The sequence below is a fragment of the Sphingopyxis fribergensis genome, from assembly GCF_000803645.1.
In the GTDB taxonomy this organism is placed as follows: domain Bacteria; phylum Pseudomonadota; class Alphaproteobacteria; order Sphingomonadales; family Sphingomonadaceae; genus Sphingopyxis; species Sphingopyxis fribergensis.
The window spans coordinates 1-115,343 of sequence record NZ_CP009122.1; the positions used below are offsets into that span (position 1 = coordinate 1).

87 protein-coding genes and 1 tRNA gene (1 of these 88 running past the window's edge) are annotated in these 115,343 nt (G+C 65.3%); 39 read left to right on the forward strand and 49 right to left on the reverse strand.

The genetic code is table 11. The annotated features are described in order from the left end of the window. The gene (dnaA, locus tag SKP52_RS00005; protein ID WP_039570309.1) at nucleotides 1-1,362 is read left to right on the forward strand and encodes a chromosomal replication initiator protein DnaA; all 1,362 of its coding nucleotides are present in this window, start codon (nucleotides 1-3) and stop codon (nucleotides 1,360-1,362) included. Between the two features lie 109 nt (nucleotides 1,363-1,471). On the opposite strand, the gene SKP52_RS00010 is transcribed toward dnaA, so the two are convergent. The 4 genes from SKP52_RS00010 to secB all read right to left on the reverse strand — a co-directional run bounded on the left by SKP52_RS00010 (nucleotide 1,472) and on the right by secB (nucleotide 5,588). Next, a complete protein-coding gene (locus SKP52_RS00010) occupies nucleotides 1,472-2,164 on the reverse strand; it encodes a DUF4136 domain-containing protein (protein ID WP_039570311.1) in 693 nt (230 codons plus the stop codon). Nucleotides 2,165-2,329: 165 nt separating this feature from the next. Continuing rightward, nucleotides 2,330-3,328, reverse strand: a complete 999-nt coding sequence (trpS, locus tag SKP52_RS00015) for a tryptophan--tRNA ligase (protein WP_039570314.1) — start codon at nucleotides 3,326-3,328, stop codon at nucleotides 2,330-2,332. Nucleotides 3,329-3,347: 19 nt separating this feature from the next. Continuing rightward, entirely contained in the window at nucleotides 3,348-4,919 is a 1,572-nt protein-coding gene (murJ, locus tag SKP52_RS00020) for a murein biosynthesis integral membrane protein MurJ (protein WP_039570317.1), read from the reverse strand. Nucleotides 4,920-5,069: 150 nt separating this feature from the next. Then, nucleotides 5,070-5,588: a protein-export chaperone SecB gene (gene secB / locus SKP52_RS00025; protein ID WP_039570319.1), complete on the reverse strand. Its 519-nt coding sequence runs from the start codon at nucleotides 5,586-5,588 to the stop codon at nucleotides 5,070-5,072. Between the two features lie 252 nt (nucleotides 5,589-5,840). Here secB and SKP52_RS00030 point away from each other — a divergent pair, with 252 nt between their 5' ends. The 3 genes from SKP52_RS00030 to SKP52_RS00040 are packed head-to-tail and all read left to right on the forward strand — an operon-like array spanning nucleotide 5,841 to nucleotide 8,410. Further along, nucleotides 5,841-6,506, forward strand: coding sequence for a Tim44/TimA family putative adaptor protein (locus SKP52_RS00030; protein ID WP_081997122.1), 666 nt, complete (start codon nucleotides 5,841-5,843; stop codon nucleotides 6,504-6,506). Between the two features lie 4 nt (nucleotides 6,507-6,510). Then, on the forward strand, nucleotides 6,511-7,833 hold the full coding sequence (locus tag SKP52_RS00035; protein ID WP_052207660.1) for an MltA domain-containing protein: 1,323 nt from the start codon (nucleotides 6,511-6,513) through the stop codon (nucleotides 7,831-7,833). 1 nt (nucleotide 7,834) lies between these two features. Further along, a complete protein-coding gene (locus tag SKP52_RS00040) occupies nucleotides 7,835-8,410 on the forward strand; it encodes a Smr/MutS family protein (protein ID WP_039570321.1) in 576 nt (191 codons plus the stop codon). On the opposite strand, the gene dapE is transcribed toward SKP52_RS00040, so the two are convergent. Then, nucleotides 8,407-9,540: a succinyl-diaminopimelate desuccinylase gene (gene dapE, locus SKP52_RS00045; protein WP_039570324.1), complete on the reverse strand. Its 1,134-nt coding sequence runs from the start codon at nucleotides 9,538-9,540 to the stop codon at nucleotides 8,407-8,409. The two genes, SKP52_RS00040 and dapE, sit on opposite strands and share 4 nt — an antisense overlap. A gap of 96 nt (nucleotides 9,541-9,636) precedes the next feature. Here dapE and SKP52_RS00050 point away from each other — a divergent pair, with 96 nt between their 5' ends. Further along, a complete protein-coding gene (locus SKP52_RS00050) occupies nucleotides 9,637-10,104 on the forward strand; it encodes a cupin domain-containing protein (RefSeq protein WP_039570327.1) in 468 nt (155 codons plus the stop codon). Here the strand turns inward: SKP52_RS00050 and SKP52_RS00055 are convergent. From SKP52_RS00055 to SKP52_RS00150, 20 genes are all read right to left on the reverse strand, one after another. After that, the gene (locus SKP52_RS00055; RefSeq protein ID WP_039570330.1) at nucleotides 10,101-10,745 is read right to left on the reverse strand and encodes a hypothetical protein; all 645 of its coding nucleotides are present in this window, start codon (nucleotides 10,743-10,745) and stop codon (nucleotides 10,101-10,103) included. The two genes, SKP52_RS00050 and SKP52_RS00055, sit on opposite strands and share 4 nt — an antisense overlap. Before the next feature lie 70 nt (nucleotides 10,746-10,815). Continuing rightward, the gene (locus SKP52_RS00060) at nucleotides 10,816-11,487 is read right to left on the reverse strand and encodes a glutathione S-transferase family protein (protein ID WP_039570333.1); all 672 of its coding nucleotides are present in this window, start codon (nucleotides 11,485-11,487) and stop codon (nucleotides 10,816-10,818) included. A gap of 247 nt (nucleotides 11,488-11,734) precedes the next feature. Then, entirely contained in the window at nucleotides 11,735-12,400 is a 666-nt protein-coding gene (yihA, locus tag SKP52_RS00065) for a ribosome biogenesis GTP-binding protein YihA/YsxC (RefSeq protein WP_148308961.1), read from the reverse strand. Next, entirely contained in the window at nucleotides 12,397-14,142 is a 1,746-nt protein-coding gene (gene yidC / locus SKP52_RS26705; RefSeq protein ID WP_039570336.1) for a membrane protein insertase YidC, read from the reverse strand. The genes yihA and yidC overlap by 4 nt, the downstream gene beginning before the upstream one ends. A gap of 45 nt (nucleotides 14,143-14,187) precedes the next feature. Then, entirely contained in the window at nucleotides 14,188-14,400 is a 213-nt protein-coding gene (gene yidD / locus SKP52_RS00075; protein WP_039570339.1) for a membrane protein insertion efficiency factor YidD, read from the reverse strand. Between the two features lie 157 nt (nucleotides 14,401-14,557). Next, entirely contained in the window at nucleotides 14,558-14,896 is a 339-nt protein-coding gene (rnpA, locus tag SKP52_RS00080; protein ID WP_039579163.1) for a ribonuclease P protein component, read from the reverse strand. Between the two features lie 29 nt (nucleotides 14,897-14,925). Continuing rightward, the gene (gene rpmH, locus SKP52_RS00085; RefSeq protein ID WP_039570342.1) at nucleotides 14,926-15,060 is read right to left on the reverse strand and encodes a 50S ribosomal protein L34; all 135 of its coding nucleotides are present in this window, start codon (nucleotides 15,058-15,060) and stop codon (nucleotides 14,926-14,928) included. Between the two features lie 101 nt (nucleotides 15,061-15,161). Further along, nucleotides 15,162-15,512 (reverse strand): hypothetical protein, encoded by a 351-nt coding sequence (locus SKP52_RS00090; protein WP_052207661.1) that lies wholly within the window; start codon nucleotides 15,510-15,512, stop codon nucleotides 15,162-15,164. A 64-nt stretch (nucleotides 15,513-15,576) separates the two neighbouring features. Continuing rightward, nucleotides 15,577-16,368, reverse strand: a complete 792-nt coding sequence (locus tag SKP52_RS00095) for an alpha/beta hydrolase (protein WP_039570345.1) — start codon at nucleotides 16,366-16,368, stop codon at nucleotides 15,577-15,579. A gap of 85 nt (nucleotides 16,369-16,453) precedes the next feature. Further along, on the reverse strand, nucleotides 16,454-17,107 hold the full coding sequence (locus SKP52_RS00100) for a glutathione S-transferase family protein (RefSeq protein ID WP_228383758.1): 654 nt from the start codon (nucleotides 17,105-17,107) through the stop codon (nucleotides 16,454-16,456). Next, nucleotides 17,107-17,562: a hypothetical protein gene (locus SKP52_RS00105; protein ID WP_039570351.1), complete on the reverse strand. Its 456-nt coding sequence runs from the start codon at nucleotides 17,560-17,562 to the stop codon at nucleotides 17,107-17,109. The genes SKP52_RS00100 and SKP52_RS00105 overlap by 1 nt, the downstream gene beginning before the upstream one ends. Nucleotide 17,563: 1 nt before the next feature. Next, complete coding sequence (locus SKP52_RS00110) at nucleotides 17,564-18,052, reverse strand: VOC family protein (protein ID WP_039570354.1); 489 nt, start codon at nucleotides 18,050-18,052, stop codon at nucleotides 17,564-17,566. A 20-nt stretch (nucleotides 18,053-18,072) separates the two neighbouring features. Then, entirely contained in the window at nucleotides 18,073-18,861 is a 789-nt protein-coding gene (locus tag SKP52_RS00115; RefSeq protein ID WP_039570357.1) for a VOC family protein, read from the reverse strand. 22 nt (nucleotides 18,862-18,883) lie between these two features. Further along, complete coding sequence (locus tag SKP52_RS00120) at nucleotides 18,884-19,609, reverse strand: DUF899 family protein (protein ID WP_228383759.1); 726 nt, start codon at nucleotides 19,607-19,609, stop codon at nucleotides 18,884-18,886. Beyond that, nucleotides 19,606-20,157, reverse strand: a complete 552-nt coding sequence (locus SKP52_RS00125) for a GFA family protein (protein ID WP_039570361.1) — start codon at nucleotides 20,155-20,157, stop codon at nucleotides 19,606-19,608. Before SKP52_RS00125 ends, SKP52_RS00120 begins: the two co-directional genes overlap by 4 nt. A gap of 158 nt (nucleotides 20,158-20,315) precedes the next feature. Then, nucleotides 20,316-21,035, reverse strand: a complete 720-nt coding sequence (locus tag SKP52_RS27530; RefSeq protein WP_039570364.1) for a DUF1428 domain-containing protein — start codon at nucleotides 21,033-21,035, stop codon at nucleotides 20,316-20,318. A 31-nt stretch (nucleotides 21,036-21,066) separates the two neighbouring features. Beyond that, nucleotides 21,067-21,741: a glutathione S-transferase family protein gene (locus SKP52_RS00135; RefSeq protein ID WP_039570367.1), complete on the reverse strand. Its 675-nt coding sequence runs from the start codon at nucleotides 21,739-21,741 to the stop codon at nucleotides 21,067-21,069. A gap of 3 nt (nucleotides 21,742-21,744) precedes the next feature. Continuing rightward, the gene (locus tag SKP52_RS00140; RefSeq protein WP_039570369.1) at nucleotides 21,745-21,963 is read right to left on the reverse strand and encodes a DUF4287 domain-containing protein; all 219 of its coding nucleotides are present in this window, start codon (nucleotides 21,961-21,963) and stop codon (nucleotides 21,745-21,747) included. Nucleotides 21,964-22,034: 71 nt separating this feature from the next. Next, complete coding sequence (locus tag SKP52_RS00145) at nucleotides 22,035-22,469, reverse strand: VOC family protein (RefSeq protein WP_039570372.1); 435 nt, start codon at nucleotides 22,467-22,469, stop codon at nucleotides 22,035-22,037. Between the two features lie 72 nt (nucleotides 22,470-22,541). Beyond that, nucleotides 22,542-23,243 (reverse strand): TetR/AcrR family transcriptional regulator, encoded by a 702-nt coding sequence (locus SKP52_RS00150; RefSeq protein WP_081997124.1) that lies wholly within the window; start codon nucleotides 23,241-23,243, stop codon nucleotides 22,542-22,544. A 162-nt stretch (nucleotides 23,244-23,405) separates the two neighbouring features. On the opposite strand from SKP52_RS00150, the gene SKP52_RS00155 reads away from it, so the two are divergent. The 3 genes from SKP52_RS00155 (at nucleotide 23,406) to SKP52_RS00165 (ending at nucleotide 27,031) form a co-directional block, all read left to right on the forward strand. Continuing rightward, nucleotides 23,406-24,914, forward strand: a complete 1,509-nt coding sequence (locus tag SKP52_RS00155; protein WP_039570376.1) for a YifB family Mg chelatase-like AAA ATPase — start codon at nucleotides 23,406-23,408, stop codon at nucleotides 24,912-24,914. Nucleotides 24,915-25,065: 151 nt separating this feature from the next. Beyond that, complete coding sequence (locus SKP52_RS26785) at nucleotides 25,066-25,221, forward strand: DUF1905 domain-containing protein (protein ID WP_228383760.1); 156 nt, start codon at nucleotides 25,066-25,068, stop codon at nucleotides 25,219-25,221. A gap of 61 nt (nucleotides 25,222-25,282) precedes the next feature. Beyond that, nucleotides 25,283-27,031 carry a GGDEF domain-containing protein gene (locus tag SKP52_RS00165; RefSeq protein WP_039570380.1) on the forward strand — a complete coding sequence of 583 codons (1,749 nt, stop codon included), beginning with the start codon at nucleotides 25,283-25,285 and terminating at the stop codon, nucleotides 27,029-27,031. Between the two features lie 35 nt (nucleotides 27,032-27,066). Here the strand turns inward: SKP52_RS00165 and SKP52_RS00170 are convergent, their stop codons facing one another. Together SKP52_RS00170 and SKP52_RS00175 are read right to left on the reverse strand one after the other, a co-directional pair. Further along, the gene (locus tag SKP52_RS00170; protein WP_039570382.1) at nucleotides 27,067-27,444 is read right to left on the reverse strand and encodes a bactofilin family protein; all 378 of its coding nucleotides are present in this window, start codon (nucleotides 27,442-27,444) and stop codon (nucleotides 27,067-27,069) included. Nucleotide 27,445: 1 nt separating this feature from the next. Continuing rightward, on the reverse strand, nucleotides 27,446-28,600 hold the full coding sequence (locus SKP52_RS00175; protein ID WP_407695055.1) for a M23 family metallopeptidase: 1,155 nt from the start codon (nucleotides 28,598-28,600) through the stop codon (nucleotides 27,446-27,448). Between the two features lie 342 nt (nucleotides 28,601-28,942). Between SKP52_RS00175 and SKP52_RS00180 the strand changes: the two genes are divergently transcribed. Next, nucleotides 28,943-30,340 (forward strand): methyltransferase family protein, encoded by a 1,398-nt coding sequence (locus SKP52_RS00180; protein WP_081997125.1) that lies wholly within the window; start codon nucleotides 28,943-28,945, stop codon nucleotides 30,338-30,340. Nucleotides 30,341-30,352: 12 nt separating this feature from the next. Here the strand turns inward: SKP52_RS00180 and SKP52_RS00185 are convergent, their stop codons facing one another. The 8 genes from SKP52_RS00185 to SKP52_RS24980 all read right to left on the reverse strand — a co-directional run bounded on the left by SKP52_RS00185 (nucleotide 30,353) and on the right by SKP52_RS24980 (nucleotide 41,037). Continuing rightward, complete coding sequence (locus SKP52_RS00185) at nucleotides 30,353-30,667, reverse strand: hypothetical protein (RefSeq protein ID WP_148308962.1); 315 nt, start codon at nucleotides 30,665-30,667, stop codon at nucleotides 30,353-30,355. A gap of 102 nt (nucleotides 30,668-30,769) precedes the next feature. Beyond that, nucleotides 30,770-33,031: a TonB-dependent receptor gene (locus SKP52_RS00190; RefSeq protein ID WP_052207663.1), complete on the reverse strand. Its 2,262-nt coding sequence runs from the start codon at nucleotides 33,029-33,031 to the stop codon at nucleotides 30,770-30,772. Nucleotides 33,032-33,349: 318 nt separating this feature from the next. Continuing rightward, entirely contained in the window at nucleotides 33,350-34,723 is a 1,374-nt protein-coding gene (locus SKP52_RS00195; RefSeq protein ID WP_039570388.1) for a glutamate--cysteine ligase, read from the reverse strand. A 144-nt stretch (nucleotides 34,724-34,867) separates the two neighbouring features. Then, entirely contained in the window at nucleotides 34,868-36,868 is a 2,001-nt protein-coding gene (locus SKP52_RS00200) for a proprotein convertase P-domain-containing protein (protein ID WP_228383761.1), read from the reverse strand. 111 nt (nucleotides 36,869-36,979) lie between these two features. Continuing rightward, nucleotides 36,980-37,726 carry a 16S rRNA (uracil(1498)-N(3))-methyltransferase gene (locus SKP52_RS00205; RefSeq protein WP_039570392.1) on the reverse strand — a complete coding sequence of 249 codons (747 nt, stop codon included), beginning with the start codon at nucleotides 37,724-37,726 and terminating at the stop codon, nucleotides 36,980-36,982. Between the two features lie 103 nt (nucleotides 37,727-37,829). Further along, nucleotides 37,830-39,596, reverse strand: a complete 1,767-nt coding sequence (locus SKP52_RS24340; RefSeq protein ID WP_052207664.1) for a pilus assembly protein TadG-related protein — start codon at nucleotides 39,594-39,596, stop codon at nucleotides 37,830-37,832. A gap of 101 nt (nucleotides 39,597-39,697) precedes the next feature. After that, complete coding sequence (locus tag SKP52_RS24345) at nucleotides 39,698-40,393, reverse strand: TadE/TadG family type IV pilus assembly protein (RefSeq protein WP_081997127.1); 696 nt, start codon at nucleotides 40,391-40,393, stop codon at nucleotides 39,698-39,700. Beyond that, a complete protein-coding gene (locus SKP52_RS24980) occupies nucleotides 40,366-41,037 on the reverse strand; it encodes a TadE/TadG family type IV pilus assembly protein (protein WP_160292331.1) in 672 nt (223 codons plus the stop codon). The genes SKP52_RS24345 and SKP52_RS24980 overlap by 28 nt, the downstream gene beginning before the upstream one ends. Nucleotides 41,038-41,374: 337 nt before the next feature. On the opposite strand from SKP52_RS24980, the gene ubiA reads away from it, so the two are divergent. After that, nucleotides 41,375-42,283 carry a 4-hydroxybenzoate octaprenyltransferase gene (gene ubiA, locus SKP52_RS00225; protein WP_039579191.1) on the forward strand — a complete coding sequence of 303 codons (909 nt, stop codon included), beginning with the start codon at nucleotides 41,375-41,377 and terminating at the stop codon, nucleotides 42,281-42,283. Here the strand turns inward: ubiA and smc are convergent, their stop codons facing one another. From smc to SKP52_RS00245, 4 genes are all read right to left on the reverse strand, one after another. After that, nucleotides 42,284-45,727 (reverse strand): chromosome segregation protein SMC, encoded by a 3,444-nt coding sequence (gene smc / locus SKP52_RS00230; protein ID WP_039570395.1) that lies wholly within the window; start codon nucleotides 45,725-45,727, stop codon nucleotides 42,284-42,286. 159 nt (nucleotides 45,728-45,886) lie between these two features. Further along, complete coding sequence (locus SKP52_RS00235; protein ID WP_039570397.1) at nucleotides 45,887-46,627, reverse strand: thioredoxin domain-containing protein; 741 nt, start codon at nucleotides 46,625-46,627, stop codon at nucleotides 45,887-45,889. 37 nt (nucleotides 46,628-46,664) lie between these two features. After that, nucleotides 46,665-47,381, reverse strand: a complete 717-nt coding sequence (locus SKP52_RS00240) for a thioredoxin domain-containing protein (RefSeq protein ID WP_039570399.1) — start codon at nucleotides 47,379-47,381, stop codon at nucleotides 46,665-46,667. A gap of 17 nt (nucleotides 47,382-47,398) precedes the next feature. Further along, on the reverse strand, nucleotides 47,399-47,971 hold the full coding sequence (locus tag SKP52_RS00245; RefSeq protein ID WP_039579193.1) for a DUF721 domain-containing protein: 573 nt from the start codon (nucleotides 47,969-47,971) through the stop codon (nucleotides 47,399-47,401). Nucleotides 47,972-47,997: 26 nt separating this feature from the next. Between SKP52_RS00245 and SKP52_RS00250 the strand changes: the two genes are divergently transcribed. The 3 genes from SKP52_RS00250 to nudC are packed head-to-tail and all read left to right on the forward strand — an operon-like array spanning nucleotide 47,998 to nucleotide 51,190. Beyond that, nucleotides 47,998-49,035 carry an A/G-specific adenine glycosylase gene (locus tag SKP52_RS00250; RefSeq protein ID WP_228383762.1) on the forward strand — a complete coding sequence of 346 codons (1,038 nt, stop codon included), beginning with the start codon at nucleotides 47,998-48,000 and terminating at the stop codon, nucleotides 49,033-49,035. Beyond that, nucleotides 49,032-50,318, forward strand: coding sequence for a serine hydrolase domain-containing protein (locus SKP52_RS00255; protein ID WP_039570402.1), 1,287 nt, complete (start codon nucleotides 49,032-49,034; stop codon nucleotides 50,316-50,318). The genes SKP52_RS00250 and SKP52_RS00255 overlap by 4 nt, the downstream gene beginning before the upstream one ends. After that, a complete protein-coding gene (nudC, locus tag SKP52_RS00260; RefSeq protein WP_039570404.1) occupies nucleotides 50,318-51,190 on the forward strand; it encodes an NAD(+) diphosphatase in 873 nt (290 codons plus the stop codon). Before SKP52_RS00255 ends, nudC begins: the two co-directional genes overlap by 1 nt. 214 nt (nucleotides 51,191-51,404) lie before the next feature. Here nudC and SKP52_RS00265 read toward each other — a convergent pair whose 3' ends face one another. The 3 genes from SKP52_RS00265 to SKP52_RS00275 all read right to left on the reverse strand — a co-directional run bounded on the left by SKP52_RS00265 (nucleotide 51,405) and on the right by SKP52_RS00275 (nucleotide 54,101). Next, entirely contained in the window at nucleotides 51,405-51,803 is a 399-nt protein-coding gene (locus tag SKP52_RS00265) for a DUF2497 domain-containing protein (RefSeq protein ID WP_407695056.1), read from the reverse strand. A gap of 105 nt (nucleotides 51,804-51,908) precedes the next feature. After that, nucleotides 51,909-53,402 (reverse strand): TolC family outer membrane protein, encoded by a 1,494-nt coding sequence (locus tag SKP52_RS00270; RefSeq protein ID WP_039570408.1) that lies wholly within the window; start codon nucleotides 53,400-53,402, stop codon nucleotides 51,909-51,911. A 36-nt stretch (nucleotides 53,403-53,438) separates the two neighbouring features. Next, on the reverse strand, nucleotides 53,439-54,101 hold the full coding sequence (locus SKP52_RS00275) for a protein-L-isoaspartate O-methyltransferase family protein (RefSeq protein WP_039570410.1): 663 nt from the start codon (nucleotides 54,099-54,101) through the stop codon (nucleotides 53,439-53,441). A 266-nt stretch (nucleotides 54,102-54,367) separates the two neighbouring features. Between SKP52_RS00275 and SKP52_RS00280 the strand changes: the two genes are divergently transcribed. The 5 genes from SKP52_RS00280 (at nucleotide 54,368) to SKP52_RS00305 (ending at nucleotide 60,539) form a co-directional block, all read left to right on the forward strand. Next, nucleotides 54,368-54,441: transfer RNA gene (locus tag SKP52_RS00280), tRNA-Cys, on the forward strand. A gap of 163 nt (nucleotides 54,442-54,604) precedes the next feature. Continuing rightward, nucleotides 54,605-55,921: a tyrosine-type recombinase/integrase gene (locus SKP52_RS00285; protein ID WP_081997129.1), complete on the forward strand. Its 1,317-nt coding sequence runs from the start codon at nucleotides 54,605-54,607 to the stop codon at nucleotides 55,919-55,921. A 965-nt stretch (nucleotides 55,922-56,886) separates the two neighbouring features. Further along, nucleotides 56,887-57,054, forward strand: a complete 168-nt coding sequence (locus tag SKP52_RS00295) for a helix-turn-helix domain-containing protein (protein WP_039570416.1) — start codon at nucleotides 56,887-56,889, stop codon at nucleotides 57,052-57,054. A gap of 568 nt (nucleotides 57,055-57,622) precedes the next feature. Then, nucleotides 57,623-59,416, forward strand: coding sequence for a ParB/RepB/Spo0J family partition protein (locus tag SKP52_RS00300; protein ID WP_052207667.1), 1,794 nt, complete (start codon nucleotides 57,623-57,625; stop codon nucleotides 59,414-59,416). A 799-nt stretch (nucleotides 59,417-60,215) separates the two neighbouring features. Continuing rightward, the gene (locus SKP52_RS00305; RefSeq protein WP_039570419.1) at nucleotides 60,216-60,539 is read left to right on the forward strand and encodes a DUF736 domain-containing protein; all 324 of its coding nucleotides are present in this window, start codon (nucleotides 60,216-60,218) and stop codon (nucleotides 60,537-60,539) included. Between the two features lie 55 nt (nucleotides 60,540-60,594). Here the strand turns inward: SKP52_RS00305 and SKP52_RS00310 are convergent, their stop codons facing one another. Further along, nucleotides 60,595-60,834 carry a helix-turn-helix transcriptional regulator gene (locus SKP52_RS00310; protein ID WP_039570422.1) on the reverse strand — a complete coding sequence of 80 codons (240 nt, stop codon included), beginning with the start codon at nucleotides 60,832-60,834 and terminating at the stop codon, nucleotides 60,595-60,597. A 552-nt stretch (nucleotides 60,835-61,386) separates the two neighbouring features. Between SKP52_RS00310 and SKP52_RS00315 the strand changes: the two genes are divergently transcribed. The 3 genes from SKP52_RS00315 to SKP52_RS26790 all read left to right on the forward strand — a co-directional run bounded on the left by SKP52_RS00315 (nucleotide 61,387) and on the right by SKP52_RS26790 (nucleotide 62,854). Next, on the forward strand, nucleotides 61,387-61,635 hold the full coding sequence (locus tag SKP52_RS00315) for a sigma factor-like helix-turn-helix DNA-binding protein (protein ID WP_228383763.1): 249 nt from the start codon (nucleotides 61,387-61,389) through the stop codon (nucleotides 61,633-61,635). A 61-nt stretch (nucleotides 61,636-61,696) separates the two neighbouring features. Further along, nucleotides 61,697-62,626: a HEPN domain-containing protein gene (locus SKP52_RS00320; RefSeq protein ID WP_039570425.1), complete on the forward strand. Its 930-nt coding sequence runs from the start codon at nucleotides 61,697-61,699 to the stop codon at nucleotides 62,624-62,626. A 15-nt stretch (nucleotides 62,627-62,641) separates the two neighbouring features. Beyond that, on the forward strand, nucleotides 62,642-62,854 hold the full coding sequence (locus SKP52_RS26790; RefSeq protein ID WP_039570429.1) for a hypothetical protein: 213 nt from the start codon (nucleotides 62,642-62,644) through the stop codon (nucleotides 62,852-62,854). Here SKP52_RS26790 and SKP52_RS26710 read toward each other — a convergent pair. Together SKP52_RS26710 and SKP52_RS00335 are read right to left on the reverse strand one after the other, a co-directional pair. Next, nucleotides 62,826-63,056: a conjugal transfer protein TraD gene (locus SKP52_RS26710; RefSeq protein ID WP_039570432.1), complete on the reverse strand. Its 231-nt coding sequence runs from the start codon at nucleotides 63,054-63,056 to the stop codon at nucleotides 62,826-62,828. The two genes, SKP52_RS26790 and SKP52_RS26710, sit on opposite strands and share 29 nt — an antisense overlap. Before the next feature lie 16 nt (nucleotides 63,057-63,072). Continuing rightward, a complete protein-coding gene (locus tag SKP52_RS00335; RefSeq protein ID WP_039570435.1) occupies nucleotides 63,073-63,396 on the reverse strand; it encodes a conjugal transfer protein TraD in 324 nt (107 codons plus the stop codon). 172 nt (nucleotides 63,397-63,568) lie between these two features. On the opposite strand from SKP52_RS00335, the gene traA reads away from it, so the two are divergent. The 5 genes from traA to SKP52_RS00365 all read left to right on the forward strand — a co-directional run bounded on the left by traA (nucleotide 63,569) and on the right by SKP52_RS00365 (nucleotide 83,281). Then, entirely contained in the window at nucleotides 63,569-66,520 is a 2,952-nt protein-coding gene (traA, locus tag SKP52_RS00340) for a Ti-type conjugative transfer relaxase TraA (RefSeq protein ID WP_039570439.1), read from the forward strand. A 9-nt stretch (nucleotides 66,521-66,529) separates the two neighbouring features. Continuing rightward, nucleotides 66,530-66,991 (forward strand): DUF6118 family protein, encoded by a 462-nt coding sequence (locus SKP52_RS00345; protein WP_052207669.1) that lies wholly within the window; start codon nucleotides 66,530-66,532, stop codon nucleotides 66,989-66,991. A 620-nt stretch (nucleotides 66,992-67,611) separates the two neighbouring features. Then, nucleotides 67,612-81,747, forward strand: a complete 14,136-nt coding sequence (locus tag SKP52_RS25840) for an autotransporter-associated beta strand repeat-containing protein (RefSeq protein WP_052207670.1) — start codon at nucleotides 67,612-67,614, stop codon at nucleotides 81,745-81,747. A 35-nt stretch (nucleotides 81,748-81,782) separates the two neighbouring features. Beyond that, the gene (locus tag SKP52_RS00360) at nucleotides 81,783-82,577 is read left to right on the forward strand and encodes a SapC family protein (RefSeq protein WP_039570442.1); all 795 of its coding nucleotides are present in this window, start codon (nucleotides 81,783-81,785) and stop codon (nucleotides 82,575-82,577) included. 200 nt (nucleotides 82,578-82,777) lie between these two features. Further along, nucleotides 82,778-83,281, forward strand: coding sequence for a DUF1190 domain-containing protein (locus SKP52_RS00365; protein WP_039570445.1), 504 nt, complete (start codon nucleotides 82,778-82,780; stop codon nucleotides 83,279-83,281). A gap of 50 nt (nucleotides 83,282-83,331) precedes the next feature. On the opposite strand, the gene SKP52_RS25060 is transcribed toward SKP52_RS00365, so the two are convergent. Then, nucleotides 83,332-84,324, reverse strand: a complete 993-nt coding sequence (locus SKP52_RS25060) for a sensor domain-containing diguanylate cyclase (RefSeq protein ID WP_160292333.1) — start codon at nucleotides 84,322-84,324, stop codon at nucleotides 83,332-83,334. Nucleotides 84,325-84,508: 184 nt separating this feature from the next. Between SKP52_RS25060 and SKP52_RS00375 the strand changes: the two genes are divergently transcribed. The 3 genes from SKP52_RS00375 to SKP52_RS00385 are packed head-to-tail and all read left to right on the forward strand — an operon-like array spanning nucleotide 84,509 to nucleotide 88,803. Further along, nucleotides 84,509-85,192, forward strand: a complete 684-nt coding sequence (locus tag SKP52_RS00375) for a response regulator transcription factor (RefSeq protein WP_039579214.1) — start codon at nucleotides 84,509-84,511, stop codon at nucleotides 85,190-85,192. Then, nucleotides 85,176-86,528: a FecR family protein gene (locus SKP52_RS00380; protein WP_228383764.1), complete on the forward strand. Its 1,353-nt coding sequence runs from the start codon at nucleotides 85,176-85,178 to the stop codon at nucleotides 86,526-86,528. The genes SKP52_RS00375 and SKP52_RS00380 overlap by 17 nt, the downstream gene beginning before the upstream one ends. 10 nt (nucleotides 86,529-86,538) lie before the next feature. Then, a complete protein-coding gene (locus SKP52_RS00385) occupies nucleotides 86,539-88,803 on the forward strand; it encodes a CHASE2 domain-containing protein (protein ID WP_039570453.1) in 2,265 nt (754 codons plus the stop codon). On the opposite strand, the gene SKP52_RS00390 is transcribed toward SKP52_RS00385, so the two are convergent. Continuing rightward, the gene (locus tag SKP52_RS00390; RefSeq protein WP_039570456.1) at nucleotides 88,800-89,258 is read right to left on the reverse strand and encodes a DUF4136 domain-containing protein; all 459 of its coding nucleotides are present in this window, start codon (nucleotides 89,256-89,258) and stop codon (nucleotides 88,800-88,802) included. The genes SKP52_RS00385 and SKP52_RS00390 overlap by 4 nt on opposite strands. Nucleotides 89,259-89,518: 260 nt before the next feature. Here SKP52_RS00390 and SKP52_RS25845 point away from each other — a divergent pair, with 260 nt between their 5' ends. From SKP52_RS25845 to SKP52_RS00430, 8 genes are all read left to right on the forward strand, one after another. Next, nucleotides 89,519-90,055, forward strand: coding sequence for a hypothetical protein (locus SKP52_RS25845; RefSeq protein ID WP_148308965.1), 537 nt, complete (start codon nucleotides 89,519-89,521; stop codon nucleotides 90,053-90,055). A gap of 291 nt (nucleotides 90,056-90,346) precedes the next feature. After that, nucleotides 90,347-98,809, forward strand: coding sequence for an SdrD B-like domain-containing protein (locus tag SKP52_RS00400; RefSeq protein ID WP_148308966.1), 8,463 nt, complete (start codon nucleotides 90,347-90,349; stop codon nucleotides 98,807-98,809). Then, the gene (locus SKP52_RS00405; protein ID WP_148308967.1) at nucleotides 98,806-102,438 is read left to right on the forward strand and encodes an OmpA family protein; all 3,633 of its coding nucleotides are present in this window, start codon (nucleotides 98,806-98,808) and stop codon (nucleotides 102,436-102,438) included. Before SKP52_RS00400 ends, SKP52_RS00405 begins: the two co-directional genes overlap by 4 nt. Nucleotides 102,439-103,296: 858 nt before the next feature. After that, nucleotides 103,297-103,680 (forward strand): OsmC family protein, encoded by a 384-nt coding sequence (locus tag SKP52_RS00410; RefSeq protein ID WP_039570464.1) that lies wholly within the window; start codon nucleotides 103,297-103,299, stop codon nucleotides 103,678-103,680. Between the two features lie 49 nt (nucleotides 103,681-103,729). Next, nucleotides 103,730-104,350, forward strand: a complete 621-nt coding sequence (locus tag SKP52_RS00415; RefSeq protein ID WP_081997132.1) for a TetR/AcrR family transcriptional regulator — start codon at nucleotides 103,730-103,732, stop codon at nucleotides 104,348-104,350. Nucleotides 104,351-104,739: 389 nt separating this feature from the next. Next, on the forward strand, nucleotides 104,740-106,011 hold the full coding sequence (locus tag SKP52_RS00420) for an efflux RND transporter periplasmic adaptor subunit (RefSeq protein ID WP_039579221.1): 1,272 nt from the start codon (nucleotides 104,740-104,742) through the stop codon (nucleotides 106,009-106,011). Nucleotides 106,012-106,185: 174 nt separating this feature from the next. Next, nucleotides 106,186-109,380 (forward strand): efflux RND transporter permease subunit, encoded by a 3,195-nt coding sequence (locus SKP52_RS00425; protein WP_039570469.1) that lies wholly within the window; start codon nucleotides 106,186-106,188, stop codon nucleotides 109,378-109,380. Nucleotides 109,381-109,391: 11 nt separating this feature from the next. Next, a complete protein-coding gene (locus tag SKP52_RS00430; protein ID WP_039570471.1) occupies nucleotides 109,392-110,801 on the forward strand; it encodes an efflux transporter outer membrane subunit in 1,410 nt (469 codons plus the stop codon). Here the strand turns inward: SKP52_RS00430 and SKP52_RS00435 are convergent. Both SKP52_RS00435 and SKP52_RS00440 read right to left on the reverse strand, forming a co-directional pair. Next, complete coding sequence (locus SKP52_RS00435) at nucleotides 110,798-112,168, reverse strand: aminotransferase-like domain-containing protein (RefSeq protein WP_039579222.1); 1,371 nt, start codon at nucleotides 112,166-112,168, stop codon at nucleotides 110,798-110,800. The genes SKP52_RS00430 and SKP52_RS00435 overlap by 4 nt on opposite strands. Continuing rightward, entirely contained in the window at nucleotides 112,158-112,598 is a 441-nt protein-coding gene (locus tag SKP52_RS00440) for a DUF983 domain-containing protein (protein ID WP_039570473.1), read from the reverse strand. The genes SKP52_RS00435 and SKP52_RS00440 overlap by 11 nt, the downstream gene beginning before the upstream one ends. Before the next feature lie 327 nt (nucleotides 112,599-112,925). Between SKP52_RS00440 and SKP52_RS00445 the strand changes: the two genes are divergently transcribed. Together SKP52_RS00445 and SKP52_RS00450 are read left to right on the forward strand one after the other, a co-directional pair. Beyond that, nucleotides 112,926-114,263, forward strand: coding sequence for a PAS domain-containing protein (locus SKP52_RS00445; protein WP_039579223.1), 1,338 nt, complete (start codon nucleotides 112,926-112,928; stop codon nucleotides 114,261-114,263). Nucleotides 114,264-114,546: 283 nt separating this feature from the next. Next, a protein-coding gene (locus SKP52_RS00450; RefSeq protein ID WP_081997499.1) for an NAD-glutamate dehydrogenase crosses the window boundary here: on the forward strand, nucleotides 114,547-115,343 show its start. 3,904 nt of this gene lie beyond the right edge of the window; 797 of the gene's 4,701 nt are visible here — the first part of the coding sequence; its start codon is at nucleotides 114,547-114,549; the stop codon falls past the right edge of the window.

Genomic DNA, 115,343 nt, shown 5'->3' on the forward strand with positions numbered 1-115,343 from the left:
GTGAGCGGTGATGCCGCAACGCTCTGGCCGCGCGTGGCCGAAGGGCTGCGCCGCGACCTCGGCGTGCGTACCTTCGACCATTGGCTAAAGCCCGTGCGCTTTGCCGATTATTGCACGCTGTCGGGCGTGGTGACGTTAGAGACCGTCAGCCGCTTTTCCGCGAACTGGATCAACGAACGTTTCGGCGACCGCCTCGAACTCGCATGGCGGCAGCAGTTGCCTGACGTGCGCGGCGTCACGGTGCGCGGCGGCGCAGCCGCCGACGATCGTGCGTCGGTTCTGGCTGCTGCCCCGCTGCCGGCCTTCGACACGCCGCCGGCGCGTGCCGCCAATCCCGCGCTGCTCAATTTCGATCCGCGCCTGTCGTTCGACCGCTTCGTCGTCGCGCGCAGCAACATCCTCGCCGCCAATGCCGCGCGCCGCATGGCGATGGTCGAGGCGCCGCAGTTCAATCCGCTCTATCTCTGCTCGGGCACCGGACAGGGCAAGACGCACCTGCTCCAGGCGATGGCGCAGGCCTATGCCGCCGAGCACCCGACCGCGAACATCATCCTGATGTCGGCGGAAAAATTCATGCTCGAATTCGTCGGCGCGATGCGCGGCGGAGACATGATGGCGTTCAAGGCGCGGCTGCGCGCCGCCGACCTGCTGCTGCTAGACGATCTTCAGTTCGTGATCGGCAAGAATTCGACGCAGGAGGAATTGCTCCACACGATCGACGATCTGATGACCGCGGGCAAGCGCCTCGTCGTCACCGCCGACCGCCCACCCGCGATGCTCGACGGGGTCGAGGCGCGGCTGCTGTCGCGCCTGTCGGGAGGCCTCGTCGCCGATATCGAGGCGCCCGAAAATGATCTGCGCGAACGTATCATCCGCCAGCGCCTCACCGCGATGCCGATGGTCGACGTGCCCGACAATGTCGTCGCCTATCTGGTCAAACATTTCACGCGCAACATCCGCGAGCTCGAGGGCGCGCTCAACAAGCTGCTCGCTTACGCCGCGCTCACCGGCACGACGGTCGATATCGCGCTGGCCGAAGACCGGCTCGCCGAAAATGTCCGCACCGCGCGGCCGCGTATCACGATCGACGAGATCCAACGCGCGGTCTGCGCGCACTACCGGCTCGACAAGTCCGAAATGTCCTCGAAGCGCCGCGTGCGCGCGATCGCCCGCCCGCGCCAGGTCGCGATGTATCTCGCCAAGGAACTCACGCCGCGCTCGTATCCCGAGATCGGGCGGCGGTTCGGCGGGCGCGATCATTCGACGGTGATCCACGCGGTGCGCACGGTCGAGACGCTGCGCGTCAACGACAGCGAACTCGATGCCGAAATCGCAGCGATCCGGCGCAGCCTCAACGGCTGATCCACAGACGGTCCACAGGTTATGCCGGACTTATCCCCGGCACTATCCTCAACAAAAAGGCCCGCCCTTCGAATGAAAGGCGGGCCTTTTGCTTTGGCTTGGTGGTGGCTCAGCCCTTTTCGGGCGGCGCCACCGTAATCCGCACCCGCTCGCCCGAATTTCCGGGGAAGCCGGTGAACATCGCCTCGACCAGGTTCGGGACGATCGCCTGGAGGTTGTTGTCGCGCGACTGCGCCTCGGCATGGCCTTCGAACAGGCGCGAGCCATCGGCCGATCGGCTGATCTGGAGGTCGAGTCCGCTGGTGTAGACGGTGTAGCTGCTGACGTCGTTATAACCGCCGCCAAAGCCGCCCCAAAGGAACGGGTCACGATAACCATAGACATAGCGGCGTCCGCCGCGCCCCGACACGATAACCGGGCGATAAAAGCCGCGGCCATAATAGCCGCCATAGCCGCCGTACCACGGGTCGCCAAAGCCGGGGCTCGACACGACGCGTTCGCGGCCCTTGTCGACGCCATAGTCCATGCGCACGACGAGGTCGGCGCGCTCGCCGCTCGCTGCCTGGCGATAGCCGTAACGCGTCAGCTCGCCCGCGACGATATTCGCATATTGGCCGAACTCGATCCCGCCTTGCAGCGCGGGGTTGCTCGCCTCGACGACGAAGCTCTGGCCCTGCGGCGCGGGAAGCTGCGACTGAAAGCGCGCGACATCGGCCTTGAACGGCGTCGCGCAGCCCGCGAGCGCCAGCGCCGCGCCGGTCATGGCGGCCAGTCCCAGTCGCCGGAAATTGATCTTGCTCATCGTCTTGGCTCCGTGATTCGGGCAGCGCAAACCGCGCTTTCATACCATAGACTATACCGACGCGACTTAACCTTGGTTGAACCCGTTTCGTCGCACGGTCGTTCCATCCCCTCAATATGGGGAGGCGGACGCGCTTAACAAGATTTTTCGCACTAAGATGAAGGTTTAACGGCACAGCCCCAGCGCGGCATAGGCGGCGTCGAGCGTCGGCCGCGCCAGCGCCGCTGCGCGCGCCGCACCCGCCTCGAGCGCGGCGTCGATCGCCGCCGGATCGGCCTTGAGCTCGGTCAGGCGGGTCGCGATCGGGCGCAGCGTTTCGACGAGCAGCTCGCCGAGCGCGGGCTTGAACGCGCCAAAGCCTTGTCCGGCAAAGCGGGCAAGCACCTGGTCGACGCTTTCGTCGGCCATCGCGGCATAGATCGACACGAGATTCTTCGCCTCCGCGCGCCCGTCGAGCCCCGCCGCCTCCGACGGCAAGGGTTCGGCGTCGGTCTTCGCCTTGCGGATCTTTGCCATGATCGTGTCGGCATCGTCGACCAGGTTGATGCGGCTCGCATCGCTCGGGTCCGATTTCGACATCTTCGCCGACCCGTCGCGCAGGCTCATGATCCGCGCCGCGGCCGCCGGGATCGTCGGTTCGGGCAGGGTGAAGGTCTCCGTCGCGGTATCGAGGTTGAACTTGGCCGCGATATCGCGCGCAAGCTCCAGATGTTGTTTCTGGTCGTCGCCGACGGGGACGTGCGTAGTCTGGTAGAGCAGCACGTCGGCCGCCTGCAGCACGGGATAGGCAAAGAGGCCGACGCTCGCGCCCTCGCGGTTCTTGCCCGACTTTTCCTTGAACTGCGTCATGCGGTTCAGCCAGCCGATACGCGCGGTGCAGAACAGCAGCCACGCCAGCTCGGCGTGCGCGGGGACGCGCGCCTGGTTGAACAATATCGCCTTGTCGGTGTCGATCCCCGCCGCCATCAGCGCCGCCGCCATCTCGCGCGTGTTCGCGGTCAGCTCGGCGGGGTCGTTATAGACGGTGATCGCGTGGAGGTCGGCGAGGAAATAGAGCTTTTCGCCGTCCATCTCGTCCTGCATCCGCACCCAGTTGCGGATCGCGCCCAGATAATTGCCGAGATGCAAGTTTCCGGTGGGCTGAATGCCCGATAGCGTCCGCATGATCGATATCCTGTCAGAGTTAGCGCCGGCGCAGCTGGCCGATGGTGTCGCGATTGACCACGCCGAACAGAAAGGCGCAACCAAAGAATATGATCGCGCCCAGCGCGACGATCGCGCCCAGCGCGATGACGCGGTCGAGCGCCCCGCCGACAAAGGCGTCGCCCGCGAGCGGGATCGCGAAATGGAGCGCCGCCGCCATCGCCGCCGCCGCGAGGATGATGCGCGCGACCCGCCCCGCGACCTGCCCGGTCAGGCGGAACAGGCCGCTGCGGTGCAATATCGCATAGAGCATTGCGGCATTGCACCACGCCGCGATCGACCCCGCGAGCGCCAGCCCGACGATGCCGAGCGGGGGGATCAGCGCGAAGTTCAGGCCGATATTGATCAGCAGCGAAATCGCCGCGGTCCAGACCGGGGTGCGCGTGTCCTTGCGCGCAAAGAAATTGGGCACCAGCACCTTGACCAGCACATAGGCGGGCAGGCCGACGACAAGGCCGCCGACGACGGCGCCGGTCGCCAGCCCGTCAGCCGCGCTATAGTGGCCGCCGACATAGAAGGCGCTGGTGATCGCGGGTCCGGCGATGAACAGCGCCACCGCCGCCGGGACGGTCAGCAGCATCGCGAGTTCGACGGCATTGCTTTGTAGGCGAAAGGCGCCGTCCTTGTCGCCCTGCGCGACGAAGCGCGATAGCGCAGGCAGGATTGCAGTGCCGAGCGCGATCCCGATGATGCCCAGCGGCAACTGGTTGAGGCGGTCGGCCATCGCCAGATAGGTAATGCTCTTGTCGGGCAGCATCGCGATGAAGAACAGGTCGACGAAGCGGCTGATCTGATAGACCCCGGCGCCGAACACCGCGGGCAGGATCAGCACCCCCATTTCGCGCACATCCTGGGTCAGGCGCGGGCGGTGCAGCGTGGGCCGGAACCCCGAACGCCGCACCCAGAAAAACAGCCAGGCAAGCTGAAACAGCCCCGCGAGCGAGACCGAAATCGCAAGGTAGAGGCCGGTCGCCGCCTTCGCCGCGTCGCTGCCGTCGCCCGTGAACAGGCCCAGCAACAGCGCGCCAATCAGGCAGATATTGAGCAGGATCGGCGCAGCGGCGGCGGCGGCGAAGCGCGACAGGCTGTTCAAAATGGCCGCGAACAGCGTCGCGACGCTCATGAAGGCGAGGTAGGGAAAGGCGATCCGCGCCATCGCGACCGCCAGGTCGAATTTCGCGCCGTCGGCCTGCAGCGCGTCGCTTGCGAACAGGCCCATCACCCACGGCATGACGATCAGCAGCACACCCGAAAAGGCGATCAGGATCGGGATCAGCACCGCGAGCACGGCATCGGCGAAGGCGCGCGCCTCGCCATGGTCGCCTTCCTTCGTCATCCGCTGGTTGAACAGCGGAACGAAGGCGGCGGCGAAGGCCCCCTCGGCAAACAGGCGGCGGAAGATATTCGGAAGCTGGAAGGCGAGCTGCCACGCATCGGCCACGCCGCCCGCGCCGAGGATGCGGCTGAGCAGCATGTCGCGGGCGAATCCGAAGATGCGGCTGACCATCGTCAGCCCGCCGATGGTCCCGACATTTTTGAGCAGGCTGCTCATGGGGCGAGTATGCACGGAATAAAAGCACCGTGTCCCCGCGAAGGCGGGGACCCATCTCCGGTCGGCGCCAATATGAACCGGCCGGAGATGGACCCCCGCCTTCGCGGGGGCACACACCTTACCGAAGGCGTTTTAGTGGAAATGGACGGCCTAAGCCTGGCCGACGGGCGTCACGTCGCCAGCCTGCTCGGCTTCGACCTGCTGGACCTGCTGCATGAACAGGCCGTGAAAATCGATCGGCTCGAGGAGCAGCGGCGGGAAACCGCCGTCGCGGACGGCATCGGCGACGACGCGGCGCGCGAAGGGGAACAGGATGCGCGGCGCTTCGGCGAGGAAGAAGGGCTGGAGCTGGTCGTCGGGGACGTTGCGCACCCCGAACAGGCCGGCATATTTGAGGTCGATCACGAAGCTGGTGCCCTGATCGGTCTTCGACGTGACGTCGATCTTCAGCGACACTTCGTACAGATTGTCGCCGACGCTGTCGGCGGCAATGTTGAACTGCACATCGACCTGCGGTGCGTCCTGCCACTGGTAAACGGCTGGCGCGTTCGGATTTTCGAACGACAGATCCTTCACATATTGCGAAATCAGGCCGATTGCCGGACTCGTGTCTTCGCCATTGGGCTGTAGGGCGGGATTGTGGATGTCGGCGCTGGTCTCGTCAGCCATGATGAAGCAACTTTCACTGAAAAGATGGAAACAATATCCGCATCCGCAGACCGTGTCGGGACCGCGGCGGACGGTTGCCGCGGCGCTTAGCAGCGCCCGGCAGCGAGCACAATGGGCGCCCGGTGCCGCGATATGGTTACGGGCGAATCGTTGACCCGCCGCGCGCCAGCCGCCATGGTCATTTGAAACCGGGGCGCACATCGCCTATGTATCGACCAATATGTTTCTATTGCCCGCATTGGACTTTTGCCCGTGACCGCTTTTTCCATCGTCCTGCTCGCCATGATTGCCGCCTTCCTCGGCATGCGGCTCTACTCGGTGCTCGGCAAGCGCACGGGGCACGAGCAGGAGCCCGTGCTGCCGCGCGAGCGCACGGCCGCGTCGTCGCCGGTTCGCCTCGACGAGGGCGATGGCGCGCAAACCACGGCGACGGCACCCGCCGACACCTCGGGCCTCGTCTATGAGCCTGCGGCCGAGGCCGGGCTCCGCCAGCTGCTGGCCTCCGACCGCAATTTCGACGCCGGCCGCTTCATGGAAGGCGCCGAAGCCGCGTATCGCATGATCCTTGAAGCCTATTGGAAGGGCGATCGCGACACGCTGCGCGATCTGTGCGACGACGACAGCTACCAGGCCTTTGTCGATGCGATCGAGGCGCGCGAGAGCCGCGGCGAAACGCTCGACAACCGCCTGATGGTCGTCGAATCTGCCAAGATCACGGCGGTCGAACTGAACCGCAGCGAGGCGCGTGTCACCGTCCGCTACCGGGCCGATATCAGCGCGGTGACGCGCGATGCCGACGGCAAGCTGATCGCCGGGTCGATGAGCGATGCGACGCAGACCGACGATCTGTGGACCTTCCGCCGCCAGATCGGCAGCAACGACCCCAATTGGGTGCTCGACGAAGCCGAATCGGCCTGACCCCATGATCCTGACGGTGGGGGCGCCCCGCGCGCGCGCTTTCGGATTCGCGCTGCTTGCCGCCCTGCCGTTGCTTTCGGGTTGCGCGTCTGTGATCCCCGAGGCCGATAGCCGCCCTACCACCGTCGCTCCTGCGCCATCGCGTCCGGCCGGTACGCCGCGCCCCTACACCCCGCGCCCGTCCGAAGGCAGCAGCGCCGCCGCGCAGCCTATTCCCGCAACCGCGCGCGCGCCGCTGCCCGCGGCGCCCGTCCCGACCGATGCAACGACCGCCGCCGCCAGCGGTGTTGTCGCGGGCCCCGACTTCGCAACGCTCGGCGTGACCGCGCAGCAGGCGACGGCCGCGCTCGCCGCCTTCCGGATCAGTTGCCCGTCGGTCCAGCGCCGCACCGACACCAGCGGTCTGACCCAAGGCGCCGACTGGACCGAAAGCTGCACCGCGGCGAAAGACTGGAAGGACGGCGACGCCGCCGCCTTCTTCACCCGCTATTTCGGCACGGTGCAGGTCGGCGCGGGCACCGCCTTCGTCACCGGCTATTACGAACCCGAAATCGCCGGCTCGCGCACGAAGCAGCCGGGCTATGACGTCCCCATCTATCGCCGCCCGGCCGACCTGATCGACGTCGACCTCGGCCAGTTCTCTGAGGATCTGAAAGGCCGCAAGCTTCGCGGCCGCGTCGATGGCAGCAATTTCGTCCCCTATTACGACCGCACGGCGATCGAGAGCGGGGCGCTCGACGGGCGCGGGCTCGAAATCGCTTACGCCGCCGACGCCGCCGAATTCTTCTTCCTGCAAATTCAGGGCTCGGGGCGCCTTCGCCTGCCCGACGGCGGCATCATCCGCATCGGCTACGACACGCAAAACGGCCGCGGCTATGTCGGCATCGGCAAGCTGCTGCTCGATCGCGGCGAATTGCAGCGTGGGCAGGCATCGATGCAGGGTATCCTCGATTATCTGCGCGCCGACCCCGCGCGCGGCACCGCGGTGATGAACGAGAACCCCAGCTGGGTCTTCTTCCGCGAACTGACCGGCCCCGGCCCGCTCGGCGCCCTCGGCGTCCCCGTCACCGGCCGCGCGAGCGTTGCCGCCGACCCCAAATATGTGCCGCTCGGCGCGCCCATATTCCTCTCGCTCGACCGCGCCGAACCCAATGGGCTGTGGGTGGCGCAGGATACCGGCGGCGCCATCAAGGGCGCGAACCGCTTCGACAGCTTCTGGGGCGCGGGCGACGAGGCGCGCGCGATCGCGGGCGGCATGGCGGGACGCGGTCCGGCGCTGCTGCTGCTCCCTCGCGCCAGCATCGCGCGGCTGATCCCGGCGCATTGACGTGCCGCGGCGCCTCGCTCCCGAGGAAAGCGCGCTGTGGAAAAAGGTCGCAGCGACGGTAAAGCCGCTCGCCAAGGCAAAAGCGCCGCTCGCGCCCGTCGCCCCACCGACCGTCAGCACCCCGAAGCCGACGCCGCGCAGCACCGCGGCCCCCGCCGCCGCGCCGCGGCCCACGACTAAACTTCCGCCGCCGCGCCGTACCCACCAGGCGGCAACACTCGACGGCCATTGGGATCGGCGCCTGCGCAAGGGGCTCGTCCGCCCCGACATGAGCATCGACCTGCACGGGCATACGCTCGCCTCGGCGCAGGCCCTGCTCGACGAGGCGATCGGACGCGGGCTGCTGCGCGGCGCGCGCGTGCTGCTGGTGGTCGCCGGACGCCTCCGCCCCGGCGCCGACCGCCTGCCACAGATGCACGGCGACCCGCGCCCGCGCGGCGCGATCCGCGCCTCGCTACCCGACTGGCTCGCTTATTCGCCTTATGCCGACCAGATCGTCGCGCTCCGCCCTGCGCACATCAGCCACGGCGGGGCAGGGGCGGTCTATGTCATCTTGCGTCGATCCCGCGAGGATTAAAGAAAAGCACGCATCAATATGCCGCGATAGATCGCCGTCAGTCTGTGCAGATCCTCGACTGCGACCGCCTCATCGAGCTTGTGCATCGTCGCATTGGTCAGCCCGAATTCGACCACCGGGCAGAGCGCGTGCAGGAAGCGTGCGTCCGACGTGCCGCCGGTCGTCGACATGTCGGGCACGATATCGGTTTCGGCATGGATCGCCTCGGCAACGAGCTCCGACAGGTCGCCCGGCGGGGTCAGGAAGGCTTCGCCCGAAATCTTGCCCAATATTTTTGCATTCGGTTCGACGTCGTGCGCGATACGCTCGATCATCGCGACGAGGTCGGCGCCCTTGTGCTGGTCGTTGAAGCGGATCGACAGCCGCGCGCGGGCGGAAGCGGGGATGACGTTGGTCGCGCCATTGCCGACGTCCACGTCGGTGAATTCGATGTTTGACGGCTGGAACCAGTCGTTGCCCTCGTCGAGCGCCACCGCGTCGATCGCCGCCATGATCCGTACCAGCTTGGGGATCGGATTGTCGGCAAGGTGGGGGTAGGCGACATGGCCCTGCGTTCCCGGCACGTCGATCCAGATATTGACCGACCCGCGCCGCCCGATCTTCACCATATCGCCGAGCCGGTTCACCGAGGTTGGCTCGCCGACGACGATCATGTCGGGCTTCATCCCGCGCGCGTCCATATGCTCCATCAGCGCGCGGGTGCCGAAGATCGCGGGGCCTTCCTCGTCGCCCGTGATGATCAGGCTGATCGTCCCTGCTTCGGCAGGCGTTGCGGCCGCCGCAGCGACGAACGCCGCAATCGAACCCTTCATGTCGACCGCCCCGCGTCCATAGAGCAAATCGCCGCGTACCTCGGGAGCAAAGGCGTCGCCCGTCCAGCCCACACCCGGCGGCACGACGTCAAGGTGGCCGGCAAAACCGAAATGCTTGCGATTCTTGCCCGTCCGCACCGCGAGCAGATTTTCGACCGGCCCGTCGGGCTCGACCCCGTCGATGAAGCGCTCGACGGTAAAGCCGAGCGGGGTCAGCGCCGCCTCGAGCGCGTCGAACACGGCGCCCATCGCGGGGGTGACGCTTGGCGCGGCGATCAGCGCCTTGGCGAGTTCGAGGGGGTCGACATGCTGGGTCATGCCGCTCCCTTACGCTCTCGCTGCCGTCCAAGTCGAGGCTTTGCATCGCGTCGTCGTTGTGCGAAACAAAGAAAGAACAAATTCACGAGGACTGCCATGCCCAAACTCGATCTCGACACGATCCCGCAAACCAACATGACGGGCTATCCCGCGCCCTATGACGCGCCGGTGCAGGGCCGCTGGTATCGCCGCCTCGCACCCGCCTCAGGCCTCAGCGATTTTGCCGCGAGCCATGTGGTGCTGAAACCCGGCGCCTGGTCGTCGCAGCGCCACTGGCACGATGGCGAGGACGAGATGCTGGTGATGATTTCGGGCGAGGCGGTGCTGATCGAAGACGATGGCCGCTGGCCGATGCGGCCGGGCGACATCGCGGTGTGGCCGAAGGGCAGCGCCAACGGCCACCATCTCGTCAACGAATCGGACGCCGACTGCGTCTTCGTCGCGCTGGGCGGCGGCAAGAAGTACGACACCGGCGGCGGGTATTCGGACATCGACATGCTCTTCACGCCCGACGGTTATTTCCACAAGGATGGCACGCCCTATCCGACGAGCCGCATTCCCTAAAGAATCCGGAAGCTCAGCAGCGTGAACCGGGCGGGTGCGGTCGCATAGACGCCGTGGCCGCGCGCGCTCGGCGATCCGAAGACCAGCCCGATACGGTCGATATCGGCGAGTGCCGCTTCGATCGCGCCCGGCTTCAACGCGGCGGTTCGACCGAAAACGGAAATCCAGTTCGGGTCGTCGAGCGGAACGCTGATCTCATGCTCGCCCAGAGCGATTTCGCGAACCGTGGCGGCGGGGGCGTACCAGCGAAAATCTTCGTAGCGGCCCTTCGCGCTCCAATTGTCGCCGCGGCGCTGGAAATAGAGCGACACGGTGGCGGGAACATGGGGGCTTTCCTGCGGCACGAAGCGCGTGCCGGTCCGGCCGTCGACGCGGTAGCGCACGACGATGCGCGACCCGGGTGCGATCGGCCCAGGGCGGAAGGTGACATAATGGACGTGGCCGGCGGCGGCGCTGCCGACGGGAAAGTCGAATTGCCAGCCAGTGCGCGTCGGCTGCGGGCGCAGTGGCATGCCTTGCGAATAATTCTTGCCGCGGATGATCGGGCCGATCTCCCAGTTCGCGGCATTCTGCCCCGCGGCTGGCGCGGCGCCCGCGAGCAGCGTGAGGGCGGTCAAGGCGGCGATCACGCGTTTCTGCATTGCCACGCCTTAACCCATTCAGGTGGCTGCGTCGTGAACAAGCGGTTCAGCGCGGCGACAATCCGCCGGTTCACTCGGTGACCGGCCCCTCGAACTTCTCGATGATCCAGTCCTCGGCCTGCGCGCCGCCGATCCATTCCTGCATACATGGGTGGCTGATCACCGCCTGCGCATAGGCGGCGGCAAAGCGCGGCAGCGGAATCGAGTAGGTGACGAAGCGCGTCACGACGGGTGCGAACATGATGTCCGCCGCCGACCAGCTGCCGAACAGATAATCGCCGTCGCCGCCGAAGCGCGCGCGCGCCTCGGCCCAGATCTGGAAGATACGGACGATATCAGCCTGCACTTCGGGCAGCAGCTCGGCGGGGGGATAGATGCGCCGGATGTTCATGCTGTGGTTGCGGCGAAGCGCGGCAAAGCTCGAGTGCATTTCGGCCGCCATCGACCGCGCCATCGCTCGCGCCGCCATATCCTCGGGCCAGAAATGCTTGGTGCCGCCGGTCTTTTCGTTGAGATAGTCGATAATCGCCAGGCTGTCCCACACGACGATATCCTCGCCGTCCCACAGGATCGGCACCTTGCCCCCCGACGGCGCGAATTCGTCGCCCTCGCGGCGGTTCGACCAATCCTCGTCATAGAGGGGTACGGTGACCTCCTCGAACGGCAGGCCGCTATGTTTGACCGCGAGCCAGCCGCGCAGGCTCCAGCTTGAGTATGCCTTGTTGCCGAGGAAGAGTTTCATGGGGTCTCCTTTGATCCCTCTCCCCTTGCGGGGGCGACGGGCCGTTCGTGCTCCCGGCACGAACTTGGATTGCTGGGGGCAATCCAACCCGTCACCGGTTGCGCAGACTTGGCAGCTTCCTGCCTAGTCGTAGCTGGGAGAGGGGGTGTCAACGGTTGCGTAAGCACGCACCCCTCTCCAGGTTCCGGTAGCGGACACGTCCGCAACCTTCACCATCCTCTCCCGCAAGGGGAGAGGAGAAAGTGACTCAAATCTCCACCGCCTCCAGCACCGCGGTGCGCAGTTCGGCGATGCCCATGCCCTTTTCGCTGCTTGTCACGATCACTTGCGGATGCGCGGCGGGATGCTTGCGGGCTTCGGCTTCGGTCGCGGCGTGCACCGCCTCGAGTTCGGTCGCCTTGATCTTGTCGGCCTTGGTCAGGACGATGCGATAGCTGACCGCCGCGGTGTCGAGCATTTCGATGAATTCGCGGTCGACGTCCTTGATCCCGTGGCGGCTGTCGATCAGCACCAGCGTGCGTTTCAGCACCGCGCGGCCACGCAGATAATCGTTGATCAGGTATCGCCATTTCTTGACGACATCCTTCGGCGCCTTGGCAAAACCGTACCCCGGCATATCGACGAGCCGGAAGATCAGCGGTTCGCCGACGTCGAAATAATTGAGTTCCTGCGTCCGCCCCGGCGTCACCGACGTGCGCGCCAGATTGCCCCGGTTCGTCAGCGCGTTGAGCAGCGACGATTTGCCGACATTCGACCGCCCGGCAAAGGCAATCTCGGGCATGCTGGGCGCCGGCAGATGTTCGAGCGCCGGCGCCGATTTCAGGAAATTGATCGGTCCTGAAAACATCTTGCGCGCGCGCTCGGCCCGTTCGGGATCGGCGCCGGGTTCGAGATCGGGATCGATTTCGCTCACTTTGCCGGTGCCGCCTTCAGTTGCGGGAATTTGCGGTACATCCACTGCTGCTGCGCGATCGACAGCAAATTGTTGGTGATCCAGTAAAGCAGCAGGCCCGCGGCGAACGGCGCCATGATGAACATGAACAGCCATGGCATGATCTTGAACACCTGTTGCTGCACGGGATCGGTTGCCTGCGGGTTCAAACGGAACTGCAGGAACATCGTGATGCCGAGGATCACCGCCAGGATGCCGATCGACAGGATCGACGGCGGGGTGAAGGGCAGCAGGCCGAACAGGTTCAGAATGTGCAGCGGATCGGGCGCCGACAGATCCTTGATCCACAGGATGAACGGCTGGTGCCGCATTTCGATCGTCAGCATCAGCACCTTGTACAAGGCATAGAAGATCGGGATCTGGATCACGATCGGCAGACAGCCGGCAAGCGGGTTGATCTTCTCGTCCTTATAGAGCTTCATCAGCTCCTGCTGCATCTTGGGCTTGTCGTCCTTATGCCGTTCCTGCAGCGCTTTCATCTTGGGCTGGACGAGGCGCATCTGCGCCATCGATCCGAACTGGCGCTGCGCGATCGGGAACATCAGCGCGCGGATGATCAGGGTCAGCACCATGATCGCGACGCCGAAATTGCCGACCTGCTTGAACAGCCAGTCGAGCAGCTTGAAGATCGGAACTTCGAAGAATTCGAACCAGCCCCAGTCGATCGCGTTCGACAGGCGCGTGATGCCCTGATCGTCCTGATAGCGCGAAAGCGTGCTGACTTCCTTGGCGCCCGCAAAGACGCGGCTGGTCGTCGTGACCTGCTTGCCCGGCGCAACCTCGACAAGGTCGCGCGCAAAGGCGGCGCGATAGGCGCCGCCCGGCAGCGAATTGAACGCGGCCGACACTTTTTCGCCCTTCGCCGGGATCACCGCGGCGAGCCAATATTTGTCGGTGAAACCCAGCCAGCCGGCCGAGGTGTAGGCGACGGTGTTGTTCGCGGCCTCTTCGAGTTCGTCATAATTGGTGAAGTTCGATTTGCCGTCGAGATAGCCGGTGGGGCCGACGTGGATCGTCCAGCTGTCCTGCTCATGCGGGTCGGTCGGCTTGCCGGTGCGGTCGATATAGGTGCCGCTGCGTACTGCAACGGGCGCGGTGCCGGTGTTGGCGATCGTCTGCTTCGCGGTGATCAGATAATCGTCGTCGATGCTATATTCGATGCGGAAGGTCTGGCCGGCGCCGTTCGCCCAGCTCAGCGTAACCGGCGTCGCCGGGGTCAATTTGGTCCCGCTCGCGGTCCACAACGTGGTCGGGCCCGGAACGACGATACCCTGCGCCGACCAGCCGATGCTCGCAAAATAGGCGGCCTTGGTGCCGGCGGGCGCGAACAGGCGAACCGGCGGCGAATCCTTCTTGATCGTCTGGCGATATTTGCTGAGCGTGATGTCGTCGACGCGCGCGCCAACAAGGTTGATCGATCCCTTGATTGCGGGGGTGTCGATCGGAATGCGGTTGCCGTCGCCAAGCACGGCCTCGATCGGACGGATCGCCTGCGCTGTGGCAGGTGCGGGCACGCCGGGAGCGGGCAGCGCGGCGGGCTGGCCGGGCGTTGCGGCGGGCGCTGCGCCTTCGGGCCCTGCGACCGTTCGGGTCACATCGGGCTTGTCGGGCGTGGGAAAGAATTTCTCGGAGACGAAATTCCAGCCGATCAGGATGGCCACCGACAGTAAAATTGCCGCGATCATGTTACGCTTGTCGTCCACGCTCTTCGGTCTCTCTTCGTCTCTAAAAATGTCGGGGAATGCCGTTCAGGGAACGGGGTCGTGGCCGTGGCCGCCCCAAGGATGGCAGCGCAATAGCCGCTTTGTCGCCAGCCAGCCACCCTTGATCGCACCATGGCGCTGGAGCGCGGTGATGGCATAGGCGCTGCACGACGGCGAATAACGGCAGGTGGGCGGAAGGATGCGCGACGGGCCGATCTGCCAGCCGCGCGCGATCAGGATGAGCAGTTTTGCGATCACGCGAAAAGCCAGGAAAACCGAGTAACTTCACGCGCAACTAACGTTTTGGGCGTGGACTCGAAGCCTTCGTCACCCCGGACTTGATCCGGGGTCCAAGCGGCACCGGTGGTGATGGACCCCGGATCAAGTCCGGGGTGACGATCGAGGGGGGCGACCCTCATTGCGCCAATTTCTTCGCGGCGCGCTTCAGCGCCGAATCGAGATGCTCGCCGAGTTCGGCAAAGACGATGTCGTTGCCGCCCGGGCGGCCGATCAGCACATGGTCGGCGCCGACGATTCCCGATTCGGGCAAGGCGGCGCGGCACAGCTCGCGCAGCCGGCGCTTCATCCGGTTGCGGGTGACGGCGTTGCCGACCTTCTTGCTGACGGTATAGCCAATGCCCAGCGCATCGTCGCCGTCGCCGCGCTGGCGGACGAGCAGGACAAAGCCGGGCATGGGAAAGCGAAGACCGCGGTTCGCGGCCAGAAATTCGCTGCGTTTTGAAAGCGTTCGCACCAGTTTCACTGGCGCAGAAGCGTCAGCGATCAGGCCGACAGCTTCTTGCGGCCCTGGGCGCGGCGGTTGGCGAGAATCTTGCGGCCGCCAACCGTCGCCTTGCGGGCGCGGAAACCGTGGCGACGGGCGCGTACGAGGTTGCTCGGTTGAAAGGTACGCTTCATCGCGGTTGTCCCTAATTCTCGTCAAAAGCTCTAACAGAAAAGGGCCGCCAAACGTGGGCGGCCACTGATGGAGGCGCGGATAAGCGAGAGTCGGCGCAAAGTCAATCGCCATTGGCGCGGTTTTCCGTTGTCTTGCCGTGGAAAGCCGCCTTTTTGATCGAGTCCAGCGCCGCGCGCTCGCGTTTCCGCGCTGCGCTCGCGCGCCGCATCACCCGGTCGGTCCACGCGGCGTAGCGCGGATGGCGCCATTTGAAGCGGACATAGATACGCTTCGCCCACGCGCTGTTCTGCAGGCACAGCATCAGCCCGAGCGGGAACAGGATGATGAAGCCGGGGCCGGGCAAGATGCCGACGATCGGCGAGAGCGCCATCATCACGACGCCGAGGATGAACAGCGCGAGGCGGACCTGCGCGGTCGACCGCAATCGCTGATAGAGGCTGCGTTTCGCCATGCGGGCGATGTGGGGATGCGGCGGCGTGTTGCAAGGGTAAAGCAGCGCCCAAAGCGACGCCGCGTCAGTTGAGCGTGACGAAGCGTGCCATGTCGTCGCGCGTCAGATAGCGGACGTCGTCGAACGGGGTGCTGTTGGTGAGCGCGTAAAAGGCGCGCGCCTTGGCGTCGTTCAGCCCCATTTCGCGGTAGTAACCGAGATATTCGGCATGGACCGGATCGTTCGCGGGATAGTCGTTCGCCTCGCGGCCATATTCGTCGGCCCAGCTGTGGACGCCGAATTCGGCATCGGGTGCGGCGCGGCGGGTGACGCCCGCAAGCCACAGCTCGACCGCGCCCGAACGGATCGAGCCGCCCGCCGGAACCACCGTCTCCATCCCCGCGCGGCGGATCGCGCGCGCGAGAATCAGATTCGCTTCCTCGTCGAGGCTGCCGGGGCAGTCGGTCATCTCGAGCCGCTTGAGCCCCGGAAAGGCCGCGAGCATCGCGGCGAACTGGCGCGGCGTCGACGAGGTGACGTCGCCGGCCATGCGGACGGTGGTACCGTCGATCACCGAAAAGGGGCCATATGTTGCTCTGGCACGGCCCAGTGTCGCGAGCGTAGGGGCGGGGGCATAGCGGCGGGTCGCCGCGAAATCGGCATCCTCGGCGAGCGCCTCATCATCGAGCAGCGCGGCGTCTTCGTCGATATATTCGGCCCCATCGTCGTCGCTTCCGGCGTCGTCATAGGTCCAGGTGATCGTCGTCGTGGTGACCGTCACGACCTGCTGCGCCTGCGCCTGCGCCGGCGCGAACGCCAGCACCGCCGCGAAAGCGGCGACGATGAGCGTGCGGATGAAGGCCGACGGCGAAACCATGCGTCCGCCTTCGCGCGGGCGCGCCTATCAAATGGCGAACAGGCAGCGTCAGCGCCGCGTTAACCCCGATATGGGACGGCCTTCGTCAATCGCGGTCGGGGGCACCGAGCGGGAAATAGGGGCGGTACGGCCGCGCCTCCTCGACGCAACGCGACACCGTCGGGTGCGCGAGCAGCCGCGCGCGATAGGCGCGCAGATTCTCATATGCCTCGGGAATTTGATACACCCAGTCGGCATAGAAAAGCGACGGCGCCGCGGCACAATCGGCCAGCGTGAATCCATAAGGCGTCGCCCAGCCGCCGCCCGCGAGCTCTTTGTCGAGCCAGGCATAGATGATATCGAGCCGCGCATGCGTCTGTTCGACGATGATCGGCAGGTGGTTTTCGGGCCCGCGGAGCGCGTCGTTCACCACCTCCTGCATCCGGTTCATCACATGATGGTCGAAGATGCGGTCGAACAGCCGGACTTTCAGCGCCGCGTCGAAATCCAGCGGGATCATCCGCGGTTCGGGCGCCAGATGGTCGAGATACTCGATGATGATCGATGTTTCGAACCAAGGCACGCCATCGTGGACGAGCAAAGGGAACTGCCCGACCGGCCAATACGCCTTCAACTCGGGCATATGGTCCGGAAAAGCCGGATCGACCGAGCGATAATCGAATTCGATCCCCTTCTCATAGAGTGCGATCAGCACTTTCCATGTGTAGGACGAAAAGGGGTGGCCATAAAAAATCAGCATCAATTGCGATCCTTGCGCGTCAGCCAGGCGAGCGGCCAGCCGACGAAGACTATGTGCGGAAAGAGCGCGATCGCGCCCTTGGTGAGGTCGGTCGGCGGAAAGGGCAATCCGAAGCGCAGCGGCAACACGATCCCGTTCATGATGACATAGAGCAGCAGCCCGTAGAGCGTGCCCGTCAGCCACCACGGCCATTCGGTCAGCGCGCTCCAGCGCCGCGCGACAAAGAACCACGTCGCGACCATCGCGCCCATGATCGCATAATGCGTCGCCAGCCCCGCGATATCGCCGCCGATTCCCCAGCCGCGCGCGGCGTCGCCGAATGGTCCGCTGGCAACGGCATGCAGCATCGAGGAGACGGTGCCCCCTTGCAGCAGACTCGACACCGCCGCATAGACGATGTCGAGCGTACCGCAGAGCAGCCATGCAAACAGGACCCGCTTCCCCCGCTGAGCCATTTTACCCTCCCTTGATCGCCGCCTCGATCTTCGCGACGTCGATTTTCTTCATCGACATCATCGCCTCGAACGCGCGCTTGGCGGCCGCCTTGTCGTCGCTCGTCATCACGTCGGTCAAGACGCGCGGGGTGATCTGCCACGAGATGCCCCATTTATCCTTGCACCAGCCGCACATGCTTTCCGCGCCGCCGTTGCCGACGATCGCGTTCCACAGCCGGTCGGTTTCCTCCTGCGTGTCGGTGTGGACCTGGAAGGAAAAGGCCTCGCTATGCTTGAAGGCGGCGCCGCCGTTGAGCCCGATGCACGGGAAGCCGAGCACGGTGAAGTCGACGGTCAGCACAGCGTCTTCCTTGCTGCTCGGATTGTCGGCGGGGGCGCGGTGGACCTTTCCGACCTTGCTGTCGGGGAAGGTCGCGGCATAGAAAGTGGCGGCCTCTTCGGCGTCGTCATTGTACCAGAGGCACAGCGTTGCGGGCTGCTTGGACATCATCTCTCTCCTGGGGTTGAGGGTTATTTTTTCGGGCCGACGAAGCCGACCGGCGCACCCTGCGGGTCGATCGCGTTCATCGCATATTCGCCGCCGGGGATTTCCATCGGTTCGTTGGTGATCGTGCCGCCGTTGGCCTTCACCGCGTCGCGCGCGCGGTCGATGTCGTCGACGCCGATGTAGTAATTCCACGCCGACACCGGATAGCCTTCCATGAGCGGCATCACCGCCCCCAGCCCGACGTCGCCGCGCTGGATAAAGCGATAGGAACCGAGTTCGCCCATCGGCATCTCGCCCTCCTGGCTCCAGCCGAAATGCTTTTTATAGAAAGCGACGGCGCCGTCGGGATCGCTCGTCGCTAGCTCGTTCCAGCGGACATGCTGCGGCTCGGTCACCGAAAAGACGTCGCTCTCGCCACCACCCTCGGGCGGGAGCGGGTCCATGATATAGAAGGGCGCCCCCTGCGGGTCAGTGACCATCGCGATGCGCCCGACAGGCAGATCTATCGCGGGCATCTGCACCGCGCCGCCGTCGGCGGTGATCGCATCGACCGCCTTGTCGACGTCGGAGACGTGCAGATAGCCGAGCCAGACGGGCCTCGCGCCGCCCGCGATCATCTCTGCGTTGAGCGCCAGCACGCCGCCGGCATGGCCGCCGTCGCTGCGCCCGATCATGCGGTAATCGACGCCGCCCGCGGACTGTTCGCCGGTGTCTGCGATCGTCCAGCCCACCACTGCGCCGTAAAAGGCCGCGGCGCCCGCCGGGTCGCCCGTCATCAGTTCGTACCAGATGAAATTCGAAGCTTCGGCCATCGTCTCTCTCCTCATTTCGGTGTCAATAGGTCAAGCTGGGGAACCAGTCGCCGCGTCCCTCGGGCGTCATGTCGAGCAGCCCCCACAAAGGATCGACCAGGTCGCCCGCGCGGTGGTGCTGGCCGCGGTCTTCGGGGGCATAGGCCATCTCGTTCGCCCAGACGTGGCGGACGCGCTCGTCGTCCTTGCGAAACACGTTGAAGATCGTCTCGTCCCAATTCTCGCCCGGCTTCATGCCGTGCTGGGTGCGCTTGGCGTCGCTCAGTTTCGACGTGTCGCCGAAATAATCGGCCGAATAACGGCCGTCGACGTCGGACAGGAAGGCGATGTGCGGCCAGCGCCGGTCTTTCGCCCACGCCTCGAGCCGCGCGATCGGCGACTTGGCGACGATATAGAGCGGCGCGCGCTGCCCGACGTGCCGCGCGCTGCCGTCGATCGCGTCGAGCATGTGCGTGCAGCCGTTGCACGGCTTGTCGCGTTCGGGGCCGAACATGAAGCTTTGCAGGATGATGCTCGGGTTGTCGCCGAACAGCGCGGACAGCGTCACCCGCTCGGGCCGCTGAAAGGCCCCGATCCGTTCGAAGCTGTAATCCTCGGGCACCGCGCCGCCGGGGGGCAGCGCGCGGCGCTTCGCCGCGACCGCCTCAATCTGGCGGCGCAGCGCAATCTCGGCGTTCAGCAGTTCGATCCGCGCACTGCGATATTCGGGGCTTTCGTTCGGGAAAGACAGATGTTCGATAGTTGTCACCGCGCAAACCCTCTCGTCGCCTCAATCGGCGGGGCGCGAAAGCCCATCGCCGCCCACGCTTTCAGCAGCCGCCACAGGAATTTGCCCGACGGCGTCCGGTAATTGGGGATGTCGTCGGGCAATTCGACGCCCTCGGGCCGGTCGCCCACGATCGTTCGCATCTCGGCTGCCGGCCGCTCTTCTGCGGCGATGCGGTCCGAATAGACGCTCAGCCAATGGCCCTTGGTGAATTCGAGCGCGATCGGCGCGTTGCAGCAGCGCGCAACGAAGCGCCGCGTCGGCGAATCGGGCGTCAGCCGATGCTCCGCGAGCAGGTCCGATCCCGACAGCCAGGTCAGGCGATCCTTGCGGACGAGCACATAAGGTGTGCCGCCATCGGCGCCGACCACCGCCGGCGCGCCGGGAAGCGCCTCGAACGCGTGCCCCGCCGCCTGGCAGCTGTTACAATAACAGGTCGCCGCGACGATTGGTTTGCCGACGAGTTCGAGGCTCACCGCGCCGCAGCGGCAGGAGGCGGTTCGGTGTTCGGGTTTTTGTATATCGGCCATCGGTTCTCTTCCCTCTGATCCTCCCTGTCGCGAAGCGATGGGGAGGGGGACCATCCGAAGGATGGTGGAGGGGCGGCGACGTGGCGCCATCGCCCCTCCGTCAGCGGCTGCGCCGCTGCCACTTCCCCATGCCTGCGGCACAGGGAGGATCTGGAGCGTTACGCCTCGACGATCGGCGCGAAGCCGCCGTAGATCATGCGCTTGCCGTCGAACGGGTTGGTCTCGGGATCATGCTTCATCCGCTCGTCGGTCATCATCTTTTCCCAGCCTGCGGTGCGCGTTTCCTTGTCGGGCCATTCGACCCAGCTGTATACGACGCTTTCGCCGTCCTTCTTGTGCGCGGCGCGGGCATAGTCGGTCAGCTTGCCGTCGGGGACATCGTCGGCCCATGCCTCGACAACGCGCGTTGCGCCATAATCGCGGAACACTTCGGACGCCTTCTGCGCCAGCGCGCGATAGGCTTCCTTGTTGCCGTCGGGAACAGGCACGACATAGCCGTCGACATATCCGGTTGCGCCGTCGGCCCGGTCGTCGACGATCGAATCGAAGCCGCCGATGATCATCCGCTTGCCGTCGAACGGCATCTCGCCGCCCATGCTTGCCATGCGCGGATCGCTCATCATCTTTTCATTCGCGGCGTCGCGCGCCTGCTTGTCGGGATATTCGAACCAGCTGAACACGACGGTCTCGTCGGGCTTGGCCTGCACCGCGCCCTTCAGGTCATTGACCTTGCCGTCGGGAACATCGTCGCCCCAGCATTCGACCATGCGCGCGACGCCAAATTCCTTGAACAGCGGCGCGGCATCGGCGGCGTGCTTGCGATAGGCTTCCTTATTGGCGGTCGGCACCGCGACCACAAATCCTTCTACATAGGTCATCTTGTCTCTCCTTGGGGGGTGGGAGGGGTTTTCAGGCGGCGGGCGGTCCCGCGTCTTCGCTGAAGGCGTTTAGCTGCGCGTCCATCGCGCGCTGGAAGGCGGGGCGCGCGAGGCAGCGATCCAGATAGGCCTGCAAGCGCGGCTGCTCGGCGATCAGCCCCGCCTCGACGGCCTCGCGCAGCACCGTCGCCATCGCGATGTCGGCAACGCTGAACTCGCCGGTCAGATAGGGTTTATCGCCAATCGCGTCGTTCAGGCGGCCGAGCCGCCCCTGGATGAACTCGATCAGGCTCGGGCGGCGCAGCTTCGCCCATTCCTCGTCGGCCGCGAAAAGATCGACATTGCCCAGCTCGAACAGCATCGGCTCGACGCTGTTATAAGCGGCGAACAGCCAGGCGAGTGTGTTGGCGCGCGCCTGCGCGTCGCGGGGCATCAACCGCGCGTCCTTCTCGGCAAGGTGCAGCAGGATCGCGCCGCTTTCGAACAGGCGGATGCCGCCGTCATTGAGCACCGGCACCTGACCCCAGGGCTGGAACAGGAAATGATCGGCGGGGCGGTTGATCGCGCTGATCAGATGTTCGGCATAGTCGAGGCCGATTTCCTCGCACGCCCAGCGCGGCCGCAGGTCGCGGACATAGCCGCGGGCGAAATCGGGGACCCAGTCGAAGGCGGTGACTTCAATCTGGCTGTTGGGGTTCACGGGCATGATCTAGCTCCTCTTCCCTTTGATATAGGCGACGATCGACATCGCGTGGCCGTGGCCCAGGTCGAAGTCGCGCTTCAGCCAGTCGACGATCGCGGTGGCCTTGACGCCCGGGGCGAGGCCGCTCCCGTCGGCAAGCCCCTTGTCGATCGCGGCGGCCTTCAATTGCTCGGCCGATTGGCCGGTCTTGGTTTCGACATTGTCGAGATAGGCTTGGAAACTCATCAACTCTCTCCCGTCGGGAGGGGAGCGGCAGCCGGTGCAAGGGTGGCTATCCGCTCCCCTCCGCGGTCCGGTCAGGCCGCCGCTTCGGCGGGCTCGCCGGCGGGAATCGCGGCGGGGTCCATCCACATCACTTCCCAGATATGACCGTCGGGATCCTCGAAGCTGCGGCCGTACATGAAGCCAAAATCCTGCGTCGGGGTCGGGTCGGCCTTGCCGCCCGCCTTGACCGCCTTGTCGACCTGTTCGTCGACCGCCTCGCGGCTGTCGGCCGACACGCAAAGCAGGACCTGCGCGGCGCTGTGCGCGTCGGGGATCGCTTTCGACGTGAAGGTCGCCCATTTTTCATGGGTCAGCAGCATGACGTGGATCGAACCCTCTTCGACCACCATGCACGCGGCGGTGTCGTCGGTGAAGGCGGGGTTGTTCGCCGCGCCGACCGCTTCGTAAAAGGCTTTCGATTTCGCAAGGTCGGTGACTGGCAGGTTCACGAAAATCATCTGGGGCATCGTCTCTCTCTCCTTGGGGTGGTAATTATTGACGTCAGCGTGCGCGGGGCGCCGTGGCAATTACGCGCCGCGTCATGGCGCACCCCCGCTGCCGAACAGCATCCGGACATAACGCTTCAAATGGGTGACGGTGCCGCGCGCAATCGCCGGATCGTTCGTCGTTTTCGCCAGGACGAAGGCGCCCTGCAGCACCGACTGGACATGCTGGGCCAGGCCGATCGCGGTGACATCTTCGGGCACGCCGTACATGTCCATCGCGGCCTGGATGTCGGGTGCGAGCGCCTGGCAATAGGCGTTGATGCTCGCCTCGCACGCCTCACGGATGCGGTCGTTCGTCGAATAGGCTTCCTGCACCATCGTGCCGACGAAGCAGGTGTAATCCTCGGTGGGCCCGTCGAGCATCGACAGGCGGAAATCGATATGGCCGAGCAGCCGGTCGAGCGGGTCTTCGAGGCGCACATGCGGCGCGAGTTCGAACATCGGCCGCGCGCGCTCGGTCCAGCCTTCGGCCGCCGCGATCGCCAGCTCTTCCTTCGACGCGAAATGATGGAAGAAGGCGCCCTTGGTCACCCCCGCCGCCGCGCAAATCTGGTCGACCGTCGTCGCCGAATAACCCTGCTTGCGCACCGTGGCATGCGCCGCGGCGATCAGCTTGGCGCGCGCGCTGCCACGCGGCGCGCGCTGGCCCGGGGTGCCGCCGCCCACCAGGGGGACGGTGCGGGCGGCGGCTGCGGGAGTCGCGGGGGAGGTTGGGGGCGTCTGATTCGTCGTCATAAGAACTCACATACCGACTGGTTGGTATGTTGTCAAATCCGCAATCGGAGGTGCGCTGCGTGACACTTTCGCTAACTTCCGAAAAAGACTCGACCTTCCCGCCACTTCGCCTAAAGAGGTGTCGGAACAAAGGGGGCACATCGGTGCTGTTCCGGGGGGAATATGGTCGCGATCGTTTCAACCACGGCCTATCTCGGCATCGACGCGCGCGGGGTCGAGGTACAGTGCCAGATCACGCCCGGCGTGCCGCGCTTCGTCGTCGTCGGCCTGCCCGACAAGGCGGTGGGCGAAAGCCGCGAGCGCGTCCGCGCGGCGATCGCCGCGATCGGCCTGTCGCTCCCGCCCAAGGTCATCACCGTCAACCTGTCGCCAGCCGACCTGCCCAAGGAAGGCTCGCACTACGACCTGCCGATCGCGCTCGCGCTGCTCGGCGCGATGGGGGTGATCGATGCCGAAACGCTCGCTTCTTACGTCGTCGTCGGCGAACTCGGGCTCGATGGTCGCGTCGCCGCCTCGCCCGGCGTGCTGCTTGCGGCAATCCACGCGGGCAGCACCGAGCGCGGGCTGATCTGCCCCGCCGCGCAAGGGCCCGAAGCGGCGTGGGCGGGCAATGTCGAGGTGATCGGCGCCCCCGACCTCCTTTCGCTGCTCAACCATTTCAAGGGCCATGCGCTGCTCGCGCCGCCGGTGCCGGGCGCGGTCGACGATCCCGTTCGCGTGGCCGACCTGCGGCAGGTCAAGGGGCAGGAAACGGCGAAGCGCGCGCTCGAAATCGCCGCGGCGGGCGCGCACAACCTGATGATGTCGGGGCCGCCGGGGGCGGGCAAGTCGCTGATGGCGGCGTGCATGCCGGGCATCCTGCCCGACCTGACCCCCGCCGAAGCGCTCGAAGTGTCGATGATCGCGTCGGTCGCGGGAACGCTCGAGGGCGGTCGCCTTGTCCGCGCCCGACCGTTTCGCAGCCCCCATCATTCGGCATCGATGCCCGCGCTCGTCGGCGGCGGGCTGCGGGTGCGGCCGGGCGAGGTCAGCCTGGCGCACCTCGGCGTGCTCTTCCTCGACGAGCTTCCCGAATTCCAGCGCGGCGTGCTCGATTCGCTGCGCCAGCCGCTCGAAACGGGCGAGGTCAGCGTTGCGCGCGCCAATGCGCATGTCACCTTTCCGGCGCGGGTGCAGCTCGTCGCGGCGATGAACCCGTGCCGCTGCGGCCACCTGGGCGACCCCGCGCTCGCGTGCAGCCGCGCGCCGCGCTGCGCCGCCGACTATCAGGCGAAGCTCTCGGGGCCGCTGCTCGACCGCATCGACCTGCATGTCGAGGTGCAGGCGGTGAGCGCCGCCGACCTCGTCCTGCCGCCGCCCGCCGAGGGCAGCGCCGATGTCGCGGCGCGCGTCGCGGCGGCGCGTGGGGTGCAGACCGCGCGCTATGCGGCGCACAAGGCGCGGACCAACGCCGAAATCGACGGCGACCTGCTCGAAGCGGTTGCGACGCCCAACGAAGCCGGGCGCAAGCTGCTCGCGCAGGCGGCGGAGGCGATGCGGCTGTCGGCGCGGGGATATACGCGGATATTGCGGGTCGCCCGGACGATCGCCGACCTTGCCGGCGCGGCGGACGTCGGGCGCATCCATATCGCCGAGGCCCTCAGCTATCGCCGGCAGGCGCCGAGGAACTGATGGCGGCGGAGCAGGTCATCCGGTTCGACGCGACGATCATCGAGTGGCGCGGCCCCGCGCCCTTTCTGTTCGCCGCGATTCCCGACGAACTGGTCGCCGAGATCCGCTATGCGGCGCTTTCGGCAAGCTATGGCTGGGCGTCGTACCCGTTGTGGCGACGGTGGGGCGGACCGAATTCAAGACCTCGCTTTTCCCGCGCGGCGGCACCTACCTGCTGCCGATCAAGGTCGCGGTGCAGCGTGCCGAGGGGGTCGGTGTCGGCGATCGGATCGACGTCGGCATGCGGATCGGGCGCGCCGGGCGGTGAAACCGGACGGTCTTTCGCCCTGCGTATACATTTTCTAAGAGTTTGATGCGATAGGCGGGATATGAGCGGGACAGGAGACATTCTGGGGCAGCTGTGCAGCCGGCTTGGCCTTGCGCTTCTGGCGCTCGTCCTGTGGGCGGTTCCGGCGGCGGCCGCGACGCTCGATATCGATCGCGACCTGTGTCACGCCACCAGCGGCGCGGACCTGCCCGACGCGCGCGGACCGACGCTCCGCTTTGCATGCAGCGGGACGCCCACCGGCTATCAACAGGGCAGCCTCTGGCTGCGCGCCCCGCTCGACGGGCCGGGCGCCCAGCGCGGCGACGTCGCGCTGATGGTCCATCATTCGCGCTTCGACCGGCTCGCGGTCGCTTTTTCCTATGCCGACGGCGCGACGCGCTGGCAGCAGGTGCGCGCGGGCGATTATGGGCCGCATTGGCGGGCCGGCGGTCAAATCCTGTTCGAGGCCCCCGATCGCGACGTGGCGCTGACCGCGGTCACGATGCGCTTTGACGGCCTTTCGGGCCACCAGTTCGTCCGCGCGCGCATCCTTTCGACCGGCGAGGCGGGGATGCAATCCTCGGGCATGGCGGCGGCGGTCGGTGCGGCGCTGACGCTGCTGCTGATCAGCTGTATCTACAGCCTGTCGCTCGCCTTTGCGGTGCGCCGCCAATATCTGGCGTGGCAAGCCGCCTGGTCGGGCACGATGCTGCTGTGGGGCGGGCTCTGGTCGCAAGTCCACCTCGCTTTGCTGCCCGGCATGGCGGGGACGGTTTCGGCGCAGATCTGCACCTTTTTGGCTTGCCTGGCCATCGCGCTTGCCACGGTCAGCGCGGTGACCGCGATCGATCGCGGCACGGTGCCGGCGCGGCTCAGGGCCACGGCGCTTGTCCTTGGCCTCGCGGTCGGGCTGGCGGGCATACCGCTCGCGCTGATCCGCGGCGGCAGCCTCAGCATGCTCGCCGACATTCTCGGCCTGGTCGTTATCGTCGACCTGCTGGTCGTCACCGTCTGCCTCGGTTGGGCCTGGCGACGCGGTTCTGTCGAAGCGCGCGATTTCCTGGCGGCGTGGGGGCTGCCGATGGCGATGTTGGCGTTTATTCATGTCGTCGATGTCGAAAACGGCTTCTGGGGCGGCGGATCCCAGCTTCTGGTATTCGTCGCGGCGACGTGGCAGGCGCTATGGCTGGCCGCGGCGGCGACGCGTCGGCTGGCGCACCTCAGGATCGAGCGCGATCATGCGCTGAGCGCCGAGGCGCAGGCGCAGGCGCTCGCGCGGCGCGACCCGCTCACCGGCTTACCCAACCGGCGCGGCTTCGTCGAAAGCGTGACGCCGCTCCTCGAACGCGCGCGCGCCGATAGCCTGCCGGCCGCCCTGCTGCTCGTCGACATCGACCGCTTCAAGTCGATCAACGATATTTACGGCCATGATGTCGGCGACATGGTGCTGTGCGGCATCGCGCGCCGGATCGAGCGGTGGGAGGGGCCGATGTGCACCGTCGCACGGCTCGGCGGCGAGGAGTTCGGGTTGCTGACGATCGGGATGGAAGGGATCATCCTCGGCCGCTTCGCCGAAAGCATCCGGCGCGGGATCGCCGGCTGCGACCATAGCGACGCGATCGGCGACAGGCTGGTCACCGCTAGCGTCGGGGTCGCCGAGGTTCGCCCGGCGTGCGACTTCCAGCAGCTCTACCGGCTTGCCGACGAGGCGCTCTATGATGCGAAGCGCGGTGGACGCAACAAGGTGGTCGTCCAGCGGCATTATGACATGCCGGGCCGAACGTCCCGCGAGGTCGCGATATCGAATTGAGGGCCGCCCGGACGCGGCCCTGGACAGAACTGGCTTTAGTTCGAGACGACTTCGAGCGGCGGCGGCGCTTTTGCCGCCGCACCGTGGCGGCGATGGCTCAGCTTGCCTTCGACCTTGCCGCCATTTTCGATCGTGATGGTCTCGTAAACGACATCGCCGGTGATCCGCGCGGTGGCGTGGACGATCAGCGTCTTGGCCTCGATCGACCCGTCGAGCAGGCCTGCGATCTTCGCCGTCTCGGCGACGACCGCGCCCTTGATCTCGCTCGCCTCGCCCTGGACAAGATTGGCGCATTTCAGGTCGCCGTCGATCTTGCCGTCGACGTGCAGGTCGACGCTGGCGGCAACATTGCCGGTGACAACGACGTCCGATCCCAGGATCGAAAAGGTCGTGTGACGCGCGCCGGTCGCCATCTTAGCGGGCACCGCGGACGGCAGCGACGGAACCGACTCGCTGCCTTGCGTCGTCTTTGACTTCGAGAACATCGGCTTTGGCCTCCAGGAAGCGGCGCGGATTGACCGCGACGCCGTTCAAACGGACTTCGAAATGCAGATGGCTGCCGGTCGAACGGCCGGTCGAGCCCATTTTGGCGATCTGCTCGCCGGCAGCGACCTGCGCGCCAACCTTGGACGTAAAGCCCGACAAGTGGGCGTAGCGGGTCAATATGCCCTGGCCGTGATCGACCTCGACGACATTGCCGTAACCCGATTTCTGCCCGACAAAGACGACGCGCCCGGGCGCGGCGGCGAGGATCGGGCTGCCCATCGGACCGGGGAAGTCGAGCCCCGAGTGCATCGCGCCGGCGCCGGTGAACGGGTCGCTGCGATAGCCGTAGCTCGACGACAGCATCAGCACATTGGCGGGCTGGCCCGACGGGATCGCGACGAGCGTGCGTTCGAGCACTTCCATGCGAAACAGCGCGCTTTCGAGCGCCGCGAACGACTTGCCGAGCGAACTCGCGCGGCCCTTGCCGCCGCGATAGGGGATGAACGGACCACCACGGCCGGTCGCTGCGTTGCGAACGAGCGCGGCGGGGTTCATACCGAGCTTGGCCACGGCGCCTTCGGCCTTAGCCGCACGTTCGTTGACTGCGGTGAGCAGGCGATTGGCGAAATTTTCCTGACGCGCTTCGAGGTGGGCGAGGATTTGCGCTTCGGGCGGCAGATTCGGGTCGATCAGCGCGCCAGTTTCAAGCCGGCCAGTTTCAAGCCGGCCAGTTTCAAGCCGGGAGGTCTTGAGCGGTGCCTGTTCGGCGACCGGCGCCGCGCCGTCGCTATGGGCTTCGGGCGTCACGGCGGCGGGCTCGACGCCGAAGTGAACCTTCGACCATTCTTCGAGCTGTTCCTGACGGTCTTCGAGGTCGGCGGCGGTTTCGGCGACATTGTCGCGATATTTGGCGATCCGCGCTTCGGACGCGGCGGCGGCGGCTTGCTGCTGTGCGACTGCAGCGCGCTCACCCGAGGTGAGCAGCTGGTTGACGAGCACCGCCAGCGTGGCGCCGGCCCATGCGAGCAGCACGATGCCGGCGATCAGCGCGACGCGCTTTTGCCAGACAGCACTGACACGCACGAAACGAACATGTCCGTGCGTGCGGACAAAGATTTCATGGTCTTGAAACAGCGCAGAAAATCGCTGGCGCAGATTGCGCAGACCCGTTGATTTCGATAACAAGTGGCGACCCCATCTTGTGTTTTATTGGAGCCCTCCGCCCCGATTGATGCGCGCTGTATCAGGCCGGTTACCGTGGCGCGAATCTTTGGAGCGCGACTCGGGGTGAATCGAAACCAACATGCGGTGAACGGTGTCAAACCCTAGAAATACTGCCATTTTGGCAGGAAAACGCCAGCGAATCGGTGAATGTGATTGACGGGTTGCTTACCCTTTTGCGGTAACGCTAAGCGGGTGAATATTATGGCCAAATCCGCTCCATCCGACACGCTCGAATCGGTAAGCACCCCTGCCGCGCCGGTCGGCATTCGCCCGCGTTCGGCGGTCAGCGCCGGGGTTGGCATCGTCGGGCTTGCCGGTTTGGTAAGCTATTTGCTGATCGCGCGCTTCGCGCCCGACATCGCGGCGTTCCTGGGGCTGGACTGGGCGAAGCGGGGCGTAATGAACGGCCCCAATTCGGCGATCGCCAGCGTGCTCGCCTGCGGTCTGCCGATGGTGCTGTGGTCGGTCTTTGTCGACAAGGTGCACCGCAATCCGTCGACCGGGATCGACTGGGCGCAGCGGCGTCCGTGGCGCGAAACGCTCGATATCAGCCTGACCAAGCTTGCCGGAATGTGGGCGACGTGGGGGCTGATCGCGCTGATTTATGCGACGATGCGCTATTATTGGGAGGGCAATTACGCCTTCTCGATGAACCTGCTCGAGACGGTCGCGCCGTGGCTGCTGCTCGTCTCCGTGCCTTACATGCTGTGGCTCGACCGCCGCATGATCGAACCCCGCGACGGCTGCTGGCAATTCGGGCGCTGGCTGATCGCGCCGGGTCAACCCGTCGATGCGCGAGCGATCGGGCATCATTTGCGCGCCTGGGCGGTGAAGGGCTTTTTCACCGCCTTCATGCTGTCGATCGTGCCCGGGAATTTTTCGGCGCTGGTGACGGTGCCGATGAACGAAGTGCTCGCCAACCCCTATATGACGGGCCTGTGGGCGATCAATTTCCTCTATCTGATCGACGTCCATATCGCGACGGTCGGCTATATCCTGACGCTGAAGCCGCTCGACGCGCATATCCGCACCGCCAACCCCTATGGCATGGCGTGGGTCGCGGCGCTGGTCTGTTACCCCCCCTTCATCCTGATGAACGGCGGCCCGCTCGATTATCAGGTCAATGGCTCCGACTGGGGTTATTGGCTTCAGGGGCATCCAGGCCTGCTGATCGTCTGGGGCATCGTGCTGGGGCTGCTCACCGCAGTCTACAGCTGGGCGACGATGGCGTTCGGCATCCGCTTTTCGAACCTGACCCATCGCGGCATCATCACGCACGGGCCCTATGCGTTCACGCGCCACCCCGCCTATATTTCAAAGAATATGACGTGGTGGATCGGATCGCTTCCCTTCCTCGTTACCGCGGGCGGCTGGGTCGAAGGGGCGCGCAATGTCGTGCTGCTCGGACTGGTCAGCTGCGTCTATTACTGGCGGGCAAAGACCGAGGAGAAGCATCTCCTCGCTGACCCTGCCTATGTCGCCTATTGGAACTGGGCTCAGGCGCACGCAGTGGTGCCGCGCCTGTTCGCCCGGATAACCGGCCGTTCGCGCCCGCTCATCCGGCTTGAGCCCGACGAACGGGTCGGACCGGTGGCTTAGCTTTCGCTCGCGCTAGTTTGTAACGCCTTGGTCGGCAGCGGCCTCGGCGGCGCGACGTGCCTGTAGTTTGGCGTGCGCCTGATTGATCGCGCGCCATGCCTGTTCGCAGCTTTGCTTGTCCGAAGGCCGATCGCTGGCGCAAAGCCGATTGAGCCGCGCGAGAACGGCCTTGGGGCTGTTGTCGCGGCCTGCGGGAAAGGCCCGGACCTGTTCGCCCATGGCGTTGGCGCCGATAGTGGCGGCCGAATTGATATCGATGCCCTGCGCCGCCGCCGCGGTGGGAAACAGGGCAAGCGCGGCCAGGATGGCGGTCAAACGGATCATCATCGACTCCCGCATCGTTGAGTTGCATGTCGATGATAACATGGAAATCATTGGGAACGAAGCCTGATCCGCGCGGAGCATAGCCCCGCGCGGATCGGAGCTTGGTCAGAATTTGAAGCCCGCTTCGACGCCCCAGATGCGGGGTTCGTTGACGTAGCTGGTCAGATTGTTGAAATCGATGCCGCCGGTTGGCGAGGCGTCGTTGGTGATGTTGCGGCCGAAGGCTGCGATGTCGAAGCGATCGGTGCGATAGCCGACGCGCACGCCGCCCTCGATCAGCTTGTCGTCCGAAAATTCGACCGAGCGATAGAGGAAGAACTGCACCTTCGAGCGGTAATACCAGTCGGTGAAGGCATAGATGGCGCCGTCGCCGACGGGGATTTCATAACCCGCGGTCCAGTTGAGCGTCCATTTCGGCGATTGCGGCAGCTGGTTGCCGTCGATCGAGAAGATGTTGGTGCTGCCGGGGCGAACCGGATCGACCACCGTGCACCGCGGCAATGCGCCGCAGCCCGCGACAAAGGCGTTGGCATCGTCGATCTCTGCCACGTTCCACGCGCCGCCGATCGAGAAGGTCAGGCCCTTTGCCGGTGCCGCCTGCAGTTCGGCCTCGATACCATGACCCTTGGCGTCGACGTTGAGCAGACTCGCGGCATTCGACGTTCCGCCCACGGCGGTGAGCTGAAGATCCTTGGTGTCGAAGAAATAGCCGGTCAGGTTGAAGCGGACGCGGTTGTCGAGGAAGTTGGTCTTGATCCCCGCTTCATAGGACATCGTCTCTTCCTGATCGGCGGTCGAGATAGTGCGCGAGAAGGTCAGGCGGCCCTGAACCGACGGTGCGCGATAGCCGCGTGCGACGCGGGCATAAAGCGTCACTGCGTCCGAAGCCTCATAGGTCGCGCTGGCGTCCCACGTCAGCAGCTTGCCCTTGACCTTGGCAGCCTGCGGCGGGACCGGGGTGTTCGGGTTAACGACGAAATCGGGGCGCGTCTCAACCGGGCGCGACGCGACGAAATCGCGCGTGTCGTGGTTGTAGCGCGCGCCGGCCTGCAGCTTGAAGCCATTGTCGAATTCATAATTGACCGAACCGAAGAGGCCGTAGGCTTCGCTGTCCTGACGCTGGATCGCGATCGCCGACGGGATGGCGTCGGTCGGGGTGCCGAATTCGAAGCTCGAAATGTCGAGCTTTTCGTCGAAGTAGAAGGCGCCGAACTGATAGCCGAGTCCGCCGCTGTTGTTCGAAGCGATGCGGATTTCCTGCGTGAACTGGTCGAGGCTCGGAACATTGTCCTGGCTCTGCGCCGAGAACTGTATGAAGCCGGGCCCGCTGACGGGCGCGAACTGGTTGCCGAAGCCGCCGTCGATGTCGCCGCGGCTGCGGAAATTGCCGTTCCAATAGGAGGTGATCGAATAAGCGGTCACGGGACCGAAATCATATTCGAGGTTCAGTCCGGCATTATAGGTGTTGAGCTTCTGGAAATTGAGCCCGTCCTGATAGACCTTGTCGCGCTCGAATTCGGTGCCCGCGCCGCCGAGGCCGACGAGATGATTGCTGCCCGGAAGCTGCGTGTTGGCGCGGAAGATGATCGCCGAGCCGTCATAGATGCGGACCTGCCCGGTCACGCGGCCGGTGAACGGGCCATTTTCATATTGCAGCTGAAGCCGCGCGGCGATGTCGTCATAGCCGCCAAGGTCGTTCTTTTTGGTCGTTGCGATATTGTCGACCCAATTGTCGCGGTGCTGGAACAGCGTCGACAGGCGGACCGAGAAGCCATTGTCGTCGGCGGCGCCCGCCGCGACTTCGACCTGGGTGGTGCCATAGCGGCCATAGCTGGCGCGGGCGTAGCCGCCGGTCTTGCCGGGCTTGACGGTGTCGAACTTGACGATGCCCGCGGGAGTGTTGCGGCCGAACAAAGTGCCCTGCGGCCCGCGCAATACTTCGACGCGGTCGAGGTCGAAGATCGGGAAACCTTTCAGGATCGGGTTTTCGAGGACGACGTCGTCATAGACGACGCTGACCGGCTGCGACGCGTTGAGGTCGAAATCGGTGTTGCCGAGCCCGCGGATATAAAAGCGCGGGAAGGTGCGGCCGAACGAGCTTTCGATGTTCAGACTGGGAACGCGGCCCGCGAGCACGCGCACGTCGGAACCGGTCGAGGTGATCGCACCCAGCGTATCGCCCGACAGCACCGAAACGGCAACGGGCACGTCCTGCAGGCTTTCCTCGCGGCGCTGCGCGGTGACGACAATGTCGCCGAGGCCCGAGTCCTCGGCGGCGGCGGGCGCCTCCTGTGCGGCGGCGGGGGCCGCCCAGCCCGCGGCGGCGAGGGCAAAGGCTATAGCGGTAGCGGAAGGAAAGTGGCGCATGGGCAAGCTTCCTGAAACAGAGTTGACGATGGGAGAGTGGAAAAACCAGTTTCCCGTTGCCGCTGGGCGCGGGCGTGGTCAATTGCCGAAGCCGTCGCGGCTGACTTTCATGTCAGCAGTGTTGCGCAATTGCTGCACTTTTTGGGCGCCTGGAGCTGCCCACATCACAACCCATCGTCACCCCGGACGTGATCCGGGGTCCACGACGGCGAGCACCATCTTCCTAGCTATTGGCGCTATGGATCCCGGATCACGTCCGGGATGACGAAGGGAGGCGAGACGTCTGCAAGCTTTTAACACGCTCTAACGGCAAGGTTTTTAGAAGCTTAGTTCGTCGTAAATCTTTGACAGGTCGCCGCCCCACGGGCCTTCGTAGCGGTCGAGCAGGTCGTGCGCGGGGGATTTGCCGCTCTTGGCGATCCGGCGGAGCGGTTCGAGGAAGCCGACCTCGTTGTCGCCCATCGAATTGACCTCGCGGCGTGCGGCGAGGCCCGCGGCGGCAATGTCGAGGACGCGGTGCGCGAGCTGGCCGACGGTGCCGCCGCCGGGGGCGGGGGCGTCGAGCCCTTCGCTGGGCACTGCGTCGCGGAGCGCCTGTTGCTCCTCGATGCTCCAGTTCTTGACGAGATCCCAGGCGGCGTCGAGCGCCCCCTGGTCGTAGAGCAGCCCGACCCACAAGGCCGGGAGCGCGCAGATGCGGTTCCACGGGCCGCCGTCGGCGCCGCGCATTTCGAGGAAGCTCTTGAGCCGCACTTCGGGGAAGGCGGTCGAGAGATGGTCGTTCCAGTCGGAAAGGCGCGGTTTTTCGCCGGGGAGCGCGGGCAGCTCGCCCTTCAGGAAATCGCGGAAGCTCTGCCCCGCGGCGTCGATATATTTGCCGTCGCGAAAGACGAAATACATCGGCACGTCGAGCATGTAATCGACATAGCGTTCATAGCCGAAGCCATCCTCGAACACGAAGGGCAGCATGCCGGTGCGCGCGGGATCGGTGTCGGTCCAGATATGGCTGCGGTACGACATAAAGCCGTTGGGCTTGCCCTCGGTGAAGGGCGACGCCGCGAAGAGCGCGGTCGCAAGCGGCTGAAGCGCCAGCGACACGCGGAATTTCTGCACCATGTCGGCCTCGCTCGCATAGTCGAGGTTGGTCTGGATCGTGCAGGTACGCAGCATCATGTCGAGCCCCATGGTGCCGACGCGCGGCATATGGTCTAGCATGATCTTGTAGCGGCCCTTTGGCATGATCGGCAGCTCGGCGCGCGTCTTGTCGGGCCACATGCCCAGCCCGAGGAAACCGAGGCCGAGTTCGGCGCCGACTTCCTTCACCTGTTTCAGATGGCGGCCGGTTTCGGCGCACGTCTGGTGGAGGTTTTCGAGCGGCGCGCCCGACAATTCGAGTTGCCCAGCAGGCTCGAGGCTGACCGCGCCGTCGCTGCCCGACAGCGCGATGACCTTTCCGCCCTCGATCACCGGTTCCCAGCCGAAGCGGGTGAGCGCCATGAGCAGGTCGTGGATGCCGTCGGGCTCGTCATAGGAGGGCGCGCGGTGGTCAGCAGTGCGATAGACGAATTTTTCGTGCTCGGTGCCGATGCGCCAGCGATCCTTGGGCTTTTCGCCCTTGATCATGGGGGCCGCGAGCTGGTCGCGGCTTTCGACGATGGGATCGTTGCTGTCCGAGGCGGTGCGCGTGCTCATATCGCGCCATTATACGGTTCGGTACAGAATGCAATCGACTGTTGAAACCGCACTATTTTACCAGCGTGCGGAGATTGATCGTGAAGCTCGACCCGGCGATGATAAGCCGCGCGTCGAGGCGCGCGAGGCGGCGAGGCCGTTCCATCAGTTAAGGGTCACATCGAAAGCAACAGCCATCGTGCTCGCGGGCAGCATGGTCGATGTCGTTGCCGAGACGGTCGTCCCGGTGATCGACGCGCCGAACGGATCATTCTCGTCGACGCCGCTGGCATTGTCGTCCTCGACCGTCGTCGCGCCGGCGCAGGTCGTGCCGCTGCGCAGCGAGCCGGAGATGAAGGTCGTGGTCGCGGGTAGCGCGTCGCCGATATTGATACCCGTTGCGGTGCCGCTGCCATTGTTGGTGACGAGGATGCAGTAGCGCATCGTCGCGCCCGGTATCGCCTTGGGATCGGTCGTACCATTGGTGGGGTCGCCGACGACGCTGCTGGTCTTGGCGATGGTGAGGTTCGCGGTCGGACGGCAGAAGGTGACGTCGTGGATCGCGGCGCCCTGTTGTCCGGGGTCGGCGGGGGCGAGGCTGTGGCTGCCATAGGTGATGACGATCGTGTCAACGGGCGCGGAGAAGGTCACGACGACATTGCCATTGGCGCTGCCGTCCGCCGAGGTCGCGTCGCCATAGGCGCTGTTGCCGATGACATAATTGCTGATCCCGTTGGTCAGGGTCGGGGTCACCGGCGCGCCGTTGAAGCTGCCCGTCACGGTCAGGCGGTCCGCGAATTGCCCCGCGGCATAGTCGATGTCGAAGACGCGAAATTGAACGCCGGGAACCGCGGTCGGCAGCGTGATCGTCGAGGTGATCGCGCCCGCCTGGCTGATGAAATCGGCAATCTGGAAGATCGAATATTGCGCCGGGGCGAGCCCGCCGGTGACGACATTCTGGCGCGTCGGCGACTGGCCGCCATAGGTGGCATTGTTCAGAAAGGCGCCACCGCTGATGCCGATATTGAAATTCATCGTGCCGATCGCAGTCAGCGCATAGCTGCCGCTGGTCGTCCCGGCCGCCCAGCTGACGCTGTCCCAGTCGTGGAGCGTGGTACCGACGGGGCAGACGAGCGTCGGCGGCGTTCCCGCAGTCCGCGTGCCCGACACGGTGAAGGTCGCGCTGTCGTAGTCGTCCTCCCCTGCCGCGCCGTTGCCGGGGGTCGAATCGAAGTCGAAGGCCGACGACGCGCTGACCTCGGCCATATTGGTCACGCTCGCGCCCGCCGTCGCGGTGACGGTGCCGCTGATCGTCAACGTTCGCGTCGTTCCCGCCGGGATGCTGCCAACGGTCCAGACGCCGGTCGCGCTGTTGTAGCTGCCGAACCCCGACGCGCCGGTGAAGGCGAAGCCGGCGGGCAGCGTGTCTTGTACCGTCACCCCGGTCGCGGTCAGCGCCGAGCCGCTCGCGTTGGTCACGCTCAATATATAGTTGATGCTGGCGCCCGACGCGGGCGATGCGTTGCTGACCGACTTGGTCAGTGACAGGTCGGCCGACGGCGCGATCGGCACCGTCGTGAGCGTCAGGTCGGTGCGCGTGAAGGTTCCGCTGTCGCCGTTCAGCGAGTCGCAGATGGTCAGCTGCCATGTCCCCGCCGACCCCTGTCCGTTGAAGCTGGCAAGCGAGCCCTCGGGACGAAAATTGCGCTGATAGGGCGGGGCGGCGGCGGTGTTGTCGTTCGCGCTGTGCGTCGTGATGCTGGCCGCCGCGCTGTCGTCGAACAGGACATTCAGATTGTTGGCCGAGGTGCCGACATTGGTGATCAGATCGACCACGGTGCCCTCCGGCGAAACCAAAGTCGCGCGGATGTCGCCGCGATAGCTGTGCGCGAACTGGACGCCGATGTTCACATCGGTGACCTGCGCATTCGCCGCGACGGTAAAGCTCCGCACCAGCGGGCTGGCGCACGTCGTCGCGGTTTCGCTGATCGTGCCGGTGGTGGTGTTGCTGTAGCTGGTGGTCGTCTGTGCGGCGGCGGGATTGCTGGCAAGCATCAACGCCAGCCAGACGAGCGTCAAAACGGCTCGTACAAACTGCGCACACTGGCCCCCACGCCAGCAATATCGGCTCTGGTCCTGCCGTTGCATCGGGCTGCTATGGCGCATGCATAGCTAATATCCGGTTAAAATCGGTGACTTGGCGGCAATTCTGTTCAAGGGCGGGACAGAATAGAGGTTGGCTCCCCTCCTCTGTGTGCCGTAGGCATGGGGAAGATCTTAAAGATCGGACCAGTCGCCATGCTGCGCCATCCACACGCCGATCGCGGCGATGGCGGCGGTTTCGGCGCGCAGGATGCGCGGGCCGAGCGTGATGCGGCGGACGGCGGCGTGGGCGATCAGCATGTCGCGCTCGCGGTCGGTGAAGCCGCCTTCGGGCCCGGTCAGGATCGCGGCGGGCGCGAGCGCTTCGACCCTGGCGAGCGGAAGGCCGCCCGCCTCGTCGGCGAACAGCAGCGCGCGGTCCGCCGGCCAGTTCTTCAGGAGTTGGGGCAGTTTGACGGGCTCGGCGAGGGTCGGCAGCGCGGTGCGTCCGCATTGCTCGCACGCTTCGACGATCTGCGCCTCGAGCCGCTCGTGCTTGACGCGCTCGACGATCGTGCGTTCGGTGATGACCGGCTGCAGGCGGGCGACGCCGAGTTCGGTGGCCTTTTCGATGATCCAGTCGAGCCGGGCCTTCTTGACCGGCGCGAAGCACAGCCAGAGGTCGGGGACCGGTTCGATCATCTTGGTCTGGCGTTCGATGCGCAAGGTCAGCGACCGCTTCGCCGCGTCGGCGACGACCGCCAGCCATTCGCCGCTGATATTGTCGAACAGCAGGATCGGATCGCCTGCCTTCATCCGCATCACGTTGAGCAGATAATGCGCGGCGGCGCCGTCGATTATCGGGGCGGCATCGGGCCCCAGTGGCAGGTCGACGAACAGGCGGGGCGTGCTGGCGGGCGGCCAGGCGGGCGTTGCGGGCATGCCGCGCCGATAGCAGACGGCGCTATCTTGTGCACGCATTGCCTGTTCGGTGCACCTTCGATCACGACCGTGACCGAAGAGACAGTGAACAGGCTCTGCAATATTATTGAACCAATCGGGCGGTCTGGAGCGCTGTGGAGAATAGCTGCTGAAGGGCCGTGGTGATATTGCCATTGGACGTCACGGTCTGGACCAGCGGCACGCCGTTCGTGCCGACCGATGCGCAGCTCTTCAGCGCGTCCAGGACTTGGTCGGTGGTCCGGCCGGGGAGAGCGGGCAGGAACGGGGCGACGTTCGTCTGCGACCAACTGTCGCCGACAAGCGATTCCGGCAGATATTGCGTATAGAGGATCGCGATCTTAATACCCTTCGCCTTGATGGCCGTACATTTGGCGTTTTCCTGGTTGGCGCCGCTCCGCATCGGCCCGAAATAGCGGCCACTCCCGTTCGGCTGGTCGAGCATGCCGTCGGTGATGAGGAACAGTATCTTCTGGGGCACCGCGCCAGGCGCACCCGTGCCCGCGTTGGGAATGATGCTGTTCATCTGCGTGAGCATGCCGGCCACGTCGGTAGCCTTGTCATCATTGCCATTGCCTTTGGTCGGCTCCGAATTCTTCCACCAGTAATCATCGGCCGGGAATATGGAGGCTGCCGAAAAGCCGCTGCCGTATGAGGCGACGTTCGTCAGGGTGTTAAGCTGTCTGACGGGCGAAGTGCCGCCCGGTCGTGTCCAGTCGAACGAAAACATCTGCGCGCGGTAGGTGACCTGATATTGGGTCGCCTGGTTGGTCGCGAACGGGATCAACTGCGTTGCCGCCGAAACGACGTCGTCCTTGCGCAGGACAATTTTCGAGGGGCTGTTATAGATCAGTCCGTAGTTGTGAGTCAGCCAATAGCCATCGGCCCAATATCCGGTGTCATGCACGGTGGTGTCAGTCACCACGGTTCCTTGGGCACTCGTCGTTTTGTCTACCGTTCCATTGGCCTTGTACGTGGTCGTGTAGGTTGTCGGCGTAGAGGTCACGACCTTGTTGATCGTAACCGGACCGGTCGTGCTGTCGGTGATCGTATATTTGATAGCCGTCACGGTGTCAGTGCGCTTATCGACGCGCTTATCGCCGTTCTTTCCGTTCGATGTCGTTGTCCCGGTAGCCGTCGATGACGAGTGCATGGTGGTCCCCGTGCTATCGAAGAGCTCGACGGGCGAAGAGGTTTTGTAGCGGTACCAGACATTCTGTTTGCCGGAACCCGCGGTATAATATCCGGTCGAGAGCAGCACGTCGCGGGCGCTTTGGTCCCTGATGTAGATGCCGTCGCTTTTGGGCATCATCGCATGACAGGCAAAGGCGCAGCCGTTCGGCTTCGAGGTCGATTTGCTCGCGTTAACAATCTTGGTGATGCCGTCCGAAGTCGCCGGAAGCAGCATCGAAGGCGAATTGTCCATTGCGAGGTAGAAATCGACGTTGGGCGGCTGCGCCGCGCTGGCGGTGGCCCTGCCGCTCACGGTCAGCGTGTCGACCCCCAGAACCCCGCCGAACATGTTGATCGACTTGGCGGAATAGCTCACGGTCGCCTTGCGCAGATAACCCACGGCGCCGCTGCCCCCCGAGCCGGAGCCTCCTTCGGTAACGACGGGGGTTACAACCAGATCCTCGTAGCCCGTCTCCAGCGAAGCTTGCGCATTGAACATGCTGGTCGCGGCAGTTCTTGATACGCCGTTCGATTGAAGGATCATCGAGGGCGCGACAGCCGCCAGCGCGGCAGCATCGGCCGCGGCGTTGAGCTTTGTCTGGAGGCTCATGGCGCGCGCATAGTCGACCCCGAAGCCGAGTATGAAGGTCAGCGGGATGATCGCAAACCCCATGATCATGTACACCCCGCCCTTCTGATCGGCTTTCAGCCGAGAAAGGAACGGACCCCGTGGGGCGGCAGAGCTGCGCTGAGGAAATATTTTGGTCATAATATATCCACCTAGTAGAGCCGAGGAACCATATAGATCGTCTCGGTCATCGTTGTGCTTGTCATCGGGAGATAGCTGAGGAAGGGCGCGTAATCGTAGGTGATCGTGCCCATGAACAGCCAACCGCCCGAGGTGCCGACCTGGGTCTTTGTGCTGGTGCCCGGAGCAAGGTTTTCGCACACGTTCGAGGCGTCGGGCGAAACCGGGATCATCGTAGGGCTGACCATGTTGGCGGGAATCGGAACGATGTTAGTGCTTGACTGCGCGGCGTTCGTGGGGAGCGTGCCAGCCGTATGGCTCGAGACGGTCGGCGTCACGACACTACCATTGACATTTTGCGTCTGGGCCTGGGTCCAGACAACGTAGGCATGGGTGGCATCGCAGACCCGGAGCAGCGAAATCTGCTCGACCGCTTCGTCGAGCTTATAGGGCGACAGGACCACCGCACTGGCGCTCATGTGCGATTTCGCATTGGCGCTGCTTGGGTCATTGTAAATGATCGTCGGGGACATGGTCCGGCTGACGAGGTCGACCAGCGAACGCGTCGCGACGGTCACCTTGCGGCTGGCGCTGACCCGATCAGACAAATAGACGCCGCCCGTGTACATGAGCACGAGCACCGGCAGGGCGAACGCGAATTCCACGATCACCGCGCCGCGCGTGTTCCGGGTGAGGCGCCTCAGCATGCGGGCTGCGATGTGGGACATGAATAGTCCTCCGTCGTGAACACCGAGGTGGCCACCAGCTTGCGATTGGCGTTGGGTTCGTCGATCAGGTTCAGGCCCAGCGGCCCCTTTCCGGTCGGCCACAGGTAGATCAGCTGCAGGACGATGATGCGGTTCTTGCCGCTGCCGCCCGACTGGTAATTATAGCCCGTGCCGGTTGAGACCAAAATGCCGTTGCTGTCATAGGTGAACGTCGGCGCACCGGTGTTGGTCACGTTGTAGCTGGTTGCGACACTCACATTCACCGTGAGCCGCGAGCATGTCAGCAAGGGCGGCAGCAGCGCGGGCGTGCTGACGGTTTCGCCGGCGGGATTGGTGCCCGAAAGGCCGTTGCAGATGGCAGTCTTGAAATCGCTCGCCGACAGGCCGACGGTCCCGTTGGGCGCCCGCGTCGTTTGCGCGAATCCGGTCAGCATCAGGCGTCCAGCGCCCTCGGCCGTCGTCTCCAGCATCTGCTGTGCGAGATAGATCAACATCGTATACATGATCGCCAGCAGGAGCGCGATGAAGGCCGGTCCCACGATGGCGAACTCCATGGCCGCCGTGCCCGCACGGTTCTTCCACAGATTCTTACCGAACGGACCAACGGCCCTCCGGGCGCGAATCCTGTTGCGCAAAATTGCCATGTGGGTCCCCCTTTGTGGCTGTTTTCCACGAACAGGGTTCAAAATTGGTAAATGTCCGGATTTCGGCGCCCTGCAGCCGCCCATCGCGGAGATGATTTCGTGCCCAAATGGGACAGCTCTGGGGTCAGGCCATTGATTTCGGGCGTGACTATGCGGCCGTCTCGCTGCGAGAAATCTGGCGGATCGGTGAATGTTCGGGCCGAGGGAGGAGTAAATGGCGCGTCTTTCGCCCTGTCGCTTCGCCTGTTCGAGCGGCCGCGGCATCGGGCGATCCGCCCCCTTGAAAATCCAAACAGCCATTTATCGCGCGCGCCGCGCCTGCTATCGCCCGCGCCAGATGACGGCCACCCATCCTCCCGATAGCCAGCTGCACGGATTCGTGGCGTTGCTGCCATCTGCTGCGCGCCCCTATGCGCTGCTCGCGCGGTTCGACCGGCCGATCGGCTGGTGGCTGCTTTACTGGCCGTGCGCCTGGGCGCTCGCGCTCGGCGGCGGCGCCGTCAGCCATTGGCCGCTGTTTCCGTGGCTGCTGATCGGGGCGATCGCGATGCGCGGCGCGGGCTGCGTCTATAACGATATCGTCGATCGCGACCTTGACGCAAAGGTCGCGCGGACGGCGTCGCGTCCGGTCGCGAGCGGAGCGGTGTCGGTGCGCAATGCGCTGTTGTGGACTTTGCTGCTGTCGCTCGTCGGTCTGCTCGTATTGCTCCAGCTGCCGCGCCCGGCGCAGATCGTCGCGCTCGGCAGCCTGATCCTCGTCGCCGGCTATCCGTTCATGAAGCGCATCACCTGGTGGCCGCAGGCGTGGCTGGGGCTGGTGTTCAGTTGGGGCGCGCTCGTCGCGTGGGTCGCGGTGGGCGGCCCGGCCGGGCCCGCGCTGCCGTTGCTCTACGCCGGCTGCATCGCATGGGTGATCGGGTACGACACCATCTATGCGTTGCAGGATATCGAGGACGATATGCTGATCGGCGTGAAGTCGAGCGCGCGCGCGATGGGGCGCCATGTGAAGGGCGGCGTCGCGCTATGCTACGCCTTAGCGCTCGGATGCTGGGGCGGCGCGCTGTGGGCGGTGCGGCCCGATCCGCTGGTGCTGATCGCGCTGTTGCCCGCGGCATTGCACCTGACCGGGCAGGTGGTGACGCTCGACCCGGCGAACGGCGAGGATGCGCTCGCAAAGTTTCGCAGCAACCGCTTTGCCGGCCTGCTGATATTCGCGGCGATGCTCGTGGTCGGGACCGCGCCCTAGCTATTCGGCGGCCAGCATTTCCTCGGCGCCCCCGAGATCGACAGATACGAGGCGCGACACGCCGCGCTCGATCATCGTCACCCCGAACAATCGGTGCATGCGCGCCATCGTCACCGCGTTGTGGGTGACGATCAGGTAGCGCGTGTTGGTCTCGCGCGCCATGCGGTCGAGCAGGTCGCAGAAACGTTCGATATTCGCGTCGTCGAGCGGCGCATCGACTTCGTCGAGGACGCAGATCGGCGCGGGGTTGGTGAGGAAGAGGCCGAAGATCAGCGCCACCGCGGTCAGCGCCTGTTCGCCGCCCGACAGCAGGGTGAGTGTGCCGAGGCGTTTGCCTGGCGGCTGCGCCATGATTTCGAGCCCGGCCTCGAGCGGATCGTCCGAATCGACGAGCTCGAGATGCGCCTGTCCGCCGTTGAACAGCGTCGTGAACAGCCGCTGAAAATGGGTGTTCACCGCCTCGAACGCGGCGAGCAGCCGCACGCGGCCCTCGCGGTTGAGGTTGCCGATCGAGCCGCGGAGGCGGTGGACGGCCTGCGTCAATTCCTCGATCTCGGCGGCGTTCTTTTCGCGCTCGGCGTCGAGTTCGGCAAGTTCGTCGGCGGCGACGAGGTTCACCGGGCCCAGCCGCTCGCGGTCGGCGACCAGCCGGTCGTGCTGCGCCGATTCGGCGTTGGCATCGCTTACCGTGTCGCTTTCGAACCCGGCCTTTTGCGGGAGCAGCGGCGGCGGGCATTCGAAGCGTTCGCCCGACAGCCGCCCCATCTCGATGCGGCGGAGCTCGGCATTTTCGGAGCGGGCGATCGCGCCGGCGCGGGTTTCGCGCGCGGCGGCGACGCGTTCGCGGATCGCGTTCAGCGCACTTTCAGCCTCGCGCAGCGCGGCTTCGGCGGCGCGTTCCTGCGCTTCGGCGGCGGCGACCTTTTCGCGCAGCTCGGCCTGTTGCGCCTCGGCGGCGGCGCGTTGTTCGGCGAGCTTCGCCGGAACGTCGGAGAGCTTGGCCGCTTCGGCCGCGAGCGCATCGGCGCGCTTGTCCATCTCGGTCACACGGCGCGCCGCCTCGCCGGCACGCGCCTTCCAGCTCTTGATCTCGGCGCTGACCACCGCCTGCCGCTCGCTGAGCGCGGCGAGCGTCCGTTCGTGCGCGGCGAGGGCGTCGCGTGCGCTGTTCGCGTCGGCGCGCGCCCGTTCGGCGGCCTGCTCCTCGGCATCGAGCGCGGCGCGCGCGATGCTGTCGTCGGGGAGCGCGGCGAGCGCGGCCTCGTGCACCGCGAGCGCGTCGGCGGCCTCTTTCGCGGCTTCGGCGATCTCGCCAAGGCGGCGGTCGAACAGCGCGGCGGCGTCGCGGTGGCGGTCGAGCGCCGCCTGTGCCTGATCGGCGGCGCGCAGCGCGGTGCGGCGCGCCTCGTCCGCCTGCGCGACGCTTTTGCGGGCGGTCGCGGCGGCGTCGGTCAGCTGGGTTGCCCTGGCGGCGGCGGCGTCGCGGCGGTCGCGCAGTTCCTGAACCCCGAGTTCGACCCCGGGACGCTGCGCCGCGAGCGCGTCGAGGCGGTTCCGGCGTTGCAGTCGTTCGGTCGCGGTCGCGCCGTCGCCGCGCGTGACGAAGCCGTCCCAGCGGCGCATCACGCCGTCCAATGTGACGAGGCGTTGGCCGACCGCGAGCGGCTGCCCGACGTCGGAATCGGCCACCGCGACCTGTGCGAGACGTCGTGCGAGTGCGGCAGGCGCCTTGACGAATTCGGCGAGCGAGCGGGCGTCGGCGGGCAAGGCAGGATCGCCCTTCGCCGCGTCGGCGCCGCTCCAGCTGCGCGCCGCACCCTTGTCGGTCCCCGCGTCGAGATCGTCGCCAAGCGCGGCGGCGAGCGCGGCTTCATAACCCGGAGCAACGCGGAGTTGATCGAGAATACGGCTTTCGTCGCGGCGCCCGGCGGCAAGCGCGCGCTCGAGAGTCGATGCCTCGCCTTCGAGCGCCGCCAGCGCGGCGCGGGCTTCGGCGAGGCCCTTTTCGATGCCGGTGAGCTCGGCGGCGACCCCTTCGCGATCGGCCTCGGCGTCGTGGAGCGCGGTTTCGGCCGTGCCGATGGCGGTTTCGGCGGCTTCGGCGGTCTTTACGCTTTCGGCGTGCTTCGCGGTCAGTGCGTTGCTGTCGCCGAGTGCGGCGATTTCGGCATCGACGCGGGCCTTGTCGCCCGCAACGCGGCGTACGGCGGCTTCGGCGCTGTCGCGCGCCGATACCGCGATGCGCCGGTCGGCGGCTTCGCTCGCGGCCTTGGCACGCGCCTGCGCCAGCGCGACTTCGGCATCGCGGAGGCGCGCCTGCGCGGCGAGATTGGCGTCGGCGAGCGCGGTCTTGCCCGCGTCGTGGCCGGCGATGTCTTGCGCCAGCGTCCTGGTTTCGGCGTCGAGCGCGGTGAGCGCGGCATGCGCTTCGCGCGCGAGTTCGCCTTCGTGCGCGCGATCGTCGGCGATGCGCCGTTGCTGCATTGCGAGATCTTCGAGCCGCTGGAGCGCCGCGCGTTCCTCGCCCTGCAACCGGACCTGCGTTGCGGTCGCCTCGGCCAGCGCGTCGCGCTGCGCCTGTGCATCGCTGCGCGCGGCGGCGACGCGCGTCGCGACCTCGGTCTGCGCTTTCGATATGGTTTCGAGCTCGTCCTGCGCGGTCTTCACAGCGGCTTCGGCGGCGTCGGCGTCGCGGCGCGCCTGATCGGCGGCGGCGGCGGCATCGCGCCAGCGCGCGTAGATCAGCCGCCCTTCGGCGATGCGGATATCGTCGCTGAGTTTCTTGTATTTCTCCGCCGCGCGCGCCTGCCGGCGCAGCGCATTGGCGCGCACCTCCATGTCGGCGACGATTTCGGAGAGGCGCGTGAGGTTGGTTTCGGTCGCGCGCAGTTTCTGCTCGGCATCCTTGCGGCGGACGTGCAGCCCCGCGATGCCGGCGGCTTCTTCGAGCATCGCGCGGCGGTCGGTCGGTTTGGCCGCGATGACATTGGCGATCTTGCCCTGGCTGACGAGCGCGGGGCTGTGCGCGCCGGTCGCGGCGTCGGCAAAGATCAGCGCGACGTCCTTCGCACGCACGTCGCGGCCGTTGGCGCGATAGGCGCTGCCCGCGCCGCGCTCGATGCGGCGGATGACCTCCAGATCGTCGCCGTCGGCGGCATCGGACAGGCCGGCGACGAGCGCGCCTTCGGTGTCGCAATGGAGCGCAACCTCGGCAAAGTCGCGCGCGGGGCGCGACGAGGTGCCGGCGAAGATGACATCCTCCATCCCGCCGCCGCGCATCGATTTGGCGCTGGATTCGCCCATCACCCAGCGGATCGCTTCGAGCAGGTTCGACTTGCCGCAGCCGTTCGGGCCGACGACGCCGGTCAGCCCGGGTTCGATGCGGAGTTCAGTGGGTTCGACGAAGGATTTGAAACCGGTCAGGCGCAGCCGTTTTATCTGCACGGGGGCGCCCCGTGCAGCTCATCGAATCGGAGCTGGTGCAACCTTGTCGTCACAAATCCCCCATGCAGCCGTCATGCCGCGCGGCGGGGGGAGTCGCAAGACTTCTAATTTCGTCGCCCCCGCGGGGGCGGGGGCGACGGCTGTTTCTACAAAGAGGCTTTAACGCGCGCCCATCGTGCGCAGGCGGTCGCGGAGCGGACCCCAGCCGTTGATTCCTTCGGCAACCTGGCCGTTGATCACGAACGACGGTGTGCTGTTGATCTGATGTTGCTCGACCGCGTTGTTGGTGCCCTTTTCAATCGCCTCGACATTTTCGACCTTGCTGAGGCACGCCTGGATCGTCGCGGCGGGGACGCCGCGCTGCTGATAGAATTGATCGATGCCCCAACCCTTGGCGAGCGCGACGAAGCGCTGTGCGGGGGGCAGCTTCATCGCGTCCTCGATCCCCGGCTGCGGCTTCGACGCGCCTGCGATGAAGGCTTCATGCTCGAGGAAGGTTGCATCGGCGAGCGGGAAGAAGCGGTCGGGGCCGGTGCATTTGACGATAGCGCCCGAAATCGCGTCGACCGGATGAAGCATGAACGGCGTCAGCTTGTACGACACGCGGCCGGTGTCGACGAAATCGCGCTTCAGCTCTTCGTGCGAATCCTTGGCGAACTGCGCGCAATGACCGCAGGTAAAGGCGCCATATTCTTCGAGTTTGATCGGTGCGTCGGGGTTGCCCATCACGACGCCGTCGCCGTCGACGCGCACGACCTGCGACCAGCTCTTGCCGGCGGGGGGTGCGACCTTGGCGACCACGGACTGTTCCTTGGAGGGATCGGTCGCGCCGTCGCCACAACCGGCGAGCGCGAGCGCGCCAAGCGAGGACAATAGGGCGATACGAAGCGATGCGGTCATGTTTTTCTTTCTCCACGAAAACGGGAATGCGGGGCTTTTACGAGGCCTTGAGCGCAAGGTCGAGTTTCGATTTGAGCGCGGGCCAGGCGGTGACTTCGGCGTTGCGGCCGTTGACGAAGAAGCTTGGCGTGCCTTCGACATTGTCGGCATTAAGGCCAATGTTGGTCATGCCGGTGAGCTCCGCCTGTGCGACCTCGCTGTCGAGCGCGGCGTCGATCTGCGCCTGCGAATAGCCACGCGCGCGCATCAGCGCGGTGAGGCCCGTGCCGGCGGCGATCTTGCGCGCGCGCTCGCCGGTGGTGCCCTCGAACCAGTTTTTTTTCTGCGACTCGGTCGCCTTCTGGATCTTGGCGATCATCGCGGGGAAATTGTTGAAGAGCGCCTGATGATTGCCCGCGAAGGCCCCAGGGCCGCCGCAGCGTGCGAGCAGCGCGGCGGTCATGTCGACCGGGTCGCGGACGAGGTTGCGATATTCGAACAATATGAGCCCGCGGTCGACATATTGCGTCTTCAGCGGCAGCGTCCCCGCTTTCGCGAAATCGGCGCAGACGTGACAGGTGTAGCTGAAATATTCGACGACTCGAACCTTGGCGGCCGGATTGCCGACGAGGAAGGCGCCGATAGGCGTCGTTGTGACGGTCTGCGACCAGAGCGTGGGTTTCGCTGGCGTCGCGGCGATCAGACCGAGCGCGGCGCCCGAAAGCGCCAGCATCGCCGCGCGGCGATCGAGAAGCGGTTCGTCAAAAGCGGACATCGTCGGCCGTCTTTCCTTTAGCTTATGCGAGGCAGTTTGGGCGCCGCCGCCAGTCCCGCGGCCATGCGTTCGAGCACGGTGCGCAGTTCCGGGTCGCCGATGTCGCGCAGGCTGTCCCCCAGTTCGGCGGGTACGGGTTTCAGCATTGCCGGTGGCTGAACGGGCGGCGCGGGGGTGACCTGGCCGTGCGTCATGCGGACCTGCGCAACGGCGGCATAACCGAAGAAGCGGTTGACCGCGGCGATGATGTCGGGCGCGACATGTTGCAACATCGGTGCGTGCGCACCGCTGATCGTCAGGTGTAGCGTGCCCCCCGCTTTCTGGCCCGCCGGAAAACGGATCATCGCGGGCTGGGTGACGTCGGCGAGGCGGTCGCCGACGATCTCGCGCCAGCGGCTGACCACCGAACTTTGCACAAAACCGAATTTGCGAAAGGCGGCGCGGCCGATTTCGGGGACGAGGTCGGACACCATGCGCGCTTCGCCGCCGCGTGGGCGTTCATAGGGGCGCACCGGCGGCTTGGTGCTCTTGGCCCCGCTCTTCGCCTTCGCCTTTTTGGCCGGCTTATCCTCTCCCGCGTCTTTCGTCATGGCGGGTGCCATGCCATAGGCGGGGGGTGAGCGTCCAGACTTCCGACATCGTTGGCGACTTCGCGGGGCGGCTGCTCGACTGGTACGACCAGTCGGCGCGGGTGCTGCCGTGGCGGATCGCGCCGAACAGTGGCGGCGACCCCGATCCCTATCGCGTCTGGCTGGCCGAGGTCATGTTGCAGCAGACGACCGTCGCTGCGGTCGCGGGCTATTTCGCGCGCTTTACCGAGCGTTGGCCGACGGTTGCCGATCTGGCGGCGGCGGGCGATGCCGATGTCATGGCGGCGTGGGCGGGGCTTGGCTATTATGCCCGCGCGCGCAATCTGCTCGCCTGCGCGCGCGTGGTTATGCGCGACCATGGTGGGCGCTTTCCCGATAGCGAAGCGGGGCTGCGCGCGCTGCCCGGGATCGGCGATTATACCGCGGCGTCGGTCGCGGCGATTGCCTTTGGCCGCGCGGCGGTGGTCATTGACGCGAATGTCGAGCGCGTGATCGCGCGCCACCGGCTGATCGAGACACCGCTGCCGATGGCGAAGCGCGAGATTCGTGCCGCTTTGGCGCTGCTGGTGCCGGGCGATCGACCGGGCGATTTCGCTCAGGCGCTGATGGACCTTGGTGCGACGGTCTGCACGCCGCGTGGACCGGCGTGCGCAATCTGTCCGTTGATGGCGGACTGCCGCGCGCGCGGCCGGGCGGATATCGAGCGCTTGCCGGTCAAGCCGCCGAAGAAGGCGAAGCCGCATCGCCACGGGCTTGCGCACTGGATCGAGCAGGACGGGCAGCTGTGGCTCGTCCGTCGCCCCGACAAGGGCATGCTCGGCGGGATGCGTGCGCTGCCCGGCGGCGAATGGGGCGAGGTGCCATCCGAGTCGGGAATTGTCAGCGTCGATCATGGTTTTACCCATTTCGACCTGACGCTGACCTTGGTTCGGCGCGCGGCTCCCCACGAAGGCCCCGATGCCGCAGCGGAAGGCCTATGGTGGCCGATCGCAGACCTTGACGCGGCGGGGCTGCCGACGCTCTATCGCAAACTGACCGACAAGATGCTGGAGAGAGACGCATGAACATGATGGTGTCGCGCCGCGCGCTGATGGGTGGAATGGCGCTGGCTGGTGCGGGGGCGTTGCTGCCGCGCGCCGCGCTCGCGTGGAAGGTCGACGGCGCCGCGCTCTATCCCGCGACCGATGCGTTCATCAAAGGTTTCGTCGACCGCCGCGAACTCGCGGGCACGCTCGCCGCGATCGGCAAGGGACAGGAGGCACCGCTATTTTTCGGCGCCGGGGTGCAGTCGAACGATTCTGCGACGCCGGTCGGCCCCGACACGCTGTGGCGCCTCTATTCGATGACCAAGCCGGTCACGGGCATCGCCGCGATGCTGCTGATCGAAGACGGCAAAATGAAGCTCGACCAGCCGATCGCCGACTTCCTGCCCGCCTTTGCGAATATGAAGGTGCAGAATGTGCCCGACGGTTCGATCACCGACGTGCGGCCCGCGAAAGGCCCGATCACGGTGCGCCAGCTGCTCACCCACACCGCGGGGCTCGGATATAACATCATCCAGAAGGGGCCGATCAAAAAGGCCTATGACGACAATGGCATCGCCGGCGGGCAGGCGAGCCGCCTGCCGATACCGGGTTTTGCGCCGGTGACGCCCGCGCCGAGCCTCGCCGTGATGGCCGACCGGCTCGCGGCGTTACCGCTCGTCTATGAACCCGGCACCAAATGGAGCTATTCGATCAGTCTCGACCTGATGGGACGGTTGATCGAGGTCGTGTCGGGGCAGCCGTTCGATGCGTTCCTGAAGGCGCGGCTGTTCGATCCGCTCGGCATGACGAGCACCGGTTTCATGGTCGCCGCGAAGGATGTGCCGCGCTTCACCAGCAATTATGCGCCGTTCGGCGGCGCGCTGATCCCCTTCGATCCCGCGGCGAGTTCGATCTATCTCGACCGGCCGCCCTATCCCATGGGCGGCGGCGGACTGGTGTCGAGCGCGCGCGATTACGACCGATTCCTCGCGATGCTGCTGGGCGAGGGCGAAACGGGCGGCGTGCGCGTAATGAAGCGTGAAACCGCGCGGCTCGCGATGTCGAACCTGCTCGCCGACAGCGTCGACCGCAAAGGGACCTTCATCGATGGGCAGGGCTTTGGCGCCGGCGGCCGCGTGTCATTGCCGACCTCGCCGGGCGGCGAGGGGATTTTCGGCTGGGCGGGCGCCGCAGGGACGATCGGCTTCGTCCACCGCGGGCTCGGCTATCGCGTCGGTGGCTATACGCAGATCATGCCGCCCGACGCGGTGCCGTTCCAGGGCAAGTTCGGCGAGACCTTCTTCAAGGATGTGACCGGCTGATGCCCTTGCCGCTCGGCTTTACGGGGGCGTGGCTCGACCGTGCCGATCAGCTGCGGACGAATGCCGAGGCGTTTGCCATTGCGGCGACCGATCCGCGGGCGCGCTGCCTTGTGCTCGACGGCATCGATTTTGTTCCGAGCGAGGGCGGTGGGTTGCTCTGGGAGCCGCTCGACCCCGCCGACGACCGTGCGCTGATGCTGCTCGGGATCGACGATGACGGAATCCCGCATTTCGTGCGCGAGGCTCCGGCCGGCGTGCGGATCGATGCGCGGTCGCGGACGGTGATGCGGTTGCTGCCCTTGCTCTCAGGCGAGGATGCGGCGCTCTATGGCGGTGCGCGCAGCCTCGTCGACTGGCACGCGCGCCACCGTTTCTGCGCGGTCTGCGGATCGTCGACCGATCTGTTTCGCGGCGGATGGGGGCGGCGCTGCGGCAGCTGCAACGCCGAACATTTCCCGCGCGTCGATCCCGTCGTGATCATGCTCGCCGAATGCGATGGGCGCGTGCTCGTCGGGCGGCAGGGCGGTTTTCCGCCGGGATTTTTCTCGGCGCTCGCGGGCTTCGTCGAGCCGGGTGAATCACTGGAGGAAGCGGTTGCGCGCGAATTGTTCGAAGAGGCGGGCATTCGCGTTTCAGATGTTTCCTATGTGGCGAGCCAGCCCTGGCCCTTTCCTTCGTCCTTGATGATCGGGTGCCGCGCGGTCGCCAAGGACCCCCTGCTGACGCTCGACACGACCGAGATCGAGGCGGCGATGTGGGTCGACAAGGCCGAGGTGCGCGCTGCGCTGGCGGGCGACATGGGCGCGCCGTTCATGGCGCCGCCGCCGCTGGCGATCGCGCGCTATCTGCTGGAGGACTGGGTGGGTCGGTAGGGCGAGGTCGATAACGGCTTTGGGGTGGGGAGCGGACGTAGCCCTCTCCCCTTCAGGGGAGAGGGTTGGGAGAGGGGGCGGAAGCAGCTCAAGCCCCTCTCAACTGCGGCTAGCCGGTGAAACCGGCAAGCCTTCTTATCTCTCCCCTGAAGGGGAGAGAGCAAGTCCTTCAACGGCAACTATCGGTCGAAACCGGGCGTGTAGATCGCGAGGCTTAGAATTTCTTGCCGGTGATCCGGCTGATTTCCTTGGCCACCATCGCCTCGACCAGCGCGGGCAGGTTGGCGTCGAGCCATTGCTTGAGCATCGGACGCAGCGCGTCGAGGACGACATCCTCCATCGTGCGGCCGCCTACGGCCGGCGCGGCGACGGTCGCCGCGGCGACGGCGGGCGCGACGGCGGCGGTCAGCGCCTCGAGCGACTGGCGCGCGGCATCGGCGCTCGCTTCGGAGACAAGCTCTTCGGTTACGGGCGCGGCTTCGGGCACCACGTCTTCCTCTTCGTCCTGAAGGTCGAGAATATCGTCATTTTCGGCAAACCGCGCTTCGCGAACACTGCCGGGCGCCTCGTCACGAGCGATTACGCGCCGAATCGACGACAAGATATCTTCCATCGAAGGTTCCCGCGACATATCGCCCATAACCCAACCCCCTAAACCATCGCGATTACCGGATGGTTAACCGTCTTCTTACCGATCTGAGGCGCGTTTTGCCAAGCTTTATTGTGGCGTCAGCGAGGGCGGGCCGACGGGAACGGTGGCGGTTGCCGCGGGGACGGCGCGGGTGTCGGTCGCGACCTGCTGCGGCGCCGGATCGTCTGCCCAATCCCAGAGCTCGCCTTTCACGCGCCGGTAATTGACTTCGGGATCATAGAGCGCGCCACCTTCGATGCCGAGATCGCGGGCTTCGGCCTTGCCCATTGCGGCGAGGACCGAGAAGGCAGCGACATAGGAGTTGCGCTGCGCCGAGACGAGCTGGACCTGCGTGTTCAGATATTCCTGTTCGGCGTTCAAAATGTCGAGGATCGACCGCGTGCCGACGCTGTTTTCGGCGCGTACACCCTCCAGCGATAGCGCATTGGCGCTCACCGCCTGCTGCGTCGCGGCGATGATTCGTTCGTTCGCCTGCCACGCGGCATAGGCGCCGCGCGTCTGCGCGATCACGCCGCGTTCGGTTTCGATATATTGTTCGATCGCCTGGCTACCGCGCGACTGCGCCTGCCGCACCTGGGCCGAGCGGCGGCCGCCGGTGAAGATCGGCAGCGTCACCGAGACGCCTGCGGCGGCGGCCGAGGTTTCCTGCGTCACGCCGACGCCGGTGACGCCGCTGTTCAGCGAGCCGAGGTAATTATTATAATTTCCGCTGAGCGTCGCGGACAGTTTCGGTGCGCGTGCCGCCTTTGCGGCGCCGATATCGGCCTTCGACGCGTTGACCAACTGATTCGCCGCTTCGATGTCGGGATTGCTGGTCAGTGCGATCGCCACCGCTTCCTCGGCATTCGCGGGAAGGTTCGGGAGCGTCGGGGGCGCCTGCAAGTCGGTCGGCGCGTCGCCGACAAGCCGGATATAGGATTCGCGGCTGCCAATCAGGTTCGCCTCGGCGTTGCGCAGGTCGCCTTCGGCGAGCGCGAGCCGCGCCTCCGACTGCGCGACGTCGGTGCGCGTCAGGTCGCCGATCTCGAAGCGGTCGCTGGTCGCCTGCAAATTGGTGCGCAGGACCGAGACATTCTTCTGATTGAGCTGGACGATCGCCTGATCGCGAATGACGTCCATATAGGCGCCGACGGTCTGCGAAAATATGCTCGCTTCGGTCGCGCGAAGGTCGGCTTGCCCGGCCTCGACGCGAAATTTGGCGGCGCGCACGGCGTTGCGGACCGCGCCGCCCTGATAGATCGGCACCGACAATTGGCCCGACCCGGTGACCGAGCGCATCGGCGAGTTGAAGCTGTTGCCTGGGGTGATGATATTTTCTTCATAATCGGCGCGGGTGTTGACCTCGGGCAGCCCGAAGCTTTTCTGAATCGGCACATTTTCGTCATTCGCGCGCTGTCCCGCGCGCGCGCCGGTCAGCGTCGGGTTGTTTTCATAGGCCTTGGCCAGCGCACCCTGCAATGTTTCGGCCTGCACCGCCGCGGGCAGCATCAGCGCTCCGACCGCGAGGCCGGCGAGCCAGCGGGACCGGCGAAGGGACTGTTTCTTGTTGTTATCGTTCATAAAGTTGTCAGCCCCGAAACAAGGAAGGAAGTGGCCTTAAAACTTGAACCCCGCCGGTGCGGCAAAGCCCGGCAAGGGTGCGACGTCCATGTCGGCAAAGCTGCGCAGCGCAACCGCGCCCCCGGCCTTCACGCCCTCGGCGAGCCGCGTCACCGCTCCCTCGCGCCGCGCCGCGACCAGTCGGCCGCCGTCGGCGAGTTGCGCGACGAGCGCGTCGGGCAAAGTTTCGATCGCGCCCTCGATGATGATGCGGTCGAACGGCGCGGCGCCCGGTGCCCCGGCGGCCAGCGGGCCCGCGACCCAGTGGATATTGTCATGGACGGTCGCGCTCTTGGCGGTAGCCATCAGTTCGTCTTGTTCCTCGACGGCATGGACCTCGGCGCCGAGCCGAGCGAGCAGTCCGGCGGTATAGCCCGTCGCGCTGCCGACCAGCAGTACGCGTTGGCCGGGGCGGATCGCCGCGGCGACGAGCATGCGGCCGGTGACCAGCGGCGCGTTCAATACGCGGCCATGTCCCAGCGCGATCGCGCGGTCCATATAGGCGACACTGGCGAGCGTAGCGGGCACATGCGCCTCGCGCGGTGCCGCGGCCATCGCGCCGATGACCGCGGGGTCGATGACGTCGTTGGTCCTGAGCTGGCTGTCGATCATGACAGAACGCATCTCTGCCGCCGTGATTTCGCTAAACTTCGTCGCCATCAGCCTTTTCCAATTCCCTGGAATATGAACCTTTGCGGGGCAGCTTTAGCCGAAGCGATGCTGTATTGCAATAGTAATACAGCCCCGCAGCCGCATTGTCGCCGCGCATAGCTGCCAATGGGGATGGCGCCAACCCTCATCGCGCGCCGCCCGGCGCGTCAGCCGGGATGCCTTGGGCGAATCCTTGACAAGCCAGCCAAAGCCCCTCACTAGCGGCGCCGTCCAACACCCGGCCCATCCCCCAAGGATGCGGCATTTCGGCATGAGGCCCGATGGCGGAGTGGTGACGCAGCGGATTGCAAATCCGTGCACGCCGGTTCGATTCCGGCTCGGGCCTCCAATAACCGGTCGGCAGATGGTTGCTGATGGTTGAAAAACTCGCGGATTTCTGCTAGTTATGAGGCACTCACTGATTGTCGGTGATGGTCTCTGATTGTCCGTAATTGCGGCCGTTGGGGGCCTTTTTCGGGGCAGGAGAGGCCCCCATTAGCGCGAGGCCCCCAATGGCGCTGACAGATGCTGCAATCCGAACCGCCAAGCCTAGAGAAAAGTCATACAAGGTTGCAGATTCGAAGGGCCTGTACCTCCAAATCAATCCCGGTGGCAGCAAGCTTTGGCGGTTGAAGTATCGTATCAACGGCGTAGAGCGGAAACTGGCACTAGGCGCTTATCCCGAAATCAGTTTGGCCGAGGCTCGCGAGGCGCGCGACGCTGCGCGCAAGCAAGTGGCGCATTCGATCGACCCGAATTTCGCAAAACGGGAAGCGCGAATTGAAGCGAGCGTGCGCGCTCGCAACAGCTTCGCGCATGTCGCCGACGATCTCATTCAGAAGAAGACCCGCGAAGGTTTGGCCGCGCCGACACTGAAGAAAATGCACTGGTTCGTGAAGCTGTTGGGTCCTGAATTCGGCAGACGCCCAATCGCCGACATCACTCCGCATGAAATCTTGCACGAACTTCGCAAGCATGAACGGCGAGGTCGGCTTGAAACCGCTAATCTTCTAAGGTCATTCGTCAGTCGGGTTTTCCGATATGCGGTCGCGACCGCGCGCGCGGATCGCGATCCTGCGCAACTGTTGATCGGGGCGCTGACGATCCCGAAGGTGAAGCATTTTTCGGCGATCACCGATCCAGTGGTATTTGGCGGACTGTTGCGCGCAATCGATGATTATCAAGGTGACCCAGCTGTAATGGCGGCGTTAAAACTTACGCCCCATCTGTTCCAGCGTCCCGGTGAAATGCGCCAGATGGAGTGGAGCGAGATCAATTTCGACAAGGCGGTCTGGACGATCCCGGAAGGCAAGATGAAGATGCGCCAGCCCCACGCCGTACCGCTTTCGCGGCAGGCGCTCGCGATCCTTGCCGACATGCGAATTTTGTCGGGTTCAGGCCAATATGTCTTTCCGTCGGTCCGCACCCGGTCGCGACCCATCAGCGACAATACGTTGAACGCCTCGCTGCGGCGCATGGGATATCCCAAGGATCAAATGACGGCGCATGGTTTTCGCACATCGGCATCGTCGCTCCTCAACGAATCGGGATATTGGAATCCCGACGCGATCGAGCGCGCCCTCGCCCACGCGGTCGGCGGCACCATTCGCCGCATCTATAATCAGTCAGCCTATTGGGCCGAACGTGTCGAGATGGCTCAGTGGTGGAGCGATTATCTCGACGATCTGCGTGAAGGAGGAAACCGATGCCCGTCGCCGAGACCCCACCCTCGACCGGGATATGGAATCGGACGGGCGACGCCCATAGGAGTCTCTCGCGGATTGCCGCTCGCCTCCTATTCGCCAAGGACAAGGAGGAGCTGGGGCTAGAAGAGATCGATCGCATAGCGGTTGCGATCGAGCGCGCGGTTCGGCGTCGGTTTCTGATCGCGGCGACGCTGTTCCTCCTCTGCATTCTGCTATCGCTGTTCGTCATCGCCGCGTGGGCCGCAGCGGCTTTGGACGGACAGGACAGCGGCCAGGCGCTTGTCATCGCTGCCAGTCTTTTGCTCATGATGGCGGCGTGTATCGCCGTGGGGTGGCGCCACTTTCAATATGGCTTGGGGATCGCAGAAAGGAAGCGAACGCCCGTTTATGGAAACAGCCGTCGTTCGACCGTCGAAACGCTCGAGAAACTCTTCGACTATCTCGGCCGCCGGACGGGGCCATCGACCTATTACTACGACCGAAAAGGCAACAGGCGCCCGGTTCATCGCCGCCATTTTTACGGACGATTGAGAGGCCTGCTCCTGTCGGAAATCGCCAGTGACCGGGCGATCGTTCTTCCGCCGCATGGTTTCTGGTTCACTGCCCAGATCTACATCGACGCCGAACCGGAAGACATTATCCGTGCGCTCAAAGTCAGGCCCAGCAGCGGAGGTCGCCCGAAGGAATTTGATTATGAGGCGATGCTGTTGGCCTTGATCGAGCACCCGGCGCTGCGCACGATCGATCCGGATGAATATGGCGCCGAAACCGAGGTCATGAACCTCATCAGGAATCGTTGCGAACCGAGCGACGACCATGACAACGACATTCCCGTTCCCGAAAGCACCCGGTTGCGGGCATTTGCCAAGGAAATTGCCGCTTCGATAAAAATAAATCGTGGCGCGCGCTAGGCGGGAAGGTTTCGGAGATACCGAAAACTCCCGGAAAAGTGCCATTTTCCCTTGCAAGCAATTAGCGACATTTACGGCCGCCCGCGGATTTCTGCGACCTTCAGGTTCCCGCACGACCCATGTGCAGTCCTGTGCAATTTGAGCTGTCTTCCACCATCAATCGCCACGGAGACGCTCATGGAACCCCTAGTCCTTTCGATCAACGAAACCGCGAAGGTTCTCGGTATCGGCCGGTCCTCGGTTTATGCCCTGATCAAGTCGGGATCGCTCGACGCGATAAGGATCGGGACGCGAACCTTGCTGACCACAGAGTCGATCCGGCGCTTGACTCAATCAGCCAATTGATCGGCGCGATCGCTCGACTTGCGGTGATGAATAAGCAGCATTCGCGCGCAGCGCCGATGCGGGCAGGACATCTACGTCGGTCTTATGGTGAGCGCGGCCTCAAATGAGCGCGCACCGGCGGCGGCAGGCGCCGCCAGAGGTCGCGCGTTGGCACGGTTGGCCGCGCAGCGCTCTTGTCTCGCTTCTTGGCGCCGCGGGCGCGCGGCCCTTGCGGCGGGGACGCAGCGCGCGGCGCTGCTCCGGACGCGGCGCTGCCACGTCCGACCCACCACCGGCCCGCGCACACCGCGGCACCGGCGGCTGCGACAAGGGCGCGTCTGTTCTCCAATGATGACGCCGCGCTGATCGCGCGCCGGCGCTGTGCTTGGGCCGGCCACGGACAGCGTGGCAGTCGGCGCACGGCTGTGGGACCGCTCGGCCGGCGCGCAAGCCGTCGCTGCGCGTCGGCTCCTCCATTGCATTCCGGCCCTGCGGGTGCGCGCCGTCCTTTGGCGCGGTCCCGTCGCCTTTCCTCGCCGCCCGCCCCGCCGTCCGGGGCCGCGTGTGGTGGAAGGAAAGGAGAAAGATCATGAAGCTTGATTTTATCGATGTGGATCATCTGTCGATTGCGACGACCAATATGCGCGGGAAGGGCAAGGACCCCGATGTGTCCGACCTGCTCCCCAGCGTTCGCGCGCGCGGGGTGCTGGTGCCGCTGCTCGTTAGGCCCAACTGTTCCGAAGGCCATTATGAGATCGTTGCGGGACGTCGGCGTTTTACCGCCGTGAGCGTCGTGGCGCGCGAGGGCGGCGCGGTGAAGCCGATCCCCTGCGCGATCCTCGACGAGGGCGACGATGCCGATGCGCTCGAAGCGTCGATGCTGGAAAATCTTGCGCGGGTCCGGCCCGACGAGGTCAGCCAGTGGGAAGCGTTCGTCGCGCTGGTCAAATCGGGGCGCAGCGTCGACGAGGTGGCGGATACGTTCGGGTTCGAGGCGTCCGCGGTGAAGCGCATCCTTGCGCTCGGCAATCTCTTGCCGCGCATCCGCACTCTCTATCGGCGCGGCGAGATCGATGCGGGCACGGTGCGACACCTGACCCTTGCCTCGAAAAGCCAGCAGAAGGCATGGCTGGCGCTGTTCGACGACGAGAGTGCCTATTGCCCGACCGGCCATCAGCTCAAGGCGTGGCTGTTCGGCGGCAACGCCATCGCGGTGAAACACGCGCTGTTCGATGTTGCCGAGGCGAAGCTCGCCATCGTCTCGGACCTGTTCGGCGAAGACAGCTATTTTGCCGACAGCGATGCTTTCTGGACCGCGCAGTTGGAGGCCATCGAAGCGCGCAAGGCCGCGTATCTCGACGCGGGATGGCCCGATGTCGTTATCATGGAACGCGGAGACTGGTTCCAGTCGTGGGGTTATGTCCATGCGAACAAGCGCAAGGGCGGTCGCATTTATGTCGAGGTTCGCGATAGCGGCGAGGTCAGCTTCCACGAAGGCTATGTGTCCACCAAGGAGGCGAAGCGGCTTTCGGGCGGTGGCGGCAGCGATGATGAGAACACGCACGCAACGAAGCCCGCGCGCCCCGAAGTGTCGGGTCCGCTCAATGCCTATATCGACCTGCACCGTCATGCGGCGGTGCGCGCCGATCTGGCCAGCCACGGCGGCGTCGCGCTGCGGGCGATGCTTGCGCATGTCATCGCGGGCGCCGACCTGTGGCGGGTTGATATCGAAAGCCAGCGCGCGCCGAAGGAAGCGATTGCCGAGAGCGTCGAGACTTGTCCCGCCGAAACGGCTTTCGACATCAAACGCCGTGCCGTGCTGGCGGTGCTGGGATTCGATGAGGACACCCCGACTGTCACGGGAAGGCCGCTTCACCGGCCCCCTTTTGCGCCCTTGTTCCAGCGGCTGCTCGAACTCCCCGATCCGGTGGTCCTGGAGATCGTGGCGATCGTCATGGGCGAGACCTTGGCGGCGGGCAGCGAGGCGGTCGAGATGATCGGCCTTCATCTGGGCACCGACATGCGCCAGCACTGGCAAGCCGACGCGGCCTTCTTCGACCAGCTTCGCGACCGCGAAGTGCTGCTCGCCATCACCAGCGAGGTCGCGGGCGCCGAGGTGGCGGCCGCGAACGCCGGTGAAAAGGCAAAGGCGCTGAAGGCGATCATCGCCGATTGCCTTGCGGGCGCGAACGGTCGCGCCAAGGCCGAGCCGTGGGTGCCGAAGTGGATGGCGTTCCCGCCGACCGCCTACACGTCGCGCGGCGGCGTCGGCAGCGTGAAGGCGGCGGCGCGCGTGGCGTTCGATCTTTCGGCTCCCGCCGATGCCAATCCGGTCGAGCGGGGCGGTGCGCCCGACGGCAACGAGACGTTGCTTGCAGCGTAAAGGCAGGGCGGGCGGCTTCGGTCGCCCGCCCATTTTTTGCGGCCCCAAAATGACGCCCCGGCCTTGCCGGCCGGCGCGGGGTCATTCGTTTCGGGCGCGCCGCCGCCGCAAGCGGCAACGGCGCGCGAAGATTTGAAAAATGGAGAATCTGGGGCGGTGCGAATTTTTCCCCTCCCACCGCCCCGACGATCATCGCGTTGATGATGCATCGCCCTGCCACCGGCAACTGGAACCGTGGTCGCATACGCCCGGCTGCGCTGGCAGGTGCGGTCATTTTTAGTCCAGCGGACTGGTTTGAATAGCCGGAATCTGCTCGTCTGCCGGATTGCTCCAAATCGCGACAAGCGGGTCTCAACATCCTTACGCATGCCCGGCGCCAGCCGGTCGCAACATCATATTCTCGTCCTATGCGGGAAGGGCGGCGTTGTCGCTTGTCCCGTTCGTGGCTGATCGATTGGGTCGTTGCGCGACGGCAGTCTTTAATCGCTTCAATCTCTCATATTTCGATAATTGACCGTCCCGCCCGATCGATAGCCGATCGTCTCCAGCGCAGCAGAACCATCCCGGCGACGGGCGAGATGACCTGTCCCGGCGCGGTGCCCCGCGAAAGTGCGGCGGCGCGATTATTTCCCCGCGTGCTGCGCACGCTCCTCGCGGGCCGCTTCGCTTCAAATAATCGCGCCGCCGCACTCCTCCGCTCACGCTGTGGCCCTTCGGGTTCGCGCGGCGCCTTATGCGCCGGCCCCTGGTCCGCCCATGCCGCAGGGATGGTCCCACGGCACAGTGAAGGAGACGACCAATGGCAGCTATCGGCTTTGTGAACGGCACCATCGAAAAAGGCTTCGTGGGCCAGCTCAAGACCCTCTCGATCCGCGCCGCGATCGAGATACGCCCCAACCGCTCGAAGAACGGCGATATCCAGCCCGACTACCGGGTCTATTCCGAAGGCGTCGAGATCGGTGCCGGCTGGGTCCGCATCGGCGAAGCTTCGGGCAAGCCTTTCGTGTCGCTGACGCTGGCGGCCCCCGAGTTCGGGCCGCGCCGCATCTACGCCAACCTCGGCCGCGCCGCCGGCCAGGACAGCGAAGATGCCTATGCGATCATCTGGAACCCCGACAACTGAGCCGGGCTTCCGCCCCGCGCCGCGGTCTGCGGCGCGGGGCTTTGCTGTGCGCTGTTCAGACAGGGCCGCCGCCGGGCTTATTGTCGCGATCGAGGTCGGCGACGGTAAAGGTCATCGGGTTGCGCAGCCAGACATTGACCTCGCCGACACGCCAGCCGCAGCAGCGCGTCGCGATCTTGTGCTGTGGCGGGAACGTCCCGGCGGCGATCTTGCGATAGAGGGTCGCGCGGCTGAGGCCGGTCAGATCGAGCACTTCATTGAGCCGCATGAGGCGGAGGGGGGATTGGAATGCCATGCTGTTCTACTCCATCTGGTGAACGAATTTGCGTCGACACGAGATAAAGAAAGCATGACGGGCGTTGCCGTCAACACCGCAGAAAACCGTCATTTACGGCATAGTGCACTGGCGTAGGGCCGTGGGTATCCGCCGGTATCCATGGGGACTTCCTGGGAGTTGTGGCGTAGGCTGAAATTTTCTGTCTCATCAGGTCTCGCCGGCAGTTGTCCCCCGCCCGATGAGGCCGTCGAGGACGGCCGCGTCCGCAAATGACGCGCCGTAAACGGCGCGGCGTCTATCCGATTCGCGTGAGATGAGCGCGCCGGTGGCGCGCAAGCGGTCGCCGCTCTCGCGGCGGCGGAGTTTGTCCCGGCGCGGCGGGGGCGGAGGTGGGCGTCACTCGCCTTTAGCCCCGCCCGGCCGGGCCGCAACCCGCGTGCCGCGGGTTCTCCACTTCGTTGCGATCCTGCGGATGCCGCCCGACCGATGATGCGGGTCTGCCGGCTCCTTCCTGCCGCCCACCCCGCCCCCCTCCGGGCCGGGGTGCGGTGGCTGGAAGGAGACCGAAGGATGATGGACCGTAAATCGCGCGAGCAGCGGCTGCAACTCTGGCGAGCCGAGCGGGCCGTTGACCGCTTGCCCCGCATGACCCGCAAGGTCTTTCTCGCGATCCGCGTCGAGGAGCTGAGCTATTCCGAGATTGCCGCCCGGTTCGGCATCAGCATCGCCGATGTCGAGGCGCATTTTGCGGTGGCCTTGCGCATCCTCAAGAAAGTCATGGATGAAAAAGATCCATGGTGGTGGCGATTCCGGCGGTGATGACCGCTCGCGAGCCGGATGGCGCTTGCCATCCGGCCGATGCAATTACAGGATGATAAGGATGCGAACCGACCTCGATCATCTCCCGACCAACAAGCAACGCGAACTCGAGCGCGTAAAGCAGATCATCTTCGAGGAGTTCGCCGACAGCATCGCGCTCGCGACGATGAGCTGGAAGAAGGAGGGCCGGATCGACAAGATCATCCTTTACGGCAGCTACGCGCGCGGCGGCTGGGTCGATGAGCCGCATACGGCGAAGGGCTATCGGTCGGACTTCGATCTGCTGATCATCGTCAGCGACAAGCGCCTCACCGACAAGGTCGAATTTTGGCCGAAGATCGAGGACCGTCTCAATCGCGAGCTGTTGATCGACAAGACGCTCCACACGCCCGTCAACCTCATTATCCATACCATGTCCGAAGTGAACGACGGTCTCGCGCACGGGCGCTATTTCTTCATGGACATCGCGAAGGACGGCATCGCGCTTTACGAGTTCGACAACAAGGAATTGCACAAGCCCAAGCCGAAGACACCCGATCAGGCGCTCGACATGGCGCAGGAATATCTTGACAGCTTTTTTCCAGCGGCGATGCAATCTTTTGAGGGCGCACATTTCCACATTGGCAAGGGATACGTGAAGAAGGCAGCGTTCGACCTGCACCAGACGACGGAGCAACTTTACCATTGCGTCCTATTGGTCTGCACTTTCTACACCCCGCATGTTCATAATCTGGCGTTCCTTCGCACCCAGGCCGAACGCCTCGACATGCGTCTCGTCGATGTCTGGCCGCGCGAATTGAAGTCGGATCGCAGGCATTTCGAGAAGCTCAAGGAAGCCTATGTGAAGGCGCGCTACTCGAAGCATTACCGCATCACCGAGGAGGAATTGCGCTGGCTCGGCGAACGCGTCGAAGAACTCGGTCGGGTCGTGCATGCCATTTGTTCGGAGCGAATTGCCCAGCTTAAAGCCGCTACGCAGGCTGGTCGCTGATTCGTGCCTCAACGCATGACAATCGCTGGGCAAATCGAGGCGCTGATCCAGCGCCTCGAAGGCGTGGCGATCTGTGATGATTGTATCACCGATCGCCTAAATCTGTCGGTGCGCTCGCAGGCCAATGTCGTGACGCGCGGCCTTGGAGGCGCAGGCGGCTACGCCCGCGAGAAGCAGCCCTGCGGACTTTGCAGTTCGGTCAAGGTCTCGACGTCACATCATCGCTGACGCCATCGGCGAACGCGCGTTTGCCGCGACGACGCCATAACATCAATCGCTGCTCGCGGCCTTCGCCGCGCAGCGTCGCAGCGGCTTCGACGAGTAGGCCCAGAATGACGGCGCGATCGTCGCCGGTGAGCTCGACCAGATCAGCCTTTGCAACGAGGCCGCCAAGCTCGATCAACTGGCGCGTGCGTTCGCGGCGCTTCACCTGCCATGCCCGCGTGTCATGCCGCGCCCGCTTCGCCTGAAGGCGATTGCGGGCTTGTATTGACCGCCGAAGCGCCGCGCGCGTTCCGGCCAGCGCCTTTGCGAATGCAGGCGCCGTCCCCGCGAAAGAACGCCGCGCCGCTCTTGCTCCACGCCTCCTTCCGCGCCGCGTCTGCGCCGACAACATCGAGCAGTGCACCCGCAAGCTGTTCGATCGACAAGGCATCCGCGCCTGTTGCTATCACAAGCTCACCGAGCTGACCTTGCTTCTTCATCTTGAGCGCCTTGGCCTTGTCGGTCAGCGCCTGAAGTTCGGCGTCGAAATCTCTCGGTTTGCGCATCGTCTGTCCTTCCATTTGTGAGGGTCGGACGAACCAGCTATGCCGAGTCTCACGCGTGCACAAGCTGCTGAAATCTCCCGAGACTTTGTGATCCCGAGCGCGATGAAATCGTGTGAGGGCGCGCTTATACGTCGTGCCGACGTGCTCGTTTTGCTGTAAATGGTACGCCGCTATGGCGATCTACCATTTCTCGGCAAAAGTCATTTCGCGCGCGGTCGGCAGCAGCGCGGTGGCCGCCGCCGCCTATCGCTCCGCCGATCGCCTCCACGACGAGCGGCTCGGCCGTGCCCACGACTTCTCGAACAAGGCCGGCGTCGTCCACAGCGAAGTGCTGCTGCCCGAAGGCGCGCCCGAGGAGTGGCGCGACCGCGAAAAACTCTGGAATGATGTCGAGGCGGCGGAGATTCGCAAGGATGCGCAGCTCGCGCGCGAAATCGAGTTCGCGATCCCGCGCGAGATGACCGAGAAACAAGGCATCGAGCTTGCCCGCGACTTCGTGCAAAGCGAGTTCGTCGACCGCGGCATGATCGCCGATCTCAATGTCCATTGGGACATCGGCGCCGACGGACTGGCACGGCCACACGCCCACGTCATGCTGACCATGCGCGAGATCCGCATCGGCGAGGATGGATCGGCCGAGTTCGGCGCGAAGGTGCGCGACTGGAACCGCACCGAGCTTCTGACGCATTGGCGGGAAGCCTGGGGTACCCATGTAAACGAGCGCCTTGCCTCGCTCGATATCGATGCGCGCATCGACCATCGCAGTCTCGAAGCGCAGGGTATCGACCTTGAACCCCAGCACAAGATCGGCCCGGCGGCATCGCGGATGGTGGAGCAAGGGCTCGAAGTCGACCGCGCCGAAGAGCATCTCGATATCGCGCGGCGGAACGGCGAAAAGCTACTCGCCAACCCGTCGATCGCGCTCGACACCATCACCCACCACCAGGCGACATTTACCAACCGTGACCTCGCGATGTTCGTGCACCGGCACAGTGCCGGAACAATCCAGTTCGATGCGGTGATGGGCGCGGTGAAAGCGTCGCCCGACCTGATTGCGCTGGGCAAGGATGGGCGCGGCGAAGATCGGTTCACGTCGCGCGCGATGATCGAAACCGAGCAGCGCCTCGAACGTGCGACCGCGACACTCGACGCGCGGCGCAATCATGGCGTCGCCGAGCGTCATCGCGAGCGGGCGCTCGCGAGTGCATCGGAGCGTGGGCTTGACCTGTCGGCGGAGCAGCGAGGCGCTCTCGAACATGTCACCAGCGCACGCGGCATTAGCAATGTCATCGGCTATGCCGGAACGGGCAAGAGCGCGATGCTTGGTGTCGCCCGCGAGGCATGGGAGGCGGCGGGTTATAACGTGCAGGGTGCGGCGCTCTCGGGCATCGCCGCCGAAGGCCTCGAATATGGCTCGGGCATCGCGTCGCGCACGCTCGCGAGCCTCGAGCATCAATGGGGTCAGGATCGCGAACGACTGACGAGCAATCATATCCTCGTGATCGACGAGGCGGGCATGGTCGGCACCCGTCAGCTCGAGCGTGTTTTGTCCGAGGCGGAAAGCCAGGGCGCGAAAGTCGTTCTTGTCGGTGATCCGCAGCAGCTCCAGGCGATCGAGGCGGGCGCCGCGTTCCGCGCTGCGGCCGAACGTCACGGCGCCGTCGAGATCATGGACATCCGTCGCCAGCAGGAAGAGTGGCAGCGCGAAGCGACGCGCGAACTTGCCACCGGGCGGACGGGCGCGGCCATCGGTCGCTATGTCGAGGCGGGACATGTCCACGCCGCCGAGACGCGCGAGGCCGCGCGCGCCGAGCTGGTCGATGCGTGGGATCGTGACCGGCAGGCGCATCCGGGTGCCAGCCGCATCATCCTGACCCACACCAATGACGAAGCGCGGCTGCTCAATGCCGAGGTGCGCGAGCGGCTGAAGGAAGGCGGCGCGCTTGCCAAAGAGGTGGGCATCACCGTCGAGCGCGGCGAGCGTGCGTTTGCATCGGGCGACCGCATCATCTTTCTCAGGAATGGGCGCGAGCTTGGCGTGAAGAACGGCTCGCTCGGCAGCGTCGAGAGCGTGAGCCCGGCGCGCATGGCGGTGACGCTCGACGACGGGCGTCGCGTCGCGTTTGACCTCAAAGATTATGCTCACCTCGATCATGGCTATGCCGCGACGATCCACAAGGCCCAGGGCATGACCGTCGACCGGGTGCAGGTGCTCGCGACGCCGGGGGTAGACAGCCACTCGACTTATGTCGCGCTGTCCAGGCACCGCGAGCAGGTGAGTCTATATTATGGCCGCGACGATTTTGCCAATCAGTCGAAGCTTGTGCGCTTCGCCTCGCGCGAGCGCGGCAAGGATATGGCGAGCGATTACAAGGTTGCGGAGGCGACGAAGGCCGCCGAGCCCAAACGTTCCATGTTCGACGGGTTCAAGCTCACTGTCTCGCGCAAGGCGCTCGATGCGCCAGCGCCCAAACTGCGGCGCGATGCTCGCCTCTCCGAGGTCAAGATCAGTGCCCGCAGTCTCGATCCGGCCGCGGCGCGCTCGCCCCTCGAGAGGGCGGTCGAACGCTTTGCGCGCGTGACGAAGGAGATCGTCGATGTCCGGTGCGCCGGCGGGAAGGAACTTCCGCACGAACTCGACAGCTATCGCAAGGCGTACAGCCAGCTCGATGCACTGCGTCCCGGCGGGGCGAGCGATCTGCGCGAGGCGTTCGGGAAGAGCTACAAGCTCACCAGCCAAGCAGCCGAAGGAAAAACCGCGGGGGCGATCGCCGCGATGGATCGGGAAGCGGCTGCGCGTGCCGCGGAGCGCGCGGCGGCCGAGCGCGCGGGGCGCGAGCGGGCGCGGCAGGCCGCCGAGACCGAGAAGCGCGCCGAGCTGTTCGTCGCCTCGTGGAAAGAGGAGAGCCTGCGGGCGCGCAAGGCGCCGACCTATGCCGCCCGCGACGAAGCGCGCGCCAACCTCAACGACATGGCGAAGAGCCTCCACCGCGACCCGCAGCTCGAGTCGCTGCTCCAGAATCGCCGCGCCGACCTCGGGCTGAAATCCTCTGCGACAGGATCGCTGTCGCACGACCTCCAGCAATATCTCGGCCGCTCGCGCGGGATGGGCATATCGATGTAGGCCGATGCCATGACCGTGAAACGCCCCCGTTCGACCCCAACATCCAACAATGCCGCCGAAGCGTTCGACAAGCTGCGCGACGAAGTATCGCTCCTGCACGCGGCGATCGAAGGCCTCACGGCAGCGAAGGAGAAGCTCCCCGATTACTCGCCCACGCTTCGCAAGATCGAGGGGCGCCTTGAGCTTGTCGACCAGCATATCGAAAGCATCCGCGACAAGCCCGCCATGCTCCTCACGCCTGAAGGGCTCGCAGCACGGCTTGCGGATGCGGCGATCATGGTCCGCGCGGAAGACCGCAAGGCCATTGGTGACGCGCGCGACGCGCTCTCCTACGAACTTGGCCGCGTCGAGGGCATGATCAAACAGCGCCGTTCGACCGCCGAGCAGGATTGGTGGGTGACCTGGGCGGCTACCGGCGGATTGCTATTCGGGGCGTTTCTGACGCTGCTGGGAGTGTCCATTTGGACGTAGCTCGCTGTGGAGCGAAACGGCGGGTTTGCGCCCAGCGGCGATGCAGTGCATCGACCGGCTGGAGGAAGCCAGATTCATCGAGAGATTTCTCGATCCGCACGATCCTAGCAGTGTCATTGTTCAATTGAAAGACGTGGGCGCGCCGCGATGTTGGCGATGCGCGGTTCGTGGGCTTGGCGACCGTTGCCCAAAAGCAGGCGCACCTAAGATCCGACCGTTTGGGATTCCGTCGGGATGCGCGAACTCGGCAGACTCGAATTGTAAAACATCGTTAACTACCGATTTTAATTCGGCAAAAATCGAGCCAAGCGCATATTTCGAGTTGATAATTCATTTTTTTGTAAGAAGATTGGGCTTCGGTTTGCCGCATTGGGCCTGTCTCGCGGCGTTTCGCGGACGGGCGCCGAAATTGTGGGGGTGAATTTCGGATAGCGATCGCGGCACCGTACGGCTGGATATGACCACCCTTTCGAACGCGCCGACAGATCGAGATCCTCGGGAAAGGCTCCCGGCATGTCCGGGAAATAAAAAGGGGTCGCGAGATGAGAGGGATTGGATATTCCGGGCGTCGGAATGGATCGGGCGCTGGGCGCTTGATGTGCGGCACCTCTCTTTCTGCAATGCTCCTGTTGGCAGTCCCGTCTGCTGCTTTCGCGCAGAATGCTGACAGAAACTGGGACGCCAATGGCACGGCGCTCGGCAATGGCGGCACCGGCACCTGGAACACGACGAACTCGACCTGGACCCCGAATACCGACGGCACCAGCGGCCCATATGTGCCATGGGATAACACGCTGCTCGACAACGCCATTTTCGGCGGCACCGCCGGTACGGTGACGCTGGGTGTGCCGATCACTGTCCACAACATCACGTTCAATACCGCCAATTACACGCTCACCGGGAATACGCTGACCCTCGCCGGTACGACGCCGACCATCACGGTTAACAGCGGCACATCGACCATCAATTCCATTATCACCGGCAACGTCGGCCTGACGAAAGCGGGTACGGGCAATTTGACCCTGGGCGGCGCCAACACCTTCTCGGGCGGCTTGAACGTCAACGCCGGCACATTGACGCTCAATGGGACGAATACATTCACCGGGACGATCAATGTCAACGCCGGCGAACTGGCTGTTGGTACGAACGCATCACTGGGCAATTCAGCCAACGTCGTTAATCTGGCCAATGGCGTGATTTTGCGCTCGACCGGGCTGCTGACAGGCCGTGTCGTCAACGTCTCAAGCGGAATTGCTGACGTGCTCTCTGGCGCGGGCGCGGCTCATTTCACGGGCAGCGGCGGGGTCCGCGCCAGTTCCTGCGGCAGTTGCGGCGTCGTGGTCGAGCTCAGCGACACCACCAACGACTTCACGGGCCAGGCGACGCTGAACTCCAATAACCCAACCGGGCCATCCTTCAGATCGGTGCGAAACGTTGGCCAGACCAGCGCGTTGGGCGCCGGCGGCACGATCGTCATAGAGGGCAGGACGACTACGTCCTACGTCAATTACACGGGGAGCGGAGACAGCTCGAACCGCGATTGGCAGATGACAACTGGGGGCGGATCGCCGACGGTCCTGCTCCGTAACAGCGGCACCGGCACGTTGACGTTGACCGGAAATATCTCGGCGACCGGGGCTTTGACCGCCGGGTTCCACGCAAGCAGCGCCGATTTGCAACTGCTCGGTGTCCTTAGCGGCACGAATAACGGGTTCCGGTTCCTTGCAAGCGGTACCAGTACGATCACGCTCGGTACCGACAACACCTTTACCGCAGGCGCCTCGATCGAAAGCGGCGAAGTCAGGGTCAGCAAGCTGGCGGATGGTGGCGCGAGCTCTTCCCTGGGCGCAGGGACAAGCATCGCGGTAAGTTCCAGCGGCACGCTCAGCTACACCGGCGGCACCGCCAGCAGCAACCGCACGTTGTCTTTTACCAACGGTACCCTCAACAACGACAGCTTGACCGGAGGGCTGACGCTCAGCGGCGCCACATCGCTTGCGGGTAGCATGACGCTGGGCGGCAGTTTCACCGGTGCCGACAACACCATGTCCGGCATCATTTCGGGCACTGGCAACCTGGTCAGTTCGGGTCCGGCGACATGGGTGCTGAGCGGTGCCAACACCCGCACGGGCACGATCACGGTCAACGGGGGCACGCTGCGCGGCACCAATGCCTCGTCCTTCGGCACCGTGAACGGGATCACTGTAAACGGCGGCACGCTGGATACCGGCGGATTTAATCTGGCGACGCCGACGCTTGCCGGCACTGGTGGGACCATCGCGCTTGGCGCGGGAACGCTGAGTGTCACGGCGGCGACGGCCCAGACGTTTGGAGGCAGCATCAGCGGCAGCGGCGGCCTGATGAAGCTCGGCAGTGCGATGCTGACCCTCTCCGGCGCCAACAGTTATACCGGCGCGACCACCATCAACAACGGCACGGTGAGGCTCAACTTCTCGGCGGGTGGCGCGCCGGCGAGCAACATCCTGGCGAGCACTTCGACAGTGAGCATGGCCGGCGGCACGCTCAGCCTGCTGGGGCAGGCGAGCACGGCTAACAGCCAGACGTTCGGCGGCTTGACCATCACCGGCGGTAACAACACGATCAGCGCAACGTCCGGAACGGGCGGCAGCATGGCCGTCAATTTCGGCGCGATCACCCGCAGCAACGGACTCGTCAATTTCGTCCTGCCGGCCAGCGGCAGTTTCACCACCAGCAACCTGTCGATGGGACCCTGGGCGACGGTCAACGGCTCCGACTATGCCGATGTCGTGGGCGGCAATATCGTCGCCTTCACCGGCTATGTGAACAAGGACGATGCCGCCACCTGGGCGAACGGCGACGTCGTTAGCGACGAATCCCTGCCCGCCAACAGCCCTTATACCGGCACGCTCGCAGGCGACGTGGCGCTCGGCGGCATCAAATATACTGCCGCTGCCAACTCGCTGGTCGACCTGGGCGGTCACACGCTGAGCACCGATGGCTCGATCATCGTTGCGCCGACCGTGGGGAACGCCACCCAGACCATCAGCAACGGCAACCTGACGGGGGGCGCCGGCGGCGGCACGCTGGGCGTTCAGCAGAACAGTACCGGAAACGGCAGCTTCACCATTGCTGCGACCGTCGTCGATAATGGCGGCGCGACCGGTTTCGCGAAGGCGGGCGCCGGTCTCGTCACGTTGAGCGGCGCGAACAGCTATACCGGCGCCACCACGATCAGCCAAGGAACGTTGTCGGTCAACACCATCGCGAACGGCGGAGTGGCGAGCGCGATCGGCGCTTCGACCAACGCATCTTCCAATCTGCTGATCCAGGGCGCGACCCTGCAATATACCGGAGCCAATGCCACCAGCGACCGCGGCTTCACGATCGAGACCAACGGACCGGTGGCGGGCAGCACGATCAGCGTTACCCAGGCGGGTTCCAACCTGACGTTCAGCGGCCTCGTCACCAGTCCGGATGGCGCTGGTCTCACCAAGACCGGGGCGGGCACGCTGACGCTCGCCGGGGCGGGCAACGACTATACGGGCGTGACGACCATCAGTGGCGGTACTTTGGCGGCGAGCACCCTCGCCGACGGAGGACTTGTCAGCAGCATCGGCGCCTCGACGTCGGCGTCCTCGAATCTGGTAATGCAAGGCGGCGGCGAGCTGGAATATACCGGGGGCACCACTAGCATCGATCGCGGGTTCACCCTTGGCGCCGGCGGCGGCGCGGTGGACGTGGCTAATTTGTCGACTGTGCTGACGATCGGCGGGATGGTCGTCGGTACTGCCGGGCAGGCGCTGACCAAGAACGGGGCTGGCACGCTGGTGCTTTCGGGTGCCAACAGCGGCTTTAGTGCCGGCGGCTTTGTGAATGCTGGCACCTTGCGCGCTGGCTCGACCCAGGCATTGGGAACTGGCGGCTGGACTGTAGCGAACGGCGCCACGCTGGATCTCGGCAACAACGCCATCACCAGCGGCGGGATTGCCGGCGGCGGGGCCGTGAACCTGGGAACTGCGAGGCTGACGCTCAACGGATCGGGCTTGGACTTTTCCGGTATCGTGACCGGCACCGGCGGCGTGACGGTCAGCGGCGGCGCTCAAACCTTCTCCGGCTGCAGCAACGATTACACCGGTTCCACTATCATTCAGAGCAATGGCACTCTGAACATCGATTGCCTTGCCAATGGCGGACAGCCGAGCGGTGTTGGCGCTTCGGGCAGCGCTTCGACCAATCTGGTCTTCAATACGGGTGCGTTGAATTACACGGGCAGTACGGTGACGACCAATCGCGGTTTCCAGCTTCTGGGAACCGGCGCAATCGGCGTTCAGAACGCAGCGACTACCCTGACCTTCACGGGCGTGGCGACCGGCGCGGGCACATTGCGAAAGGACGGTGCCGGCACCCTGGTCCTCTCGGGTGCCAACACCTTGACCGGTCCTATCAGCATTACTGGTGGCGTGCTTCGCGCCGGCTCGGCAACTGCGCTCTCGCAGAACTTCGTGAGCTTCGGCAATGTCGCCGGCGCCACGCTCGACCTTAACAATTTCAATTCGACATTCACTTATCTGAACGGCGGCGGCACACTCGGCGGAAATATCGTGCTGGGCAGCGCCAACCTCTCGCTTAACTACGGGACCGTCACTGCGCAAAACTACGCGGGCCAGATCAGCGGCACTGGCAGTTTCATCAAGGGTGGCAGCACCAATTTCGTCCAGATCCTCAGTGGCTGCGACAACAGCTATACCGGCGCGACCACAATCAATTCTGGCGCGCTCCAAGTGAGTTGTCTGACGAACGGCGGCACGAACAGTTCGATCGGAAGCTCCGGCAGCGGCGCGAGCAACTTGATCCTCAGCGGTGGCACGCTGCGTTACGTCGGCTCCGGCGGCAGCACCGACCGTCTCTTCACGCTCGGCGCCTCCGCGAACAGCAAGATCGAGGCTAACGGGACCGGCGCGCTCAGCTTCACCAACACCGGCGCGATTGCCTTCTCCAGCCCCGACACGGGTCAGACCATCAGGCTCGGCGGCACGAACACTGGCAACAATAGCTTTGCACTGCAAATCACCGACAACGGCACGGGGCTTACGTCGCTGACGAAGGAAGATAGCGGGACCTGGATCCTGACCAATCAAAACAGCACCTACACCGGCGTGACGACGATCAGCGGCGGCGTGCTGGGGGTCGACAAACTGTCGGACGCTGGATTCGCCAGCAGCATCGGCCAATCGTCCATCGGCGCGTCCAACCTGGTGATCGGCGAAGGCTCGACGCTGCGGTACACGGGCGGCGGCGACAGCACGAACCGGCTGTTCACCCTCGCCAAGGGCGTCAGCTTTATCGAATCCTCCGGCACCGGGGCGATTGCCTTCACCAACACCGGCGCCGTGGCCTATGCCGATCCGGGCCAGGCCCGCGTCGTCGCGCTGGGGGGTACGAACACCGGCAACAACATCATGGGCGCCAGCATCGGCAACAGTGGCGCGGGCGTCACCACGCTGGCGAAGAACGATGCCGGAACATGGTCCCTGACCGGCGACAGCACCTATACCGGTCTGACCAACGTCAATGCCGGGATCCTCTATATCGGCAACGGCGGCACGAGCGGCTCGATCCAGAGCACCACGGCCAACGTCGCGGGTGGCAGCACGCTCGGCTTCAACCGTTCCGATGCGGTGAGCTTCGCCGGCACGATCGCCGGTGCGGGCGCGGTGCAGCAACTGGGGACCGGCACGACCACGCTGACCGGCACCAATAGCTATACCGGCGGCACGACGATCAGCGCGGGGACGCTGCAGCTTGGCAATGGCGGCGCGACCGGCTCGATCGTCGGCAACGTCGCCAACAGCGGCACGCTCGCGTTCAACCGCAACAATGCCTACACATTCGGCGGGGCGATCACCGGCAGCGGCACGATCGCGCAAATCGGCACCGGCACGACCACGCTTACCGCCGCCAACACCGCTGGCGCGACGACGATCAGCGCGGGCGTGCTGAACGTCAACGGGGCCCTCACGACGCAGACCGTCGCGATGACGGGCACCTCGACGCTGAACGTGAACGCAACGACGGGCGCGGCGGCGGGCGGAACTGCGATTTTTACCGGCGATGCGGGCGCCAGCACGATCAATGTCGCGTCAGGCATTACGCTGCGCGCGGCGGGCGACCTTGGCGGCGGCAACGATGTTGTCACCGTGGCGGGAACGCTGAACACCGGTGCGGGTGTCTTCTCGCTCGGCGACGGTAACGATGCTCTGGTGTTCAACGATCCGGGAACCTTCAGCGGCAGCATAGCTGGCGGCACGGGTATTGATGCGCTCCAGATCAACAATGCGTCCTTCCGTGCGCTGAACGGCGCCAACGTCACCGGCTTCGAGACGTTAACCAAAACCTTGGGCGGTATCCTGACGCTGACAGGCGACCATAGCTACGTCAATGGCGTGACCGTCGCCGCCGGCAGGATGGAGATTGGCGATGGAACCGCGACAGGGACGCTCATCGGGGACATCGCGAATAGCGGCACCCTGAGGTTCAACCGCGCGGGCACCTCGACCTACGCAGGCGCAATTTCCGGAACCGGCTTCATCCAACACTTTGGCAGTGGCACGACGATCTTCACCGGCAACAGCAGCTATACGGGCGCGACCGGAATCAACGCCGGCACGCTCCTGATCAATGGCGATCAGTCGGGCGCGACGGGTCTCACCAGCGTCGCCTCGGGCGCGACGCTCGGCGGCACCGGGACGATCGGCGGCAATGTCAACATTCTCAATGGCGGAACGTTGGCAGCGGGTTCGAACGGCGTCGGCGCGCTGACGATCAACGGCAACCTCGCGCTCGGCAACACCTCGCAGCTCAATTTCGAGTTCGGCCAGGCGAACGTGCCGGGCGGACCGCTCAACGACCTCGTCAATGTGGGCGGCGATCTGACGCTGGACGGGGTGGTCAATGTGACGGAGGCGGCGGGGGGCAGCTTTGGTCCCGGCGTCTACCGCATGTTCAACTATGGCGGCGCGTTGACGAACAACGGCCTGACGGTGGGCTCGGTGCCGGCCGGCACGCAGGCGTTCGTGCAGACCGCGCTCGCCAACCAGGTCAACCTCGTCAACACCGCCGGCCTGACGCTGAGCTTCTGGGATGGCGCGGCGGGTCCGAAAAACGACAATTCCATCCAGGGCGGCGACGGCATCTGGCGCGTCGGCGGCGGCGAGAACAACTGGACAGACGAAAATGGCGGGGTGAACGCCGATTATGCCCAGGACAGCTTCGCGATCTTCCAGGGGACGGGTGGCACGGTCACCGTCGATAACACAGGCGGCAGCGTTCAGGCTTCGGGCATGCAATTCACTGCCGATGGCTATGTGATCACGGGCGCACCGCTGACGCTGACCGGCACCCAGGCGTTCATTCGCGTCGGCGATGGAAGCGCGGGCGATGCGGGGCTTACCGCCACGATCGGCGCCGCGCTGGGCGGTGCGGCGCAGCTGGTCAAGACCGACGGCGGCACGCTCGTCCTCTCCGGCACCAGCAGCTACACCGGCGGCACCGCGATCGACGGCGGCACGCTGCGCATTTCGAGCGACGCCAATCTGGGCGATGCAGCAGGCGGCCTCAGCCTCGATGGCGGCACGCTCAACACCACGGCAAGCCTCACCTCGGCCCGGATCATCGACCTTGCCGGAGACGGCACCTTCCTCACCGACACCGGCACGTCGCTGACGCTGAGCGGTGCGATCTCGGGCGCCGGCGCGCTGACCAAGGACGGTGCGGGCTCGCTCGTCCTGACCAACGCCGGCACTTATGCCGGCGGCACGACGATCAGCGCCGGAACTCTCCAGCTCGGCGGCGGCGGCACGACCGGCTCCATCCTGGGCGATGTCGTCAACAACGGCGTGCTGACGTTCAACCGGTCGGATGCGGTTACGTTCACTGGCGCCGTTACCGGCGCGGGCGCCGTCAACCAGATCGGCACCGGAACCACTATTCTAACCGCCGACAACAGCTATACCGGCGGGACGATGATCAGCGCGGGCGTGCTTCAGCTCGGCTCGGGCGGGACCAGCGGCGGCATCATCGGCGACGTGGTCAACAATGCGGCGCTGATCTTCAACCGGTCGAACGCGCTTACGTTCGGTGGACTGATCTCGGGCACCGGCAGTATCGAGCAGGCGGGTAGCGGTACCACCATTCTCACCGGCGCCAACAGCTATGTCGGCCCCACGACGGTGAGCAGCGGCACGCTGTTGATCAACGGCGACCAGAGTGCGGCGACGGGCGCGACCAGCGTCGCTTCGGGCGCGACGCTCGGCGGCATCGGCATCATCGGCGGCGATGTCACCCTGGCGGGCGGCGCGACGCTGGCGCCCAGCGACGCGACCGGCCCGGGCACGCTCACCATCAACGGCAATCTTGCGCTCGCGGGCACCTCACGGCTCGATTACGAGTTCGGCCAGTCGAACGTGATCGGCGGCCCGCTCAACGACCTGACGCAGGTGGGCGGCGATCTCACGCTCGATGGCACGATCGACGTGACTGTCTCGCCGGGCGGCGATTTCGGCCCCGGCCTCTACCGCGTGATCAGCTATGGCGGCGCGCTCAACGATCAGGGCCTCGACCTCGGGACGCTACCCCCGGGCAGCCTGGTCTCGGTACAGACCTCCATCGCGAACCAGATCAATCTGATCAACGCGACCGGCGCGACGCTCAACTTCTGGGACGGCGCGAACCTCGCGAACAAGGGTGACGGCGCGGTCAATGGCGGCGACGGCACCTGGCAGAACAGCAGCGGCAACGACAACTGGACCGAAACCAGCGGCGCGGTGAACGGCGCTTACACCGATGCGAGCTTCGCCATCTTCGCGGCGGCACCGGGCATGGTCGACGTCGACAACAGCCTCGGCGCAGTCACCGCTTCGGGCCTGCAGTTCGCGAGCGACGGCTACACGATCATTGGCCAGGATCTGACCCTCGTGGGGCCGCAATCGACCATCCGCGTCGGTGACGGCACGGCGCTCGGCCTTGGCTATACCGCTACGATCGACGCGGCGCTCATCGGCAATACGCAACTGATCAAGGCCGATCTCGGCACGCTGGTGCTCTCGGGCACCAACATTTACACGGGCGGCACACAGATCGACGCGGGCACGCTACGCATCGCGAGCGACGCCAATCTTGGCGACGCTGCGGGCGCGCTCAGCCTCAATGGCGGTACGCTCAACACCACGGCCGACATCAGTTCGAGCCGTGCGGTCGATTTTCTCGGAGCGGGCACCTTGCTCACCGATGCGGGCACGACGCTGACGCTGAGCGGTGCAATGGCCGGTTCGGGCGGGTTCACCAAGGCCGGAGCCGGCAGCCTTGTCCTAAGCGGCACAAACAGCTTCGGCGGCGGTGTCGACGTGACCGCGGGCAGCCTGTTCGTGAACGGCGACCAGTCGGCAGCGACCGGCGCGACGAGCATCGCCTCCGGCGCGACGCTGGGTGGTTCGGGCATCATCGGCGGCAATGTCACGCTTGCCGATGGAGCGACGCTGGCCGCTGGCACCAACAATGTCGGCACGCTCACAATTAACGGCAATCTCGCGCTGAGTGCGGGCTCAGTGCTCGACTTCGCGTTCGGCGAGGCCAACGTCGCGGGCGGCAGCCGCAACGATCTCGTCAATGTCGGTGGCGATCTCACGCTCGACGGCACGATCAACGTCTCGGTGCCGGCAGGCGGCAGTTTCGGCCCGGGCATCTTCCGCGTGTTCAACTATGGCGGGGCGCTGACAGACAACGGCCTCACCCTCGGCGCGCTGCCGGGCGGCAGCGATGTGTCAGTCCAGACGGCGATCGCGGGGCAGGTCAATCTCGTCAATACCGCTGGCCTGACGCTGAGCTTCTGGGATGGCAACGCCGGCCCCAAGAACGACGGAACCATCAATGGCGGGGACGGCGTGTGGCGCGTAGGCGGCGGCTCCAACAACTGGACCAGTGCCTCGGGCACGCCCAACGCTGACTATATGCAGAACAGCTTTGCGATCTTCTCGGCCGCGCCGGGAACGGTGACCATCGACGATGTCGGCGGCGGCGTTCAGGCTTCGGGCATGCAGTTTGCGAGCGACGGCTATATGATCACCGGCGACGCGTTGACGCTGACGGGCACCCAGGCGATCGTGCAGGTCGGCGACGGGAGTGTCGCCAGCAGCGGCTATACGGCGACCGTCGCCGCCGAGATTACAGGTGGCGCGCAACTGGTCAAAACCGACGCCGGCACGCTCGTGCTGTCAGGGACCAACAGCTATACCGGCGGCACCGCGATCAATGGTGGTCGCATTCGCATATCGAGCGACGCCAATCTCGGCGACGCGGCAGGTGCGCTCAGCTTCGACGGCGGCACGCTTCAGACTACGGCCGATATCTCCTCCAGCCGCGCGGTCACGCTTGCTGGCGGCGGCACGGTTCTGACCGACACGGGTACGACCTTCACTCTTAGCGGCGTCATCCTGGGCGCCGGCGGACTCACCAAGGATGGCTCCGGCACGCTCCTGTTCACCGGCGCCAACGGCTATACCGGTGGCACCACGATTGCGGCGGGCACGTTGCAGCTGGGCAACGGCGGCACGACCGGCAGCCTTACCGGCGATGTCATCAACAACGGCACGCTGGCATTTAACCGGTCGGACAGCCTGACTTTCGCCGGCACCGTCAGCGGAACGGGCGCTGTCAATCAGATCGGCACCGGCACGACCATCCTTACTGCGAACAACAATTATACCGGCGGCACCACGATCAGCGCCGGAACGCTCCAGCTCGGCGGCGGCGGCACGACCGGCTTCATCCTGGGCGATGTGACCAACAACGGCACGCTGGCGTTCAACCGGTCGGATGCGGTCACCTTCGCTGGCGCCGTCACCGGCGCGGGCGCCGTCAACCAGATCGGCACCGGAACCACCATTCTAACCGCCAACAATAGCTATACCGGCGGGACGACCGTGAACGGCGGCACGCTGCTGGTCAATGGCGACCAGTCGGCTGCGACCGGGCTCACCAGCGTCGCCCTGGGCGCGACGCTGGGCGGCACTGGAACGATCGGCGGCGATGTCTTTGTGGCAGACGGCGCCACGCTGGCGCCGGGCGCCGGCGGCGCGGGAGCGCTCACGGTCAACGGCAACCTTGCGCTGTCGGCGGGTGCGTTGTTGGCATACGACTTTGGCGCAGCCAATGCGCCCGGAAATCCGCTTAACGATGTCGTCAACGTCGGGGGCGATCTGACGCTTGACGGCACACTCAATGTTACGGTCACGCCGGGTGGTGCGTTCGATATCGGCCTCTACCGGATTGCCAACTACAATGGCACGCTGACCGATAACGGCCTTGCACTCGGCACGTTGCCGGCGGGCGCCGACGCGTTCGTGCAGACCTCCGTCGCGAACCAGGTCAATCTGATCAACGTCGGCGGCGTCACGCTAAACTTCTGGGATGGCGCGGCGGGACCGAAGTTCAACGGCGCGGTCAACGGCGGGGACGGGATCTGGCAGAACAGTACAGGCAACGACAACTGGGCCGACGCGACCGGCGCGGTCAACGCGGGCTATGACGACGGCGCGTTCGCGATCTTTACCGGCAATGCCGGCACGGTGACGATCGACAACGGGCTTGGCGCGGTCACCGCCTCGGGTCTGCAGTTCGCGGTCGATGGCTACACCGTCGCGGGTGATGCGCTGACGCTGACCGGACCGCAGTCGGTGATTCGTGTCGGCGACGGAACGGCAGCGGGAGCAGGTTACACGGCCACCATCACCAGCGAAATCGCGGGCGGAACCCAACTGGTCAAGACCGACGCCGGTACGCTCGTGCTGACCGGCGTCAACAGCTACACTGGCGGCACTGCGATCAATGGCGGAACGGTGCGGATCGCAAGCGACGCCAATCTGGGCGCAGCCACTGGCGGCCTGAGCCTCAACGGCGGCACCCTCAACGCCACTGCGGACCTGACCTCCGCACGCGCGGTTGAGCTTGCTGGTAGCGGGACGTTCCTCACCGACCCAGGCACGGCGCTGACCCTCAGCGGCGCTCTTACCGGCGCAGGCAGTCTGGTTAAGACCGGCAGTGGCACGCTGACGCTTTCCGGAACCGGCGGCTACACCGGCGCGACCAATGTCAACGCCGGCACGCTGCTTGTGAACGGCGACTATACGGGTGCGACCGGCCTGACCAGCGTTGCCTCGGGAGCGAGCCTCGGCGGTACGGGCATGATCGGCGGCGATGTGAGCCTTGCCGATGGTGCGACACTGACTCCCGGCGCCAGCGGTGCCGGTACGCTCACGATCGCCGGAGATCTGTCGCTCGCGGCGGGAACGACGCTGGCGTACGAGTTCGGCGCCGCCAATGTTGCCGGCGGCGCGCTCAACGATCTTGTCAATGTCGGCGGCAACCTGGTGCTCGACGGCACGATCAACGTAACAGTTCCCGCCGGCGGTGCCTTCGATGTAGGCGTCTACCGCGTGTTCAATTATGGCGGCGCGCTTACCGACAACGGCCTGACGCTGGGGTCGCTGCCCGTCGGCAGCGACGTCGATGTCCAGACCTCGATCGCCGGACAGGTGAATCTGGTCAACAGCGCCGGTCTGACACTCAACTTCTGGGACGGGGCCGGGCCAAAGAACAATGGCGCGATCAATGGCGGCACCGGCACCTGGCAAAACAGCGCTGGCAACGACAACTGGACCAACATCAACGGCACGGTGAATGCGGCATATAGCGACGGCGCGTTCGCGGTGTTCGGCGGCACCGGCGGCACGGTCACGGTCGACAACGGTCTCGGCCAGGTGACCGCGGCCGGCATGCAGTTTGCCGCGAATGGCTACACGATCAGCGGGGGTGAGATCGCGCTGACCGGTCCGCAATCGACCATCCGGGTCGGCGACGGCAGCACGGCCGGCGCTGGGTTCACCGCGACGATCAACGGTCCGCTCTCGGGCGACACGCAGTTGGTCAAGACCGATGCCGGCACGCTCGTCCTCGGCGGCACCAACAGCTACACTGGCGGCACGCTGATCCATGGCGGCACCGTGCAGATCGCGGCGGATGCCAATCTTGGCGCCGCGTCGGGCGCCGTGACGTTCGACGGCGGTAGGCTTTCGACCAGCGCCGATGTGACCAGCACGCGCGACATCATGATGACCGGTGCCGGCACGATCTCGGCCGCGAGCGGTACGACATTCACATTCAACGGCCTGCTCTCGGGCACCGGCGCGCTGACCAACGCAGGAGCCGGCACGTTTCTGCTGACCGGCGACAGCTCCGGCTTTGCGGGAAGCACCAGGGTCGAAGGAACGATGATCGTCAACGGCAGTCTGTGCGGCGACGTCGATGTGGTGGCCGGCGGCCGCCTCGGTGGCACTGGCACCATCTGCACCACCGTGAATTCAGGCACGATCGCTCCCGGCGAGTCGATCGGCACGCTCACCGTCGCCGGTACCTACACCGGCAACAATGGCGTGATCGAGATCGAAGCCGAACTCGGTGGCGACGCCTCGCCGACTGACCGGCTCGTCGTCACCAACGGCACGGCCGGCTCGACGGAAGTGGTCGTCATCAACCGGGGCGGCCTTGGCGCACAGACCAACGAGGGCATCAAGATCGTTGACGTCACCGGCGGTGCGTCGAACGGTATGTTCACCTTGCGTGGCGACTATATTTTCGACGGTAGTCCGGCGGTGATCGCCGGCGCCTACGGCTATCGTCTGTACCAGGGCGGCGTTTCGACGCCCACCGACGGCGACTGGTATTTGCGTTCGGCGCTGCTCAATGGCTCGAACGAGCCGCAGGGTCCGCTCTATCAGCCGGGCGTGCCGCTTTATGAAAATTACGGTCAGGTTCTGGCGTCGCTCAACTCCCTCCCGACGCTCCAGGAACGTGTCGGCAATCGCCAGTGGGCTCGCTCGGCCGACGGCGCCAGCACCGGCATCTGGGGCCGCATGGAAAGTACGCGGGCCCGGCCCGAGGCCCGGGTGTCGACCGCCGGCACCGATGCCAATATCGACAGCTGGAAGCTGCAGGTCGGCGCCGACCGGACGCTTAGTGAAAGCGACGAGGGCGCGCTCGTCGCCGGCATCACGGGCCATTATGGCGAGTCCAATGCATCGGTCCGTTCGATGTTTGGTGATGGCACGATCAAGGCCAAGGCCTATGGCGCCGGAGCAACGCTGACCTGGTATAGCCAGGGGGGCTTCTATGCCGACGGCCAGGCCCAGTTCGCCTGGTTCGATGGGCGGCTGACCTCGTCGGTTCTCGGAACGCTGGTCGACGGCAACGGCGGCACGGGCAAGGCCTTCAGCCTCGAGCTCGGTAAGCGCGCCGCCGTCGGCGGTGGGCTCACGGTTACGCCGCAAGTCCAGATGAGCTATCAGGATGCCGATTTCGACAGCTTCGCCGACCCATCCGAGGCCATCGTCTCCTCGGCGAAGGGCGACAGCCTGAAGACGCGCTGGGGCATCTCGCTCGATCATCAGCAAGCGTGGGAGTCGAACGGCGCATCGCGCCGGAGCCACCTCTATGGTCTGATCAACGTGAGCTACGAATGGCTCGACGGTACCGAGGCAAATGTGTCGGGAACTGCCATTCGCAACGCGAACGACCGGCTGCGGGGCGAGATTGCCTTGGGTGGAAGCCTCGGTCTGGGTGATCGTGTGACCATCTACAGCCAGGCGTCGGCGAGCTCGCCCTTCCGCGATTTCGGCGACGATTACAGCATCAAGGGCGTCGCCGGCGTGCGGGTCGCCTTTTGAGGCTTCGGATTTATGGGATCACATAGGAGAAAATGATGGCCAGCGCAGCGCAAAGCGCGACCTTGCCCCTGTTCTACAAAGACCTGACGCCGATCAACATTCGCGATCACGGTAGCTGGCGGAGCCGCACGACCGACAAGGCGAGCTGGCTCGCCGCGCAGCATGTCGTGCCGCTCACGGTCGAAGAGTTCGCCGAGGCGCAGCGTCATTATCCAATCATCTTTTCGATGGGCGAGAATCCCGTCCCGCTCGCGTTGATGGGCCTCAACGACGGAGTGAACGTGTTTGTCGAAGCGGACGGCAGCCTCGCCGAAGCTGTCTATATCCCCGCCTATGTCCGGCGTTATCCGTTCATGCTGGCCCGCATATCGCCCGAGAGCAGCGATCTCTCGCTCTGCTTCGATGCGACGACCGATCTGGTGGGCGACTTTGCCGATGGTACCGCCCTGTTCGATGGCGACGCTCCCAGCGAAGCCTGTCGCTCGACGCTGCAATTTTGCGAGCAATTCGAGATCGCCGGCCAGAAGACCAGCGCCTTCGTGGCCGAGCTCGTCGAGCATGGCCTTCTCATGGACGGCGAACTGACGATCCAGCCCGGAAATGGAGGTCCGCCCTTCGTCTATCGCGGATTTCAGATGATCGACGAGGCGAAGTTTCGCGAACTCGATGCCGAGGTGCTTCGCGACTGGAACCGGAACGGCGCGCTGACCCTGGTAATTGCTCATCTCTTTTCGCTGGGCCTGATGAGCAAGGTCTTCAATCGCCAGCAGGCCGCGTCGCGACCTGACGCTGAATTCCAAGGCTCCCCTGCCGGCTCCGCGTCACAATGAATTTGCTGCGACGTCTTGGATGCTTCGTCGGCAAACATGAGCGCTGGCGCGAGCGGGTATGGCGGGAGGGTTCCTTCTACAAGGGCGTGTGCAAGCATTGTCGAACGCCGATGGTCCAGGATGCCCGACGCCGCTGGCATGTCGACCGCGCACGCTGAAATGTCATGTCATGTCCGGACGCTGAAGCGAATTGAGGATCGATGCGCCGGGAAATCATCCTGTCGGCGGCCGCCATTGCCGCCCTGCTGTGGTCGGGAAGAAGCACTGCTCCGCGCGTCCACGACACCTCAGCCGACGATCGGATCATCCTCGTTGATGTCTTCACGTCGGTGGAAGACTGCGCGGCCGCGTCCGGCCTCGGCCATGCGGTCTGCGTGACGGGCGATCGAGCCGCCCGCGCCAAGCACGGCCGGTCCGGTCCGAAATTCAATACGCGGGCGCTTTGCGAGGCGCGCTTCGGGACGGACGGCTGCGTCACCGAGCGCGCCGGATCCGGGCGGGTGATGCCGCGACCTGCCGGTTTTCTGCTGTGCAGCGTCGGGCCGCGCGGTTGCCGGACGCCCATCTATGCTCCGGTCTATCGAACGGTCACTGGCGCGCAGTTCACCGTTACAGGCGAGGGAAATATTCGCCGCCTGTCGGCATATGGCGGACGTTATCGAATCAGCCGGGTGACCGCAAACCGGACCGATATCGGAGCATGACCGGCTGCGTCGCCGTCCGCTCGGCCACCGATATGTGTTGTTCGCGAGGATCAGCGCGTGACCGACGCGATCGAGATGCGATCGCGGCCGAGGCGCTTCGCGCGGTAAAGCAATTCATCCGAAGCGCGCAGCAATTCGGCCGCGTGACTGACAATCGATCCGTCGACGGCATCCCCCTCGATCAAGGCGACGCCGATGCTGATCGTCACCCGCCCGCGATCCGTCGCCGGATGCGGAACCGCGAGGCTGTTGACGGCCTGTCGGCACCGGTCGGCAAGCTCGCCGGCAGTTCGGGGGCTCGCATCGGGAAGGACCAACGCAAACTCTTCGCCCCCGTAGCGGGCGACGGCAGCCGTCCCGCGACTACATTCCTCGAGCGCCGCCGAAACCGCGCGCAGGCATTTGTCGCCCGCGGGGTGACCGAAACGATCATTATAGAGTTTGAAATGGTCGATATCGATGAGCAACACCGCCACGCTTGCGGATTCCGCGCCAGCGCGGCGCAATTCGCGGCGCAATCGCATTTCGAGACCGCGTCGGTTGAGCAATCCCGTCAGATGGTCGCGGGCCGCTATCGAGAGCAGCCGGCGGCGCGACCGCTGAAGCCGCCTTTCGGTGCGAACGCGCCGCGTTATATCGGCGGCGGCAACGCACAGTCCGCCGACATGCCCGTCCTCGACGAGCGGCGCAAAGGAAAGTTGCAGCTGACGACCACGCCAGGCGACGACAAGATCGCGGAGTTGCTCGCCTGCATCCGCCTTGGCGAAACAGGAGCTCAATATCGTATCGGCATCGGCCAGCAGGCTCGCCGCGTAACGACCCGCAAGCGCGCCGGTGGGACATCCTGCAAGCTCGGCCATGCGCTCATTCGCCGCGGTGAACCGGCGCTGCCGGTCGATGACGCAAAGAGCAATCGGAGCTATCGCAAAATAGGCGGGACGTCGGGGTCCGGATGAGCTTGCCGGTGGCTGCCGCGACGTGCCGGTCCCGGCTCCGTGCCGGTTGCCTGCCGTGCGCGCCCACGACCCCAAGGCGAGTTCCATGCTCAACTCCGTCGACTGAACTTGTGGGGGCGCTCTGGCTCCTACACCGGCGGTTGTCATGTTAAGGATTGCAAATTCTGCCCGCTTTCGCTGCTCGCTGTAAAACATTGTTAACCATCACATCTGTCCTCGCATTCTGCGCTCGATTCCCTAAGGTTCCGCTCCGTTGGAGGCAGGGGTGGTGATGCGGGTCGCGATACTGGAAGACGATCTGGCGCAGGCCGGATATGTTACTAAATTCTTGAACGAAGCGGGCCATCGGTGCGAACATTTCGCCGAGGGCCAGGAACTGATCCGCGCGCTGCGCCGCGAGACGTTTGATCTCCTCGTTCTGGACTGGAACGTCCCGGGGGCGTCGGGTTTCGATGTGCTGCAATGGACGAGGATCAATCTCGACGCGCCGCCGCCGGCGCTCATGCTGACGAGCCGCTCGACCGAGGAAGATATTGTCGAAGGTCTCCGGGCCGGCGCCGACGATTTTGTCGTCAAGCCCGTTTCGGCTCCGGTTCTGCTTGCGCGCGTCAATGCCATCGCCCGACGCGTTCACCCCCATTCCGTCAGCGGCACCGAGAGTTTCGGGCCCTATCGCTTCGACACCCGCGCAGAGTGCCTCGAGATCGATGGCGTTCCGGTTAGTCTCACCGCGAAGGAATTCGCCTTGGCGCTGCTCCTGTTCCGCAATACCCACCGCGCCCTTTCGCGCGCCTATATCTTCGAATCCTTGTGGGGCCGCAGCCCCGACCTCCCGACCCGGACGCTCGACGTCCATATCTCGAATGTTCGCACAAAGCTCAACCTCCGCCCGTCGAACGGGTACAAGCTCGTCCCCGTCTACGCATATGGATATCGTCTTGAAGCGCTTGCCTGATCTTCGCCTTCTCGCGGCGCTTATCCTCCTGTGTCTCGCCGCGCCGGCTTCGCCTTTGGCTGCCCAAAACCGCCAGGAACCGGGTGCGGCGGTCGTGCTTTACCGCGTCAAAGCCGGCGACAATCTCTATGAACTCGCCGAGCGTTATCTCACGCGTGTCGAAGATTATGTCGCCGTCCAGCGGCTCAATGCGATCGCCAATCCCCGGCGCCTCAAGCCGGGATCGCTGATCCGCATCCCGCGCTCGCTGCTCCGCCATGAGCCGCTCCGGGCTGTCGTCCAGAGCTATCGTGGAACGGTTTCCGTCCAGCGCGGCAGCGCCCGCCGGCCCGCTGCGATCGGAATGCGGCTTGGTGAAGGCGACATTCTCGAAACGGCCGAAAAATCCTTCGTCAGTCTGCGGCTGCCCGACGATTCGACTGTCGCCATGCCTTCGCGCTCGTCGGTTCGCATCGAACGCTTGCGCAGGACGTTGCTCGGCGGTGCGATCGACAGGCTGTTCTCGATCGTCAAGGGGCGGGCGAGCGCCAATGTAACCCCGATGTCCGATCCCGACAGCCGTTTCGACATGTCGACCCCAATGGCGGTCTCGGCTGTCCGCGGTACGGAGTTTCGCATGTCGTTCGATCCCGACGCCCGGCGCGCGACAACCGAAGTTACCGAAGGCAAGGTCGCCTTCACCGCCGACGCCGGCGGATCGGCCGCTCCGGGTCGTGCGCAGCTCGTGGCCGGTGGTTTCGGCATCGCGACCGATCTCGCAGAACCCGTCGCGCTGCTGCGTGCGCCCGATCTCTTGCGGCCCGGGCGCGTGCAGGATGAAGAAAAACTCCGGTTCGAACTGCGGCCGATCGTCGGCGCGCTACGCTACCACCTTCAGGTTGCGCGCGACGCGGGTTTCCTCGAACTTCTCGATGACGCCGAGACCGTAGCGCCGATCGTCGAACTCGAACCCGTCGCCAACGGGACCTATTTCGTCCGCGTCACCGCCATCGACGCCCGAGGTCTTGAAGGAATGCCCGCGGTTTATGGATTCGAACGGCGTCTCAACCGGATCGAGGCGAGCGTCGAAGACGCGCGGAAAGGGCGTCACCGGAACTATCTGTTCCGATGGCGAACGCCCGACGCACCGAGCGCACAGTATCGCTTCCAGCTTTTCGCCGCATCGCAGGCCGACCCGATCGTCGACGAAGCCGGTCTCACTTCGACATCGTTCGTCGTCGCGGATCTTCCCGACGGCAGTTACCGCTGGCGGGTGATGACGCTTCAGTTTGTCGGCGGCCGTATTTATGATTCCTGGTCTGGCTTCCAGGAGCTGCGGGTCGACACCGAAAAATGACGCTCGGCGGATGAACAAGGAATACAGCCGGACGCGCCTCAAGGTCGAATGGGCGATCATCCTTCTCGCCGCGAGTCTCCTTGTCGGATGGGTGAGCGCCGACCGGTCGCTCCTGCGCATCGACAATCTCATTTACGATCGCTTGTTGCAAGCCAACCGGCCGGCTTCGTCCGACGCGATCATCGTCGTGGCGATCGACGATGAAAGCCTGCGGCGGGTGGGGCGCTGGCCGTGGCCGCGCGAGACCCATGCGGCGCTCCTGGACGCGATCACAGATGCCAAACCCCGCACGATCGGCTACGATATCCTCTTTACCGAAGCGGCCGACGCCGCAGGCGATGCAAGCCTCGGCGACGCGATGCGGCGCGCGGCCAATGTCTATGTGCCGCTTTCCTTCGTCGCCCCCGGGCGAAATGGCGCGCGGTTCGACGTTCAAGAACCGATCGCTCCTGTCAGGCGGGCGGCGGCCGCGATCGGCCACGTTAACCTCAGCTTCGATCCCGACGGCACGGTGCGCCGTTTTTCGCCCAGCTTCGGCGATTCTAGGCAACGCTGGTGGCATCTTGCCGAGCTGGCCCATGGCGGGCTACGGCGCCCACCTCCGGCGGGTTCGGGGGCTGCCGTCCTAATTCCCTTCGCAGGCCCGGCCGGTCACTGGCCGACGATCCCGGCGGCGGCGGTGCTGGCGGGCGAAGTTCCGCCAGAATTTCTTCGCGACAAGATCGTGTTCGTCGGCGCCACAGCGAATGCACTCGGCGCAGGACATCCGATTCCCTCGGGTGGCCGCATGCCGGGTGTCGAGATCCAGGCGCATATCGCAAACGGCCTCATGACCGGGCGAGCCATGCGCGAGGCTGGCCCGGCTGCCATATTCTTCTTCGGAATCATTCCGTTGTGGATGGCGTTCCTCGCCTTCCGCTTCCTCCCTCGCCGCGCCGCCGCCTTAGCCGCCGCCGTCATGATCGGCGCCGTTCTCTTCGCGTCCGCCAGCGCGTTGATTGTCTTCGAATTCTGGCTCCCCCCGGCGGCGGCGCTTGCCGGTCTCGTCTGTAGCTATCCACTATGGGCCTGGCGCCAACTCGCATCGGCCGACAAGTTCATGCGCGCCGAGCTCGATCGGTTCCGGACCGATTCGCGATGGTTGCCCGAGCCGGAACGACGGTTCCCGCCCGGCGGACAGCTCGAATCGACGATCGCAAAGCTGAGGCTCGCCATCTCCAATGCCCGCGAGCTGCGGCATTTCGCTCTCGATCGGCTCGATCAATTGCCCGACGCGATTCTGGTTACAGACCGCGAGGGTCATATCGTCCTTTCGAATGCCGCAGCCGCTTCCCTGTTCGGCTCGCTCGGGGCATCGATCGCCGAAGGCGATGACTGCCTCGCGCTGTTCACCCATTTTCATCTCGATCCCTCGCGCGATCCACTGCCCGTTACCCGCAAGGAAGGGCTGCTGAAGGTCGATTGCGGCGATCTCGACGCGGCAACCGCCGAAGGCCATTATTACTCGGTACGCTTCGCTCCGCAAAGCGCCGCGACCGGCGCACAGGTCGGCTGGCTCATCCGTTTTCTCGACGTCAGCGAAAGCCGCGCGTCGCAGCGTCAGCGCGACGATATCGTCCAGCTCCTGACGCACGACATGCGCTCGCCGCAAGCGTCGATCATGGCGCTGCTCGACACCGCTGCGCCGGATGAGATCGACCCCGGTTTTGCGGCACGGATCAGGCACTATGCCCAGCGAACGCTTGGTCTCGCCGATGGCTTCGTGCAACTCGCGCGAGCGGAATCGCTCGAATATGTCATTGAGGAGATCGATCTCAACGACATTCTCATCGACGCACTCGACGAGCTCTGGCCGCAGATGACCGCGAAGAATATCCGCGCCGAGACGCTCGGGGGCGACGAGCGGATCATCGTGGAGGGAGAGCGATCGCTGCTGACGCGGGCGCTCGTCAACATCATCGACAATGCGATCAAATATAGTCCGGCGGACACTTGCGTGCGCTGCACGCTTCGGCGTGAGCCTGATTCCGGAGCGGGCTGGCTTGCGCGATGCACGATATCTGACGAGGGGCCTGGCCTGCCGGCCGATCACTGCGAAACAATCTTTGCGCGCTTCGCGCGCGGCCCGCTCGGCATCGGACAAAAGGTCGAGGGGGTCGGACTCGGGCTGAGTTTCGTGTACACCGTCATGGTGCGTCACAAGGGCGAGGTGCGTTGCGCGAGCGAGCCCGGCCAAGGAGCGAGTTTTACGCTTACCTTGCCCGCACTGCCCTAGGGGATCAGGGCGAACACCGACGTTTGCAGAGCTTCGCCATCGTCAGATTTCTTTTCCCGGAAGACCTCGCTGCCGTAGGCGCGATAGATTTCCTTGCCCGTCGCGCTGTCGGTCATGGTCACGACGAGACGCCGCGTCCGCTTCGATTTCGAACGTGTCGGTGGCAGAAGCCATTGCAGTTCGACACTCTGATCGAGCGCAAGGCCCGTTTTGGCCGGAGGTTCGGAGAGGCTGACCTGGACGATGAGCGAGGCCTTTTCGTCGGCCGAGAAGCCGCTTGTCTCGAGCTTCGCTGCAAGGGCCGCCTCGACGCGAGACCGTTCAGGCTGTGCCGCAACAAGCCAGTAGCCCCTCGGGTCCGGCATCCTTCCCGCTTCGGCGGCAATAATCGCGGGGTGGCTGGCGCAGGCCGACAGCGCCGCGACGAGGAATAGGAGAAGAGGCCGAAATGTCATGCCTCCTTCCCTACAATCGCGTCGCCGGAAGCCGAAGTGAAAAAAAGCCCCTAATCCAGGAACGGCACTGGAAAGGAGCGCACTTTGCACAATTTAACATTCATCTTGTTGAGTTCTCCGCACATTTCTGGTCTTCTGCAACGGGGGGAGTTAGCTTCTCCGGGTCGCGTGTCATGGTCCAGACCATGCGGGCGAGACCAGCGGTTGCTGGTCTCGCTTCCCGCCCCGGACCATCTACTCGCCCTACTCGCCAGTCCTGGTTGCTCCAGCCGCAGGTGCGCGTTCGCCGTCGGCATATCGCTTGCGAACGCCTGGGAACGCTGGACGACGCGGTACGTTCCGGCCGGACGAAGGCTCGCGTGGAGGGTGCTGTGGGAATTAGCAGGATTTCGCAAGCGCGCGACCGCCGGCACCGGATTGCGGCGATCGCCGACTGGGTCGCGGAGAATGTGCCGTGGACTGTCGATGCATCCGAGTGGCCAGCATTTCACTCCCGCTGGCCCGGCATGAAAGACCTGGAACTGGCCGAAGTCGAGCGAGAACTCGAGCGCCGCGGCGACGCCGTCTGTTCGGCCTTTGATGCCGCGTCGGTCGCGGCTGGCCACCCCGGTCGGAGCGACGGTTCGTCCGCCGCCGCCGCGTGGTTGCTCGAGCAGTTCCCGCGCGCGGACATATTCGATCCCCAATTTGTCGAGCGTTTCGCTCATCTGACCCGCCAGGAACTTCTCTGGGCGGCAATCGAGCATCGTATGCTTATCGGCGCTGCCGTCGCCGAGGCGTCGACGCATTCCCGCTAACGCGCCAGGACGATGAGCGGCGGTCGGGACCAACCAACCACCGCTCTGGCTGGCCCGATGTGGGGGTAGGGCCGCGTTGGTTGTAACAAGGCATCATTAACAAGCTCTAATGCGGGCTACGCGTGCATCCCGATAATGGTGCCGTGCGGCAGATCTTTCGCGCTCGCCCTCATTGCGAGCTTCACGCCATCACATTGTTAAATAGTGTAAATTTAACAATTCTCCAACTGTTCATTAACTACCGTCAGCCTCTAAGGCGCCTCGATCTCATAGCGAGAGCGGGGGCTTACAGTGTTTCAGAATCTATCCGGCGGGTCGTTCCGCATGTGGCGCGTTGCGCGTTTCGTCTGGCTCGCCATTGCAATGCTCGTCGCGGCACCGGCCTGGGCGGCCGATCTGCAAGTGTCGGCTTACACTTGGGCTCCCGACCCCGTGCCCAATGGCGCGGCGACCGAATTCACGGTACGCCTCACCAACAATGGGCCGGGCTCCGTTTCGGACACGGTGGTTTCGATCGCTGTCTCCAATCGTTTTCGTGTCGATCCAGGCAATTTTCCTTCCTATTGTTCCCTGTCCGGCGCTACCGGGTCGCAGACGCTGACCTGCAACCTCGATGCTTTTGCAGTTGGCGATCGTAGTTTCACCTATTCGGCGACCGCGATCGCCGTCGGCTCGGCAAACACCGTGGCCACCGTCTCGAGCGCAACGGCTGGCGATACCAACGCCGCCAACGACGTCCTAATCGTTACGCCCGCTGTTCAGAACGGCGCGGACCTTTCGCTGGTCAAGAATGATGGTCTGTCCGGCGGCAGCATCGTAGCTGGCGGTATCATTTCCTATCAGCTGACCGCCAGCAATGCCGGCCCCGATGCCACCGCGGCGGTTCGTGTCGTCGACAATTTGCCGCCGGCCTCGGACTTTCAGTTCCTCTCAGCGGGCGGTAGCAACTGGAATTGCTCGCGGTCCGGCACGACGGTGACCTGCCTTTACTCCGGAACCGCCGCGACCGGCGCGCTACCGCCGATCACCATCGCGGGCCGCGTGATCCGCCAGTCGAGCGGCACGATCACGAACACAGCATTTGCCGAGCTTACGGTGCCCACCGTTCTCGACCCGAACGGCAACAATAATGCCGCGCCCGCTGTGGTCACGACGATCCTCGAAGGCACCGATCTCAGGGCGGCCAAGGCATTTTCGGCGGCAACGATCGTCGAGGGCACGAGCGCGAACGTCACGCTCACCATATTCAACGACGGCCCGCAAAGCGTTACCGGCGCGACGATCAGCGACACGTTCGCGAGCAATTTCGCGATCGGGGCCCTGCCTGCGGGCTGCTCGGCGACCGGACAGACCGTGACATGCAATGCCGGCACGTTGGCGAGCGGCGCCAACCGCGCGTTCGTGATCCCGGTCACCGCCAACACGGCGACCGCTGGCGTTCAGAACAACGTCGCGACGGTGACCGGGCCTCCGGGCCTTGCCGAGCCGGATACGGCCAACAACAGCGCGACGGCCGCGTTCCAGATCGTGGCGCCGACCGCCGATCTCAGCATCACGAAGGGCAAGACCCCCAACCCGGTCCAGGCGGGCCAGAACATGACCAGCACGATCACGGTCCGCAACAACGGGCCCGGCGTGCTGACCTACGGTCCGGGCAATCCGCTCAGGGTCACCGACAGCGTCTCGGTCGACGAGGCATATGTGTCGGCGAATGCGGCCTGGAACTGCGGCCAGGCAGGCACGACGATCACTTGCGATACGGCCAACGCTGGCACGCTAGCGGTCGGCGCGACGATCACGCTTTCTCTGGTCACCCAGGCGGGACCAACCGCAAACGTCAATCTCACCAACACTGCCTGCACCGGCGGCACCGGTGGCTCGCAGGCGACCCCGGCTGACGGCAACGCCGCCAACGACTGCGCGGGCGCAAGCGCGCGGGCGACCACGGTCACCACCGACCTGGCAGTGGTCAAGGAAGTGTCGCTCAGCCCGGCTGGCCCCTGGAGCCAGACTCCGGCGCTTAGCATTCCGGCGGCGACCCAGAGCTTCTACATTCGTCTAACCGCTTCCAACCCTGGCAGCCAGACGGCCGGCACCGTGGTGGTCAGCGATGTCCTTCCGAACCGGCTCAACACGGGCGGGTTCGTGACCGGGGTCGCCCAGGAAAGCGCGACCAGCGGTTCGGTCGCCTACACGGCGTCGAACGGCGAGATCCGCTGGACGCTGAGCAATCTCGCGCCGGCAGCCTCCGAGACGGCAATCGTGCGCGTGACCCGACCGTTCACAGAGGGAGCGCAGACCAACACTGCTCGAATCTCCTCGCCCGACACGATCGACACAAACAGCGCCAACAACCAGTCAAACGCGCTCTACAACGTCGAGCCGCTGGCTGACGTCGTTGCCGTAGCCAAGACGATCGCCCCCAATCCGGTGCAGGTGGGCACGATTGCGACCTACCGTCTCGACATCCGCAACTTTGGGGCAAATCCCGCCGCAAATGTTGTGGTTAGCGATACAATCGACCCGACTCGCTTCGAGCTGGTCGGTGATCCGACGACGACCAAGCCTGGCGCGATCTGCAGCCGAAACGACGCCAGCGGCGAAATCAGCTGCAATCTCGGAACCTATGGCCGCGGCGAGCTCTTTCAGGTCAGTCAGCAGGTTCGACCCCGATTCCCGTTCGGCGGTGCCACCTCGGGCTTTCCCATCAGCCACACCAATACCGCCTCGGTCACGACGACGACGACCGAGAGCGACACGACCAACAACAGTACGTCGCTTGTCCATGATGTGACGGCGCCGGGCTTCGACCTCGCGATCAGCAAGCAGGAGCCGGGCCCCGAGTTCGATCCGCGGCGCTTTGGCGATGAGCTCGTCTATGACGTCCGCATCTCGAACTTCGGTCCCTCCCGCGCGACGAACGTCGTCATCACCGATATTCCCCAGCCTCCGGCTGGTTACACGATGACGCTGGCAGGCTTTCAGACAAATCAGGTGCCGGCCAACGGCGGCCTCACGCTTTATACGCCGCCCGCGCCCGATTGCGTGCAGTCCGGTGCGAACGTTGTCTGCCGGCTGCACGGCACGCAGCCAGCCCTCAACTATCTCGATCCGCTGCGGCAGACGATTTTCAGGCTGCGCTTCACGCCGGCCGGCCCGGCGCCCTCGACCTCGCTCACCTTCACCAACGGCGTGAACGTGATCGCGCTCGAGCAGGATAATACGAGCGTCAACCAGGCCGACACCCAGCTCGCCAACAACAGCGCGGTCCAGACGACCACGGTGCTGCCGTCGGTCGATCTCGAAACCGTATCGAAGACCCGCGTCAGCGCTTCGCCCGCCGGGATCAACGAGCCCGTCGAATATGCAATCGTCGTGCGCAACAATGGCATCTCGCCGATCGCACAGATTCGCGTCACCGATGATCTTTCTGCGGGTCTGGTCTTCGCACCACCCGCGCCGACCGCCACCGCGGCCGGCTCCGCGAGTGTCGGCGCGATCAATTGCAGCGGGACGACCTCTGTGCTCTGCATCCTCGACGGCAGTTTTCCGCCCGACGGCTCGCCGGTCACGATCCGCCTCTTCGCTCGCGCCGCCTATCCGTTCAGCGGACCGCTCGGCTCCGACTTGACCAATAGCGCGACGGTAGCGCCGGGCCAGGACAGCGGCGGCCAGGAACTGGCGCGCGACGCCGAACCGACCAACAACAGCAAGACCGCCGCGGTGCAGATTGCTGCATCCTCGATCGCGGGCTCGGTTTATGCCGACGACAATCTCGACGATGCGCCGCAGGCGGGCGAGATGCTCGCCGGCGTCACGATGACGATCAGCGGCACCGATGCGTTTGGCAATGCGATCGCGGCGCGGACCACGACCACCGACGCGTCGGGCGCATTCCTGTTCGATCGCCTGCCGCCGGGTACCTACACGATCGTCGAAACTCAGCCCGCCGGCCTGCTCGACTACCGCGAGACCGCGGGCAGCGCGGGCGGTACGGTCAACAATGCCGCCTTCGGCAGCGGCGCCGCGACCAATTCTATCGCGAGCATCTCGCTCCCCGTTGATACCGACGCCACCGGCTATCTGTTCCAGGAGGTGCGCGCCGCGTCCCTCAGTGGCATCATATTCCGCGACGCCGATAACGACGGCGTTATCGATCCCGGCGAGACTGGGGTTGGGCCGGCCGACTTCCCGGCGACCCCGCAAATTCGCCTCTCCGGCAATGATTACACCGGCGATCCCGTGAATCTCACGGCGACGGTGGACGCCAGCGGCAATTACAGCTTCGCCGATTTGCCGCCGTCGGACGCGGCCGGATATATCGTGACCCAGCTCGTGCAGCCGAACGGCCTTTCCGATGGCCTCGACAGCAACGGGGCCGGCAATATCGTCGCCGGCTCGGCCGGACGGGCCGCGCCCGAGGATATCGCGGTCGGACCCGTCGGCTCGGGTGCTGCTCTCACTGGCAGGAATTTCGGCGAGATTCCGAGTTCGACCCTGTCGGGCATCGTTTATCTCGATCCGAACGAGAATGCGGCGCGCGATGCGGGCGAGCAGACCGGTCTCGCCGGCGCGATCATTCGCCTCACCGGGACCAACGATGTCGGTCAGTCGGTCGACTGCTCGATCACGACCTCCGCGACGGGCGCCTACCGTTTCCCGTGGGACGGCGACCCGGATCCGGCCTGCCGCGTGTTGCGGCCCGGCACCTACACGGTAGCGCAGACGCCTCCCCCCGGGCTCACCCCGAGCGGTGCATTCATCGGTTCGATGGGCGGCAGCGCGGGCGGCGTCAGCGGTACCAATGTGCCGTCGCCTGGCACGGCCAACACGACGGTCGCCGGCGTCGTCATCGCAGCTGGCGCCAGCGCCGAGCGCTATGATTTCGGCGCGACCGGCGAAGGGCTCAGCGGCTACGTCTACGTCGACCGCAACGGTAACGGCACGCGCGACGAAGGTGAACCCGGCATTCCCGGCGTCATGATCACGCTTTCGGGCGAAACCGGCGGTAATCAGGACGTGTGCACGATCGCGACCTGCACCGCGACCACCGACGCGAGCGGCAATTTCATCTTCATCAATGTGCCGGGCTCCTCGGCCGCGGGCTACACGCTGACCGAACAGGCTCAGTCGACCGCGCCGCTATCCAACTTTGCCGACGGCGTCGACGCGCCGGGTACGGTCGAGGGAAGTCCGCGCGGCACGGCCGGCAATGATGTGATCAGCGGCATCGTACTCGGCGCCGGTGAACTCGGCATCAACAACGCCTTCGGCGAGCGTGGTTCGTCGCTCGCGGGCAGTGTTTATATCGACGGCAACGACGACGGCGTGCGTCAGGGCGGCGAGACGGCTCTTCCCGGGGTCATGGTTACGCTGTCCGGGTCGAGCGCAAGCGGCGAAGACATTTGCGCGCTTCGGGCGGCACTCGATCCCGCGCTTGGCTGCATCACGACGACGGGACCTGATGGCAGCTATCGTTTCGACGACCTCCCGGCCGGCACCTACACGCTGACCGAAGACCAGCCGAGCGCCTATGCCGACGGACGCGAAGCGGCCGGCACCCCGGCGGGTACCATCGACAATGGCAGCTTCGGCGGCACCCCCGCGACGAACCGCGTGGCCTCGATCGCGCTCGGAAATGGTGTCGCGGGCACGGGCTATGATTTCGGCGAGCGCGCGATCACCATCTCGGGCCGGGTCTATCTCGATCCCGAGCGCGACGGCGCGGACAATGAAGAGACCGGCATCCCGGGCGTGACGATCACCCTTCGCCAGGGCGGAACCGTCATCGCCACCACGACCACCGGTCCCGATGGCAGCTACCGTTTCGAGAACCTGCCCGCCGGAAGCTACACGGTCGAGGAGACCCAGCCCGCAGGCTATGGCTCGTCGACTCCGAACAGCCAGTCGGTCAATGTGAGTGCCGGTCAGAATCAGTCGATCGATTTTGGAGACACCAACTCCAGTCTTGCCGGTTCGGTCTTCGTCGACAGCAACGATGATGGCGTTCGTCAGCCCGGCGAGCGCGGCATCGAAGGCGTCGCCGTGCGTCTCACCGGTACCGACGAGGCGGGCGCGGCGGTCGACCGCACGCTCACCACCGATGCGGACGGCAACTATCGCTTCGGCGATGTCCTCGCCGGCACCTACACTCTGGCTGAAACCCAGCCGGTCGGCTTCGGGGACGGACGCGAGAGCGTCGGCACGTCGGGCGGTTCGGTCGCGAACGACAGCATCTCAGCCATCGCACTCGCAGCCGGCATCGATGCCACCGATTATGTGTTCGGCGAGGTCGGGCAGGGCCAGGGCGGCACGGTCTATGTCGATGACAACCGCAACGGCGTCCAGGATCCGGGCGAGCCTGGCATTCCGGGCGTTATCGTCGAGTTGCAGCGTCCGGACGGATCGGTCGTCCAGACGGTTACCACCGGTCCCGACGGGCGCTATGACTTCGCCGACATCGAGGCAGGCGACTATGTGATCGTCGAGACCCAGCCGGCGGGCTACGGCGATGCTGCGGAAAATCCTGCCAACCGCGTCCCGCTGACGGTCGGCGTCGGAAACCCCGTAACGCCTGTCAATTTCGGCGAGCGGGTCGGCTCGATCGCCGGCCTCGTCTACAACGACAGCAACGGCAATGGTCAGCGCGACCCGAACGAGCCGACGATCCCCGGTGTCACGTTGACCCTCAACGGGACCGACGCGCGCGGCAATCCGGTGACCCGGACGGCAGTCTCCGGGCCGGATGGCGGCTATCTATTCACTGGTCTTCCCGGCGGCAGCTACTCGATCGTCGAGACACAGCCCGACGGCTATGGCGACGGAATTGACACGCCCGGCACCTCGGGCGGCTCGGCCGCCGGCGATACGATCTCGGCGATCAATCTCACCGCGGCGGATGAGGCCACCGGCTATCTGTTCGGCGAAGAGGGCGAGGGCGCGCGGGTCACGGGCCGCGTCTGGACGGACGACGATCATGATCGCTCGCTCGATAATGGCGAGGCTGTCCGGGCCGGCTGGGTAGTCGAGCTCCTGCTCGGTGACGCGCTGATTGCAACCACCACCACCGCGGCGGACGGCAGCTATGCCTTCAACGGCGTCGCGCCGGGCACCGGCTATGAAATCCGCTTCCGCAATCCCGAAAGCAACGCGCTCTATGGCAGCGCGCGCCCCAACGAAACTGGCGCTCCGGTTACCGAGGGCGTGGTGTCGGCGAGCAACCCCGCGGGTGCGCGGACCGAGGGCGGTACGCTGACGGGGCTGACGCTTGCTCCCGGCGCCGACGTCCCGCAGCAGTCACTGCCGCTCGATCCGTCAGGTGTGGTCTACGACGCGGTCCGCCGCACGCCGGTTTCCGGCGCGACGGTGGCGCTGAGCGGGCCGGCCGGTTTCGATCCTGCCATTCACCTGCTTGGCGGCGCCGGCAACGTCACCCAGGTCACCGGCGACAGCGGTATGTATCAGTATCTGCTGCTGCCCGGCGCGCCTGCGGGCGTCTATACCCTCGCAGTGACGCCGCCCAATGGCAGCTACAATCCGATCCAGCCGTCGAGCATCATTCCGCCCTGCGCGGGGCCGCTCAATGTCGGCGGCACTCCGGATCCGCTGCTCGTGTCTATCTATAATGGCGCGCCGCCCTCCGGCGCCGTCAAGACCTGCACGACCGGAGGCGAGAGTACCGCCTATTTCCTGAGCTTCACGCTCACCCCCGGCGTGTCCGCCGATGTCGTCAACAACCATATTCCGATCGACCCGATCCTCGAAGGCGCGATCGAAGTCACGAAACGGACGCCGATGACCAATGTCAGCCGCGGTGGCCTCGTTCCCTATGTCGTCACTGCCCGCAACACGCTGGCCGGCGCGATCAACGGGATCACGATCACCGATCGGGTGCCCGCCGGTTTCCGCTATCGCACCGGCAGCGCAACGATCAACGGGACGGCGGTCGAGCCGCAGCAAAGCGGCCGCCTGCTCAGCTGGCCCAACCAGAGCTTCGCGGCCGGCGAAGAGAAGGCGGTCCAGCTGATTCTCGTGGTCGGTGCCGGCGTCGGCGAGGGCGAGCATGTCAACGAGGCCTATGCGGTGAACGCGCTCGTCGGTGCGGTCGTGTCGAACGTCGCCGACGCAACCGTGCGGATCATCCCCGATCCCGACTTCGATTGTTCCGATGTGATCGGCAAGGTCTTCGACGATCGCAACATGAACGGCGTGCAGGACGAGGGCGAGCCCGGCCTCCCCGGCGTCCGCCTGGCCTCCGCGCGCGGCCTGCTCATCACCACCGACGCCGAGGGCCGCTATCATGTGACCTGTCCGATGATCCCGAACGAGGAGCGCGGGTCCAATTTCATCCTGAAGGTCGACGTGCGGACGCTGCCGACCGGTTTCCGGATGATCTCGGTCAATCCCGACACGGTGCGCCTCACCCGCGGCCGCATGGCGACGCTGAACTTCGGTGCTGCGGTGGGCCGGGTCGTGCGGCTCGACGTCAACGGCGATGCCTTCGAGGGCGACGCCATCGCCCCGGCCTTCAATGCCCGTATCGACGGCCTGCTCGAGGTTATCGCCATGAGCCCCTCGGTTCTGCGCATCGCTTATGTGGCGCGCGGAGAAGATGAGCGGATCATCCGGCGCAGGCTGGCCTCCCTGCGGGACGTCATCGCAGCGAAGTGGAAGCAGGTCGACGGACGATATCGACTGATCATCGAGGAGGAGACCGCGGTTCCGGCCGCCGCGCGTCAGGGAGACGCCAAATGAGCCCGCACATGATCCGCCCCTTGGCGACCCTTGCCCTTGGAGCATCCTCGCTCGCGCTGAGCGGCGGCCTTCTTGCGCAGACCGTCGAGCCTGCCAGCTATTGCGGCGATGAGACGCGCCCGTGCGGGCCGCGCACCGACGACAGCTCGGTCGAACGACGCGCCGTTGCGCCCAATCTCGAAGTCGGACCGGGCGAGGAAGCATTTCGCGTTACCGTCGACGGCGCGGGTGAGGGCGGCACTGCCGCCGATGCACAGCGCGCCGCCGACGTCGCCCTCGCCGAGGCGAACATCAACATCCAGGTGACCCGGCTCGACGGGCAGCCGATGCTGAGCCTTGTCCCGGCCGATCCCGCCGTCGCGCCCGGTCAGCCGGTGCGCTTCGAGGCGATGACCAATTATGCGGCGTTCATCGCGCGCGCCGAACTGCGCCTGTTCGGTCCGGGGGATTCGATCGAAGGCACACCCTTGACGGTCATCCCGGTTCGCTTCGGCGAGCCGATATTGTGGAGCCCGGGAGCGGCCGAAGACCGGCCGTATCGTGCGGTGCTGCGCGTCTATGACGCCGAGGGGCGTTTCGACGAGACGGCCCCCACCGATGTGACGGTCACCGGTGCCCCGCGCGATCCGTTCCGCGATACGCGCACTGGCCCGACCTTCGAGAATATGCGCACGACGGCGAATATCCCGGTTGCCGGCACCGAAGTGACGGTGAACGGCCTGGTCGACGAGGCTACGACGAAGGTCATGGCATTCGGCACGCGCATTCCAGTCGATGCCGGCCGGCGCTTCGTCGCCCAGCAGATTGTCCCGACCGGCGTCGGGGAGGCGGTGGTGCGTCTCGAGCCCGCCAACGGGGACGCGCGCGAATTCCGCCGTGCGCTGAACGCACCCGTCGATGATCATTTTCTCGTTGCCATAGCGGATGTCACGGCGGGTCACCGGAGCTTCGATCCGGGTCGCCTCGAACTCCAGGGCGCGGACGAGGCGGACGCCCGCCGCGACTTCGTCGACGGGCGGCTTGCCTTCTATTATCGCGGCCGCCTGTCCGAGCGCTGGCGTCTGACCGCTTCGGCGGACACCGGCGAACAGCCGCTGTCCGACCTGTTCGACGGGTTTCTCCGCCGCGACCCGCGCGCGCTGCTGCGGCGGCTCGATCCCGAGCGCCATTATCCGACCTATGGCGACGATTCGACGACGGTCGAGGACGCCCCGACCTACGGCCGCTTCTATATCCGTGCCGAGAGCGAAAACGCCGAGGCGATGTGGGGCAATTTCCAGACGCAGCTCAGCGGGACCGAACTCATCCGCTATCAGCGCGGCCTCTATGGCGCGCAGCTCAAGTGGCGCAACGCCGCGACCACGAGCTTCGGCGAGCGGCGCACCGAGATCAACGGCTTTGCCGCTGATCCGGGGACGGTCGGAAGCCGTGAGGATTTCACGTCGACGGGCGGGTCGGTTTACTATCTGCGCAACCGCGATCTCGCGGGAGGCTCCGAGCGGCTGTTTGCCGAGGTTCGCGACCGCGATTCCGGTCTGGTCCTCGAACGGCGCGAACTCATCGCGGCGCGCGACTATGAACTGAACTATATTCAGGGTCGCATCCTGCTGCGCGAACCGTTGCCGATTACGGCCGACGGCAGCCTGTTCGTGCGCGACTCGTCGCTGGCCGGGAATCCCGTGTGGCTGGTCGTTACTTACGAATATGTGCCCGGGCTCACGCGCCCTGACGCGCTGACCGTTGGCGGGCGCGCGCAGCATTGGCTGACCGACCAGGTGCGCGTCGGCTTGACCGGCTACCGGCAAGGCGAGGATCAGGCTTCGCAGAATCTCTACGGCGCCGACATCCTGGTCCGCTACAAACCGGGGACCTATGTGCGCGGCGAGTTCGCCCAATCGAAGGGCGCGGGCAATGGTGCTCTCTATTCCTCGACCGGCGGATATGATTTTACCGAGCTCAACACCATCGCGCGCCGGGCCAACGCCTTCAACGTCGAAGGCGCCATGGACATCGCCGAAGTGCTCGGTGCGGGTTCGGGCCGGATCGGCATGTATTGGCGCCAGCGCGGGCGCGGCTTCTCGGGACCGGGTGAACTCACCTTCAACGAAATGCTCGACCAATATGGTGGGACCGCCGACGTCGAAATCGTGAAGGGCACCCGTTTCCAGGCGAAAGCCGACTTGACCGAAGGCTCGATCACCGAGCGACATGCGCTCGAGGCGGGTATCCGGCACGAACGGTCTGATGGCTGGTTCGGCACCTTGGGCGTGCGTTCGGAGAAGCAGCAGGGCCAGGCGACGTCTTACACGCCATTTCCGTCGTCGCCCGAGCTGACGGGCTCGCGCACCGATGTGGCGGTAAGTATCGGTTATCGACATGCGCCCGCCCCGGCCACGCCGTCTCAGGACGAACAAGGCGAGCAGAAGCGTGATCGTCCCTGGTCGGCGTCGCTTTTCGGCCAGACCACGGTCGATCGAAGCGGCGGGCGGCAGGAAAACGACCGGTTCGGCGTTGCCGGAAAGGTCGAGCTCAGCGACCGGCTGAGCGTCGATGCCGAGGCATCCGAGGGCGATCTTGGCATGAGCGCGGATGCTCGTGCGACGTTCACGATGGGCGATCGCGGCTCGCTCTATCTCGGCTATGCGCTCGCTGCCGAAAATCCGGACGCGTTCAACACGGGCCGGCTCGGCCGCCTGACATTGGGGGGGCGCCGCCGCGTCGGCAGCAGCACGTCGGTCTTTGCCGAGGGGCGCTATGAGCATGGCGCGGGTCCCACCGGGCTAACCCAGGCCTATGGCGTCGATTTCACGCCTCTGCCGGGTTGGACATTCGGCGTGCGCTACGAGCGCGGCTCGCTGCGCGACGCTCTGGGCTCGACGATCCATCGCGAGGTGATGGGTGCGACCAGCGATTATGGCGATAACAAGCTGCGTTGGAGCAGCGCTCTTGAGTTCCGCCGCGACGGAACCGCGCTCCTCGGTGACCGCGAAACCTGGGCGACCCGCAATCAGGTGACGTATCAGGCGACCGACGCCCTGCGACTGTTCGGGCGGGCGAACATCTCTCTCTCGAGCGGCGGCAATCCTACGACATCGCTTGATGCCGATTATTATGAACTGGTCCTTGCGGGGGCTTACCGGCCGACCAGCAACGACCGCCTCAACGTGCTGGCGAAATACACCTATCTTTACGACCTGCCCTCGCCGGCTCAGGTGGACTCGCTGGGGCTCAATCTCGACTTTGCGCAACGAAGTCACATCGTCGCGGTCGATGCGACCTATCAGCTGACGCCGCGTCTCGCGGTCGGCGGCAAGGTCGCGCATCGCGTCGGATCGCTGCGGGCATCGCGCGATGCAACTGCACCCTGGTTTTCGAGCGCAGCGACCTTCTGGGCGCTGCGGGCGGACTACCGTATCCTCGCGCGCTGGGAAATGCTGCTTGAGGTCCGAGAACTATCCGTCTCGGAAGCGCAGGACAGCCGGCTTGGCGGTCTCGCCGGAATCTATCGTCACCTCGGAAACAACCTCAAGATTGGCGTCGGATATAATTTCACCGATTACTCGGACGACCTTTCCGATCTCAGCTATGACGAAAGAGGATTTTTCGTGAACGTGATTGGTAAGTTCTAGGTCTCGCGCACCTCGACCGAGTTCACGATGCTCACGTCGAAATTCGAGGGATGCCGGCAGCGCACGCTGAACAAGGCAGAAATGCTGGCGGGCTCTCGACCCTTTGATCAGGGGAGGGCCTTACGCCGGTATTGGCCACCGCGTCGGCGTAGGTGGTTCACATTGAATATGTGAGCCGTCTAAAGCTCCAGAGGACGGGGCGGCAACCACCGCTCATTTCCTTACAAGAACACTGTATTGTCGTCTTCCGGAGAAGCCGCGCGAGTTACGCGGTGGATTGCGGCAAGTCTCATCGGAATCGGTTCGATTGATTCTGAAGGAAAAAAATATTGGGGCCTAATTGGGGGCATCCCCAACCAAACGTTCGAAATAGGTAGTTGTAATTAAATAGAAAATCTTGGGTTGTTCGATTCCGGCTCGGCCTCCATAATTTTCCCAAAGCTGCGAAGTCGAAGTTCGCTTGCGTCGCTGCCATAGACCTGGCCCCCATCGTGCCACCTGTAGCGCCGGTTTCTGACGGCAACCTGACGAGAACGGCTTGTCGTTCGCTCCAACGACAAAGGGCTGCCCCTTTCGGAGCAGCCCTTCCATTGTCGTGCCTGTTCGCGGACGATTATCCGAGTCGGACCCCCGCGAGGAAGGTCATGCTCAAATCTGCCGCATGCGGCGTGTGACAATGAGACATTCGACCACCTCCTTTCGCTTTGTTGACGATGGTATCAAGTTAAGCGTGTTCGCCGGCAAATCAAGACGGCCGAGAATTATGGAATGGCCAAACCCCGGTGCGGCCGGGTTCGGCTTGTCGTTCCGATGCAAGCCGGAATAGGGTGGTCGCTTCACACGGCAGAAAGGATTGTCATGGCCCACGGCACCGCGCGCATCGGCAAGGATCATTATCGCACCGAAATCAACGTCAGCGGCCATCTCCTGATCGGCGACGAGGGGCCGGGGCTCGGCGGACAGGGCGCGGGGCCGGCGCCTTATGATTTTCTGCTCGCCAGCCTCGGCGCCTGCACCGCGATCACGCTGCGCATGTACGCCGACCGCAAGGACTGGCCGCTCGAATCGGTCGACGTCGGACTTCGCCTGCGTGGGGGCAAGGACGATCTGCGCATCGATCGGGTGCTGACGATCGCCGGGCTCGACGACGAACAGAAGGCGCGGCTGGCCGACATTGCCGAGCGGACGCCGGTGACGCTGACGCTGAAAGGCGGGCTGCCGATCGACACGCGGCTCGCCTGACCGCGTGCCACTGGACAAATTGCGGCCCGTCACTTATATACCAGCCGTTATGGAAATAGAAACCGCCACCATCGCCACACCGCACAAGGGCCGGCCACGCGAATTTTGCGTCGATGCCGCGCTGGCGTCGGCGCTGCGCGTCTTCTGGTCGAAGGGCTATGAGGGCGCATCGATGGCCGACCTGACCGAGGCGATGGGAATCACCAAGCCCAGCCTTTACGCCGCTTTCGGCAACAAGGAAGCGCTCTTCAACAAGGCGCTCGACCTGTATGAGCGCGAAAAGGCCGACTATATGCGCGCGGCGCTCGAGGCGCCGACCGCGCGCGGGGTCGCCGAGCGGCTGATGTATGGTGCGCTCGACATGCACACCTGCCCCGAGAATCCGAACGGCTGCCTTGGCGTGATCAGCTCGGTCGCGTGTGGCGCTGAGGCTGAGTGCATTCGCGAGGCCGTGGTCGAGCGCGGCGCTGCGGCGAAGCGCGCGATGCTCGAACGCTTCGCGCGCGCAAAGGCGGACGGCGATTTTCCTCCCGATACCGATCCCGACGGGCTCGCGCAGTTTCTGATCGCGGTGAACCAGGGCATGGCCGTGCAGGCCGGTTCGGGCGCGACGCGCGCTGATCTCGAGCGCTTGGTCGAAACCAGTCTGAAGCTGTGGCCGGGGCGTTGATAGAATTATTTTACTGACCGGTACAATATGGTCTTGACGCAGCGCAACAAGACTTATATACCAATCAGTATACAAAGGCTCTCCCCCGAGACCGGCCGCCGTATGGCAAAGATCATGCGGCGGCCGGATTCATCATCCAGATTATTTTCCCGGGAGCGGGTCCTGTTCCGGTCGGTACCTGTTGGTCATCGTCCGCAAGTCATAACAGGGAGCCGGCGCGCGCATCGATAAGGTGCGGGTAACCGGAGGGGTGGCCGTCGTCTTCGAAGGGGGCCGCCCAGCATCAAGGACTGTTTCAAGATCGGACCGAAGGCACGCGCTTTCGGTGCTGAGAACCTTTGCGCTCCGCGCGCAGCCGAACCGAACGAAAAGAAGAAGAGGGCAACTTCATGACCGTCCACACCCCGATCGAAAAGCTCGACCCCGCCGACGCCAAGGTCCGCCGCGAACTCAAGACATTGCTCCATCCCGGCCGCGGCCGCCGCGCCGCGTGGATCGGCGCCTTCCTGGTGCTCGTGATCGGCGCCTGGTGGCTGCTTCGCGACGGCCCGCCGCCGGCCGCCGCCGCGCCCGCGCCCGTGCTGACCGTCGCCGTGCCGATCGCGCGCGATGTGACCTTGTGGGACGAATATATCGGCCGCTTCGAGGCGTCGAAAGCGGTCGAGGTGCGTCCGCGCGTTTCGGGCGCGATCACCGGCATCCACTTCACCGATGGCCAGATCGTCCGCCAGGGCCAGCCGCTCTTCACGATCGACCCGCGCCCCTATCGCGCCGCGCTGGCCGAAGCGCGCGCCTCGGCGGCCAGCGCGCGCAGCGATCTGGCGCTCGCGCGGCTCGAACTCGACCGCGCCGGCCGCCTCGTCGATATCGAGGCGGTATCGCAGAGCGAGATCGATCGCCTTCGCGCGCGGGTCAATGCCGCCAATGCCGCGCTCGCCGGGGCCGATGCTCGCATTGCGGCGCGCGCGCTCGACGTCGAATTCACCACCGTCCGCGCGCCGCTCAGCGGTCGCATTTCGGACCGCCAGATCGACGCGGGCAACCTCGTGTCGGCGGGCGATGCCGGCGGCACGCTGCTGACCACGATCAACGCGCTCGATCCCGTCTATTTCACCTTCCAGGGGTCCGAAGCCTTGTTCCTCAAGACCAAGCGCGAGGGCGGCGACAAGGCCGCGGCGGTCGAAGTCCGCCTGCAGGATGAAAGCGACTATCGCTGGAAGGGCCAGCTCGACTTTACCGACAACGGGCTCGACCCGCGCTCGGGTACGATCCGCGCCCGCGCCAGCTTCCGCAACCCGGAGATGTTCCTGACCCCCGGCATGTTCGGCAATATGCGCCTGTCGACCGGGCAGACGGCGCGCGCGCTGCTGGTCCCCGCCGCCGCGGTGCAGACCGACCAGGCGCGCAAGATCGTCTATGTCGTCGGCAAGGACGGCATGGTCGCGGCCAAGCCGGTCGAGCTGGGCCCCGAAGTCGACGGCCTGCGCGTCATCCGTTCGGGCCTGGCGCCGACCGATCAGGTCGTCATCAATGGCTATCAGTTCGCGCGTCCCGGCACCAAGGCGGTGACCAAGACCGGCAAGATCGCCGCGGTGGCGCCACCAAAGGGTGCGGCGGGTGCGGTCGAACCGGTGTCGGCGCAGGCGACGTTTGCGCGGTAAGTTGATTTAGCCCCTCCCCTTCAGGGGAGGGGTTGGGGTGGGGTCCATCGGCCTCGATCGAGGCCGATGGACCCCACCCCGCTGCGACTAGGCAGCAAGCTGCCAAGTCTCGCTGCCCCTCCCCTGAAGGAGAGGGGCTGAGCAAAACCATTTTCTTCAGACAGGGGCTCTCCCATGCGCCTATCCCGCTTTTTCATCGACCGGCCGATCTTTGCCGCCGTGCTCGCTGTCATCATCACCATCGTCGGCGCGGTCGCCTATATCGGGCTGCCCGTGTCGCAATATCCCGACATCGTGCCGCCAACGGTGACGGTGACCGCCACTTATCCGGGTGCCTCGGCCGAAACCGTCGCCGACACGGTGGCGGCGCCGATTGAGCAGGAAATTAACGGCGTCGACAATATGCTCTATATGAGCAGCCAGTCGACCGGCGACGGCGTCGTCACGATCACCGTGACGTTCAAGATCGGCACCGACCTCGATGCCGCGCAGGTGCTGGTGCAGAATCGCGTCGCGATCGCGACTCCGCGTCTGCCCGAAACGGTGCAGCGGCTGGGCGTGGTTACGCGCAAGACATCGCCCGACTTCCTGCTGATCGTGAACCTCGTCTCCCCCGACAAGTCGCTCGATCGCGCCTATATCTCCAACTATGCGCTGACCCAGCTGCGCGATCGCCTCAGCCGTATCGACGGCGTCGGCGACGTGCGCCTGTTCGGCAGCCGCGACTATGCAATGCGCGTGTGGATCGATCCCGGCCGCGCCGCCGCGCTCGACCTGACCGCGGGCGAGATTGTCGCCGCGCTGCGCCGCGAAAATGTGCAGGTCGCCGCGGGTTCGCTCGGCCAGCCGCCGCATGCCAATGGCAGCAGTTTCCAATTGAGCGTCGAAACGCAGGGCCGCCTGACCGACCCCAAGGACTTCGCCAACATCGTCATCCGCAGCGATGCCGACGGGCGCCAGGTTCGTGTCTCGGACGTCGCGCGCGTCGAGCTTGGCGCGTCGGACTATAATTCGAACACCTATTTGTCGGGCGATCCAACCGTCATCATGGCGACCTTCCAGCGCCCCGGGTCGAACGCGCTCGCTGCGGCGCAGGCGGTCGAGGCCGAAATGGCGGCGGCATCGAAAAGCTTTCCCAAGGGCCTCGAATATCGCGTCATCTATAACCCGACCGAGTTCATCGCCCAGTCGATCGACGCGGTGATGGAAACGCTGATCGAGGCGGTGTTCCTTGTCGTCATCGTCATCCTGGTTTTCCTCCAGAAATGGCGCGCGGCGATCATTCCAGTGCTCGCGATTCCGGTGTCGCTGATCGGGACGTTCGTGGTGCTCGCAGCGTTCGGCTACAGCCTCAACAATTTGTCGCTGTTCGGGTTGGTGCTCGCGATCGGCATCGTCGTCGATGACGCGATCGTTGTGGTCGAAAATGTCGAACGCAATCTCGAGAAGGGCATGAGTGCGCTCGAAGCCGCGCGCACCTCGATGGACGAAGTGTCGGGTGCTCTCGTCGCGATCGTGCTCGTGCTCTGCGCGGTGTTCGTGCCGACCTTGTTCCTCACCGGCCTGTCGGGTGCTTTCTATCAGCAGTTCGCGGTGACGATCTCGACCGCGACGATCATCTCGCTTGTCCTCTCGCTGACGCTGTCGCCCGCGCTCGCGGCGATCCTGCTCAAGCCGCACGCCCCCGCGCAGGCCGACGGATGGCTGATGGCGCGCATCCACCGCGCGGGCGAACGCTTCAATGACGCGTTCGAGAAATTGAGCAACGGCTATGCGCGGCTCACCGACCGGCTGGTACGCGCGCCCAAGAAGATGATGGTCACCTACGCCGGGCTGATCGCCGCGACCGCAGGCCTGTTCTGGGCGACCCCGACCGGATTCATCCCGGCGCAGGACCAGGGTTATTTCCTCGTCGTCGCCAAGTTGCCTGCGGGCGCCTCGGTCGAGCGCACCGATGCGGTGCTGAAGAAGGTCGCCGGCCGCGTGCTGCCGATCGAGGGCGTGCTCGGTTCGGTGATGCTCGCGGGCTTCGATGGCCCGTCGCAGACGCTCGCGCCGAACTCGGCTGCCGCTTACTTCCCGCTCAAATCCTTTGAGGAGCGCGGGAAGCTCGGCGTCAATTTCGAGGACATCATGAACCAGGCGCGCGCTAACACGGCGGATATCACCGAGGCGCAGATCGTCATCATCCCGCCGCCGCTGATCCAGGGGATCGGCTCGGCGGGTGGCTACCGGATGATCGTGCAGGATCGCGGCGGGAACGGCTATGCCGCGCTCGCGAACGAGACGAACAATCTGATCGGCAAGGCGAACCAGACCCCGGGGCTCGCGAACGTCTTCACCTTCTTCGATCCGTCGAACCCGCGCGTCTATGCCGATATCGACCGGGCGAAGGCGAATATGCTCGGCGTCCCGCCCGAGCGCGTGTTCGAAGCGTTGCAGGTCTATCTCGGCTCGGCGTTCGTCAACGACTTCAACCTGCTCGGCCGCACCTATCGTGTGACCGCACAGGCCGACGCGCCCTATCGCCAGACCGTCGCCGACATTGCGAACCTGCGGACGCGGTCCGATTCAGGAGCGATGGTGCCGATCGGGTCGGTCGCCAATTTCGAGGACCGCACGGGGCCGTACCGCGTTACGCGTTATAACCTGTTCCCCGCGGTCGAGATCGACGGCGACACCGCTCCGGGCTCGTCGTCGGGCGCCTCGTTGACGACGATGGAAAAGCTCGCGAGCGATTCGCTTCCCGCGGGTTACGGCACCGAGTGGACGGGCATCGCCTTCCAGCAAAAGGCGGCAGCGAACACCGCGGGCATCGTCTTCGCGCTCGCGGTGGTCTTCGTCTTCCTCGTGCTCGCGGCCCAATATGAAAGCCTGATGCTGCCTTTAGCGATCATCTTCATCGTTCCGATGTGTCTGCTCGCGGCGATGATCGGCGTGAATTTGCGCGGCATGGACAATAATGTGCTGACGCAGATCGGGCTTGTCGTGCTCATCGCGCTTGCGGCGAAGAATGCGATCCTGATCGTCGAATTCGCCAAGCAGGCCGAAGAAGAGGATGGTCTGTCGCCGATCGAAGCCGCGGTGCGTGCCGCGCGCGACCGCCTGCGCCCGATCCTGATGACCAGCTTTGCTTTCATTCTCGGCGCGGTGCCGCTCTTGATCGCGAGCGGGGCAGGGGCGGAGCTGCGCCAGGCGCTCGGCACCGCGGTCTTCTTCGGCATGCTCGGCGTGACGGCGTTCGGCCTCATCTTCACCCCGACCTTTTACGTCGTCGCCCGCTCGCTCAGCCTTTGGTCGGCCGAGCGGCGGGCGCGGCGTGGCGGATCGGACGACCACGGGACCGCGCTGCCGGTTCCGGCGGAATAGGGAGTAACATCATGATCCTCCGCAATATCCTCACCGCGGCCTCGGCGCTGGCGCTCGCCGCCTGCGCGGTCGGCCCCAACTATGCCGAGCCCAAATCGGCGTCGGCACCGGTGGCGACCGGGCCGTTCGTCTCGGCGAACAGCCCCGCAGTGTCGCTCGCGCCGGTCGCGGGCGACTGGTGGCGGCTCTATGACGATCCCGTGCTCGACGGGCTCGTCGCCGATGCGCTCGCCAGCAACACCGACGTTCGCGTCGCGGTGGCAAATATCGCCCGTGCCCGTGCGTCGCTGCGCGGCGCGCGCGCCGACCGGCTGCCGCAAGGTGAGATCGGTGCCGGCGCCAATTATGGTCGTAGCCCCGAAGGCCAGCGCTTGCCGAATGCCGATCGCGAAGATTGGGCCGTCGATGTCGGCCTGAACGTCTCCTACGAGGTCGATCTGTTCGGCCGCGTCAGCCGCTCGATCGAGGCCGCGCGCGGCGACACGGCGGCGGCCGAAGCCAATGCCGACGCGGTGCGCGTGATCGTAGCCGCCGACACGACGCAGGCCTATGCCGACGCCGCCTCGGGCGCAGCACGGCTCGACGTTGCGCGCCGCATCGTCGGGCTGCTCGACCAGCAAGTAAAACTGACCCAGCGCCGCAAGGATGTCGGGATGGCGACGGGGCTCGACCTCGCCCGCATCACGACGCTGCGCGATCAGCGGTCGGCCGACATTCCTTCCATCGAAGCTGAACGGCAGGCGGCCTTGTTCCGCCTCGCGACTCTGACCGGTCGTGCCCCCGCCGCGTTGCCCGCCATCGCTGGCGATCGCAACATCAGCCTCGAGATCACCGACCCGATCCCAGTCGGTGATGGGGCGGCGCTATTGAAGCGCCGTCCCGACATTCGCGCCGCCGAGCGCCGCCTGGCCGCGGACACCGCGCGCATCGGCGTCGCGACGGCGGACCTGTATCCGCGCATCACGCTCGGCGGGTCGGCCGGCTCGACCGGATCGGGCTTCGGCGACGTGTTCGGCGGCGGGCCGATCCGCTGGCTGCTCGGGCCCTTGCTCAACTGGGCCTTCCCGAACCAGGAGCCGGCGCGCGCGCGGATCGCGGCGGCCGAGGCCGATACGCAGGCGTCGCTCGCCGAATTCGACGGCACGGTACTGCGCGCGCTCGAGGAAACCGAAACCGCGCTGTCCTCATACGCCCGCTCGCTCGAACAACGGCAGGCGCTGCGCGCGGCGCGCGACCAGTCCGAACGCGCGGCGCGGATCGTCCGCGCCAAGCGCGAGGAAGGCGCGTCCGAATCGTTCGAATGGCTCGACGCCGAGCGAACCTTTGCCGAAGCCGAGGCGACGCTCGCCGAACAGGACGGGCAGATCTCGCGGCGCCAGATTGCGCTGTTCCGCGCGCTCGCGGGCGGCTGGTCGAGCTAGACGATATGGCTGGCGGTGCCGCCGGGGGTCCATAGCTGCGCCGCGAGCCGGTGTAGCGCGCGCGACAGCCCACGGCGGTCGATCGTGCCGCCGAGCGAGATTCGCATCGCCTTGGGCGCGCCCGGCGCCGCCGCGAAACGATCCGACGGCACCGCCGATAGCCCGTCGAGCGCGAGCGCGGCGGCGAGCATTTCGGGTTGGCTGTCGCCCGCCAGCGGCAGCCACAAATGATAGCCATGCGGATGCGCGGCATGGCGTCCGTCGCCGAGCACGGTGCGCGCCAGCTTCTGCCGCCACGCCGCCTCCCTGCGCACGGCGTCGATCAGCGTGTCGAGCGTTCCGTCCGCCAGCCACAGCGATACCATCGCGACGTTGAGCGGGGGCGCCATCACCGCGCTTTCATGCTGGTGCGCCGCGACCTGCATGGCTTCGGCCATGCCCGGCGCGCGGACAAAGCCTACGCGCAATGCGGGCGAGACGATCTTCGCCATGCTCGCGACATGCCAGCCGATTTCGGGCGCGAAGCTCGTGATGGCGGGAATCGGGGCATCGGGAAGCAGGCCATAGGCATCGTCTTCGATGATCTGGACGCCCGCATCCTGCGCCCATGCCGCAATGTCCCGCCGTTCCTTGACGACAAGCGTCGTGGTGGTCGGATTGTCGTTGGTCGGGACGACGTAGAGCGCGCGCAGCGGCGCCGCAGCGTGTGCGGCCTCCAGCGCGTCGGCGGTCATTTCGGGCAGCGGGACGAGCGTCACGCCCATGCGCCGCGCGATCGCGGCAAAACCCGGATAGACGAAGCGCCCGCACGCGGCGCGGTCGCCGGGTTTGAGGATCGTCGACGCGATGGCATGTAGGCCATTCTGTCCGCCGGCGGTGACGACGATCTGTTCGACCGAAGACGACAGGCCCGTGCGCGCCAGCAGTTCGGCGCCGCTTTCGCGGTCCGCCGCCGCGCCGCCCGGCCGCTGATAGTGCAATCGCGCCAGACCGTCGGTCCGCGCGAATGTGCCCAACGCCGATGCCATCGCGTCGGTCAATCGGCTCTCGATCGGAATCGGCGGGCTGTTCATCGCGATGTCGCTCTGCGCCGCGGTCGCGACCTCGCCGGTCCGCACATCCTTGCTGATAAAGCTGCCCGCGCGGCCGCGCGCGACGATCAGGCCGCGCTGCCGCGCCAGGTCATAGGCCTTGGTGACGGTGGTGAGGTCGATGCCGAGTTTCAGCGCGAGGTCGCGCTGCGGCGGCAGGCGGTCGCCGTGGCGCAGCTCGCCGCGCGCGACCGCCGCCGATATCGCGGCGGTCACCGCCTTATATTTGGGTCCTGCGGCCCCCGCGATGTCCGGCACCCATGGATCACTTGCCATGCCGTTCGTCCGCCTCCCGCCGGGCGCGCGCATTCAGCTTTGCCCATAGCTGCTCGGTTCCCGATTCCTGCGCCTTGTTCACATATTGCGAGGCGACCAGCCAGCCCTTGATTGGGCGGAGCGGCAGCACACAGCCGATGACCATGATCGGGATTGAAAAGACCAAATGTACCCACAAAGGCGGGCTGTAGGCGATCTGCAACCATACGATCACAAAGGTCAGCGGAAAGGCGACGATGCACTGCGAGAAAAAGGCAGGGCCGTCGTCGGGCGCGGCGAAACTGAAGTCGAGCCCGCAATTCTCGCAGCGATCGGCGAGCTTCAACCATGAGCGGAACATATGCCCCTTGCCGCATTCGGGGCATTTGCCGTGCCAGCCGGACCACAGGATCCAGCGCAGCTTTTCGTTGCCAACATCACCGCCCGTCATCTTCGACTCCCATGCGAAGCATGACAGATGCCATGCACAATGCATATGGAGCGCGACAATCGAGGATGAAAGGAGTGTTATAAGAATTTAAAATATAAATATATTATCCTAATCGGGATGTTAGGCATGGCATTATACGGAGTTTGTACCATGCATAAAAGGCGACATATCGGCTTTTGCAGGGGGGCTCCGAGGCCTCGCTTCCTAGGCGCGTTCGAACCAGGAAGCGGGTGGCGCATGGCCACGGGCCGCCCCGGCCATCGTTTACGCGGCTTTTACCAGTTCCCGTGCATAAGATTTACCGATGTTTGCGACTGGGGACAAATGATGGACAGCATGCGCGGACTGCTTTCGGGCAGCCACGACCAGGAGGATGCGGCGATCGATGCGCCCGCGTCCGTCGGCGTCGACGAGCGGCGGATGCAGGTGCGGGCCTATAATTACTGGGCCTCGCTGCTCGCCGACCGGGCTTATCCGTCGGTCGAGGACCTCGATCTCGAAAGCGCCGACTTCGGCTCGCACTCGGTTTTGCTCGATTTCACCGCGGGCGTCGAAAACCCCGGGCTCGCCTTCCTCGGCGACAAGCTGCGCGAAGAATCGCAGATCGACGAGGACGTCCATTATATCAGCCAGATTCCCGGCCGATCCTTGCTGTCGCGCCTCACCGATCATTATCTTCAGATCATCGCCAACCGCGCGCCGATCGGCTTCGAGGCCGAGTTCGTCAACGATCGCGGCACGACGATAATGTACCGCGGCATCCTGCTGCCCTTTTCGTCCGACGACGACACGATCGATTTCATCATGGGCGTGATCAACTGGAAGGAAGGCGTTCCCGCCGATCAGCAGGAGGAATTGCAACTTTCGGTCGAACAAGCGCTGCGGAGCGCTGCGCCGCTGACCGCGCCGGTGCCCGTCTGGGCCGACGGCCCCGACTCGGAGCATCTCGACGACGATGCCGTGGGCGATGCGGCCCCCGGTTTTGCCGGGCTGAATGATGGTGCAGATCTCTTGCTGGACGCCGAGGTCGGGGCGGACGAGGAGGATGTGCCGGTCGATCCCGGACATGATGCCGAACTCGCAGACTGGCTGGCGCTGGCGCGCGAGACCGCCGAACGGGCGATTGCCGCCGACAGCCGCAGCCGCGGTGCGCTTTATCAGGCGGTCGGCAAGGCGTGGGACTTTGCGCTCGCCGCCGAGGAGCAGCCGGAGGAATTTGCCGCGCTGCTCGACGACGCCGGGTTGGCGGTGCAGGACCGCGCGCCGATGACGCCAGTCGTGAAGCTGGTTTTCGGCGCGACCTACGACAAGACGCGCCTCGCCGAATATGCCTGCGTGCTTGGCCATGCCAAGGAAGCGGGCGTCGGCCGCGGCGAACTCGGAGCTTATCTCGATCGTTATCCGGGCGGGCTCAAGGGGCTCGTCAAAGACGCGCGCGCGCGCCGCAAGCCGGAGAGCCGCGGCGAGCGGCCCGACGAAAAGCTCGAAGCGCTCCGCCGCGCGCACCCCGCGTTGATCCTCGAACACGATGCCGGCGACGCCGAATTCGTCGTGCTGATCGCCCGCGCGATGCCGGGCGGGCATATCGGGATTGTGGCCAAGGCGGCCGACGATCCGGCGCTGGTGGCGAAGCTCGCGAAGAAGGCGGTTCCGATCACCTCGTAAAATCCGATCCTCCCTGTGGCAAAGCCATGGAGAGGTGGCAGCGCGAAGCGCTGACGGAGGGGCTATGGCGACTCGCTCCGCGAGCGGCCCTCCCAATCGCTGCGCGACGGGGAGGATTTTTTGCTTCACGCAACAGACAATCCGAAAATTGAAATTATTTAACGTGGGCGCGCGAACGAGGCCTTGAGCCGCGCGCCGCTGAGGCGCATAGGGGGCGGCAGCGAACGGGCCCCCGCCGATCGTCGGCTGGGATCCCCCTCTTTGGTTCGGGATGCTGCACTTTATGTCTCAGAATTTGTCCGACACGCCGGAAACGGACACCACCACCACCGCCAAAATTCCCCTGAAAATCGCAGCCGCCTATCTGGCCGCGCTGCGCGGCAGCGCGCTGCCGGGCGAGGGCGACGATATGGACAAGGCGGCGCTCGCCGATGCGGCACAGTTTGCCGCGCGCGCCGCGCTCGATCGCGCCGAAGGCACCCCGTCGCTGCTGCTCGAACCGATCGCCGCCGACGGCACCGACCGCCGCATGCGGCTCGTCATCATCAACGACGACATGCCCTTCCTCGTCGATTCGACCTCGCAGGCGGTCGCGGCGCAGGGCCTTGCCGTCCACCGCATCCTTCATCCTGTCGTCACCGTGAAACGCGACGCCAAGGGGCTTTTGCAGGAAGCGGGCGAAGCGGGAACCCGCGAGTCGGTCATCTATATCGAGCTCGAGCGCGGCGATGCGCGTGCGCGCCGCCGTCTGCTCGACGGGCTCGAAGCCGCGCTGCGCGATGTCCGCGCCGCGGTGCGCGACTGGCGTGCGATGCGCGCCGCGATGCTCGCCGACGCCGCGATGCGCGTCGACGGCGAAGCGGCCGAACTGCTCCGCTGGTTCGAGGGCGGCGCGATGACCCAGCTCGGCCATGAATGGCGCACGCGCGATGGCAAGGTGCAGGATTCGCTGGGCATCAGCGAGAGCGGCGAGAGCCAGCTGCTGTCCCCCGCGGCGCTCGAAGCCGCTTTCGCCTGGTTCGATCAAGGTGGCACGGCGCCCTTGCTCATCAAGTCAAACCGGCTGTCGGCGGTCCACCG

Coding starts and splice junctions, on each gene's coding strand:
- SKP52_RS00010 (WP_039570311.1), bottom strand. CDS start 2,164: ATGAGCAAGATCAATTTCCGGCGACTGGGACTGGCCGCCATGACCGGC.
- trpS (WP_039570314.1), bottom strand. CDS start 3,328: ATGCGGACGCTATCGGGCATTCAGCCCACCGGAAACTTGCATCTCGGC.
- murJ (WP_039570317.1), bottom strand. CDS start 4,919: ATGAGCAGCCTGCTCAAAAATGTCGGGACCATCGGCGGGCTGACGATG.
- secB (WP_039570319.1), bottom strand. CDS start 5,588: ATGGCTGACGAGACCAGCGCCGACATCCACAATCCCGCCCTACAGCCC.
- SKP52_RS00035 (WP_052207660.1), top strand. CDS start 6,511: ATGATCCTGACGGTGGGGGCGCCCCGCGCGCGCGCTTTCGGATTCGCG.
- dapE (WP_039570324.1), bottom strand. CDS start 9,540: ATGACCCAGCATGTCGACCCCCTCGAACTCGCCAAGGCGCTGATCGCC.
- SKP52_RS00050 (WP_039570327.1), top strand. CDS start 9,637: ATGCCCAAACTCGATCTCGACACGATCCCGCAAACCAACATGACGGGC.
- SKP52_RS00055 (WP_039570330.1), bottom strand. CDS start 10,745: ATGCAGAAACGCGTGATCGCCGCCTTGACCGCCCTCACGCTGCTCGCG.
- SKP52_RS00060 (WP_039570333.1), bottom strand. CDS start 11,487: ATGAAACTCTTCCTCGGCAACAAGGCATACTCAAGCTGGAGCCTGCGC.
- rpmH (WP_039570342.1), bottom strand. CDS start 15,060: ATGAAGCGTACCTTTCAACCGAGCAACCTCGTACGCGCCCGTCGCCAC.
- SKP52_RS00090 (WP_052207661.1), bottom strand. CDS start 15,512: ATGGCGAAACGCAGCCTCTATCAGCGATTGCGGTCGACCGCGCAGGTC.
- SKP52_RS00095 (WP_039570345.1), bottom strand. CDS start 16,368: ATGGTTTCGCCGTCGGCCTTCATCCGCACGCTCATCGTCGCCGCTTTC.
- SKP52_RS00100 (WP_228383758.1), bottom strand. CDS start 17,107: ATGCTGATTTTTTATGGCCACCCCTTTTCGTCCTACACATGGAAAGTG.
- SKP52_RS00105 (WP_039570351.1), bottom strand. CDS start 17,562: ATGGCTCAGCGGGGGAAGCGGGTCCTGTTTGCATGGCTGCTCTGCGGT.
- SKP52_RS00110 (WP_039570354.1), bottom strand. CDS start 18,052: ATGATGTCCAAGCAGCCCGCAACGCTGTGCCTCTGGTACAATGACGAC.
- SKP52_RS00115 (WP_039570357.1), bottom strand. CDS start 18,861: ATGGCCGAAGCTTCGAATTTCATCTGGTACGAACTGATGACGGGCGAC.
- SKP52_RS00125 (WP_039570361.1), bottom strand. CDS start 20,157: ATGGCCGATATACAAAAACCCGAACACCGAACCGCCTCCTGCCGCTGC.
- SKP52_RS27530 (WP_039570364.1), bottom strand. CDS start 21,035: ATGACCTATGTAGAAGGATTTGTGGTCGCGGTGCCGACCGCCAATAAG.
- SKP52_RS00135 (WP_039570367.1), bottom strand. CDS start 21,741: ATGCCCGTGAACCCCAACAGCCAGATTGAAGTCACCGCCTTCGACTGG.
- SKP52_RS00140 (WP_039570369.1), bottom strand. CDS start 21,963: ATGAGTTTCCAAGCCTATCTCGACAATGTCGAAACCAAGACCGGCCAA.
- SKP52_RS00145 (WP_039570372.1), bottom strand. CDS start 22,469: ATGCCCCAGATGATTTTCGTGAACCTGCCAGTCACCGACCTTGCGAAA.
- SKP52_RS00150 (WP_081997124.1), bottom strand. CDS start 23,243: ATGACGACGAATCAGACGCCCCCAACCTCCCCCGCGACTCCCGCAGCC.
- SKP52_RS00155 (WP_039570376.1), top strand. CDS start 23,406: ATGGTCGCGATCGTTTCAACCACGGCCTATCTCGGCATCGACGCGCGC.
- SKP52_RS00165 (WP_039570380.1), top strand. CDS start 25,283: ATGAGCGGGACAGGAGACATTCTGGGGCAGCTGTGCAGCCGGCTTGGC.
- SKP52_RS00170 (WP_039570382.1), bottom strand. CDS start 27,444: ATGGCGACCGGCGCGCGTCACACGACCTTTTCGATCCTGGGATCGGAC.
- SKP52_RS00180 (WP_081997125.1), top strand. CDS start 28,943: ATGGCCAAATCCGCTCCATCCGACACGCTCGAATCGGTAAGCACCCCT.
- SKP52_RS00185 (WP_148308962.1), bottom strand. CDS start 30,667: ATGATGATCCGTTTGACCGCCATCCTGGCCGCGCTTGCCCTGTTTCCC.
- SKP52_RS00190 (WP_052207663.1), bottom strand. CDS start 33,031: ATGCGCCACTTTCCTTCCGCTACCGCTATAGCCTTTGCCCTCGCCGCC.
- SKP52_RS00195 (WP_039570388.1), bottom strand. CDS start 34,723: ATGAGCACGCGCACCGCCTCGGACAGCAACGATCCCATCGTCGAAAGC.
- SKP52_RS00200 (WP_228383761.1), bottom strand. CDS start 36,868: ATGCGCCATAGCAGCCCGATGCAACGGCAGGACCAGAGCCGATATTGC.
- SKP52_RS00205 (WP_039570392.1), bottom strand. CDS start 37,726: ATGCCCGCAACGCCCGCCTGGCCGCCCGCCAGCACGCCCCGCCTGTTC.
- SKP52_RS24340 (WP_052207664.1), bottom strand. CDS start 39,596: ATGATCATGGGGTTTGCGATCATCCCGCTGACCTTCATACTCGGCTTC.
- SKP52_RS24345 (WP_081997127.1), bottom strand. CDS start 40,393: ATGTCCCACATCGCAGCCCGCATGCTGAGGCGCCTCACCCGGAACACG.
- SKP52_RS24980 (WP_160292331.1), bottom strand. CDS start 41,037: ATGGCAATTTTGCGCAACAGGATTCGCGCCCGGAGGGCCGTTGGTCCG.
- ubiA (WP_039579191.1), top strand. CDS start 41,375: ATGACGGCCACCCATCCTCCCGATAGCCAGCTGCACGGATTCGTGGCG.
- SKP52_RS00235 (WP_039570397.1), bottom strand. CDS start 46,627: ATGACCGCATCGCTTCGTATCGCCCTATTGTCCTCGCTTGGCGCGCTC.
- SKP52_RS00240 (WP_039570399.1), bottom strand. CDS start 47,381: ATGTCCGCTTTTGACGAACCGCTTCTCGATCGCCGCGCGGCGATGCTG.
- SKP52_RS00245 (WP_039579193.1), bottom strand. CDS start 47,971: ATGACGAAAGACGCGGGAGAGGATAAGCCGGCCAAAAAGGCGAAGGCG.
- SKP52_RS00255 (WP_039570402.1), top strand. CDS start 49,032: ATGAACATGATGGTGTCGCGCCGCGCGCTGATGGGTGGAATGGCGCTG.
- nudC (WP_039570404.1), top strand. CDS start 50,318: ATGCCCTTGCCGCTCGGCTTTACGGGGGCGTGGCTCGACCGTGCCGAT.
- SKP52_RS00265 (WP_407695056.1), bottom strand. CDS start 51,803: ATGGAAGATATCTTGTCGTCGATTCGGCGCGTAATCGCTCGTGACGAG.
- SKP52_RS00270 (WP_039570408.1), bottom strand. CDS start 53,402: ATGAACGATAACAACAAGAAACAGTCCCTTCGCCGGTCCCGCTGGCTC.
- SKP52_RS00275 (WP_039570410.1), bottom strand. CDS start 54,101: ATGGCGACGAAGTTTAGCGAAATCACGGCGGCAGAGATGCGTTCTGTC.
- SKP52_RS00285 (WP_081997129.1), top strand. CDS start 54,605: ATGGCGCTGACAGATGCTGCAATCCGAACCGCCAAGCCTAGAGAAAAG.
- SKP52_RS00295 (WP_039570416.1), top strand. CDS start 56,887: ATGGAACCCCTAGTCCTTTCGATCAACGAAACCGCGAAGGTTCTCGGT.
- SKP52_RS00300 (WP_052207667.1), top strand. CDS start 57,623: ATGAAGCTTGATTTTATCGATGTGGATCATCTGTCGATTGCGACGACC.
- SKP52_RS00305 (WP_039570419.1), top strand. CDS start 60,216: ATGGCAGCTATCGGCTTTGTGAACGGCACCATCGAAAAAGGCTTCGTG.
- SKP52_RS00310 (WP_039570422.1), bottom strand. CDS start 60,834: ATGGCATTCCAATCCCCCCTCCGCCTCATGCGGCTCAATGAAGTGCTC.
- SKP52_RS00315 (WP_228383763.1), top strand. CDS start 61,387: ATGATGGACCGTAAATCGCGCGAGCAGCGGCTGCAACTCTGGCGAGCC.
- SKP52_RS00320 (WP_039570425.1), top strand. CDS start 61,697: ATGCGAACCGACCTCGATCATCTCCCGACCAACAAGCAACGCGAACTC.
- SKP52_RS26790 (WP_039570429.1), top strand. CDS start 62,642: ATGACAATCGCTGGGCAAATCGAGGCGCTGATCCAGCGCCTCGAAGGC.
- SKP52_RS00335 (WP_039570435.1), bottom strand. CDS start 63,396: ATGCGCAAACCGAGAGATTTCGACGCCGAACTTCAGGCGCTGACCGAC.
- traA (WP_039570439.1), top strand. CDS start 63,569: ATGGCGATCTACCATTTCTCGGCAAAAGTCATTTCGCGCGCGGTCGGC.
- SKP52_RS00345 (WP_052207669.1), top strand. CDS start 66,530: ATGACCGTGAAACGCCCCCGTTCGACCCCAACATCCAACAATGCCGCC.
- SKP52_RS25840 (WP_052207670.1), top strand. CDS start 67,612: ATGCTCCTGTTGGCAGTCCCGTCTGCTGCTTTCGCGCAGAATGCTGAC.
- SKP52_RS00360 (WP_039570442.1), top strand. CDS start 81,783: ATGGCCAGCGCAGCGCAAAGCGCGACCTTGCCCCTGTTCTACAAAGAC.
- SKP52_RS00365 (WP_039570445.1), top strand. CDS start 82,778: ATGCGCCGGGAAATCATCCTGTCGGCGGCCGCCATTGCCGCCCTGCTG.
- SKP52_RS25060 (WP_160292333.1), bottom strand. CDS start 84,324: ATGGAACTCGCCTTGGGGTCGTGGGCGCGCACGGCAGGCAACCGGCAC.
- SKP52_RS00375 (WP_039579214.1), top strand. CDS start 84,509: ATGCGGGTCGCGATACTGGAAGACGATCTGGCGCAGGCCGGATATGTT.
- SKP52_RS00385 (WP_039570453.1), top strand. CDS start 86,539: ATGAACAAGGAATACAGCCGGACGCGCCTCAAGGTCGAATGGGCGATC.
- SKP52_RS00390 (WP_039570456.1), bottom strand. CDS start 89,258: ATGACATTTCGGCCTCTTCTCCTATTCCTCGTCGCGGCGCTGTCGGCC.
- SKP52_RS00405 (WP_148308967.1), top strand. CDS start 98,806: ATGAGCCCGCACATGATCCGCCCCTTGGCGACCCTTGCCCTTGGAGCA.
- SKP52_RS00410 (WP_039570464.1), top strand. CDS start 103,297: ATGGCCCACGGCACCGCGCGCATCGGCAAGGATCATTATCGCACCGAA.
- SKP52_RS00415 (WP_081997132.1), top strand. CDS start 103,730: ATGGAAATAGAAACCGCCACCATCGCCACACCGCACAAGGGCCGGCCA.
- SKP52_RS00420 (WP_039579221.1), top strand. CDS start 104,740: ATGACCGTCCACACCCCGATCGAAAAGCTCGACCCCGCCGACGCCAAG.
- SKP52_RS00425 (WP_039570469.1), top strand. CDS start 106,186: ATGCGCCTATCCCGCTTTTTCATCGACCGGCCGATCTTTGCCGCCGTG.
- SKP52_RS00430 (WP_039570471.1), top strand. CDS start 109,392: ATGATCCTCCGCAATATCCTCACCGCGGCCTCGGCGCTGGCGCTCGCC.
- SKP52_RS00435 (WP_039579222.1), bottom strand. CDS start 112,168: ATGGCAAGTGATCCATGGGTGCCGGACATCGCGGGGGCCGCAGGACCC.
- SKP52_RS00440 (WP_039570473.1), bottom strand. CDS start 112,598: ATGACGGGCGGTGATGTTGGCAACGAAAAGCTGCGCTGGATCCTGTGG.
- SKP52_RS00445 (WP_039579223.1), top strand. CDS start 112,926: ATGGACAGCATGCGCGGACTGCTTTCGGGCAGCCACGACCAGGAGGAT.